The organism is Lactobacillus sp. M0396 (genome assembly GCF_016101625.1).
GTDB classification, from domain to species: domain Bacteria; phylum Bacillota; class Bacilli; order Lactobacillales; family Lactobacillaceae; genus Lactobacillus; species Lactobacillus huangpiensis.
The window spans coordinates 403,701-513,462 of sequence record NZ_JACFQE010000001.1 but is presented as its reverse complement, the minus strand read 5'-3'; the positions used below and the strand labels follow the sequence as shown (position 1 = coordinate 513,462).

General features: G+C 35.6%; 128 protein-coding genes, 6 tRNA genes, 1 pseudogene, 1 riboswitch and 1 other annotated feature (1 of these 137 running past the window's edge). Of the genes and pseudogenes, 120 read left to right on the top strand and 15 right to left on the bottom strand.

Going from position 1 to position 109,762, the window contains the following annotated elements; genetic code table 11:
• The first annotated feature begins 93 nt into the window (after window positions 1-93).
• Together H3T43_RS02555 and H3T43_RS02550 are read left to right on the top strand one after the other, a co-directional pair.
• Window positions 94-166, top strand: a tRNA-Asn gene (locus tag H3T43_RS02555).
• A gap of 8 nt (window positions 167-174) precedes the next feature.
• Window positions 175-264 (top strand) — tRNA-Ser (locus H3T43_RS02550).
• 73 nt (window positions 265-337) lie between these two features.
• Here H3T43_RS02550 and H3T43_RS02545 read toward each other — a convergent pair.
• A complete protein-coding gene (locus tag H3T43_RS02545) occupies window positions 338-1,450 on the bottom strand; it encodes a tyrosine-type recombinase/integrase (protein ID WP_198212331.1) in 1,113 nt (370 codons plus the stop codon).
• A gap of 240 nt (window positions 1,451-1,690) precedes the next feature.
• On the opposite strand from H3T43_RS02545, the gene H3T43_RS02540 reads away from it, so the two are divergent.
• Window positions 1,691-2,257 (top strand): DUF5067 domain-containing protein, encoded by a 567-nt coding sequence (locus H3T43_RS02540; RefSeq protein WP_198212330.1) that lies wholly within the window; start codon window positions 1,691-1,693, stop codon window positions 2,255-2,257.
• Window positions 2,258-2,404: 147 nt separating this feature from the next.
• On the opposite strand, the gene H3T43_RS02535 is transcribed toward H3T43_RS02540, so the two are convergent.
• Window positions 2,405-3,205, bottom strand: coding sequence for a hypothetical protein (locus H3T43_RS02535; RefSeq protein ID WP_198212328.1), 801 nt, complete (start codon window positions 3,203-3,205; stop codon window positions 2,405-2,407).
• Window positions 3,205-3,576 (bottom strand): helix-turn-helix domain-containing protein, encoded by a 372-nt coding sequence (locus tag H3T43_RS02530; RefSeq protein WP_198212326.1) that lies wholly within the window; start codon window positions 3,574-3,576, stop codon window positions 3,205-3,207. The genes H3T43_RS02535 and H3T43_RS02530 overlap by 1 nt, the downstream gene beginning before the upstream one ends.
• A 219-nt stretch (window positions 3,577-3,795) precedes the next feature.
• Between H3T43_RS02530 and H3T43_RS02525 the strand changes: the two genes are divergently transcribed.
• From H3T43_RS02525 to H3T43_RS02510, 4 genes are read left to right on the top strand one after another with little or no spacing between them, the layout of a single operon-like run.
• Entirely contained in the window at window positions 3,796-3,996 is a 201-nt protein-coding gene (locus H3T43_RS02525; RefSeq protein ID WP_198212324.1) for a helix-turn-helix transcriptional regulator, read from the top strand.
• A gap of 3 nt (window positions 3,997-3,999) precedes the next feature.
• The gene (locus H3T43_RS02520) at window positions 4,000-4,794 is read left to right on the top strand and encodes an ORF6N domain-containing protein (protein WP_198212322.1); all 795 of its coding nucleotides are present in this window, start codon (window positions 4,000-4,002) and stop codon (window positions 4,792-4,794) included.
• On the top strand, window positions 4,794-5,135 hold the full coding sequence (locus H3T43_RS02515) for a DUF771 domain-containing protein (RefSeq protein ID WP_198212320.1): 342 nt from the start codon (window positions 4,794-4,796) through the stop codon (window positions 5,133-5,135). Before H3T43_RS02520 ends, H3T43_RS02515 begins: the two co-directional genes overlap by 1 nt.
• 17 nt (window positions 5,136-5,152) lie before the next feature.
• Window positions 5,153-5,383, top strand: coding sequence for a hypothetical protein (locus tag H3T43_RS02510; RefSeq protein WP_198212318.1), 231 nt, complete (start codon window positions 5,153-5,155; stop codon window positions 5,381-5,383).
• Here H3T43_RS02510 and H3T43_RS02505 read toward each other — a convergent pair.
• Entirely contained in the window at window positions 5,361-5,741 is a 381-nt protein-coding gene (locus H3T43_RS02505) for a DUF2513 domain-containing protein (protein ID WP_198212316.1), read from the bottom strand. The genes H3T43_RS02510 and H3T43_RS02505 overlap by 23 nt on opposite strands.
• A 324-nt stretch (window positions 5,742-6,065) precedes the next feature.
• Here H3T43_RS02505 and H3T43_RS02500 point away from each other — a divergent pair, with 324 nt between their 5' ends.
• The 55 genes and pseudogenes from H3T43_RS02500 to H3T43_RS02240 all read left to right on the top strand — a co-directional run bounded on the left by H3T43_RS02500 (window position 6,066) and on the right by H3T43_RS02240 (window position 41,896).
• A complete protein-coding gene (locus H3T43_RS02500; protein WP_198212314.1) occupies window positions 6,066-6,365 on the top strand; it encodes a hypothetical protein in 300 nt (99 codons plus the stop codon).
• Entirely contained in the window at window positions 6,365-6,628 is a 264-nt protein-coding gene (locus tag H3T43_RS02495) for a hypothetical protein (RefSeq protein ID WP_198212312.1), read from the top strand. Before H3T43_RS02500 ends, H3T43_RS02495 begins: the two co-directional genes overlap by 1 nt.
• Window positions 6,621-7,340 (top strand): DUF1071 domain-containing protein, encoded by a 720-nt coding sequence (locus tag H3T43_RS02490; RefSeq protein ID WP_198212310.1) that lies wholly within the window; start codon window positions 6,621-6,623, stop codon window positions 7,338-7,340. Before H3T43_RS02495 ends, H3T43_RS02490 begins: the two co-directional genes overlap by 8 nt.
• Before the next feature lie 4 nt (window positions 7,341-7,344).
• Window positions 7,345-8,154 (top strand): conserved phage C-terminal domain-containing protein, encoded by an 810-nt coding sequence (locus tag H3T43_RS02485; RefSeq protein ID WP_198212308.1) that lies wholly within the window; start codon window positions 7,345-7,347, stop codon window positions 8,152-8,154.
• A 15-nt stretch (window positions 8,155-8,169) separates the two neighbouring features.
• Window positions 8,170-8,970, top strand: a complete 801-nt coding sequence (locus tag H3T43_RS02480) for an ATP-binding protein (protein WP_198212306.1) — start codon at window positions 8,170-8,172, stop codon at window positions 8,968-8,970.
• Window positions 8,967-9,185, top strand: a complete 219-nt coding sequence (locus tag H3T43_RS02475) for a hypothetical protein (protein ID WP_198212304.1) — start codon at window positions 8,967-8,969, stop codon at window positions 9,183-9,185. Before H3T43_RS02480 ends, H3T43_RS02475 begins: the two co-directional genes overlap by 4 nt.
• Window positions 9,157-9,933 carry a Rha family transcriptional regulator gene (locus H3T43_RS02470; protein WP_198212302.1) on the top strand — a complete coding sequence of 259 codons (777 nt, stop codon included), beginning with the start codon at window positions 9,157-9,159 and terminating at the stop codon, window positions 9,931-9,933. The genes H3T43_RS02475 and H3T43_RS02470 overlap by 29 nt, the downstream gene beginning before the upstream one ends.
• Before the next feature lie 2 nt (window positions 9,934-9,935).
• A complete protein-coding gene (locus H3T43_RS02465) occupies window positions 9,936-10,160 on the top strand; it encodes a hypothetical protein (RefSeq protein WP_198212300.1) in 225 nt (74 codons plus the stop codon).
• Window positions 10,161-10,170: 10 nt separating this feature from the next.
• The gene (locus H3T43_RS02460; RefSeq protein WP_198212298.1) at window positions 10,171-10,623 is read left to right on the top strand and encodes a helix-turn-helix transcriptional regulator; all 453 of its coding nucleotides are present in this window, start codon (window positions 10,171-10,173) and stop codon (window positions 10,621-10,623) included.
• Window positions 10,624-10,639: 16 nt separating this feature from the next.
• A pseudogene (locus tag H3T43_RS09355) lies at window positions 10,640-10,801 on the top strand (helix-turn-helix transcriptional regulator); the annotation flags it as partial.
• 87 nt (window positions 10,802-10,888) lie between these two features.
• On the top strand, window positions 10,889-11,158 hold the full coding sequence (locus tag H3T43_RS09350) for a hypothetical protein (protein ID WP_232350245.1): 270 nt from the start codon (window positions 10,889-10,891) through the stop codon (window positions 11,156-11,158).
• Between the two features lie 40 nt (window positions 11,159-11,198).
• On the top strand, window positions 11,199-11,411 hold the full coding sequence (locus H3T43_RS02450) for a hypothetical protein (RefSeq protein WP_198212296.1): 213 nt from the start codon (window positions 11,199-11,201) through the stop codon (window positions 11,409-11,411).
• A complete protein-coding gene (locus H3T43_RS09520; RefSeq protein ID WP_255534800.1) occupies window positions 11,383-11,514 on the top strand; it encodes a hypothetical protein in 132 nt (43 codons plus the stop codon). Before H3T43_RS02450 ends, H3T43_RS09520 begins: the two co-directional genes overlap by 29 nt.
• The gene (locus tag H3T43_RS02445; RefSeq protein WP_198212294.1) at window positions 11,514-11,708 is read left to right on the top strand and encodes a hypothetical protein; all 195 of its coding nucleotides are present in this window, start codon (window positions 11,514-11,516) and stop codon (window positions 11,706-11,708) included. The genes H3T43_RS09520 and H3T43_RS02445 overlap by 1 nt, the downstream gene beginning before the upstream one ends.
• Window position 11,709: 1 nt before the next feature.
• Window positions 11,710-11,946 (top strand): hypothetical protein, encoded by a 237-nt coding sequence (locus H3T43_RS02440; RefSeq protein ID WP_198212292.1) that lies wholly within the window; start codon window positions 11,710-11,712, stop codon window positions 11,944-11,946.
• On the top strand, window positions 11,946-12,419 hold the full coding sequence (locus tag H3T43_RS02435; RefSeq protein ID WP_198212290.1) for a class I SAM-dependent methyltransferase: 474 nt from the start codon (window positions 11,946-11,948) through the stop codon (window positions 12,417-12,419). Before H3T43_RS02440 ends, H3T43_RS02435 begins: the two co-directional genes overlap by 1 nt.
• On the top strand, window positions 12,412-12,855 hold the full coding sequence (gene ssb, locus H3T43_RS02430; RefSeq protein WP_198212288.1) for a single-stranded DNA-binding protein: 444 nt from the start codon (window positions 12,412-12,414) through the stop codon (window positions 12,853-12,855). The genes H3T43_RS02435 and ssb overlap by 8 nt, the downstream gene beginning before the upstream one ends.
• 12 nt (window positions 12,856-12,867) lie before the next feature.
• Window positions 12,868-13,260 carry a hypothetical protein gene (locus H3T43_RS02425; protein WP_198212286.1) on the top strand — a complete coding sequence of 131 codons (393 nt, stop codon included), beginning with the start codon at window positions 12,868-12,870 and terminating at the stop codon, window positions 13,258-13,260.
• Between the two features lie 20 nt (window positions 13,261-13,280).
• Window positions 13,281-13,781: a RusA family crossover junction endodeoxyribonuclease gene (locus tag H3T43_RS02420; protein ID WP_198212284.1), complete on the top strand. Its 501-nt coding sequence runs from the start codon at window positions 13,281-13,283 to the stop codon at window positions 13,779-13,781.
• A gap of 1 nt (window position 13,782) precedes the next feature.
• Complete coding sequence (locus tag H3T43_RS02415) at window positions 13,783-14,286, top strand: hypothetical protein (protein WP_198212282.1); 504 nt, start codon at window positions 13,783-13,785, stop codon at window positions 14,284-14,286.
• A 29-nt stretch (window positions 14,287-14,315) separates the two neighbouring features.
• Window positions 14,316-14,819: an ArpU family phage packaging/lysis transcriptional regulator gene (locus H3T43_RS02410; protein ID WP_198212280.1), complete on the top strand. Its 504-nt coding sequence runs from the start codon at window positions 14,316-14,318 to the stop codon at window positions 14,817-14,819.
• A 575-nt stretch (window positions 14,820-15,394) separates the two neighbouring features.
• Entirely contained in the window at window positions 15,395-16,237 is an 843-nt protein-coding gene (locus tag H3T43_RS02405) for a terminase small subunit (RefSeq protein WP_198212278.1), read from the top strand.
• Window positions 16,221-17,471: a PBSX family phage terminase large subunit gene (locus H3T43_RS02400; protein ID WP_198212276.1), complete on the top strand. Its 1,251-nt coding sequence runs from the start codon at window positions 16,221-16,223 to the stop codon at window positions 17,469-17,471. The genes H3T43_RS02405 and H3T43_RS02400 overlap by 17 nt, the downstream gene beginning before the upstream one ends.
• Window positions 17,462-18,901 (top strand): phage portal protein, encoded by a 1,440-nt coding sequence (locus H3T43_RS02395; RefSeq protein ID WP_198212274.1) that lies wholly within the window; start codon window positions 17,462-17,464, stop codon window positions 18,899-18,901. The genes H3T43_RS02400 and H3T43_RS02395 overlap by 10 nt, the downstream gene beginning before the upstream one ends.
• Window positions 18,876-20,297, top strand: coding sequence for a minor capsid protein (locus tag H3T43_RS02390; RefSeq protein ID WP_198212272.1), 1,422 nt, complete (start codon window positions 18,876-18,878; stop codon window positions 20,295-20,297). The genes H3T43_RS02395 and H3T43_RS02390 overlap by 26 nt, the downstream gene beginning before the upstream one ends.
• A 12-nt stretch (window positions 20,298-20,309) precedes the next feature.
• Complete coding sequence (locus H3T43_RS02385) at window positions 20,310-20,522, top strand: hypothetical protein (RefSeq protein ID WP_198212270.1); 213 nt, start codon at window positions 20,310-20,312, stop codon at window positions 20,520-20,522.
• Window positions 20,523-20,530: 8 nt separating this feature from the next.
• Window positions 20,531-20,830, top strand: coding sequence for a hypothetical protein (locus tag H3T43_RS02380; RefSeq protein ID WP_198212268.1), 300 nt, complete (start codon window positions 20,531-20,533; stop codon window positions 20,828-20,830).
• A 124-nt stretch (window positions 20,831-20,954) separates the two neighbouring features.
• Window positions 20,955-21,509, top strand: a complete 555-nt coding sequence (locus H3T43_RS02375; RefSeq protein WP_198212266.1) for a phage scaffolding protein — start codon at window positions 20,955-20,957, stop codon at window positions 21,507-21,509.
• The gene (locus H3T43_RS02370) at window positions 21,509-22,528 is read left to right on the top strand and encodes a capsid protein (protein WP_232350226.1); all 1,020 of its coding nucleotides are present in this window, start codon (window positions 21,509-21,511) and stop codon (window positions 22,526-22,528) included. The genes H3T43_RS02375 and H3T43_RS02370 overlap by 1 nt, the downstream gene beginning before the upstream one ends.
• A 2-nt stretch (window positions 22,529-22,530) precedes the next feature.
• A complete protein-coding gene (locus tag H3T43_RS02365) occupies window positions 22,531-22,890 on the top strand; it encodes a hypothetical protein (protein WP_198212264.1) in 360 nt (119 codons plus the stop codon).
• On the top strand, window positions 22,890-23,255 hold the full coding sequence (locus tag H3T43_RS02360) for a hypothetical protein (protein WP_198212360.1): 366 nt from the start codon (window positions 22,890-22,892) through the stop codon (window positions 23,253-23,255). Before H3T43_RS02365 ends, H3T43_RS02360 begins: the two co-directional genes overlap by 1 nt.
• Window positions 23,252-23,692 (top strand): HK97 gp10 family phage protein, encoded by a 441-nt coding sequence (locus H3T43_RS02355; protein ID WP_198212262.1) that lies wholly within the window; start codon window positions 23,252-23,254, stop codon window positions 23,690-23,692. The genes H3T43_RS02360 and H3T43_RS02355 overlap by 4 nt, the downstream gene beginning before the upstream one ends.
• The gene (locus H3T43_RS02350; protein ID WP_198212260.1) at window positions 23,689-24,096 is read left to right on the top strand and encodes a DUF6838 family protein; all 408 of its coding nucleotides are present in this window, start codon (window positions 23,689-23,691) and stop codon (window positions 24,094-24,096) included. The genes H3T43_RS02355 and H3T43_RS02350 overlap by 4 nt, the downstream gene beginning before the upstream one ends.
• Window positions 24,093-25,496 carry a phage tail sheath C-terminal domain-containing protein gene (locus tag H3T43_RS02345; RefSeq protein WP_198212258.1) on the top strand — a complete coding sequence of 468 codons (1,404 nt, stop codon included), beginning with the start codon at window positions 24,093-24,095 and terminating at the stop codon, window positions 25,494-25,496. Before H3T43_RS02350 ends, H3T43_RS02345 begins: the two co-directional genes overlap by 4 nt.
• 16 nt (window positions 25,497-25,512) lie before the next feature.
• On the top strand, window positions 25,513-26,001 hold the full coding sequence (locus H3T43_RS02340) for a phage tail tube protein (RefSeq protein ID WP_045927897.1): 489 nt from the start codon (window positions 25,513-25,515) through the stop codon (window positions 25,999-26,001).
• A 16-nt stretch (window positions 26,002-26,017) separates the two neighbouring features.
• On the top strand, window positions 26,018-26,434 hold the full coding sequence (locus H3T43_RS02335) for a hypothetical protein (RefSeq protein WP_198212256.1): 417 nt from the start codon (window positions 26,018-26,020) through the stop codon (window positions 26,432-26,434).
• A 205-nt stretch (window positions 26,435-26,639) separates the two neighbouring features.
• Window positions 26,640-29,726 carry a tape measure protein gene (locus H3T43_RS02330; RefSeq protein WP_198212253.1) on the top strand — a complete coding sequence of 1,029 codons (3,087 nt, stop codon included), beginning with the start codon at window positions 26,640-26,642 and terminating at the stop codon, window positions 29,724-29,726.
• 13 nt (window positions 29,727-29,739) lie between these two features.
• On the top strand, window positions 29,740-30,420 hold the full coding sequence (locus H3T43_RS02325; RefSeq protein ID WP_198212251.1) for a hypothetical protein: 681 nt from the start codon (window positions 29,740-29,742) through the stop codon (window positions 30,418-30,420).
• On the top strand, window positions 30,417-31,529 hold the full coding sequence (locus tag H3T43_RS02320) for a hypothetical protein (RefSeq protein ID WP_232350224.1): 1,113 nt from the start codon (window positions 30,417-30,419) through the stop codon (window positions 31,527-31,529). The genes H3T43_RS02325 and H3T43_RS02320 overlap by 4 nt, the downstream gene beginning before the upstream one ends.
• The gene (locus tag H3T43_RS02315) at window positions 31,511-31,852 is read left to right on the top strand and encodes a DUF2577 domain-containing protein (RefSeq protein ID WP_198212250.1); all 342 of its coding nucleotides are present in this window, start codon (window positions 31,511-31,513) and stop codon (window positions 31,850-31,852) included. Before H3T43_RS02320 ends, H3T43_RS02315 begins: the two co-directional genes overlap by 19 nt.
• 1 nt (window position 31,853) lies before the next feature.
• A complete protein-coding gene (locus H3T43_RS02310; protein WP_198212247.1) occupies window positions 31,854-32,330 on the top strand; it encodes a DUF2634 domain-containing protein in 477 nt (158 codons plus the stop codon).
• Entirely contained in the window at window positions 32,317-33,465 is a 1,149-nt protein-coding gene (locus H3T43_RS02305; protein ID WP_198212245.1) for a baseplate J/gp47 family protein, read from the top strand. Before H3T43_RS02310 ends, H3T43_RS02305 begins: the two co-directional genes overlap by 14 nt.
• Window positions 33,458-34,006 carry a putative phage tail protein gene (locus H3T43_RS02300; RefSeq protein WP_198212243.1) on the top strand — a complete coding sequence of 183 codons (549 nt, stop codon included), beginning with the start codon at window positions 33,458-33,460 and terminating at the stop codon, window positions 34,004-34,006. The genes H3T43_RS02305 and H3T43_RS02300 overlap by 8 nt, the downstream gene beginning before the upstream one ends.
• A 17-nt stretch (window positions 34,007-34,023) precedes the next feature.
• Complete coding sequence (locus tag H3T43_RS02295; RefSeq protein ID WP_198212241.1) at window positions 34,024-35,400, top strand: hypothetical protein; 1,377 nt, start codon at window positions 34,024-34,026, stop codon at window positions 35,398-35,400.
• Between the two features lie 11 nt (window positions 35,401-35,411).
• On the top strand, window positions 35,412-35,780 hold the full coding sequence (locus H3T43_RS02290) for a hypothetical protein (RefSeq protein WP_198212239.1): 369 nt from the start codon (window positions 35,412-35,414) through the stop codon (window positions 35,778-35,780).
• 31 nt (window positions 35,781-35,811) lie between these two features.
• Window positions 35,812-36,216 carry a hypothetical protein gene (locus H3T43_RS02285; protein WP_198212237.1) on the top strand — a complete coding sequence of 135 codons (405 nt, stop codon included), beginning with the start codon at window positions 35,812-35,814 and terminating at the stop codon, window positions 36,214-36,216.
• Complete coding sequence (locus H3T43_RS02280) at window positions 36,216-36,371, top strand: XkdX family protein (RefSeq protein WP_198212235.1); 156 nt, start codon at window positions 36,216-36,218, stop codon at window positions 36,369-36,371. Before H3T43_RS02285 ends, H3T43_RS02280 begins: the two co-directional genes overlap by 1 nt.
• Window positions 36,346-36,735 (top strand): hypothetical protein, encoded by a 390-nt coding sequence (locus H3T43_RS02275; protein ID WP_198212233.1) that lies wholly within the window; start codon window positions 36,346-36,348, stop codon window positions 36,733-36,735. The genes H3T43_RS02280 and H3T43_RS02275 overlap by 26 nt, the downstream gene beginning before the upstream one ends.
• A gap of 12 nt (window positions 36,736-36,747) precedes the next feature.
• Window positions 36,748-36,978 carry a hypothetical protein gene (locus H3T43_RS02270; RefSeq protein WP_198212231.1) on the top strand — a complete coding sequence of 77 codons (231 nt, stop codon included), beginning with the start codon at window positions 36,748-36,750 and terminating at the stop codon, window positions 36,976-36,978.
• Between the two features lie 30 nt (window positions 36,979-37,008).
• Window positions 37,009-37,332 carry a phage holin, LLH family gene (locus H3T43_RS02265; RefSeq protein ID WP_198212229.1) on the top strand — a complete coding sequence of 108 codons (324 nt, stop codon included), beginning with the start codon at window positions 37,009-37,011 and terminating at the stop codon, window positions 37,330-37,332.
• Window positions 37,319-38,116: an N-acetylmuramoyl-L-alanine amidase gene (locus tag H3T43_RS02260; protein WP_198212227.1), complete on the top strand. Its 798-nt coding sequence runs from the start codon at window positions 37,319-37,321 to the stop codon at window positions 38,114-38,116. Before H3T43_RS02265 ends, H3T43_RS02260 begins: the two co-directional genes overlap by 14 nt.
• Window positions 38,117-38,420: 304 nt before the next feature.
• A complete protein-coding gene (locus H3T43_RS02255; protein WP_198212225.1) occupies window positions 38,421-38,969 on the top strand; it encodes a Panacea domain-containing protein in 549 nt (182 codons plus the stop codon).
• Complete coding sequence (locus tag H3T43_RS02250) at window positions 38,957-40,042, top strand: hypothetical protein (protein ID WP_198212223.1); 1,086 nt, start codon at window positions 38,957-38,959, stop codon at window positions 40,040-40,042. Before H3T43_RS02255 ends, H3T43_RS02250 begins: the two co-directional genes overlap by 13 nt.
• 110 nt (window positions 40,043-40,152) lie before the next feature.
• Window positions 40,153-40,512 carry a hypothetical protein gene (locus tag H3T43_RS02245; protein WP_198212221.1) on the top strand — a complete coding sequence of 120 codons (360 nt, stop codon included), beginning with the start codon at window positions 40,153-40,155 and terminating at the stop codon, window positions 40,510-40,512.
• Between the two features lie 1,228 nt (window positions 40,513-41,740).
• Window positions 41,741-41,896: a hypothetical protein gene (locus H3T43_RS02240; RefSeq protein WP_198212219.1), complete on the top strand. Its 156-nt coding sequence runs from the start codon at window positions 41,741-41,743 to the stop codon at window positions 41,894-41,896.
• 522 nt (window positions 41,897-42,418) lie between these two features.
• Here H3T43_RS02240 and H3T43_RS02235 read toward each other — a convergent pair.
• Window positions 42,419-43,087, bottom strand: coding sequence for a hypothetical protein (locus tag H3T43_RS02235; RefSeq protein WP_052060312.1), 669 nt, complete (start codon window positions 43,085-43,087; stop codon window positions 42,419-42,421).
• Between the two features lie 622 nt (window positions 43,088-43,709).
• On the opposite strand from H3T43_RS02235, the gene H3T43_RS02230 reads away from it, so the two are divergent.
• From H3T43_RS02230 to H3T43_RS02200, 7 genes are all read left to right on the top strand, one after another.
• Window positions 43,710-43,782 (top strand) — tRNA-Val (locus H3T43_RS02230).
• 119 nt (window positions 43,783-43,901) lie between these two features.
• Window positions 43,902-43,973, top strand: a tRNA-Glu gene (locus H3T43_RS02225).
• Window positions 43,974-43,977: 4 nt separating this feature from the next.
• Window positions 43,978-44,050 (top strand) — tRNA-Val (locus H3T43_RS02220).
• An 81-nt stretch (window positions 44,051-44,131) separates the two neighbouring features.
• Window positions 44,132-44,212: riboswitch (SMK box riboswitch) on the top strand.
• Window positions 44,210-45,409, top strand: a complete 1,200-nt coding sequence (gene metK / locus H3T43_RS02215; protein ID WP_198212217.1) for a methionine adenosyltransferase — start codon at window positions 44,210-44,212, stop codon at window positions 45,407-45,409. (Overlaps the previous riboswitch by 3 nt.)
• A 29-nt stretch (window positions 45,410-45,438) precedes the next feature.
• Window positions 45,439-46,893: an MDR family MFS transporter gene (locus H3T43_RS02210; protein ID WP_034980028.1), complete on the top strand. Its 1,455-nt coding sequence runs from the start codon at window positions 45,439-45,441 to the stop codon at window positions 46,891-46,893.
• Between the two features lie 139 nt (window positions 46,894-47,032).
• On the top strand, window positions 47,033-47,779 hold the full coding sequence (locus H3T43_RS02205; protein ID WP_198212215.1) for a tyrosine-protein phosphatase: 747 nt from the start codon (window positions 47,033-47,035) through the stop codon (window positions 47,777-47,779).
• A 465-nt stretch (window positions 47,780-48,244) separates the two neighbouring features.
• Window positions 48,245-48,733, top strand: coding sequence for a cupin domain-containing protein (locus tag H3T43_RS02200; RefSeq protein WP_198212213.1), 489 nt, complete (start codon window positions 48,245-48,247; stop codon window positions 48,731-48,733).
• Between the two features lie 55 nt (window positions 48,734-48,788).
• Here the strand turns inward: H3T43_RS02200 and H3T43_RS02195 are convergent, their stop codons facing one another.
• Entirely contained in the window at window positions 48,789-49,451 is a 663-nt protein-coding gene (locus tag H3T43_RS02195; protein ID WP_198212212.1) for a phosphatase PAP2 family protein, read from the bottom strand.
• Window positions 49,452-49,736: 285 nt separating this feature from the next.
• On the opposite strand from H3T43_RS02195, the gene leuS reads away from it, so the two are divergent.
• Window positions 49,737-52,151, top strand: coding sequence for a leucine--tRNA ligase (leuS, locus tag H3T43_RS02190; RefSeq protein ID WP_198212211.1), 2,415 nt, complete (start codon window positions 49,737-49,739; stop codon window positions 52,149-52,151).
• Between the two features lie 95 nt (window positions 52,152-52,246).
• Window positions 52,247-53,890 carry a polysaccharide biosynthesis protein gene (locus tag H3T43_RS02185; protein WP_198212210.1) on the top strand — a complete coding sequence of 548 codons (1,644 nt, stop codon included), beginning with the start codon at window positions 52,247-52,249 and terminating at the stop codon, window positions 53,888-53,890.
• A gap of 232 nt (window positions 53,891-54,122) precedes the next feature.
• Here H3T43_RS02185 and H3T43_RS02180 read toward each other — a convergent pair whose 3' ends face one another.
• The 3 genes from H3T43_RS02180 to H3T43_RS02170 form a co-directional block, all read right to left on the bottom strand.
• Window positions 54,123-55,226 carry a pyridoxal phosphate-dependent aminotransferase gene (locus H3T43_RS02180; RefSeq protein ID WP_198212209.1) on the bottom strand — a complete coding sequence of 368 codons (1,104 nt, stop codon included), beginning with the start codon at window positions 55,224-55,226 and terminating at the stop codon, window positions 54,123-54,125.
• A 164-nt stretch (window positions 55,227-55,390) separates the two neighbouring features.
• A complete protein-coding gene (locus H3T43_RS02175) occupies window positions 55,391-55,615 on the bottom strand; it encodes a PspC domain-containing protein (RefSeq protein WP_045928355.1) in 225 nt (74 codons plus the stop codon).
• 356 nt (window positions 55,616-55,971) lie between these two features.
• Window positions 55,972-56,055: transfer RNA gene (locus H3T43_RS02170), tRNA-Leu, on the bottom strand.
• Window positions 56,056-56,156: 101 nt separating this feature from the next.
• Here H3T43_RS02170 and H3T43_RS02165 point away from each other — a divergent pair.
• From H3T43_RS02165 to fba, 5 genes are all read left to right on the top strand, one after another.
• Entirely contained in the window at window positions 56,157-57,437 is a 1,281-nt protein-coding gene (locus tag H3T43_RS02165; protein WP_198212208.1) for a serine hydrolase, read from the top strand.
• Window position 57,438: 1 nt separating this feature from the next.
• Window positions 57,439-58,281 (top strand): NAD(P)H-hydrate dehydratase, encoded by an 843-nt coding sequence (locus H3T43_RS02160; protein ID WP_198212206.1) that lies wholly within the window; start codon window positions 57,439-57,441, stop codon window positions 58,279-58,281.
• Window positions 58,282-58,322: 41 nt separating this feature from the next.
• Window positions 58,323-58,970, top strand: a complete 648-nt coding sequence (locus H3T43_RS02155; protein WP_198212204.1) for a L,D-transpeptidase — start codon at window positions 58,323-58,325, stop codon at window positions 58,968-58,970.
• Window positions 58,971-59,224: 254 nt separating this feature from the next.
• On the top strand, window positions 59,225-60,910 hold the full coding sequence (argS, locus tag H3T43_RS02150; RefSeq protein WP_198212202.1) for an arginine--tRNA ligase: 1,686 nt from the start codon (window positions 59,225-59,227) through the stop codon (window positions 60,908-60,910).
• Between the two features lie 97 nt (window positions 60,911-61,007).
• Window positions 61,008-61,922: a class II fructose-1,6-bisphosphate aldolase gene (gene fba, locus H3T43_RS02145; RefSeq protein WP_174795418.1), complete on the top strand. Its 915-nt coding sequence runs from the start codon at window positions 61,008-61,010 to the stop codon at window positions 61,920-61,922.
• 54 nt (window positions 61,923-61,976) lie between these two features.
• Here fba and H3T43_RS02140 read toward each other — a convergent pair whose 3' ends face one another.
• Window positions 61,977-62,546 (bottom strand): histidine phosphatase family protein, encoded by a 570-nt coding sequence (locus tag H3T43_RS02140; RefSeq protein ID WP_198212200.1) that lies wholly within the window; start codon window positions 62,544-62,546, stop codon window positions 61,977-61,979.
• Between the two features lie 129 nt (window positions 62,547-62,675).
• Here H3T43_RS02140 and H3T43_RS02135 point away from each other — a divergent pair, with 129 nt between their 5' ends.
• The 8 genes from H3T43_RS02135 (at window position 62,676) to H3T43_RS02100 (ending at window position 69,665) form a co-directional block, all read left to right on the top strand.
• On the top strand, window positions 62,676-63,539 hold the full coding sequence (locus H3T43_RS02135; protein ID WP_198212198.1) for an aldo/keto reductase: 864 nt from the start codon (window positions 62,676-62,678) through the stop codon (window positions 63,537-63,539).
• Between the two features lie 330 nt (window positions 63,540-63,869).
• A complete protein-coding gene (locus H3T43_RS02130) occupies window positions 63,870-65,360 on the top strand; it encodes a PRD domain-containing protein (RefSeq protein WP_198212196.1) in 1,491 nt (496 codons plus the stop codon).
• The gene (locus H3T43_RS02125; protein ID WP_198212194.1) at window positions 65,341-65,778 is read left to right on the top strand and encodes a PTS sugar transporter subunit IIA; all 438 of its coding nucleotides are present in this window, start codon (window positions 65,341-65,343) and stop codon (window positions 65,776-65,778) included. Before H3T43_RS02130 ends, H3T43_RS02125 begins: the two co-directional genes overlap by 20 nt.
• A gap of 13 nt (window positions 65,779-65,791) precedes the next feature.
• Window positions 65,792-66,268: a PTS sugar transporter subunit IIA gene (locus H3T43_RS02120; RefSeq protein ID WP_034980067.1), complete on the top strand. Its 477-nt coding sequence runs from the start codon at window positions 65,792-65,794 to the stop codon at window positions 66,266-66,268.
• Between the two features lie 6 nt (window positions 66,269-66,274).
• Window positions 66,275-66,604, top strand: a complete 330-nt coding sequence (locus tag H3T43_RS02115) for a PTS fructose transporter subunit IIB (protein WP_198212192.1) — start codon at window positions 66,275-66,277, stop codon at window positions 66,602-66,604.
• Window positions 66,605-66,684: 80 nt separating this feature from the next.
• Window positions 66,685-67,728, top strand: coding sequence for a PTS fructose transporter subunit IIC (locus H3T43_RS02110; protein WP_232350241.1), 1,044 nt, complete (start codon window positions 66,685-66,687; stop codon window positions 67,726-67,728).
• A gap of 84 nt (window positions 67,729-67,812) precedes the next feature.
• Window positions 67,813-68,712, top strand: coding sequence for a ketose-bisphosphate aldolase (locus H3T43_RS02105; protein WP_034980075.1), 900 nt, complete (start codon window positions 67,813-67,815; stop codon window positions 68,710-68,712).
• A 173-nt stretch (window positions 68,713-68,885) separates the two neighbouring features.
• Entirely contained in the window at window positions 68,886-69,665 is a 780-nt protein-coding gene (locus tag H3T43_RS02100) for a dienelactone hydrolase family protein (protein ID WP_198212188.1), read from the top strand.
• 78 nt (window positions 69,666-69,743) lie between these two features.
• On the opposite strand, the gene H3T43_RS02095 is transcribed toward H3T43_RS02100, so the two are convergent.
• Window positions 69,744-71,111, bottom strand: a complete 1,368-nt coding sequence (locus tag H3T43_RS02095; protein ID WP_198212186.1) for a serine hydrolase — start codon at window positions 71,109-71,111, stop codon at window positions 69,744-69,746.
• Window positions 71,112-71,294: 183 nt separating this feature from the next.
• Here H3T43_RS02095 and H3T43_RS02090 point away from each other — a divergent pair, with 183 nt between their 5' ends.
• Entirely contained in the window at window positions 71,295-73,061 is a 1,767-nt protein-coding gene (locus tag H3T43_RS02090) for an oligopeptide ABC transporter substrate-binding protein (protein ID WP_198212183.1), read from the top strand.
• 19 nt (window positions 73,062-73,080) lie between these two features.
• A complete protein-coding gene (locus H3T43_RS02085; protein WP_198212181.1) occupies window positions 73,081-73,995 on the top strand; it encodes a proline-specific peptidase family protein in 915 nt (304 codons plus the stop codon).
• 181 nt (window positions 73,996-74,176) lie between these two features.
• On the opposite strand, the gene H3T43_RS02080 is transcribed toward H3T43_RS02085, so the two are convergent.
• A complete protein-coding gene (locus H3T43_RS02080) occupies window positions 74,177-75,046 on the bottom strand; it encodes an RluA family pseudouridine synthase (protein ID WP_198212179.1) in 870 nt (289 codons plus the stop codon).
• An 84-nt stretch (window positions 75,047-75,130) separates the two neighbouring features.
• On the opposite strand from H3T43_RS02080, the gene H3T43_RS02075 reads away from it, so the two are divergent.
• Genes H3T43_RS02075 through H3T43_RS02055 form a run of 5 tightly spaced genes read left to right on the top strand, consistent with a single transcriptional unit; the run spans window position 75,131 to window position 82,225 of the window.
• Window positions 75,131-77,188, top strand: a complete 2,058-nt coding sequence (locus H3T43_RS02075) for a PBP1A family penicillin-binding protein (protein ID WP_198212177.1) — start codon at window positions 75,131-75,133, stop codon at window positions 77,186-77,188.
• A gap of 14 nt (window positions 77,189-77,202) precedes the next feature.
• Window positions 77,203-77,556 (top strand): YlbF family regulator, encoded by a 354-nt coding sequence (locus H3T43_RS02070; RefSeq protein ID WP_198212175.1) that lies wholly within the window; start codon window positions 77,203-77,205, stop codon window positions 77,554-77,556.
• Between the two features lie 2 nt (window positions 77,557-77,558).
• A complete protein-coding gene (locus H3T43_RS02065; RefSeq protein WP_198212174.1) occupies window positions 77,559-78,770 on the top strand; it encodes a DNA repair exonuclease in 1,212 nt (403 codons plus the stop codon).
• The gene (locus H3T43_RS02060) at window positions 78,754-81,255 is read left to right on the top strand and encodes an AAA family ATPase (protein WP_198212172.1); all 2,502 of its coding nucleotides are present in this window, start codon (window positions 78,754-78,756) and stop codon (window positions 81,253-81,255) included. Before H3T43_RS02065 ends, H3T43_RS02060 begins: the two co-directional genes overlap by 17 nt.
• Complete coding sequence (locus H3T43_RS02055) at window positions 81,248-82,225, top strand: 3'-5' exoribonuclease YhaM family protein (RefSeq protein WP_198212170.1); 978 nt, start codon at window positions 81,248-81,250, stop codon at window positions 82,223-82,225. Before H3T43_RS02060 ends, H3T43_RS02055 begins: the two co-directional genes overlap by 8 nt.
• A gap of 40 nt (window positions 82,226-82,265) precedes the next feature.
• On the opposite strand, the gene H3T43_RS02050 is transcribed toward H3T43_RS02055, so the two are convergent.
• From H3T43_RS02050 to H3T43_RS02040, 3 genes are all read right to left on the bottom strand, one after another.
• Complete coding sequence (locus H3T43_RS02050; protein ID WP_198212168.1) at window positions 82,266-83,165, bottom strand: peptidylprolyl isomerase PrsA; 900 nt, start codon at window positions 83,163-83,165, stop codon at window positions 82,266-82,268.
• Between the two features lie 114 nt (window positions 83,166-83,279).
• The gene (locus tag H3T43_RS02045; RefSeq protein ID WP_198212166.1) at window positions 83,280-83,624 is read right to left on the bottom strand and encodes a hypothetical protein; all 345 of its coding nucleotides are present in this window, start codon (window positions 83,622-83,624) and stop codon (window positions 83,280-83,282) included.
• 6 nt (window positions 83,625-83,630) lie between these two features.
• Window positions 83,631-84,062 (bottom strand): HIT family protein, encoded by a 432-nt coding sequence (locus H3T43_RS02040; protein WP_122052645.1) that lies wholly within the window; start codon window positions 84,060-84,062, stop codon window positions 83,631-83,633.
• Between the two features lie 90 nt (window positions 84,063-84,152).
• Between H3T43_RS02040 and H3T43_RS02035 the strand changes: the two genes are divergently transcribed.
• The 29 genes from H3T43_RS02035 to H3T43_RS01895 all read left to right on the top strand — a co-directional run.
• Window positions 84,153-84,893, top strand: a complete 741-nt coding sequence (locus tag H3T43_RS02035) for an ABC transporter ATP-binding protein (RefSeq protein ID WP_198212164.1) — start codon at window positions 84,153-84,155, stop codon at window positions 84,891-84,893.
• Window positions 84,886-86,082 (top strand): ABC transporter permease, encoded by a 1,197-nt coding sequence (locus H3T43_RS02030; RefSeq protein ID WP_198212162.1) that lies wholly within the window; start codon window positions 84,886-84,888, stop codon window positions 86,080-86,082. Before H3T43_RS02035 ends, H3T43_RS02030 begins: the two co-directional genes overlap by 8 nt.
• 8 nt (window positions 86,083-86,090) lie before the next feature.
• Complete coding sequence (trmB, locus tag H3T43_RS02025; protein WP_198212160.1) at window positions 86,091-86,750, top strand: tRNA (guanosine(46)-N7)-methyltransferase TrmB; 660 nt, start codon at window positions 86,091-86,093, stop codon at window positions 86,748-86,750.
• Window positions 86,751-86,785: 35 nt separating this feature from the next.
• Complete coding sequence (locus H3T43_RS02020) at window positions 86,786-87,106, top strand: thioredoxin family protein (protein WP_034980119.1); 321 nt, start codon at window positions 86,786-86,788, stop codon at window positions 87,104-87,106.
• Window positions 87,107-87,127: 21 nt separating this feature from the next.
• Window positions 87,128-87,775: a YtpR family tRNA-binding protein gene (ytpR, locus tag H3T43_RS02015; protein WP_198212158.1), complete on the top strand. Its 648-nt coding sequence runs from the start codon at window positions 87,128-87,130 to the stop codon at window positions 87,773-87,775.
• A 156-nt stretch (window positions 87,776-87,931) separates the two neighbouring features.
• Window positions 87,932-89,242 (top strand): UDP-N-acetylmuramate--L-alanine ligase, encoded by a 1,311-nt coding sequence (murC, locus tag H3T43_RS02010; protein WP_198212156.1) that lies wholly within the window; start codon window positions 87,932-87,934, stop codon window positions 89,240-89,242.
• Between the two features lie 186 nt (window positions 89,243-89,428).
• Window positions 89,429-90,358: a sugar phosphate isomerase/epimerase family protein gene (locus H3T43_RS02005; RefSeq protein ID WP_198212356.1), complete on the top strand. Its 930-nt coding sequence runs from the start codon at window positions 89,429-89,431 to the stop codon at window positions 90,356-90,358.
• Between the two features lie 39 nt (window positions 90,359-90,397).
• Window positions 90,398-91,771 carry a PTS transporter subunit EIIC gene (locus tag H3T43_RS02000; RefSeq protein ID WP_045928325.1) on the top strand — a complete coding sequence of 458 codons (1,374 nt, stop codon included), beginning with the start codon at window positions 90,398-90,400 and terminating at the stop codon, window positions 91,769-91,771.
• 66 nt (window positions 91,772-91,837) lie between these two features.
• Window positions 91,838-92,575, top strand: a complete 738-nt coding sequence (locus H3T43_RS01995) for a DeoR/GlpR family DNA-binding transcription regulator (RefSeq protein ID WP_198212154.1) — start codon at window positions 91,838-91,840, stop codon at window positions 92,573-92,575.
• A gap of 244 nt (window positions 92,576-92,819) precedes the next feature.
• Window positions 92,820-95,504, top strand: coding sequence for a DNA polymerase I (gene polA / locus H3T43_RS01990; RefSeq protein WP_198212152.1), 2,685 nt, complete (start codon window positions 92,820-92,822; stop codon window positions 95,502-95,504).
• Between the two features lie 12 nt (window positions 95,505-95,516).
• Window positions 95,517-96,347, top strand: a complete 831-nt coding sequence (gene mutM / locus H3T43_RS01985; protein ID WP_198212150.1) for a DNA-formamidopyrimidine glycosylase — start codon at window positions 95,517-95,519, stop codon at window positions 96,345-96,347.
• Window positions 96,344-96,967, top strand: coding sequence for a dephospho-CoA kinase (gene coaE / locus H3T43_RS01980; protein ID WP_198212148.1), 624 nt, complete (start codon window positions 96,344-96,346; stop codon window positions 96,965-96,967). The genes mutM and coaE overlap by 4 nt, the downstream gene beginning before the upstream one ends.
• Window positions 96,954-97,421, top strand: coding sequence for a transcriptional regulator NrdR (gene nrdR, locus H3T43_RS01975; RefSeq protein ID WP_045928320.1), 468 nt, complete (start codon window positions 96,954-96,956; stop codon window positions 97,419-97,421). Before coaE ends, nrdR begins: the two co-directional genes overlap by 14 nt.
• A 2-nt stretch (window positions 97,422-97,423) precedes the next feature.
• Window positions 97,424-98,788, top strand: a complete 1,365-nt coding sequence (locus tag H3T43_RS01970) for a DnaD domain protein (RefSeq protein WP_198212146.1) — start codon at window positions 97,424-97,426, stop codon at window positions 98,786-98,788.
• A gap of 10 nt (window positions 98,789-98,798) precedes the next feature.
• Complete coding sequence (gene dnaI / locus H3T43_RS01965; protein WP_198212144.1) at window positions 98,799-99,698, top strand: primosomal protein DnaI; 900 nt, start codon at window positions 98,799-98,801, stop codon at window positions 99,696-99,698.
• Between the two features lie 317 nt (window positions 99,699-100,015).
• A complete protein-coding gene (thrS, locus tag H3T43_RS01960) occupies window positions 100,016-101,950 on the top strand; it encodes a threonine--tRNA ligase (RefSeq protein ID WP_198212142.1) in 1,935 nt (644 codons plus the stop codon).
• 207 nt (window positions 101,951-102,157) lie between these two features.
• Window positions 102,158-102,895: an amino acid ABC transporter ATP-binding protein gene (locus H3T43_RS01955; protein WP_045928316.1), complete on the top strand. Its 738-nt coding sequence runs from the start codon at window positions 102,158-102,160 to the stop codon at window positions 102,893-102,895.
• A gap of 14 nt (window positions 102,896-102,909) precedes the next feature.
• Entirely contained in the window at window positions 102,910-103,728 is an 819-nt protein-coding gene (locus H3T43_RS01950; protein ID WP_045928315.1) for a transporter substrate-binding domain-containing protein, read from the top strand.
• On the top strand, window positions 103,725-104,363 hold the full coding sequence (locus tag H3T43_RS01945) for an amino acid ABC transporter permease (RefSeq protein ID WP_109586479.1): 639 nt from the start codon (window positions 103,725-103,727) through the stop codon (window positions 104,361-104,363). The genes H3T43_RS01950 and H3T43_RS01945 overlap by 4 nt, the downstream gene beginning before the upstream one ends.
• A 13-nt stretch (window positions 104,364-104,376) precedes the next feature.
• A complete protein-coding gene (locus tag H3T43_RS01940; protein ID WP_198212140.1) occupies window positions 104,377-105,030 on the top strand; it encodes an amino acid ABC transporter permease in 654 nt (217 codons plus the stop codon).
• Window positions 105,031-105,094: 64 nt separating this feature from the next.
• Window positions 105,095-105,206 (top strand) — a sequence feature (ribosomal protein L20 leader region).
• 37 nt (window positions 105,207-105,243) lie between these two features.
• Window positions 105,244-105,756, top strand: coding sequence for a translation initiation factor IF-3 (gene infC / locus H3T43_RS01935; RefSeq protein WP_034980154.1), 513 nt, complete (start codon window positions 105,244-105,246; stop codon window positions 105,754-105,756).
• 22 nt (window positions 105,757-105,778) lie between these two features.
• Complete coding sequence (rpmI, locus tag H3T43_RS01930) at window positions 105,779-105,979, top strand: 50S ribosomal protein L35 (protein WP_034980158.1); 201 nt, start codon at window positions 105,779-105,781, stop codon at window positions 105,977-105,979.
• 36 nt (window positions 105,980-106,015) lie between these two features.
• Window positions 106,016-106,372, top strand: a complete 357-nt coding sequence (gene rplT, locus H3T43_RS01925) for a 50S ribosomal protein L20 (RefSeq protein ID WP_034980161.1) — start codon at window positions 106,016-106,018, stop codon at window positions 106,370-106,372.
• 106 nt (window positions 106,373-106,478) lie between these two features.
• Entirely contained in the window at window positions 106,479-107,003 is a 525-nt protein-coding gene (locus tag H3T43_RS01920; protein ID WP_198212138.1) for a YqeG family HAD IIIA-type phosphatase, read from the top strand.
• A complete protein-coding gene (gene yqeH / locus H3T43_RS01915) occupies window positions 106,996-108,111 on the top strand; it encodes a ribosome biogenesis GTPase YqeH (protein ID WP_198212136.1) in 1,116 nt (371 codons plus the stop codon). The genes H3T43_RS01920 and yqeH overlap by 8 nt, the downstream gene beginning before the upstream one ends.
• Before the next feature lie 11 nt (window positions 108,112-108,122).
• Entirely contained in the window at window positions 108,123-108,761 is a 639-nt protein-coding gene (locus tag H3T43_RS01910; protein ID WP_370520770.1) for a nicotinate-nucleotide adenylyltransferase, read from the top strand.
• A complete protein-coding gene (gene yqeK, locus H3T43_RS01905; RefSeq protein ID WP_198212132.1) occupies window positions 108,754-109,350 on the top strand; it encodes a bis(5'-nucleosyl)-tetraphosphatase (symmetrical) YqeK in 597 nt (198 codons plus the stop codon). The genes H3T43_RS01910 and yqeK overlap by 8 nt, the downstream gene beginning before the upstream one ends.
• A gap of 9 nt (window positions 109,351-109,359) precedes the next feature.
• Window positions 109,360-109,707, top strand: a complete 348-nt coding sequence (rsfS, locus tag H3T43_RS01900; RefSeq protein ID WP_198212130.1) for a ribosome silencing factor — start codon at window positions 109,360-109,362, stop codon at window positions 109,705-109,707.
• Between the two features lie 6 nt (window positions 109,708-109,713).
• Window positions 109,714-109,762, top strand: the 5' end (the start) of a protein-coding gene (locus H3T43_RS01895; protein WP_198212128.1) for a nucleotidyltransferase. 1,106 nt of this gene lie beyond the right edge of the window; the window shows 49 of its 1,155 coding nt (coding positions 1-49); it begins with the start codon at window positions 109,714-109,716; its stop codon lies off the right edge, out of view.

Here is a 109,762-nt window from a genome sequence, read left to right as displayed (position 1 = left end):
CCATGCCGAACACAGCAGTTAAGCTTCTTCACGCCGAGAGTAGTTGGTGGGAGACTGCCTGCGAGGGTAGGACGCTGCCGTGCTTTTTAGCAATCCGGCTTAGCTCAGTTGGTAGAGCGCTTGACTGTTAATCAAGATGTCGTCAGTTCGAGTCTGACAGCCGGAGTTTAAATTGGAGTGTTGTCCGAGTGGCTTAAGGAGCATGATTGGAAATCATGTATATGGGTTAATCCTGTATCGAGAGTTCAAATCTCTCACACTCCGTAAATAAAAGCCCATAATAGTTGATGTTATGGGCTTTTTGCTTACCTATGTTCGCCAAAAGTTCGCCATGCTTCTAAATTTCGTCAAGTATCTTTACAATTTGCTGATCAGATTTTTGTTTCAGCTCATCAAGCATGTAGGCATAAACACCTGCCGTAATACTCATATTTGCGTGTCCCAAGCGTTTAGAAATAGAATATAGGTCAACTCCCTTGAATAATAATAATGCTACGTGAGTATGACGTAAACTGTGAAAATGGAAGCCTTTTTTATTTATACCGATTTTTGCTAAATGCTGACGAAGAGTTTTATTTACAGCATTTGAAGTAGGAATGGTTCCTCTATTGTCAATAAAAATTCTTTCATGGTTATTTACTTTTAATGTGCTTAAAATCTCAAGTAATTTTTGATCAACTTTAATTATTCTGGTAGAAGAAATATTTTTTGTACTCTTGTTAATTTCATTTGAGTCATAATTTACAATATTTTTATTATCGTAATCCCATGACTTATTTATTGTTATTGTTTTATTTTTAAAATCAATATCATGCCATGTTAAGACTTTTATTTCACCAGGACGCATTCCAGTATAGATAATGGTTAATAACATGTATCTGCTGGTGTAACGAGTATTTAAACCGTCTAGTAATGACTCTTTTAGTTTTTGAACTTGCTTAAAATTTAAATAGTCGATTTTACGTGTCCGTTCAGAATTCCACGTTAAATTGATTCTATCAGTAAAATTGGTTGGAATTAATCCTTCACTAATGGCATCTTTCACACAGCTACGAATTGTTCCGTTTGTTTTCTGAACTGTTACTTTAGCATGTGTTTTGCCATATGAATTAAAAAAGTCTTGATAACGTGCCCTGGTCATTTTAGACAGCTTTATATTCCCAAAATTTTCTTTAATTAGATCATAAGCTCTACGATAGCGTCTCTTTGTGCTATTGGATTTACCTGGCTCTTTATAACGCTTGTACCACTCGTCAAAATATTCAGCAAAAGTTGGATCTTGATCTGATATTAAATTTTTATCTTTGGCTACTTCAAATTCATTAGCCCATTTTTTAGCCTGCATTTTGGTAGCAAAGCCGCTTTTAGTCTTGTATTTGCGTTTATTTTGCTCATCGTACCAAGATACCTGAGCCTGCCAAGATTTACCACGCTTTTTAATATAAGACATTTTAAATTTTATCTCCTATGCTATAATAGGGTATGCAAAAGGGCATAACCCTGTTGTTTTTAAGCTATTAAGAACTAGTTTTCCAGATGGGTTCTTAATAGCTTTTTTGTTTACTATTTTGTCTTAGGTTTTTTGTCACTGGCAGCTGGACAAAGTCAAACTTTTATTTTTCGATTTGATTTAATACAATACTTATATAAACTATTATTGATTTAGGTAAGAGAAATAAAAGGAGTAAAAATGAAAAAAATAATTACACTATCGTTTGCTGTATTAACAGCTCTTTCCATAGCAGGTTGTTCTGGTTCATCTAATAGTAAAACTAACAGTAAACCTAAAACAGAAGCAGTTAAGCCAAAGCCAAAATATTATTTCGATGGTAAAACAGCAAATATACGTGATTTGAAAATTACCATCACCAAAGTTAAGTTTTTTAGAAAAGCCCAACCTAAAGGAAAAAATCAAATTGCATTTGAGTATATAGTTAATAATAAAAGTAAAAAGAAAATCGACGTTACCACTGCTTGGTTAGCAGTATTCAATGCTTATCAAGATAATAAAAATACAGATGGAAAATTAGAAGTAGGACCAACACCAATGAACTATGCTGGAAAGCTTCTTGACAATCAAAACAAAACAATTAAAAAGGGTGGTAAACTCCAAGGAGTAATTTCATACAGCCTTGACAGTAATAAAATTCCTGTTACATTGAAAGCTACTAAAGGTGTATCAGGTGCAAAAATAGGTCAAAAAGATTATAAGCTAGGAAAATTCAAAACCCAAAATAATAAATTGGGCGTTAACTAAACTTATTAACTGCTATGTTAAACAATACATAGCGGTTTTTTATTTAAAAGACCAAATCATCATTCTTTTTAAATAGACGATATGCATCTTCTAACATCCGATCGGGAATGCTAGATTGGTTTATATTTGAATTATTGAAACTTTTGTCTAAAAAGGTAATGAAAATAAATTGCTATATGTATTAGATATAGTGTCTCTGATCATACCAATTTCTAAAGAATTGCAATTTCTAAATGAAAAAACAGCTTTTTTTGAAAATTCATATGTAAAACCACGCTCATAGTAAAAATAATTAAACAAGCGATTATGCATTGCCGATTTACTCATTTTGTAGATAAGACATAATTCATTAAAATCATTATTTAGTATATTAATATCTAACGAAGAATTGGGAACATATATTAATGAAGATAGAACATTTGTCTGATCTTCAATTGGCTGTAGTTCGACTGGATAGCTACTACCTATAGCTTTGTTTCTATTAATAAGCGCAGCAGCATGATAATACTCTTCATCTGTCTTTGCTTTATATATATGGATCAATTCATGCGCTATTGTAAAGATAATATGCTGGTAGACTTGATTAGGACTAGCATTTAAAAAAAGAATAGGCCCAACTTCAGTGAATGTAGTAAAACCGCCAACTATATTAACAAATGGTTCGCTTTCATTTAAATTGTATTGACACTTAATATTTAAATTCAGGTCTTCGGATAAAAGAGTGTTGAACATAAAAAGTGAAGCTGGGTTAGATTTTGCTGAATAACAAAATGAATTTAGTTTTGGAAAAGCTGAAAGTAAGAAATTAATTGTGTTGTCGTATCTGACTTCAGTTTTATCTATATTATATTTTTTAGCTGCATAAAAAATGATATTATCTGCTTCAGTAAATAGGAGTTCATATTCATCCCTAGGTATCATAGAGTATTCATAATTTCTCGAATTCACTAGTTTTCACCTTTTTTCTTGTCAACAAACTTTCTAACAAAGCCTAGAACATCACTCAATGATTCTTGAAATTCTTTTTTTTGATCAGCAGATAAACCATCCGTTTGCTTCCTAAACATTGCTAAAATTTGTTGGTCTTGAGGATCAACGCTATTATCGTTACCTAAAAGATAATCAATCGAAACATTAAAATAATTTGCAACTTTTTTAACTTTATCGATGGAAGGGTTTGAAAACTTCCAAGTTGAAATTATTCCATTTGAAAATTGTAAAGATCTTTCAAGTTCTGCTAGACTAATTTTATGTTGCTGTGCTAAATCGCGAATGCGCTCATATATAGGTGAGTTAGCAGATTTTTCTATTTTTTTCATGTTATCCTCCGAAAATAATTTATTTTTATTTGTTGACTTCGAATATAATCGGTGATAATATTTAAATGTACATAAAGATACGCGAAAATAATTTAAATGCTATGGCCGATACCGTTCTTTAAAGCTTATTTATTATGTCCTAATAATAGAACATATTCGGTGGACAGTCAATTATAATTGCGTATTTTCTTAGAAAATTTTAGAAAGGAGCAGAAAGGTATGTCACTTTATTCAGCAATAAAAATTGTTGCTAATCAAAATGATAAATCAATTTATCAGATAGAAAAAGATTTGAAATTGTCCAATGGATTGATTAGTAAATGGAACAAAAGTGTTCCAAGGGCAGATTCTTTGCAAAAAGTTGCAGATTATCTAGGTGTAACAACACAGTATCTATTTAGTTTAGCTAGAAAGGAATAGTTCATGAATGATTTGAAAATTATCGGAAAAGAACACATTGGAAAAATTGAGTTCACTGGTATTGAAGGTGGATTTGGCAAGAACAAAAAAGCAATGCTTGCTAAAGATATTGCTCAGATACATAACCAGCCTTTAAAAGAGATTAATAGGCGTATCAATGACAATTTAAATCGCTTTAAATCTAATGTAGATATTATAGATTTTCTAAGTGGGACAGAGCCACTTAGAAAATTTGCTGAAGACAATGGATTAATTGGCAGCAATAGAACTAAGCACGTCTATCTTTTATCGGAACGTGGCTATGCAAAACTTCTCAAAATTTTAGACGATGACAAAGCGTGGGATATATACGACAAATTAGTTGACAACTACTTTAATATGCGAGTGTCAATTAAAAATAATGATCCTTCACTTGTTCAACAACGACGTTTATCGATTATGGAAGATAATGCAGCTACTAGAAAGGCAAATATGCTGTATAAGCTGGCAATGGCAACAAGTTCAGAAACATCTAGACAAGCACTAATTGCTAAAAGTGCCGAAGTATTAACTGGGGAAATGACAATTCCAATTATGAGAGAAAAATATTATTCAGCTGGTGAAATTGGAAAATTTCTTGGAATATCAGCTAATAAAGTTGGCCGAATTGCTAATAATTTAAATCTTAAAGCTAATCAGCCAGGGCAAAATGAATTTGGACGGTGGAGCAACTCAAAATCAAAATATTCTGATAAAGAAGTTCCCCAATGGCTTTATACAGAAAAAGGATTAATGGCAATAAGAAGGGGGATTAGTTAATGACTGACATCATCAAATTGTCCATTCCAATCGCTACTTTAACTGCTGCCGTCGATCAAATTATGAAAAAAAGAGGCTATGTACCCGCAGAATCTCTAGTCGGAAGAACAATAAAAATGAAAGAGTTTTCCGAAAAATACTGTGGTAAGAAAGCTCCAAACTGGATTAGATTATTTATTTTTGATGAATTTCCAGAAGTTAATATCAAAAACGGTGGTTGGGTTGTTAATCCACGAAGAACTGAAGAGGGAAGTAAAACAATTATTTTTGAAAAGCCTGCAGCTGAATGGATGGAAAAGCATCGAAATGAAATTGACTGGAATGCAAAACTACCACAGTAAGGAGCTGAAATCAAAAAATGGAAATCCAAAGGAAAGAAGTTAATTATATTTATTTTTTCTTTGATCAATTTGGAGAAAGAGTACCGCTAATTGCAGGAGCTGATTTAGGAAATAACCTTGATAGCGAAATACATCCAAATTCGATACTAAAAAAAATGATCTTGGAGCAATTGCCCAAAGATCAGACTTCAAAGAGTATCTATTTATGGATAGATGGAACTGAGTTTAAGATAGGCCAAGTTTCTTAGCAACAATACTTTTGGCCAAAAAAGCTATTGTTTCAAATGACACTTTTAAACCAAGTTCTTTAATTTTATTCTTCGCTTCATTCCAGACGTTTTGAGTTCTAACTGAATTAAGATACTCATTTCCTTGCCAAGTTAGGTTACCTGGCTCAGTTATCTTATATGAATTGCCTATTAATTGAGGGGGGTTTGTAATAAGACCGCCTTCATACATTCTAGCTAATGTAAATGTTAGTTCGTCATATGAACATTCTTTTTTGGCAGCAAAAACTATTAGTTCTTGAGCTGTTGGACCACTAGCGTGTTCACTTTGGGCATATTCAATAAGTATATCTCTCACAAGGTCATAATTTAATTCCATGTTTTCACTTCCTTTTATTGAATTATCTCACTGATGGGAACGTGAAGGCAAAGATAGAAAGAAGAAAATAATGTTACATATTCAAAAATTTAAAGAAAGGATATTAGAAGAATGGCAGCACATATTATATGCAGGTTTCGGCACTTGCCCGAAAAGCAAAGGATGGTTAATCGCATCATTGCTAGTAGCAATTGTTGGGCTAATATCAACGATTTACGTCCTAAGTTTACCCGAATACATCCCAGGAACATAAAAAAAGCCCGACCGTAATCGGGCATGTATTCAATGAAAACGTATAAAGAATACAAGGAGATTATAACACAGATGGAATATGTAGGTACAGAGGCAAATGGTGGCTTAGCTACCTATGGCGAATATGGCTGCGACTACAGCACCGCAAGGGACTTTGTCGTAGCGCAGGCTTTTCTAATGAATGACCTAAAAAAATATACTGAAGCAGTTGGCTACTCGCCAAAGAATCCACGAGGAATGCGGACCTACGAGGACATGCTACAAGACTTTTCTGAATGGTGGGATGACCCCGATGGAGAATGGTGGTACGAAGTAGCAATGTTCTATTTCGATGGCCATGAAATAACTGACAAAGAAAGAGAGGCATTGTGATGAACGACTTTCTCAAATGGGAAGATGAACTTGATCAAAATGCCAAGATATACACCACGGCATTAATCAATGAGGCAAGGACATTGCCTAGCCCCAAAAAGGGAATTGATATGCTTAAAGGACTTAAGCAAGGCTTCCCCGAAGGGTATCACGGAACTACACAGGAAGCAATTATCAATGTGCTTAACAATGTCATTGATGATGCGATTAAGGAAATCTATAAACAAGGATTAGCACAGAAATGGAGTAATGCTGATGACTGAAAATGGTAATGATAAAAAGAGTGTATACGAAAATCTTTCAGAAATCAACGTTAAGCCAAAACTTGAAAAGAAAGGTAAGCTCGACTATCTAAGCTGGGCAATGGCTTGGGGCATGGTTAAACAGGTATATCCAGATGCTAATTATAAAATCACTGAATTTCCAGAATATGTCCAAACCAAAAATGGCTGGGAGGCAACAGGCAGAGATGTTGACTATCGTCAAACTTCAGCAGGAGTTGAAGTTGAGGCAGTAGTAACAATTAATGGCGAAAGCTATAGTTCTAAATTATTTGTAATGGATTACCGCAATAAGCCAATGCTTAACCCAAACTATTTCGACATCAACAAAACTCAACAGAGAGCATTAGTAAAAGCATTAGCAATAGCTGGCTTAGGCTTAAACGTTTACGCAGGCGAAGATCTTCCAAGTCCTGATGATAGTAAAGCTAAACCTAAAGAAAAAGCACCTCGAAAGACTAAAACACTAACTGCTAAACAATTAACAGACAAACAGTTGCTAGAATATGAAATTACTGATTCTAAAGGTTCAGTTAAGTTGGTACAAGTAGTAGCAGAGGCAACGGCAGGAAACAAAGATAGTGCGGCTACCTTACACAGTTTAGGTGGTGAAAGTAAAGAAGCATATTCTCAAATTTACCATCGCAAATTGTACAAGAACTGGCTTGGCTCACCATCAGAAGTAGGGAAGTGATTTCATGAAAGCAACATGGCTATACAGTAAGCATCCAATCATTGTTGACATGAAATTAGCGAGTGCAATTGGTCTGAATGAGTCAATTGTCGCTCAACAATTAAATTATTGGCTGAATACGAAATCAGCAAAAATAATTAATGGCAAAAGGTGGATCTATAACACATACAAAAATTGGAGAAAAGATAGTTTTCCCTTCTGGTCTGAGGTAACAATTCGCAGAACTTTTACTAATTTGGAAGAAATGGGAATAGTCGAAACAGGCAATTTTAATAAAGCAGGATTTGATAAAACCAAATGGTATTCAATTAATTCCGATAAGTTAGATGAATTGATGAACAGACGATGTGATCAAAATGAGCAGACGAACTGCTCAAAAAGATCAGATGGAGCTGATCAAAATGAGCAAACCAATACCAGAGATTACACAGATAATACTACAGATAAAGATATAGATAGTTCAGCTGACGCAGAACCTGAGTCCATACACAAAGATGTCATTGATTATCTTAATGGCAAGATTGGCGCTAGATATAAAGCTAGTTCTGCTATTAACAAACGACTAATTGATGCACGAGTCAAAGAGGGATACAAGCTAGACGACTTCAAGCGAGTAATAGACAACAAGGTGGCTAGTTGGTCGCAAGACCAGAAAATGAGCAAATATCTGCGGCCACAGACGTTATTTGGTACCAAGTTTGAGAGTTATCTGAACGAGCGAGCGCCCATTGTGCCAGCACATGCAAGCTTTGGAGCAGAAGCCTACGCAAACGGGACAATGGATGGTGTGGATGAAGATGACCTACCCTTTTAAACGATTGGAGGAGCTATGAAAATTAATGGCAAGACAGTAAATATAATTGCACATCGCACAAGAAAAACTGATCAGATTTGTCCTAAACACCATGTGCACCTGGTTTACTTAGACGGCTTTAAAAAAATGAAACCGTTCTGCGAACAGTGTCAATACGAGAAAAATCAGGCGCAGATAAAAAAGATGGCTGAAAGTTTAAGAACGAATCAAACTAGAGGCTATCTTAAGCGGCAATCGTTAGTCGATAGGAATGAAGTGTTTAATTACACCTTTAAAAATTTTAAAGCCCAGCCTAAAACTTTTGAATACCTGGCTAAAAACGGAGCACAAAAAATAGCAGAAGGATATTTAAAATATCCAGATGCAAAAGGTAACTGTATCTTTTACGGCAATGCAGGCTCAGGAAAAACACATCTTGCTATGGCAATCCTTAACGCAGTTAACGACAATGCAGATCCAATGGTTAGGTGTCTGTTCATTAGCGTTAATAAGCTAATCCGAGAGATGAAAAATTGGTTTCAGGATAAAACAGGTATCTGGTCACCAAAGCACGTAACCGATGTAGTCAGGAAAGCTAACCTGGTTGTTCTTGATGATTTAGGAGCAGAAAGTGCAAGCAATATGGCTACCAGCTTTGTGCAAGACACGATATTTGATATATACGAGAGTAATCAGCGAATTATTACAACGACCAATCTTAGTTTAGATGAGTTGTATAGAACCTATCACTCACGGCTAGTTAGTCGGATGCAAGAAAGCGATAGACGCAAGGTTATCGATTTTTCAAAAATAGTTGATAAAAGGCCAAAGATATGACTAATAAGAAAACAGAAATAGCTAGTGACTGGGACAGCATCTATAACAGGATGTTCCAGAAACGAGCAGTAGCAAGATTTAATTATGACGTTGTCAATGGCATTGGAGCCTTTGACAGACGAGAAAAAGAAAAACTAGATGAATTACATCGATTCTTCGTAAAGATTGAGAAAGAAAGTGACAGTAATGCAGGACGTTCAGTTATTTACATTTAATGGTGAAGAAGTAATAGATAGTCGAGATGTTGCTAATATGATTGGAAAATCACATTCACATTTAAGCAGAGATATTGCCGGCTATATCAGTGATATTGAGGAGAATCCAAAATTGGTTTCTCCTAATCAGCTGTTTATTCCAAGCACTTACCGTACTAAACAAAACAAAGAAGTCAGGAATTATTTACTTACAAGACAAGGCTGCGAATTTGTCGCTAATAAGCTTACTGGTAAAAAGGGCAATCAATTTACTGCCGAATACGTGACACTTTTTAACCGCATGAAGCAACGAGAGAAAAGCCGATTTGAAATGGTATACAAGGAATGGAATATCCCGACTACCTTTGCAGGCGCTCTTAAATTAGCTACCGAACAAGCAGAGCAATTAGAAAAGCAAAAGCCAAAGGTCGATTACTTCAACTCACAAATGCGCAATCCAGGGTTAATGACAACAACAGAGATCGCCAAAGATTACGGTTGGAGTGCTGCCAAGCTAAATCAGGAATTGCATAAACGTGGCATTATTTATCAGCAAGGCAGTGGTCATCGCAAAGTTTGGGTAGTATATCGAAATTATGCCAATAGAGGCTATACACAATATGAGCCATTCACTTATCAGAATGGCAATAAGCAGGGAATGCATAACAACTTGAAGTGGACTCAAAAAGGCAAGAAATTTATTTACGACATTTTGGCAAAAGACGGTATCAGACCAATACTAGAACAGATGGAATTTATGGAGGATTAAAAATGTCTGTAAAAGTATTTAATAAAACAAAAAGAGGATGGTTAAGTGAAATTAGACAACACATCCTTTCGGATAGTTTAGGAGCTGTCCTATTGAAGAAAGAAAGTAATGCTTATCTTTTTGGTAGTTATAACGAAGCTAAAGAATGGATAGATAAACTTGAAAATTATAAAGATGATGAATGGCTATTTTATGAAGGAGATAAATTGATAAGCAAAAATATGTAGAGGTATAAAAATGCGAATTAAAGAATTATGCAAAAAAGAAAACGTTAGCCAAGAAGAGTTGGCTAAATTAATTGGAGTAGATGTTGATGAATTTTGCCAGCTTCAAAATAACTATGAAAATCGTAGCTTTGATCAAAAGCAATTAGAAAAAATCGCAATGCGTTTAGGTGTAACAGCCACGTATCTAAAAGGCAATACACCATATGTTAGCAAAGAAGAGCGTGAATATCGAAAAAAACTAAAACAGGTGGCTCAATCTGAACTCAATTACATTGAACAAGATTTTGTGCCAAGTGGTCAATTTGCAGAATGGTATGCACCATCATTATCTGCAGCGGCACAGCTTTGCATTGCAGCCAATCTTGTAACATTAACTGAAAGAGCTGAAGACCTGAGCGATAAAATCAGTGAGCTAGATAACACGCTATACAGCTTAGGCATGGCAGTTAGCAGTCATCCTTAAATAGAGGCATAGCAAAATGAACAGAATTAAAGAATTGCGGCAGTTAAATAAAGTAAGTCAAGGTGACTTGGCAAAAATAACTGGGCTTACTAGGCAAGCTATTAGCTAATACGAAAATGGCAAAAGAGAGCCAAAGAATGAAACATTGCATAAATTAGCTGAATATTTCGGTGTATCTGTCACATATATAAAGGGCGAGACAAAAACTGAAATGCTGACAAAAATAATTAATACTATCTATTTAATTATTTGCAACAGAATTCCAATGAGTTCTGACAGAGAAACGATAGACAATACAGAAGATGGCAGAACTATAGCTGCTACGGAACTAATGCTTCTAATGTATCAAACGTTAAATTTAGATCATAACAAGCAATTTAAAGAAATTGTAAGCAAAAATGCTAATTTACTGGGGATAAAAGGAAAAGACAAACTTGATTATATTAGAGAATCTTCAATTTCTGCTACTGATGAGAATTATCAAAGCGATATAGAAAACGCTAAATCATGGATTAAGTTCTATGAAAATTTGTAAGGAAAATAAAAAATGAACGGCAAGAAAATGGAGGATCAAAATGACAACAATCAAAATGAATGACGGCCTTACTCAGTACGGTACAAAAGAAAACTACACTTTCATTAAAAAACTAATATGGGACGCAAATTTGCATGATGAGAAATTAATTGAAATTACAGATGTTAAAGAGGGTAATGTGTTGATCAATATAGACAGCATTTTTACAGTTGAGGAGATTAAAAATGGCAAGAACAGTATATCGGAAGAATAAGAATGGCAAGGTTACCTACGTGGGGCATGTGCCACCTGAGTATCACTTGAAGGAAAACGAGTTTTTTCAAAAATTACCACATGAAAATGGGAGGCAAAACTAATGAAAGTAGTTTATTTTTTGTGCGAAATATTAGGCCTCATATTCGGTGTTATTGGCTACATACTTTTAAATCTCAAATCTGAAAGTAAATTACTGTTAGTTATTGCAATAGCATTAGTTGCAATTGGCTTAATTCTAATAATTGGATCAATTGTGCTTGAAAAATATATGTGGTGGACAAGTTTAGGGTGGTAATTTGAAAACAATAATAAAAATGGATGATGGACGGACACAATATGATGTGTTAGGTGATATTGCGCTCGAAATAGTTAAGACAAAGGAACCATATATAAAAGTTGATGAAAGCGAGTTAGGTGAGTTATTTATAAACAAAAACCATATTTTATCTATGCAGCAAAAAAGAGAATATACGGATGATGGAAAAGTAATGACTATAGATCAGGTACTTAGTGAGCAAAAGAAAGCAGATTAATGAAGATACTAGACGCATGCTGTGGCTCTAAGATGTTCTGGTACGACAAACATGAGCCACATACAACATATATAGACAATCGTAGCGAAAAGGATCAGGTCAAAGATCGTCAATATATCAGAGATATAGTTGTCAGCCCTGACATTATAGCTGATTTTAGAAAATTACCATTCAAAAGTGATGAATTTGACCTAGTAGTCTTTGATCCACCGCATTTAATTCACGCAGGTGAAAATAGTTGGCTAAAACTTAAATATGGGTGCCTTCCTAAAGATTGGTCAACTTACATTAAGGCAGGATTTGACGAGTGCATGAGAGTTTTAAAGCCAACAGGAACTCTGCTTTTCAAATGGTCTAATAATCAAATTCCGTTTAACAAAGTTTTTAACGTTATTGGTCAAAAGCCTATTTTAGGAGATAAAAGAGGGGATACAAGATGGTCAGTTTTTATCAAAGGAGCTCAAAATGATTAATAGAGCAGTATTAACTGGTAGGTTGACTAAAGATCCTGAATTGAGAACAACAAAAAGTGGTCTGTCTGTAACAGCATTTAACCTGGCAGTTGATCGGCAATATACCAATTCTCAAGGTAAGAGAGATGCAGACTTTATCAGCTGTGTCATTTGGCGCAAAGCAGCAGAAAACTTCTGTAATTTCACATCTAAAGGTTCACTTGTTGGTATTGATGGACGAATTCAAACCAAAAATTACGATGATAAAGATGGCAAGAAAGTATATGTAACAGAGGTAGTTGTTGATAACTTTGCTTTGCTTGAATCAAAGAAAGACCGTCAGAATAACAACGCTGGCAATAATGCAAACAACAGCAATAACGGCAACAATAGTCAGGATCCATTTAACGGTTCAGGCGATACCATAGACATAACGGATGACGATTTGCCATTTTAGGAGGGATGCAAGATGAAGGCATATTTTATTCACAATGAATATGAACTAGGTGACGGAGATGCAAGTGATATAGCATTTGGAAAATCTGCGTTAGATGCGAAGGAAAGATATTTTAGTGAAAAGAGTGTATTAAAAACTTGGAAGCATGTAAAAAATCATGCAGAAAAATCTAATATTACAACTGCAAGAATGATGTCATTAGATAATTGTGAAGATGAATCCAGCATGGTAATAGTAGAAAAGGCTATTGCAATCTATCAATGGGATTTTTCTATAGGAAATGAATCATATAGCGCTGGCTATTCATTAATTGTAGATGAAAATGGTAACGAAAAAGAAAAACCATTCTTTGACAAAAAGCAATTTGAAAAATCATGGAAAGCTGTTATTGGGCAAGTAGCTTAGTTTGAAAGTGATGCAAATTAATGCAGCAAGATAAATCAAACTATCATAGTGTGGTATTTGGTGTCCTTGGTGAACCTCAAGGAAAGGCAAGACCGAGATTTGCACGTAGAGGCAAGTTTGTCAGTACTTACACTCCATCTACTACGCAAAAATATGAGGAACAAGTAAGATACAGTGCCTTAGCAGTAAGGCAGAAAAACGGCATTACTAAGCCTATCTCAGCCGATATTAGTTTAGGTATCAAGGCATATTTTAAAATACCTAAAACATACTCTAAAAAGCGCAAAGAAAGGTGCCTTAATGGTGAGGAGCGTCCTAGCAAAAAGCCTGATAGCGACAATATAGCAAAGATTATTCTAGACGGTTTAAATCCAAAGATGAAATTAGACCACGTGCAACATAAAGCAGTATGCGTGCATGAGGGACTATATCGGGACGATAAGCAGGTGGTGTCGCTAAAGGTGGATAAATATTATTCAGACAAACCAAGAGTGGAGATAACAGCGATTTGGAGTGATTAAAGTGGCTAAGATACCTTACAACATTATTCATGAAATAGAGGACAAGTATGGCACGTTGGCAATACCTGATGATAATCCGTTAATGATAAAGTTGCACAAAGCAACAGGGGCAGAGCCACGGCTAAAAATGAAAAGAAATGCGACTGGACAGATGTTTACTCCACATTATTACGATGATGAAGTTATAAGAATGGTAAAAATGGGTTTGTCTGTAGGTGAAATCGCAACCAAGTTAGGTCATACGAGATCAACAATAAACAAGATATTGCTTTATTATAGAATTAAGCCCAGAGATATATTTAAGGGCAAATACGATGACGTTTATATCGTTAATTTAAGCAATTTAAAATATTGGGGAATTGTAGCAAAGAATACTGAAGTAGCTAAGAGAAAAACTCAACATGAGTTTATCGTTAAGAAGTATCATTGGTGTGATATAGAGCCTGGTGAAAAGTACATGGTAGCTGGCAATGACTCAGAAGTTTTTGTAAAGAAATTAAAGTAAGGTTGATAGTAATGATTGGAGTTGTTCAATTGAGTTTTTTAAAAAGCACCAAAATTGATACAGTCAGAACAGCGCAAAATGTTAAATACTTTTTTGAGCATGACTTTGATCATTACTTGAACCTTTCGGGCAAGCATCGCTCGGATTTGTCTAGTCCAAAAATGGATATAACTGGAATTACAGCACACAACGGAGTTAACCATCAAGATGAAAGCATGGCAGTTAATATTGATGCAGAAAATTGCGTTTTAGCAGTTGATCACACCATTAGCAGTTGCAGTAATTCAGGCGACAAGCCTTACGGAACTATTCTTTACTTGTCTTACATCAAAAATATTAGCAATTATGTTATAGCTCAACGTTTGGGGTATCAAGCAACACGATATTATGAGCTAAAGAACAGGGCTTTGGTTGAATTCGCAGAACGAATGGAGTTGTATCGCAAACGAGACCATACGTCAATTGAAGACTTGAGAATTTTTGAAGATGAGCAAAAGGAAAATTTCCAAAAGCGGACAATGAGCGAAGAATGAGCGAAGTCCGAGCGGAGTATTTACGTTATATTATGATAGTGTCGAAAGATTAGGGATAATCCTTGATAGCTATTACGTCCGGGACGACGTTAAACTAGCAACAACAATTTTATTTTTTTTATAATATACTCCTCCAAGAGTCGCGGTAATGGTTGTAGCCGGGTTCGATTCCCGACACCGCAATATAGGGACGTGGCAGTAATGTAACTGCATGTGGCGATCGTATAAACACAAGAAACACAAGTTTTAGGTTCGATTCCTAACGTCCCTCTAGACACGCCAAGACCTTGATACATGTTTATTTAGGATATTCATAATATGTTTTAGAGTTTAATATTAGGTATTAAGCGAGCGTGTCAAATTTGGACTAATTGATATGGTGGTCAATATATTAATGCAAGGATTAGACCTATCAGTAGTCCATATTTTTATGTCTTTGGTGTAAGGTAGCATGGCGGCCCTCAAAGCCGCAGATGTGGGTTCAAGTCCTGCAGGATATGTCTAACATCTATGATGATTAATGTCATAGGTGTTTTTTCATGGTTTGAGAAAGATATAGGAGGTGGTGAAATGATGTGACTGATGCTGAGAAAAGAATAGCTGCGCAACACGATTATGAGCTTGGAATGAAGTATAAGGATATTGCCGAAAAATATGGTGTATCTTTTAACACTGTTAAGTCATGGAGAAGTCGATATGGCTGGGTAAGAAAAGGTGCAAAAAAAGGGTGCACTAAAAAGCCAAAAAGGGTGCACCCAAAAACACCAACGGGTGCAGCAATTTCAGAACTAAATGAGAGCGATTTGCCAGACAAACAAAAAGAGTTCGTGCTTGAATATCTAAGACTTTACAACGCTACTCAAGCTTACTTGAACGTATTCGGTGGTGGATACAAAGTAGCAAATGTGTGTGGCTCGCAGCTATTAGCAAAACCTAGTATTCAAGAGCAGATAAAAAACATTCGTGAGGCGAAGCTGAAAGAACTAGCAATTGAACCATTAGACCTAATTGAAGACGTTGCAAAGGAAGCTAAAGCGGATATTGGCAATTATCTTAACTTTGGCAGTTGGCCAGAAAAACTTGTTGAAAGGAAAAAGACGAAAAAGACCTTTAAAGACAACAAAGGTCATGAGCTAAGCACTAACGTTGTTGAAGATAAGCCGGTATTAGATGCTGACGGCAAGCAGGTCACGATCCACCACAGTTATCTTTATTTTAAGGATAAAGACCAAGTAGATACTTCATTAATTAAGAAGATAACCAAGGGCAAAGATGGTGCGACTATTGAGTTGTATGACAAGACTAAGGCTCGTGATAAACTGCTTGAATGGCTTAAAGAGCAAAACAATGACAGCGACACAACAGTAAACATCAATTTTGACGTTCCAAAGGAGGACAAAGATGCAAGTAAGTCTTAAGAACAACATCTCACCTGCGTTTTATAACCTTTTTTGGGACATACACAACAAAAAACATGCTAATTATTGGCTTAAAGGAGGACGTGGCTCAACCAAGTCCTCTTTTATTTCAATAATGATCGTTCTAGGTGTGATGCAGGATAAGAATGCGAATGCGATTGTCTTGCGTAAAGTGGCTAATACCTTGCGTGATTCGGTATTTGAGCAATACTTGTGGGCAATTGACTTATTGCACGTTGATGAATATTGGCAATCGTCTGTTAGCCCAATGCAGTTGACGTTTAAGCCCACTGGTCAACAGATTAGATTTAAGGGTGCAGACGACCCACGAAAAATCAAATCACAAACCTTTAGACAGGGATACACGAAGTTCAAACACTTTGAAGAGGTAACCGAATTTAAAGGCATGGAAGAAATTCGCTCAATTAACCAGTCTCTTGGGCGTGGTGGTTCAGGTATCATTACCTTTTATTCATACAATCCACCTGCTAGGCAGTCTAATTGGGTTAATCAGGCAATTGATCAGGAACAGATGCGTAAAGATACGTTGGTTAACCTATCTGATTATCGTTCTGTGCCTAAGTCTTGGCTTGGTATTGAGTTCTTAGCAGATGCAGAGCAGCTGAAAAAGGACAACGAGAAAGCATACAGACATGAATATCTAGGTGAAGTAACTGGTACTGGTGCGGAAGTATTCAACAACATTACGACACGTGCCATTACCGATGATGAAATTGCCACCTTTGATAAAATTTATCACGGATTGGATTTCGGTTTTGCTCACGATCCGACAGCTTATGTAAAAATATATTGGGATGCGGCTAGACGCCGTATTTTTATTTTCGATGAATTTGAGCGAGTTGGCTTAAAAAACAGAGATGCCGTTGAAATGATTAAAAAGCGTAATCCATTAAATGAGCCAGTAATTGCTGATTCAGCATCTCCAGGAACAATAGCAGAGTACCGTGATTTAGGCTTAAACATTTATGGTGCTAGAAAAGGTCAAGGATCACGTGACCACGGTTACAAGTGGCTAGAAGACTTACGAGAGATAGTCATTGATCCTGCAAGATGTCCAGATGCGTGGCGAGAATTTACTGGCTATGAATTTGAACTGGATTTAAATGGCAACTATAAGTCAGGCTACCCAGATGGTAATGACCACACAATGGACGCAACACGATATGCACTAGAAAGATTGATACAGAAAGGAGGTTTCGAACCTTGGAAGTAGATTCAATGAAGAAACTGCTGCAAAATACGCAAGCAAGAAGGACAGAGTTTATTTCGAAATACAGTACATCCAAACGATATTATTTAAACGAGAATGATATTACTTTAAAGAACAATGGCGAATCTAAAACAAAAGAAGAAGATGCTGGTAAGGAAAGCAAAAACCCTTTTAGAGCTGCTGATAACAGAGTAAGTTCTAATTTTCATCAATTGCTTGTTGACCAAGAAGCAGGATATCTAGCAACTAAACCACCGACAATAGACGTTGATGACGATAAGCTCAACCAACAAATTAAAAATACGCTGGGTGATAACTTCGGCTTGAGGCTTAATGAACTAGTGGTAGATGCAGCTAATGCAGGAGTAGCATGGCTACATTATTGGATTGACACAGATGGTCAATTCAGATATGCAATTGTGCCACCTGATCAGATAACGCCAATCTATTCTACTGACTTAAACCGTAAGCTAGTGGCACTGAGACGCTCATACAAAGAATTAGACCCAGATACTGCCAAGTATCATTGGGTACATGAATATTGGGATGATCAGACAGTTACAGCTTTCAGGTCGAGAGATGAACAATTTACTGATCTTCAACCTTTGGATGATCGTTTTACCATCTATGACGCAACGACAGGTGTTGAGACGGGAACCTCAAGTGTCAACCATCATGGTCTAGGTCGTATTCCATTTATTGCATTTCCTAAAAACAAAGAGCAGCAACCTGATTTGTTCCATTACAAAGGCTTAATTGATGTTTATGACAAAATCTATAATGGCTATGTTAATGACCTTGATGATATCCAACAAGTTTTCCTTATTCTAAAAAACTATGGTGGTCAAAGTTTTGATGAATTCAGAAAAAACTTGCTAAAATATAAGGCCATTAAGTTACAAAATTTGGGCAGCGGTGATGCCTCTGGCGTTGACCAAATGACTATTGATATTCCAACTGAAGCCCGTAATTCAATGCTTGAAACTACTAAGACTAACATCTTTATACACGCCCAGGGTATCGATCCAACGGACTTTAAAACAAACAATGCTACGGGTACGGCAATTAAGATGTTGTATTCTCACCTTGAGTTGAAAGCTGCAAAGACGGAAGCTTATTTTAGGGATGCACTTACCGAATTAGTTAGAGCAATCATGAACTGGCTACACGTACCAGACGCTGATAGTCGACCTATTGAGCAAACCTGGACTAGAACCGCTATTCAAAATGATGTCGAAAAAGCGCAAGTGGTGAGCCAACTGGCAAATTGGACAAGCAAAGAAGCAATTGCTAAGGCTAACCCAATAGTTGAAGATTGGCAACAAGAGATGAAAGACCAACAGGACGATTTAAAGGAGCGAACTGATCAATTTGGTAACCCTGACAACCTAAACGGCGGTGAAGATAATGACGAAGACGCAAAGAGAAGTTAATTATTGGAAACATCGTTTTTTGTATGAGAAACAACAACAACTTCAAAATACTGCTGAATATGAAATAGCAATGCGAGCCAGGCTTAAAGAGGTCGAGCAGGTATTAGAGCAGGAAGTTGATTATTGGTTAAAACGTTATGCAGCTAATCAGGAGATAACCATTAAAGATGCTCGTAAAATACTGTCAACCATCGGCACACGTGACTGGCACATGACACTTAAAGAATTCGAAACCAAGGCGAAGGCTGGCGGATTTGATAAAGAGTTAGATGCTGAGTATTTTCAAAGTCAGTTGTCACGTTTGGAGAACATAGACGAGCAATTAACTAGCTTGCTGGCTCAATACGCGACCTCAGAGACCGATAAAATGGAGAATAGTCTATCTAACCAATTTCAGCAAACATACATGCACAGCATCTATTTAACGCAATTAGAGCAGGCTAAATTATCAAGCAACTTTGCTACCATAAATGAGTACCAGGTAAAAGCAATTGTGAATAGTCCATGGCGTGGCAGTGATTTTTCAAAGCATATTTGGAAGAATTACACTGAAGTGTTACCAAATGAGCTAGGAGATGCATTGTTACGCGGCACCGTGTTGGGACATTCCCACGAGCAATTATTTAAAATGATGCGCCAAAGGTTAAAGGACGTTGAAGACTATCAATTACACCGGTTGGTCATTACCGAAATGGGACATGTAGCAGAAACTGCAACAGCTGAAGCTTATAAAGAAGAAGGAGTTGAGCAATACCAATATTTAGCCACACTTGAGTCTCATACGTGCGAAGAATGTGCCCATTTAGACGAAAAAGTCTTTGACTTAAAAGATAAAGTAGAAGGCTTGAATTACCCTTTAATACATCCATATTGTAGATGCACCACAATGCCATATATTAATGGATTACCTGATAGTTCTGAAAGGTGGGCTCGTGATCCTGAAACGGGCAAAGGTATGTATGTTGAAAACATGACCTTTAAACAGTGGCAAAAAGAAATAGATAATCAGCGTAAAAATCTAGTCAAAGTGTATAAAGTAAATAAAGCTTCAAGATACATAACAAATAAAAGTAAATATAAGTGGAACGAACTTAATCCAGAGCAGTATAATAAACATGTAAGGGATACGCCTGAATTTAATAACTATAAAAAGGGTCGGAAACGACCATTAAGTGAACTGGTTATATCTCCCGCTGAAGCTCAATCGTTGATTGACAAATATGGAAAGAAAAACGAAAGCGTTAATAAAAATCAGATTCTGTTTAAACATGAATCATATATTGGTTTATGGTCAGACATAAATGGTAAATTATTTCCAACTAAACGAGGACGTATTTCCTATAGAAAAAATAAAGGTGCACATATTACACCTAGAAAGCCAGACAAATTAGATTAGAAAGGTTGAAAAATGGATCCACATAAAATGTCTTTACCAGAAATAATTGCAAATTTTCGCGCAAGAAATGTCACATTTACATTAAAAGATGGTAGCAAGAAAACTATTTTTGTTGAAGAAATTGAGAACGAAGACGATGATCAGCCTGAATTAATCTTCATGGCTGCGGGTGATAACCCACAGGACATTTGGATTTCTGATGTGGTCAGTGCTGTACAAGCTTAGGAGGATTTATGGAATTAAAAGATGATGATTATTTAGTAATTGTTAACAAAATTTTAAGAAATGCTTATGAAAAGTTAAAAAAAGGAAAAATATATGATGTAGAGGAAGCAAGGGAGTTTTGTTCGTCGTATAAAAGAGAGTATATAATAAAAATTCTAGAAACATTAATAAACGAAAAAAAATATTTAAAAGAAGTATGGAAGGAAGAACCTACTAAATATGTAAGCACTGGTTATGCAATAACACCAAAAGGTTTGGATTATTTGTTTAGCGATTCAAATATGAAAGAGCTAAATAAGCAATATTAAAAGTTTGAAGAGCAGCAATTAAAGCTGCTTTTTATTTTGCCCCGAGCATGGCGTAAAAAGGCTTATTTTTTATGCCTTGATTGTGGTCGCCCCACGTAAAAAGAAGCGAGAGAGGAACAAATACATGAAACGTGAAGAACTAAAAAAATTAAATCTAACAGATGAACAAATTGACAAAGTAATGAGCCTACATGGAGCTGACGTTGAGAGTACAAAGTCTAAGATTGACGAACTGAACAAAACTAATGAGTCTCTGCAATCCCAAATTGCCGAAAGAGATAAAGATTTAAAAACGCTCAAAAAGCAAGCCGGCGATAATGAGGAACTCACTAATCAATTCAAAGAGTTACAGAGCAAATACAAACAGGACACCGACAACTTAACTAAAGAATTGGAACAAACAAAGCTTAATAGCGCAGTCGACAGTGCATTAAGTAAGGCAAAGGTGCGCAATTCCAAGGCTGCTAAAGCTCTGCTCAATATGGACGAAGTGAAGCTTAACGACAAGGGCGAAGTAGAAGGCTTAGACGATCAGATAAGTTCATTGCAGAAAACAGATGGCTACTTATTTGACCAGGGCAATAAAGAACCATACCAGCCACAAGGTGGTGGCGGTAATACCGACCCTGATCCAGTAGCCACTATGACTAATGTCTTTAAAGGAGAAATTAATAAATAATGGAAACAGTTAATTACGCAGAACAATATCAACAAGCAGTACAACAGGCGTTTTACGATGGGCACTTATACACAGCACCATTATGGCAATCACCAAGCAATGGCCTTATTTCTTTTGATGGTGCTAAGCATATCAAACTACCTAGACTAACAATTGAAGAAGGGCGTAGAAACAGACAGAGACGTGAAATAACTGATATTAAAGCTAATTACAGCAACGACTGGGACTCATACGAGTTAACTAATGAACGTTATTGGAGCACACTAGTTGATCCATCTGATATTGATGAAACTAACTATGTAGTATCAATTGCAAACATTACTCGTCAATTCAACCTTGATGAAAAAATGCCGGAAATGGATAAATACATGTTCAGTAAACTATTTTTAGAAAAGCAAACTAAAGATGGTGGCAAAGGTATTACAACTGATACACTTGACGAGAAAAATATCCTTACAGCCTTTGACAACATGATGGTTGATTTTGACGAAGCGAGAATTCCAAATCAAAATAGATACTTGTACGTAACACCAAAGATCAACGCAATCTTAAAACGTGCTGAGGCAATGAACCGTGGCTTAACACTGAAAGATCCAAATAGTGTACAGCGTACGGTTTATAGCCTAGATGACGTAAATATCGTAGTAATCCCGTCTGATTTAATGCAAACAGCATACGATTTTACTGTTGGTGCTAAAACTATTGATAGTTCTAAACAGATTGAAATGATGTTGATCTACAATGGCGTGCAAATTGCGCCAGAGAAATATACTTTTGCTGGATTTGACTCACCAAGTGCTAAATCAAGTGGTAACTGGCTATACTACGAGCAATCATATAACGATGTTCTGTTGCTCAACACCAAGACAGCGGGTATTCAATTTGTGATTGCAGACAAAGTTGCCCCACAAGCACCATCTAATAATTCAAATGATAGTCAAGCAACAACTAAGGCAGCAGATGCGAACTCAGATACTAAAGCAAGTAGCACTAAGACTACAGCTAAAAGCGGGAAGTAAAGATGAATGACGAACGTAAAAAGAAGATTAAAGATAAGATCGCCCAATTGTTGGGTGATAAGGCAAACAGCGATCTGATTGATTTTAGTGTAGATAGAGTAATTAAGTCGGTAGCAAACTTTACCAACATTCCCTTTGATGAACTGCCACCAGAAATAGATAGCACCATTACAGCGATGTGCTTACAGCTAATTCAAACACACGAGTGGACTAACAACGATGCAGTCAATTCAATCAGTGAAGGCGATGTGTCCGTTAACTTCGGATCACCTGCTGAAATATATGCTCAGGTCCAAAAACTTAACCCGGTTACCGATGATTTTATCAGCGATCTAATCCATTTTAGGAGACTACCACAATGATTGATGCGCTAAATAAATTGAAAGACATAGCTCCGATGTTATGGACTGACAAAGTAACCATCCAAGCCACTAAAAAGGTTGTTAATGAACACCACATAACCACCAGTGAGTTTGTGACGATAGTTACAGATGAACCAGCTAAGGTTATACTCAAAGGCTTAAAAGCCAGTGAGCAGTCGTTTTATGGTACTGATGAGTATGACGCAAAGTTGCTGATTAGAACAGGAATTGATGTGCCGGCAGGTGCAATTATTATAGTGACTGATGTTAACGGCAAAACTACCAAGTATAAGCGTAGCAGTAAAGGCTACTCAGGTTATGTGAGCCATCAGGAAATTGCTATGACAAGGGATGAGAAAGCATGAGTGCGTTTGGAGATTTTGATAATTCTCAATTTGAAGAATTCGCCAAACATGTTAATGCCCAAGTATCAGGTGGTCAGCTAAAGAATGAGGTCAAGAAGAGTGTTAAAAATGTCGGTGAGACTTATAAGCGCAATGCGGAAGTCAGAACACCAGTTAAAACTGGTGATCTAAGAAGGAGTTGGCAATTAATTGGTCCGATTTTTTCAGGGGCTGACATCTCAATCGAACTTAGAAATAGCAAAAACTATGCTTCATTCGTTGAAAATGGACATAGGCAGAAGCCAGGCAGATATGTACCTGAGATTGGTAAAAGGATAAAAGCAAGCTGGGTTCCTGGTCAGCATTTTCTGCAAAAAGCCACTAAGCAGACTTCTAACCAGATTCCACAGCTGATTACCCCAGTAATGGACGATATTCTAAGGAGGCTGATGGAGTGACAATAATTGAAAGGATTGCTGACGAGATAGCACGGCTATTCCCTAAGGCAACCATTTACACAGAAAATCAAGCAGACGGATTTAATGAGCCGTCTTTTTTTATTGAAAAAATTGACACATCATCCGCTCCAGAATTGTTTGACAGACAATATCGCAAGTATGCCTATCAGGTAATCTATTTTCCTAATCCCGATCATCCAAAAACGGATATGGAACAAGTGGAAGATTACCTCTTGAGTGGTTTGGTAGAGCTAAAAGACTATGCTCCGCTAAGACATATTCAGGTAACACAGCAAGAAGACAATACATTGATTTATCAATTCGAAGTTTGGGGTAGGTTTTACCCTGACAAAAAAGATGAAATCAAATTAAATAAAGAAGAAGTGAAAGGACAAATTATATGAGTTGGAAAACACAGAATAAGCGTCGTCCAGGTGCCTACATTAATGTTGTGGGTAAAGGCAATAACAACAATGGCACAGACATTGGACGGACATTACTACCAGTTAGCACACAACTTAACTGGGGTGCAAAAGGCATTATCAAGCTTAATAGTGACTCAAACTTTAAGGCACTATTAGGACACGATATTGATGAGCCAGAGCTGCAAACACTTCACGAGGTGCTTAAAGGAGCAAACACAGTATTGTTACTTAACAACAATGATGGAGTTGCGGCTACAGCCAATGATGAGTCATTACCATGGGCATTTACCGCAAAATTTCCTGGTACAGTCGGCAATGAATTGCATGTGACTGTGCAAAAGAGCGATAGCAAGGTGATCGTATCAACTTTGCTCAATAGCAGGGTTGTTGATCAACAGGATATTAATGTAGATAAGCCAGAAAGTCTCATGTCAAATGACTATATTCTCGTTAAATTAACTGACAGAACAACACCAACAAGTCCTGATACTAAGGACAGCGGTGATAATGCTAAGGCACCAATTGTTAAACCAACAAGCCTTAATCCATTGGCTGATTTACAGCATGATGTAACGGTTGATTTAACAGGTGGAACCACTACGCCAGTAGACATTAGTGATCTGCTTAATGACGCACTTGAAACCGAAGACTACGATGTAGCCACTACAGCTGGTTTCCCAGTTGATAGTCCACTTCATAAACAGTTGGTTGATGAAATTAAGCATTTGCGTGAAGACAACGATATCAAAGTACGTGGCGTAATTCCATACACTAGCGACAAGGTTAACTATGAAGGTATTTCAATCGTGGCTAATGGTGTTGTGTTGGGAGACGGTACTGAACTAGATGCCACAGTAGCTGCAGGATTCTTTGCAGGTGCTTCAAGTTCAGCTGATGCAGCTAAATCATTGACCTACGCGGAATACCCAGATGCAATTAGCGCATATCCGAAATTCAGCAACGATAGAACTATTGAAGCGTTAGAAAATGGCGAAATTGTCTTTACGACAAAACGCAATGAGACAGTTGTAATTGAGCAAGATATTAACTCATTGACTAGTTTCACTGATGAAAAACCAGTTTTCTTTAGCAAGAATAGAGTTGTTCGAACAATGGACGCTATTGTAACCAATACTAAACGGACATTCGAAGATATGTTTATCGGCAAGATCACTAATAGTTCGACTGGACGAGACTTGTTTAAAGCTAACCGTGTAAGCTATCTGCAAAGTTTAGCAGATGCGAATGTAATCAGTGATTTTAAAGAAGACGACATTTATATTGAAGCAGGCAATGACCGTGACTCAATTTTGGTTAATTTAGCAGTTAAACCATTGGACTCAATGGAGAAACTCTATATGACAATGATCGTTCAATAATTAGGAGGTAAAAATAATGGCAGATGAAACAGTAAGCACAGTTGGCAGTTTTCTTAACGGTCGTGACACAATTTCCACCAAAGATGCCAAAGTATACGTCACAATTGACGGCAAAGTAATTCCGCTAATTGAGTGCAAAAAATTTAGTGCAAAACTAGAAAAAAACAAGGAAGACGTTCAAACATTAGGCAGTCGCTGGAAGCACAAAAAAGTTACTTCGGTTGAAGGTACTGGAACACTTGGAGGCTACCTGATAAGTTCAAATTGGACAAAATATGCTTTGCCATATATCAATGGCGGTAAAGATTTATATTTTGAAATCACAATGACCATTAATGATCCAACCAGTAGAGCAGGTACACAAACATTGCACTTTGGCGAAGTAAACTTAGATGATGTGCCGTTTGCTGACTTTGAAGCAGATGATGGAGTCATGGATTGGGAATCAGACTTTACCTTTGAACAGGTAAATTTAGTCACCGGTTTTAATGGATTCGATTTGTAATTAGGAGGAAATAAAAATGGCTTATAATGTCGAAGATTTTTTAGCAGAAAATGTCAAACCAAAAAATGAAACTAAGGAAGTAAAAATAAAAGGTTTTAAATCACCATTTATCATTAAAGCACTCACAGCGGATGAATTTAATGAAATGCAAAAACAAGCAACAACTAGCTATATTAACAAGAAAACACATCAACGAATTCAAGAAACTGACCAAGGCAAGCTAATTGATTTGATGATGGCTGAAGCAGTTATTCAACCAGATTTAAATAATGAAAAATTACAAAAGTCATGGGGTTGTATTGCAGATCCTGCTGGTGTCCTAAAAAAAATGCTAAATGCTGGTCAGTATGCTGACCTTGGACAATCAATCCAAGAAATATCAGGCTTTGATATTGACAGTATTAACAACTATGTCGAACAAGCAAAAAACTAATTAATGAGTCTTATGGCGATTTCAGCGTTTATTATTACTGCTTGAATGAATATCATTGGACTCCAGGACAATGGGCTGAATTGACACAAAAAGAAAAAGCACTAGTAGTAGCTTCAATTCAAATTAGGCAAAAAGAAGAGAAAAAGCAAGAGCGAGAAGCCAAACGTAAAGCTAGGTCTAAACATATATAGAAGGGAGGTAACTTATGGCCACAATAAGCAGTACTTTAAAAATAAATGATGCTTTCAGTAATGTATTAAATAAGTTTAATGCTGGTGTACAACGTAGCGTTAGTTTGGGCTCCCGCCTTAAAAATGCAATGAATGGGGGTAGTAATGGAATGCTATCTCTTGGAAATGGCGCTAGATCTGCAGGAATTGGACTAAAACAGATCATAGCAGGAACTGCCTTTGGCGGAATGATTAGTTCAGCTGCAAGTGCTGCTACCACCGGAATTCATTCAATGATTGATGAACTAAATGAGGCTAGTGTTTCCTGGCAAACATTTGATGGGAACATGCGTCAATTAGGTAGGTCACCAGCACAGATAGCAGCAGCCAAAAGTTCGATGCAAAAATTTGCCCAAGACACAATTTATTCTGCATCAGACATGTCCTCTACATATAGCCAATTGGCAGCTGTAGGGGTTAAGAATACTACGAGGCTAGTCAAAGGATTTGGTGGATTGGCTGCAGCTGCTACTGATCCAAAGCAGGCTATGAAAACTTTGAGTCAACAAGCAACACAGATGGCTGCAAAGCCCACAGTCCAGTGGCAAGACTTCAAACTTATGCTTGAACAAACGCCAGCAGGTATGGCTGCAGTTGCTAAGTCTATGCATATGTCAACTCAAGACCTAGTCAAAAATGTGCAAGACGGAAAAATAAAAACCCAGGAATTTCTTAATGCTGTTGCCAAAACTGGTACTAATGCTAATTTCAGTAAAATGGCTACACAGTATAAAACTGTAGGTCAGGCAATGGATGGGTTGAAAGAAACTTTATCCAACGGTTTACAGCCACAATTTCAAAAATTAAGTAAAATTGGAATTAGTGCAATTGAAGGAATAACCAATAAAATGAGTGAGTTAAATTGGAACTCCTTTGGGGATGGCATCATTAATGCCATTAATTACGTTAAACCAATTTTTGACAAGTTTAAATTAGGTTTGCAAGATGTATTCGATGGCTTTAACAGTACTGGCGCTGGTAAAGAAGTTGGTAAAATGTTTCAAACTATAGCTGACGCTGTTAGTGATGTCATTGACACGATGAGCGAAGGAGATGGCAAGACTAGCTTTTTTACGACTTTAGGCTCAATTTCTGGTAGAAGTATTTCGGGAATAGCCAAGGCAATCAGCGCAATCGCAAAAGTAATTAGTAAATTAGATCCAAGCAGTTTGCAAGCTTTAGGTACTGCATTCTTTATTCTGAAAACAGGAACTAGGGGACTAATATTTACAACTGTTGTATATGGTCTAAATAAACTTAGCAAACTTAAGCCTGGTACACTAAATAATATTGCAGGGGCTATTAAAAACCTTGCAATAGCTTTTGCGGCTTTCAAAGTAATAAATACTCTTGGTAAAGGAATTTCCGGTATAGCAAAAGTCTTTGGAGCATTTAAAAAAGTAAAATCTCCTAAAATACCAACAAATAGTGTTCCTGAATCGGGAGGAATTATGCAAAGTGCTGGAGCCTTTTTAAAACTAGGAGTGGCGGCCCTTACAGCTGGTGCTGGCTTTGCTTTACTTGCATATGGCATTAAAACCATTGCACAAGGGGGTTCAACAGCAATAGGCATCTTGATAGGTGTCGGCGTAGCAATTATCGTGATATTAGTGGTAATTGCTGCACTTTCAAAACAATTAGATGTTGCAGCGGTTGGAATTTTTGCAATCGGTGTTGCAGCACTTTTGGCTGGTGTCGGAATATTGGCAGCAACATTTGGTTTGTCATTACTAGCTAAAGAATTGCCAACAATAGCACAATATGGGCTTCAGGCAGCATTTAACATCTTGGTATTGTCAGCGGCAATGGCTGTCTTTGCTTTTGGTGCAATAATTGCTACAGTTGGTTTGATTGCATTGGCAGTTGGCCTAGTAGTATTAGCAGTTGGCATGGGAGTCGCAGCAATCGGTGGACTGCTATTTGCAGCTGCTTTAGTTGCTGTTGCTGTCGGTACAATAATCGCCACGGTGGGCGTTGCTCTGTTAGCTGTATGTGTAATGATTTTGGCCGCGTCATCCATAGTTGCAGCAATAGGTTTGATTATGATGGCTGTTGGTATAGCTCTAATTGCAGCTGTTGGAATAGTAGCCGCACTGGGCTTAATGCTCTTTGCAGTTGCATTAATGATAGCAGCTCCATTGATGATGATTGCCGCAGTTGGTGCATTACTATTAGGTGTAGCTGCAATTATCCTAGGCGCAGGATTAATGGTAGTTGGTGCTGCTTTGTTAGTTGTTGCAGGTAGTTTGATAGCTGTAGGTGTAGCTGTGATGGCACTGGTAACCATGTTTATCATGGCAGGAACCATGATGGTTACAGCTATCACGAGTGCAATGAGTAATGTTGTAAATAGTGTCAGAAATGGTATTTCAAATGCAGTTAATGCAGCAAGAAGCTTTGCAGGTTCATTAGTAAGTGTTGGTAGAGACTTGATTCAAGGCTTAGTTAATGGGATTAAATCTATGATTGGTGCTGCAGTTAATGCAGTATCAAATGTTGCAGGAAAAGTTGTTAATGCTGCTAAAAGCATATTACATATTGGTTCACCTTCTAAATTGTTCAATCAATTTGGCCGTTGGCTAGACCAAGGACTTGCAATTGGTTTAAATCATGATGCGGATATAGCTGCCAATGCTTCGGCAAGTATGGCAGAGGGTGTAGTCGCTGCTGCATCAGATATGACACCAACGCTTAATCCTTTGGTGATGGGTCAAACTAATGCAGGAGATTTGCTTGCTAATGGCTTTGACCGTGCCGCAACTGCTGTAAATAGTGTTGCCAATGCATTAAACAGATTGGATGGAGCTACGGCAGGAATTGGTATTAATGAACAAGACCAATTAGAAACTTCAATCAACAATAGCGATGTTAATGGCTCTAGTCTGGTTGGTACAAAATTCGGCAGTAATAGTTTAAGCAATGACAATCGTAGTTCAACTTTAACTATTGAGAGTGGAGCTATTCAAATTAATAGCTCTGGAGATAGTGATGAAGACTTCGAAACTCTTGTTGGCAAATTTGAAGATTATTTAATTGCTAAAAGCGAAAAAGCATTAAGTTAGCGAGGTGAATTATATGGACGGCTTTGGCGTCTTTTTGACTAGTTATAAAACCAGCAAAACAATTCAATTGCCAGTCAACCCGGCCGAGCTAAAACTTAATTATGAAAATGATGACCAGAGCCAGACAGTGGTCAACCTGGGCGAAGTGAATCGACTAGGTAATTTAAAGTTAGTGGGAATTACTATTGATTCCGTTTTTCCAAAGTATAAAACGACCTACCTAGCAGATGATCAGCCTGAAGAACCTGATTATTACATTGACTGGATTAAAAAAATCCAGAAGGCAAAAGGACTAGTCAGGCTAGTTGTTGCCAACACAAAAATAAGCATGTGCATGACAATTGCCAGTTTTAATTATGGTTTTGAGGATGGGTTTGACGAAGAATATAAGTATACCCTTGAATTAAAACAGTATCGCAGTTTTAAAGCTGAAAAAGTTAAAAAGAAGAAAAAACATAAGTCGAAAAAAGGTAAAAAGAGAGTTGCACCACCAAAGAAATTTGGTGTTCATTCTACGGTTATCGTAAACGGACGTTTGCATCTAGATTCAAATGGCAATGGTCCGGGTGCTTATGAGAAAAATGCCAAGCGCCAGGTAATTAACATTGCCACAGGGCATAAGTACCCAATATGTGTTGGCATTAATGGCATAGCTCGTGGTTGGGTTAAAAAATCGGAAGTGAAAAAGGCATGATAACGACAATTAAATTAGTGCGTCGTAGCAATATGTATCGTAAGTCGAAGAAAAATGGCAAAGGCACTACTTACGATTTGCGGAATGTAGTTGCGAATGTCAAATGGACGACTGACCTTAATTTCAGTGCTGGGGAATTGACGTTTGACTTAATTCAAAAAGCACATCCGATTATTCCCTATACAGGTGACATCATCAAGTTTCGTTGGGAACATCATAAAACCTTTTATGGCTACGTCTTTAATTATAAGGTCAAAGAAGATGACACAGTTAGTGTTACTTGCTACGACAAGGAACGCTATCTAAAGAACCAAGACTCAATCGTCTGGCAGTCAGGCACTATTGCCGATCGCTTTAACAACGTCTGCAAACGTGCAGGAATTAAACATAAGGTGGTCGACAAGCCAACGCACAAGGTGGCAGCTGAAGTATGCGATGGTAAAACATATTTTGACATGTTAAAAAGTGCCATTACCAAAACTTTGAGCGCCACTAAGCACATGTATTATGTGTATTGCAATTACGATACTGTAGAGCTACGCAGAGCGCCATATAAAAAGCTAAAAATGATTATTGGAAGCAAGTCGGCTATGACCGGTTTTTCTTATGCCGTTGATATTAACGATACAGCTAATGTGGTTAAGGTTGTCCAAAAGGATGTTAAAAAATCGCAAGCAAAAGGTGCAACAGCCAAGCAGAAGAAGGCTAACGGTAAAAATCAGAAAACAACTAGTGCTAAAGCTAAAAGCAGTAAAAAGGATGAGGCTAAACGCACTAGCTTTAAAACTGTTAGTGCTAAAGGAGATTCAACAGAGCAGTGGGGCAAATTGCAAGTTACGGTTAATAAGAAAAACAAAGCTAACCATGCACAGATGGTTAAGCAGGCAAAAGATGAGCTACACAAGCGTAACAGAGCGAACAAGGAATTAACCGTTGACTGCATCGGCAACGTTGACCTTGTTGCAGGTAATGCCGTGACAATCAAGATTACCGACATTAATAAAACGTTGAAAAATTGTCCTATTCTGAAAGCTGAACACGAATTTGGCACTGATTACATGTGCCACTTAACGATGAAAGTAGGTGCAGAATGGCTGGAGAACGCTTAATTAAGATGCTAAATAGTCGTGGCGGTAAAGACAGTGACTATGCTGATGTGGTTTATGGAGTAGTCACTAGCATTGAGCCGTTGAAGGTTCAGCTATCTAACAGCATGGTAATTGACGATAACTTCATTGTGTTGGGCAAGCATATTGGCAAGTTTAAGCTACCTGGTAAAGCAACTATTAATGGCAGTGATGTGATTAAAACTGAAAAAATCACCTTTAAGGATATGGAATTTGATAACAGCCTAAAAAAGAACGACAAGGTAACCATGATTCGCATGGATGGCGGACAGCAGTTTTATTTGTTTGAACGAGAGGAGGGATAGCATGGACGATGATGACAATATTATTGTTACTGACGATGACAACATAGATGATGAAAGTGCCGAATTGGAAGACACTGATGTTGACACAGATGGCGATGATGATGAGACCTTGGACGATGAACCAACTTTGACTTTTAAAATTGAAAATGGGCGTATCAGAGACAAGGTTGATGAAAAGCAAGCCATGGTTCAGGCAGTAAACAAAATACTGCAGACGGAGCGTCTAGTCTATCCAATCTATTCCGACCAGTATGGCAATGATCTAAACGATATTATTGGCAAAGACATGGGCTATGCCAAGGTAGAAGCAGAAAGGATGATTAAAGAGGCATTATTAGCTGATGATCGAGTGGTTGAAGTTGATATTGACGCAGTTAATGAAGTAAGCCGAGATACCCTAGAAATTAAAGGCACCTGCGTTACGGTGTACGGCAATATTAATATAGATAGTGAGGTGAGCGTGGATGACACCAGATGAGTTGGCGGAAAGCTACATGGCAGAAGATTATGAGTATTGGCTTGATTTAATGCTAGAAAATGTTCCTGATGATATTGATCAGCGAGAAGGTTCAGTAATCTATGACGCATTAGCACCTGCAGCTATGGTTATGGCACAACAATCTTTAACACGTGCCAATATTATTAAGGAAACTTACATCAAGACTGCTCAAGGACAATTTTTAGATTATCGGGCAGAAGAACATGGCACCTCAAGATATGCGGCAACGCAAACGGAAGTTAAGGCAAAGTTTTTAGATTCCGATGGCAATTCAATTAATAATGTACAGATAGGCGATCAATTTGCCAGTATTGGCGAAACGCCTATCTTTTATACTGTTCAGAAAATTAATGATGATTTAACAGGCGAATTAACTGCCGATGATCCAGGAACAACAGCCAACTCTTATATTGGACAAATACTACCAGTAACGAGTAACGACACTCTTTCTTGGGCGGAAATAATCGAAATAGTTGCTCCTGCTCGCGATGCAGAAACAGATGACCATTTACGTGACCGCTTGTTGAAAGCTGATGACTGGATTGCTTACGGTGGCAACATTGCTGATTATTTGGCGATGCTTAATAAAATTAGCGAAGTTGGAGCAGGGCAGGTTTATCCAGTGTGGAATGGTGCAGGCACGGTTAAATTGGTTATTGTTGATAATAACCTAATGCCAGCCAGTGCTGATTTGGTCAAGAAAGTTAAAAACATAATTGATCCTGTTGATAATGAAAGCCAGGGCTATGGTCTAGCGCCAATTGACCATCAAGTAACTGTAGTTGCACCAACACCTTTGACGGTTAATATAGCAGCAACAGTCAATATTGATGGCACGCATGGAGCAGACATAGTTAAAGCAAAAATCAAAACTGCAATCGAAGAATATTTTAAATTGCTACGGCAAAGCTGGAACAATATTGATGCAAAAACTGGGCGAGGATATTCACAGACGATTTATCGTTCCAAAATCCTATCTCAAATAATGATGGTTGATGGAGTAATCAATGCGTCTGTGCCAACGTTAAATGGTACCGACGAAGACATTGCCCTTGTGTTTGATAATCAGACTTCACAACTACCAGTTTTAGGGGAGGTAAAGTTAGATGGCTAACAATTTAATGGACTATCTACCCGACTATTACGATGGCGTCTATGAGATGGAAGCTATCATGCATGCTCAAGGAGAGGTCTTAGACAAAGCAGAAAGTGAACAGTTTCGATTGCTTTTAAATCAGTTCGTCACGCAGACAGATGCCAAGGGTATTTCTGTCTTTGAAGATCAAGTTGGCATTAAGCCTGCTCCAAGTGATGATTTAGCGTCACGACAAAACAAAGTGCTGATGCGACTTTTGCCACCAAGACCAATTACTATTGAGTACTTACGTGATTTATTTGCGACACTTAAAATACCTGCCACAATCACAGTTATTCAAAGGGATGCAATAGTAGAAGCTAAGAGTGCCGAAATTAATAGTAGTCAAATTGAAGATATCAAGTATCTGCTTAACATCTATCTGCCAGCAAACATGATTTATGAAATCAGAGTAGCGTTAAACAGAGCTGAAATTACCAACGACTTTAAAGTTGGTTTGGGGACTTGGCTTAAATCAACCACTGCAGTGCAAGCCAACGTTTCTCAGTTTATTAATTAGAAAGGAGGAGCAAAGATTTGTCGAAATACAATAAAACGATTTTAACCAATGCAGGTCTTGATTTAGCTGCTAAAGCCAGTTCTGGTAAAACCAAGTTCACGATTACCAGGGCAGCCACATCAACTGAAAAATTGGCAGATAAGAGTATCAGTGAATTGCAACAGTTAACGGCACTGCCTAGCCTGATGCAATACGGTGAAATTAACAATGTGGCAGATTCTGCTCTGGATAAAAGCATTGTCATTGGGACAGAGCTTATTTTTAATAATAAGGACTTATCTACTAGCTACAATATTAATACCATCGGGCTATATGCCAAAGAAGATGGCAGCGATAAAGAGTTTCTTTATGCGCTTACCACGGCAGTGGAACCTGAAACAATGCCTGATTTTAAGGATAAAGTATTGTTCAAATTCAATTTGACCATGTTTGTGGTAGTTGGCCAAACTGATAACGTATCAGTCAATGTTACAGATAACGGTGTGGTTACCCAAGAGCAATTAGCTAAGGCAGTTCAGACATTACCGCAAAAGCAGGACTTAACTAATTTATACAATAAGATCGATACTGATATTAAAAATTTATCGGCCCTCAATAGTGTAAGTGGCAATAATATCAGTAATACTATAATTAACCTTGATACTTTTTCTACCATTGGGATAAGCCAATTTTTAGGCTGTCAATTAAAATCTGATGGCAATATGTCAGGCTTTGACTCAACACAAAAAAACCTTTATGGCTGGATATTTGACGTGCCAAAGTGGAACGGCGCTAAGATATATGAGCAGATTGTGTACATTAGCGATAGTGGGCAGGGTAACTTGCTTTACACTCGCACTAAAGCCGATGCAACGAGTAAGGAAGATTTTCTTAAAATTGCGAATAATAAAGATTTAGCCAATTTTGGCAAGCTTCAAAAAATAAGCCTTAATGGTGGCCCAGAAATAAGTCCAAATGATAAAGGGGTGGCTAATCTTGATGTGGTAACATCTGTGCAGAATATTGCACCTGACAGCAATGGCAACGTTAAGCTTACAAAGCCTGCTCCTGTAAGAGATTTAGATAAAATAGTGGAGGATGGGATTTATGACCTCGATGGCACGTATAATGGGTACTACGTTACTGGGCTACTAATAGTTCGTAATTTTACAATTAGAACTTTCCAACTGTTAATAAGTTATGATTTTGACCCAATGATGCAGTATCGATACATTAACGTAAATGTTGGGCTATATCCCAACTGGGTGAAACTATTAAATCAGGATGACTATAAAAATCTAGCAAATAGAATAGCTATCTTAGAAAATAAAGAATTTGTGCACCAGTGTGATGACTTAGACAGCGGTATTGCTTATTCAAAGGCACATCCTAACGTACTCGTGGCGACACCTTAGGAGGTGGTTAAATGCTAATGAATGGTAAAGCAGCTAACTATTTAATAGTTGCTGGCGAAGTTTTTACTAATAACAAAACTTTTCCCCGATATTATAAATTCGGTTTAACAACTACTAATGCACATGTAGCGATGTATTATTTTGGCTTTAACGATGCAAAAAAGGAAGCTGTATTCAAGCAGGCGCAGTACCCTCGTTATTATGTTGAAATCACTGACCCCAAAAAGGTATTAGTAACCCAGACACTAACCGTAGATGGTGAAGCATATGCATGTGTTTTTGAAAATCGTTGCTACTCGCCTGAAAATACTGGTGTGCAGCTTAACAAAGAACCAACTTGGATTAAAGTGTCTGAGGCAGGGGGTATGACACCGTTATAAGTTTTAAAAATAAAAGATAAGGAGAATAAAAATGGCAGAAAGTAAGGAAGCTAAAGGCTTTATTCAGGTTTACAAGTCAACAAACACAATACCGTGTGAGCCGTGGTTTGCACCAGCTGATGCAGATATTGCATATCCGTTTGTTAAAGAAGCACCTGACCCTAAATTAAAATCACCAAAATATGATTGGATTAATTATCGATGGTACGAAACGGATGGAGCCGTTCAAGGCCAAAAAATATCTGAAATGGCAGACACATTGAATAAATTAAAAGATGATGTAGCGAACGGTAAGTTAAGTGATGAGGCTATTAATCAACAGCTTGGAACATTGGTTGGACTTGTATCCGCTGATGCAATTGCACAACAGGTAGAACAGCCAAATACTGATGACAAGGCTAATAATAAGCAGACTTCTAATGGAGGTACTAAATAATGAACATGATGAGTATGTTTGAATCACTTTACCAATATCTTTTTAGTGTAAATGTTTATACAAAAGCAACGATTGCTGGGTATGTAGGCAAAACTATTGATGAAGTGGCATACAAGAGAATTACAGGTGATGACTATGTGGCGCCGTCTGCTTAGTAATATCAATGAAAATCACGATCAGTCCATAGCAGGTGGCACCATTTTAGCCATTGGCATCGCTTTGCTACGTGATAGAAACTATTTTTATTGGCCGCCAGAGTGGACACTTTTTATGAACGATAAAAGACTTGACCTAGCAATAATATTACTAGGTATTTTAATTACCGTTGATTCCATGTTTAAAAAGAGGCACAGAGGTTGGCGCATGTTTATCTTAATCTTAGGTGCCTGGACTTTGTGGTTTTTAATTGGTTTGCAACTGGGACATGCTTTTGGCGTGGGAGAATTTCGTATGGAAATAACAGTGATTGTTGAGACTGCAATTTCAATATTGTGCCTATATTGTATTTATCAAAGCTAGAGAGGTGGTTATGTGCATGATGTTAGTACCCTAATTTATGTACTAGGAACTTTTTTTGAAGCAGTTGCTACCTTTTTAGCCGTTACTCATACATCTCATAAAGAGGACACAGACGACATCATTAAAAACCTAAAAGCTGAAAGAGATAATTTTAAGCAAGATTACCTTTTAGAGCGAAAAAGGCGCTTAGAAATCGAAACTAAGTACGAAGAATTAAAAAAGAAGTTAGAGAACACTGTGTAGTGTTCTTTTTTGTTGAAAGGAAATTTCAAAATGGCTCAATTTATTAATTTGTTAAATTCATTATTACCATACTTTGTTTTAGCAGCAGTCGGTATAGTAGCTGTTTATCAATATGCAAAAGTGCATAATCCTGATTTTGCTAAAAAGATGGAATGGCTGTATGACGTGGCGCAATATATCGTTACCCAACAGGCAACACATACAGATGCTTCTGGAGCAGAGAAGAAGCAGGCGGCTACTGATGCATTGCTAGAACAAGCCAAGGCATCTAAAGCTAAATTAACCAAGGAAACAGCTGAAGGGATGATTGAGAAAGCGTACCAGGAAGGAGCAACAAAAAATGAAACTAAATAAGAAATACGCACTTTCTGCAAATGAAGGTGCATCTGCTCTTGCTAAACGAGATATTATTGTGGCTCATTCAACGGCAACTCCTAATGGTGAAGCGTGGGCAATTGCTCACAACATGAAGGCAGGCATTAATACGGCACAGACCTATGTCCATTTAGTAGTTGACGATAAAGAGTGCTACCTGGTAGGTGACCTGGGCTATGTCGCTTGGGGATGTGGATACTACGGTAATCAGCTTTCACCAATGCAGATCGAATTATGCGAGTTCAGTAATAAATCTCGAGCAAAGAAAGCCTACCGTAATTACATTGGATTAATCCGTGAGTATGCTCAAAAATATGGTATTCCATTAACTCTGGATACTAATGCAAAGCGTGGAGTGAAGACTCATAACTGGGTAACACATAATTTGGGCAATACTGACCATAACGATCCTTACAACTACTTATCAAGTATTGGTATTAGCAAGGCACAATTTGCACATGACATAGCTCATGGTGTCGGTGGTAAAGCTATCGTAGCAAAAAAGCCTGCTAAAAGTACAAGCAAAAAATCTAGTTGGGTTAAAAAACCTGGTGCTTTTGTTTTAGATAAAGCTTTGAAACTACATACTTCACCACACATTAGCGCACCAGCTATTGCTACGTTGCCGAAGGGCAGTGCAATTAAATATGATGCGGTACTGCAAGGTCCTAAGCGTCTATGGCTAAGGCAGCCACGTGCCAATGGCTACGGCTATATTGTCGGAAAAGATAAATATGGCAAGGCAATGGGTAAGTTTGAATGATTAGAGAAAAACTAGTATAATAATAACTATAGATATTTAGCTTAACTAAGCTAGAATATGACAGTTGGTTATTGTGCCAACGCCGTTGATATTAATTATTTATCATCGGATATAGAGCATTTGCTCCCATAGAGCCATCTTATTAATTAGATGGATTAAGTTAAATAAGCCACTCAGATTAAGTTCTGGGTGGCTTATTTTTATATTTCATGATAATAGAATAATTAAATAAAAATTAATTTTTTGCTTTGTATGTATAAAATGTCTTATAATTTATGTAAAGAGTAAAAGGAAGTGGTACATTATGAATAATAAAGATATGATTAAGTTAGAGCGACCATACAATGCTATGGATGTTGCTAATCATGTTGTACAATACTTTATTGATACAAACCATAAAATTCCTAATCTACTACTATTAAAGATATTGTATTATTTACAAGCTGATAGTTTACGGCATCTTGGAACTCCTTTGTTTAACGGAAAAATTGAAAAATGGGGTTATGGTCCTGTTGAGCCAGAAGTTTATTCTTATTTTAAATCATATGGAGCAGCCCCTATTGATTCCACTGCACAATACGTAGAAATTGGTAATGATGGGTCGTGGCATCTGATAAATCCTATAAATAGACAATTACAAAGTCAAGATGTAAGTGCAATTAATAAACTTGCTAATGAAATCTATAATAAATATGGTGATAAGCCATTTCAATTAGTTAGTAAAACGCACAAGGAGCCAATGTGGAGTAAAGATGAATCAAAAATTAGGAGTGGAGCAATGCATATTCCTTATGATAATGAAGAAATTAGAGAATATTTTAGCAATCAAGGCAATTGGCCATGGGAGAATTAAGCAAAAACCAAAATAAAGTACCAGATTTGGATCTAATAATTAATTCCTTTTTTACAGAGAAATTTGATAAGCGAAAAGCTAAAATATATTTTAGAATACTCCATTTGAACTTAAAAAATTTTCGAGTTCAACATAGTGCTTTAACTGAATATGTATATTCAAATTATAATGATGTTAAACTTGAAGATGCAAATAATGATAAAGAAATTTATTGGCAAGAAAATGTACATATTTTAAAAGAATATTTATTAAATTTAGTAAAAAATTTAGATGGACATGGAGCCGACTATACTGAAGAAGAGAAAAAACTAATAAAGAGCTATAAAAAAGAAATTTTAGAATTACCTGATAGAATTTTTGAAAGTGTTAAGTTGGCATTAGGTCAGTACAAAGCTCTTTTTGAAAAGCTTACTAAGGCAACTAATATCCTTACGGATGCAATTGATGATCTTGAAAAAGTTAACAAAAATTATGAAGGAGAATCAGATAAATTAAATGCAGCTTCAAAAAAATTAGATGTAGCTCAGAAAAAATTAGGTGTAGCTCAGAAAAAATTAGACAATTCTACTTCAGAATTTATTTCTATGCTTGGAATATTTTCAGCTTTAATATTTGGAGTATTTGGTGGATTTGAAGCTTTTAAGACGATATTTACCAATATCGATAAAGCATCTGTGGATATGGTAATAATCGATTCATCTATATTATTGTTAGGGCTAATTATATTGATTTTCTTATTGATTCAGTCAATTTCTATTTTATCAGGTAAAAATTTTTTAGCTTGTGGATGTAAAAATATTAGTGAGTGTGATCATAAATTCTATGAAAGGTATCCTTTATTCAGCTTTTCTATCGGCTTATTTTTATTTACGTTGCTGTTAGGTCTGCTATGTAAAGAGAATATTAAGTTGCCTTTGAATTTGAAATTAGAAACTGTGCTTTCTTATTTAGGCCTAATAATATTAATAATTATGAGTTGGTTTATAGGTAGGAATATTTATAAAAAAAAAAAAAAAACAAAATTGATTTGCTCGAAATTTAAAAAGATATTGTACTATATAAAACCGTTCTAGTTAACCGCTAGGACGGTTATTTATTTGTCTAAAAATATTTAAAGCTTTCAAAATTGCACTCTCATCAATAGCATTTTATAATTAATGCAAATAAATGTTTGGTGGATATTATGAAAAACAATTTTAATGACATAGTAAACAATTTTTTCAAAAACTATCAAGATCGTGGGATGAAGAAATGGCAAGGGTTTATGTTGAGTGACCACATAGCGACTCTTAATCGTGACAAAGAAGAAAAAGCAAAAATATATTCCGAAAAAGATACTATGTCTGAGACTGAGGTTAGTCAGATATTATTGCAGGCATTTGCCAATAATAAAAGTGTTTCTGTTCAGCTTAAAGAAAAAACGCTAGACAAGAAGATACAGCCTGATATTGTGGGGTTGGTAAAAGGATATAATGAAGATAAAATTGTAATTGGAAATACAGAAGTAGAACTTAGCGATATTAACCATATTGAGATAAGATAACTTGATATTTGTCAATGTTCGCTAAAATGTTCGCCAACTTCATATTTAACAATTTTTATCACCTTAAAAATTATGGAATATTACTAATAAATAAGGAAATAAATTTTATAATATCTAGCAATTTTTACTATTTACGCCCTCACACTCCGCTAATAGTAATAAAAAGCTTGTAATATCAACTATTACAAGTTTTTATTATACTTTCGCACGGCATTTGCACGGCATAAAAGTATAAAAAATAAATCGGCCGATCGTGCTGTTAAATTTTATCCGGTACTTTTGCAATTTCTCAGAATTTTGAATTTAATTTATCTAGCATTCAGTCATTAACGCATGGCACAATAATGCGCAAATTTGGCGCTTTTAAATTATATGTGAGCCTCATGTGTAGGCCTTAAACTCTCGAAATGAAATTCTTTTTCTTTAATGCCAAATTTTTAAAATGTTAGAGAAAAATTTCATTTACATCATTTGTGGAAGAGAAATAGATGAGAGGTTTAATGAAACTTGGTATGGTTCATCAAATCCTGTTTCTTTTAAAATTATAAAAAAGCAAAAACAGAAAAATTACGTTACAAACTTATGTGTCCTACATCAGATTGCGAAGTCGAATTATCTTTTGTGGTGGCGGAAAAATCTTATTTTAAATCAAGCAACAAAATCAGCTATTTATTTTATGCCGGTGTAAAGATAAAGAAGAAAAAAGTTAGTTTCATTAGATGAAAATAGCGTTTATATCATGCTTTATGGATTTAAAAATTATTTTTATACTAATTTAAAGACCAAAACTAATTAGCTAAAATATAATAACAAAGGCATTCAGAAGACTAAAAATAGTGTTCAAAATTCCAAGCCACAAGGTGTTGTTAGTGCTAATAGTGTTGTTTCACCTAGAGTCAGTAAAAAACACTTAAATGAATTAATAATAAGTGATCAAGGGAAAGTTTTTCAAGTAGCTGCAAAATTAGGAGAAATAAACAAATATAGCACTAACAAGTATATTTTTAAAATTGAAGATGAAGTAGGATTGCCTTGCAGTTAATTAAAGGTGGCTGACCAGCTAGTTTTAAAGTGGTCAGAAGAAATATGAACGAACTGGGTTTAGGGTTTAAAAGCCAATAAATGAAATCGACGTATGTATTCTAGTTATTGCGATATAGTTGGTATGATTGCACCTAATTTAATTAAACTTAGCTTCTTTTACTTAAGACCAAATATGAAATAGTATGTGGATATTACTGAATTTCATCTTAAGGGACTAAAGATTTATTTGTCAACCATTCTGGATGGCTATGTTGGCGATATCGATTTCTACTTAATTTCAGGGCATCTTAATATGGAACTGGTTGTGTCAATGCTGGATAAAATTTTTCCTAAGCATTAGGCTTTAAATGCTTGTGATTTCCATACAGTGTAATATCAAAGTTCGATTTATCAGAGTGTATTGAAATTATATGGCATTTTTCAAAACGTGTAGCATAAATGAAATCCAATGCACAATCGCTTAGTGGAGATCTTCTTAACTTGATTAAAACGAAAATTTTTTATAGCCAAGAATATAAGTACCATAATCTGTAAAAACTAACTCAAGAAATTGCGTAATACACTATAAAGGAGAAAGAAAAAAGACAGACCAAAAAGCCTGACTCCGAATGAATATCGGACTCAAGCTTTAAAGAAATTATATAATTTTTATCAAAATTTTTGGACTCAAAACGTAATATAAATTTAAATTAGTCTTTTTTCATTAATAATAAGATCAATTGAATTGTCTTTTCTTTTTAAAATAGTTTTTCATCAATCAGATTAATGGAATAAAACCCCTAAAGTTATGCTTTATAAACGAATTAAATGAATTAATAAAATTAAATAAGTTTGACTTCTATAATGCTTGTAATTTTAGTAGTTAGTCTTCTACTAATTTTATTTTAGGAACATCAGAAGTTATTATTTCACCTTTATTTAATTCAACATGAATTTTTGATACCTGACCGTAGTCCTTATCAGGGTGCTTTGCTAAAATTTCATTAATGTCATCTTCGCCATTGTCTGAGAATATGTTTCCAGTTCCTCGTACAGCTTTAATAGTATAATCGCCAGGTTTGATATCTTTACCTACTGTCCAACTGCCGGGGGTTAATATCTTTCTAAAAATACGTTTGTCTGGAGTTGGGATTAGTTTTGTTGATTCAATTCCGTCAATCTTTATCTTTTCTCCAGCTTTTAAGTCAGTGGTGTACGAAGAAAGTTTCATCCATGTATCATCCTCAGTTGGCCCTAAAATGACATTTATATTACGATCATTAGGACTGTTTCGTGAAAATAGATTGCCACTACCTGAGACGGCCTTAATTACATAACGCCCAGGTTTAATCTCTTTACCGACTTTATGAGTACCCGCCGACAGCGTTACTGCTTTAGCAGTATTTTTCTCTATTACTACTTTTTTACTTTGTCGATTGTTACTTCCACCTTTATCACCTGATTTGTTCGTATCATTAGCTGAACATCCTATCAAAGAAAAGATGAATAAGCTTGTTATTAAAAATGATAAGGTTTTTTTTAGATTACCCATTACTTCCTCCCAAATATTTACTACCATAGGTTTAATGTCGCTGGCGTTATGGACAAAATATGAACCTTAATATTTAAGATTTTTAATGTTACAAAAACTTTATATAATTAAATTAAAAAATTTCATGTGATGCTTTTATTTTTTTAATTCTAGTATAAATAATTATTATAGAAGATACAAGAATAGATTATTTTAAGTGACAATTTTTCAATATCAAAATATATTGTAATTTTTAAAATAAAAGTTGAAGTAGGATAAAATCTAACAAATGTATAAGAAAACTCTTTTATCAGAAAATAAAAATTTTTAATGGAATGTGAGAGATTTAAACTTTCGATATAAAATTTTCAATCATACTCCCCAAAATTCAGATGAAAAATACATAGAGATTAAACTCCGATTGTTATACTTGATCCGACAACTTCTTGAATAGTAGTCAAGCATTCTTCACCCGATCTAGTTATATCCTTAATCTTTAATATAAAAAGAATTGAAAAAAGTTTAGTTAATTCATAGAAATTAATATTAATGAACAGAATCCTACAAAAATTTCAAAAAAATGTAGACATAAATAGAAACTTATGCTAAATTATTAAGAGTGGTCGAGAGATGACAACAAAATGGAGGATTAGCTCAGCTGGGAGAGCATCTGCCTTACAAGCAGGAGGTCACAGGTTCGAGCCCTGTATCCTCCATAATGATGGTGGTGTGAAGGGAAGTTCGCGCCGCCATTATTTATTGATTTAATAAATTGAATCCTTGCATTTTCTTTCAAAATAGGTATACTATTGAATGTGCTTTGATTCAGAATAATGACCCGTTGGTCAAGTGGTTAAGACATCGCCCTTTCACGGCGGTAACATGGGTTCAAATCCCGTACGGGTCACTTTGGAGGATTAGCTCAGCTGGGAGAGCATCTGCCTTACAAGCAGGAGGTCACAGGTTCGAGCCCTGTATCCTCCATCGTTCTATGGCTACCGATCATGCGGTAGCTTTTTTTATTATCAATATAATATATAAGAACATAGAACGGAAATTTTAAAAAATCGGTTCAAGTCCTGAGAGGATCCTTAAACGGAGATGCCTTGTAACCGAATAGCTATTGTCTATAGGGGGACTAATATGGAAAAACGTTTGTTTACTTCAGAATCTGTTTCTGAAGGTCATCCAGACAAAATTGCTGATCAGATTTCTGATGCAATTTTGGATGCTATTATTGCCAAAGACCCTCAAGCTCATGTAGCTTGTGAGACCATCGTCAATACTGGTATTGTCTATGTCTTTGGTGAAATATCAACTAGTGCTTATGTTGATATTCAAGGAATTGTTCGCAAGACAGTTTTGAGAATTGGCTATGATAAACCAGAACTTGGCTTTGATGGCAATAATTGCGCTGTCTTAATTGATATTGATGAACAATCACCTGATATTGCTCAAGGCGTTGATCATTCTCTTGAAACGCGTGAAAATCAATCTGACGAAGATCAGCTTGATCAAATCGGGGCGGGAGATCAAGGTTTAATGTTTGGTTTTGCAATCAATGAAACGCCTGAATTAATGCCTCTGCCTATTTCGCTTGCTCATCGCTTGATGAGACAGGTTACTAAGCTACGCAAAGATGGTACTTTAACTTGGCTTAGACCCGATGCTAAGGCAGAAGTGACTGTTGAATACGATGAAAAACAAAAACCAACACGTGTAGATACCGTTGTTATTTCAACACAGACCGATGATAAGGTTTCAAACGAAGAGATTCGCCGAGCTATGATAGATTTGGCAATTAAAAAGGTAATACCTGCTAAATACCTTGATGAAAAGACCAAGTTTCTGATTAACCCATCAGGTCGCTTTGTTATTGGTGGACCTAAGGGTGATTCAGGACTGACTGGACGTAAAATTATTGTTGATACTTACGGTGGCTATGCTCGCCACGGTGGTGGTGCATTTTCTGGAAAGGATCCGACAAAGGTTGACCGCAGTGCCAGTTATGCTGCCAGATATGTGGCTAAAAATATTGTTGCTGCAGGCTTGGCTGATCGCTGTGAAGTTCAATTAGCTTATGCAATTGGTGTTGCTCATCCAGTTTCAGTTATGGTTGATACTGCCGGAACAGGTAAAGCAAGTGACGAACTCTTAACAAAAGCAGTACGTAAAGTCTTTGACTTGCGCCCCGCGGGAATAATTAAAATGCTTAATTTAAGGCGGCCAATTTATGAGCAAACAGCAGCTTACGGACACTTTGGCAGAACAGATATTGATTTACCATGGGAGAAAACTGATAAAGTTCAAGATCTTTTAAATTTTGTTCATGAAAATAAATAATTTTAGCAGCTAATGAAGGAGTTGTAATTGTGAAGAAGACAAATGTACGAGTAGTGATGATTGCGATTTTTATGACGACATTTATGACCGCCATCGAAGGTACAATCGTTTCTACTGCAATGCCGACAATTGTTTCTGATCTGAACGGATTGGAAATTATGAATTGGGTTGTTTCCATTTTTTTGTTTATGACTGCTGTATCAACTCCTTTATATGGCAAATTAGCTGATAGCTTTGGGCGTAAACCAATTTTTCTATTTGGAATAGCTCTTTTTGTGATTGGATCTGCTCTTTGCGGTCAGGCTCAGAATATGGTTGAATTAATTTTATTCCGTGTTATTCAGGGTCTGGGTTCTGGAGCCGTTCAACCGGTGGCTATGACCATAATTGCAGATTTATACAGTCTGGAAAAAAGAACAAAAATGCTGGGTCTAAATTCTGGTTTTTGGGGCGTAGCTTCAGTCATTGCTCCATTACTCGGTGGCTTTATCGTACAAAATCTTTCTTGGCATTGGGTTTTCTACATTAATGTGCCAATTGGTATCATTGCACTTTTATTAGTTGTCTTTTTCTTAAATGAACCAAAGAATAAGCAAAAGACAAAGCTTGATGTTAAAGGAACTTTTTGGTTAGTTGTTTTGCTTTTAACCTTAATGTTTACACTACAAGATTTAGGTACTCTTAATCCTTTTATGCTTATTGCTTTAATTGTACTAATCATAGTCAGCGCAATTATCTTTTATCATGAAGAAAAGCGCGCAGATGATCCGATAATGCCATTGTCAATGCTCAAGGGCAAAGAATTCTTGGCTGTTAATATGATTACCTTGCTTGTTGCCGGAGTAGTTATTGGCTTTGAATTTTATATTCCAACCTGGATGCAGGGGATTAATGGTACTTCTGCTACTATTGCAGGTTTTGCAGTAACTCCAAGCTCTGTTATGTGGGTTGTGGGTTCATTTTTGATCGGCGGCATGTTGAGTCGCTGGGGTGTAAGAAAAACCTTCTTTGGATTGCTTACAATCCTGCTGATTGCTGACTGCATGTTATTGCTTGTTCCTATTCATACTCCGTTTTGGGTCTTTTGTGTCATAGCAACACTTAATGGCTTTTCCTTTGGTGGAGTTCTAACCGCTTCGCAAGTCAGGTCACAGGTTTTAGTTTCTAAAGAAAATATTGGTGTTGCTACTTCCTTTAACACATTAATGAGGTATTTAGGTCAAACAATGATGGTTTCCATTTTTGGTATTACCTTCAATACTGTCGTGGCACATCAACTTGCAAAACATCCGAATTTGACACAAGGCATGATGAACAAAATAGTTTCATCAGCTAAAGCCCAAGAACTATCTGCGAACTTAATTCCACAATTAAGGCAAGTACTTTTTAGTGCTTTAAAAGGGGTTTACTTCGTTTCGCTTGTTGCTATAGTAATATCTGTTATTTTTAATTGTATTTATAAAAGCAAAGAGAAAGCTAATTAGTCGTTAGATTTAAAACAGACCTGCTGGTAAATAAACCAGCAGGTTTTTTATTTTAAAATTTTTTCATTAGTAGAAATAATTTGCCTGAAAAATTATAATAAATAATATTAAACTTAATAAGTAATTGGAGTATTAAAAAATGGCAAGGGAAATTACTAATTGGCGTTCCTTAGGTGGTTACACTGGATTTGAAGGAAGAAAAGTAAAAGACGGGATACTTTTTAGATGTGGGCAATTGTATAACTTGACTCCTTATCAAAAAGAACAAGTACAAGATAAATATCAAATTAAGAGAGTTTTTGATTTTAGGGGCGAGGAAGAAAGAAAACAATTTCCGGATTATTTGTGGTCCGGATTAGATTACGTTGTAATTGATGTTTTAAAAGATGCTCAGGTTAATCAAGCCAGTGTTGATGAAATTGTTTCTGGTAATAATCAGGCTGAAGAAGATATGCTTACCACCTATGAAGAATTAGCTTTACAGAAATCTGCTCAAAATGGCTACCATCAATTTTTAATGACTCTCATAAATGATCCTGTTCCGACAGCATTTCATTGTTTTGCAGGCAAAGATCGCACAGGAGTGGCAGCAGCTTTAATTTTGAAAAGCCTGGGAGTAAGTGATGATCAAATCTTAACGGATTATCTAAAAACTATTGAAGCGCGTAAGCAGGAAAATCAGGAAATTTTGAACTACCTAAGAGACCAATTAACAAGTTCACAATTAAAAGATGTTGCTGTAGCTTTAACGGTTCAAAAGTCATATTTAGAACGGTATTTTTCTGCCATTAGGCAAAATTATGGGGATTTTGATAATTACCTGATTAAAGGACTGAATTTACCGAGTGATTTTAAGAGCAAAATGAGGCAAATTTATTTAGTCTAAAATTTAAATAAACAAAAAGATGATATGTTCCTTGAACTTTGGAATCATATCATTTTTAAGTTTTTGACTTCTTTCACTATTGATTTTGAGTATTAGTACATACCAAGTTGAAAACTTTAACAATTACGATTGTAAATAGTAATCTATACAGACAAAAGAAAAGTAAAGTTACAGACTGGTTAAACTAATGCTTATTGCTTTGCGACTTAAATCATTAGGAGAAAACTTAGTAAAATAAATTTGTACAGTGCTATTTTTATTTTAATAAAATATATATGTTAATATAAAAATAGTTAAAATTTTTTATAAACAATAAAACATAGAACCAATGTAATAATAAATTTAAACTAAAACTATAATAGTTATTAGCCTTATGAAATTAATTTTCAGATGACATTTTGACAAAAATAGGCTAGATTTGTAGAAAGTAGTTTTAATTATAAAAATTTTTACTAAGGAGAAAAAATGAAGCGCGATGATTATATTAAAAGTCTAGATCTTGAACCTCATCAAGAAGGTGGCTGGTTCAGGCAAGTTTATACTAGTGATCAACAATTTTATGATGAGGATAGTGATGGAAATCGATTTTATTACACTTCCATTTACTTCTTGCTTGATGATACCAGTTGTTCTCACTTTCACCGACTGAACCATGATGAAATGTGGTATTACCACGATGGAGAAGCGATTACTATTCATTGTATTGCTCCAGATGGTAAATATTCAGCTGTTAAATTGGGGAAAAATGTTTCTGCTGGAGAATTCATGCAATTCAAAGTTCCCAAACACACTATTTTTGCATCAGAAGTTACTAAACCAAACAGTTTTTGTTTAGTAAGCTGTGTTGTTTCACCAGGATTTGATTATCATGACTTTGAGATGCTTAAAAAGGCAGATTTACTAAAACAATATCCTGAATACAAAGAAGTCATTGAACGTCTAGCGCTAGATTAGAGTGATTATGAAAAAAGGATCCAAGGCTTTGAAAATAAGCTTGAATCCTTTTTATTTAATAAATAGTACTTTGTGCTCTTTGGTTTTCTAAATAATAATGGTAAAGGAAGGAATATCCGATTAAAAGAAATGATATTCCTTCTAAAAATCCGCCAACTACGTCTGAAGGGTAGTGGACATGGCTAAAAATCCTTGTATAACCGATTAATATTGGAAAACATGCCCAAATGATACATAATACAGTTTTAGCGGCTTTATTTTTTATTAATAAAATTGTTAAAACAATCAAAATTCCAAATAATGTGGCACTGCCAACAGAATGACCAGATGGGAAACTATATCCGTGAGCTGTCACAAGGTGGTGGGTAAGTGGTCTGTGACGAGCTATTGCATGTTTGATAATCCAGTTGTAACCATTGGCTGCAATCATTGTTCCAGCTGTAAAAAATGCATAAGCAAATTTTCTGCAAAATGCTAAAACAATAACCAGGATGATTGTTTCAATCATAATTACATTGGTATTGCCTAAATTGGTAAATGTTGTAGCAAATTTGATTACTGCAGGATTGTTATTGCAGATAATACTAATAATTGTTTGATCAAATTCACGAATAAATTGATTTTCAGAAGCAACCAGTATTGCCCAGATAGCATATAAAATCAAAAATATCGTCGCAGGTATTATGGTGTCTCTCTTTGTTTGAATTGTTTTGTTCAAAAACTTTCTCCCCTTGTTTTTTTTTGCATTTGTGGTAAATTATAATCATTATTGGTAAAAAAATAAAGATCAGGAACTAGTAGCAGTTTTGTTTTTCTATAGAGAAGAGTCGGAAGGTGCAAGACTTGAAAAGCAGATTGTGAACTGAGCCTGGAAAAAATCTAACGTTTGCTTTCCGCGTTAAGGGGCATGAGGGTCGCGCTTTTGGCGCGGAACTTAGGTGGTACCGCGATTATTCGTCCTATGAAAAAATATTTCATAGGACTTTTTTTATGAGGTAAAAATATGTATAATCACAAAGTTATAGAAAAGAAATGGCAGGATTACTGGGAAAAAAATCAAACATTTAAAACCGGTAATGACCCGAAAAAGAAAAATTATTATGTTTTAGATATGTTCCCTTTTCCATCTGGTAAGGGACTGCATGTAGGGCACCCGGAAGGATACACAGCAACTGATATTGTCGCACGAATGAAACGTAGTCAAGGCTATAATGTCCTTCACCCAATGGGCTGGGATGCTTTTGGTCTTCCGACTGAACAGTATGCTCTCCAAACTGGACAAGATCCGGCCGTTGTTACTACTGAAAATATTGCCAATTTTAAAAGACAGCTGAATACTTTGGGCTTTTCCTATGATTGGAACAGGGAACTTGCAACTTGTGATCCAAAATATTACAAGTGGACCCAATGGACATTTGAGCAAATGTATAAAAACGGTCTAGCCTATGAGGCTGAAGCCCCTGTTAACTGGTCACCAGATTTAGGTACAGTTGTTGCCAACGAAGATATTGTTGATGGTAAGACTGAACGTGGTGGTTACCCAATCTATCGCCGTAATATGAAGCAATGGATGCTTAGAATTACCAAATATGCTGACCGTTTGCTGGCTGGTTTAGACAATCTTGATTGGCCGGAAAACATTAAAGAAATGCAGCGCAACTGGATTGGTCGTTCTGTAGGTGCACAAATTACTTTTAAGGTTAAAAATTCTAATGAGACTTTTGATGTCTTTAGTACACGTCCGGACACCTTATTCGGTGCAACTTACGCTGTGTTAGCTCCAGAAAACGAATTAGTTCAAAAAATTATGACTGATGGTCATAAAGATGAAGTTAATGCCTATATTAAACAAATTGAATCTAAGTCCGACCTTGAAAGAACAGATCTAAATAAAACCAAGACAGGTGTCTTTACAGGTGCTTATGCAATTAATCCTGTAAATAATGAAGAAATTCCTATCTGGATTGCTGACTACGTACTTGGCAGTTATGGTACTGGTGCGGTCATGGCAGTTCCTGCACACGATACACGTGATTATGAGTTCGCCCGGAAATTCAATTTGCCTATTAAGGCCGTCATCAAAGGTGGAGATATTGCACAGGAAGCCTATACCGGTGATGGTCCACACATGGATTCTGAGTTCCTAAACGGACTCAACAATGCAGAAGCTAAAGAGAAAATTGTTGCCTGGCTCACTGAACACCATGCTGGAGAGAAAAAGGTTAATTATAAGTTACGTGATTGGGAATTTAGTCGTCAGCGCTATTGGGGTGAGCCAATTCCAGTAATTCACTGGGAAGATGGAGAAACAACGCTGGTTCCAGAAGATGAATTACCACTCGTTTTACCTCATGCTACTGACATCAAGCCGTCAGGAACACCTGAAAGTCCATTAGTTAATCTTAAAGACTGGGTCAACGTGGTTGATAAAAATGGTCGTAAAGGTAAAAGAGAAACTAATACTATGCCTAATTGGGCTGGTTCATCATGGTACTTCTTACGTTTTGTTGATCCTCACAATGATAATAAATTAGCTGATTACGAATTGCTCAAGAAGTGGATGCCGGTTGACCTCTATATCGGTGGTGCAGAACATGCTGTACGACACCTGCTCTATGCAAGATTTTGGAACATGGTTTTATATGATCTGGGAGTTATTCCAAATGAAGAGCCGTTCCAAAAATTATTCAATCAAGGATTAATTCTTAAAGATCATGATAAAATGTCTAAGTCAAAAGGCAATGTTGTTAACCCAGATGACGTGATCGATGAATATGGTGCAGACAGTCTGAGAATGTATGAAATGTTCATGGGTCCACTGGATGCTTCAATTGATTGGGATGATAATGGCCCTGCTTCTACCAAGAAGTTCTTGGACAGAGTTTGGCGTTTATTTGTTAACGATTTGGACCTTAAAGCTATTCCTCAAGAAAATATTGTGTCTGAAAATGATCACACCTTAGATAAAATATATAACGAAACTGTTAAGAAAGTTACCGAGGACTTCGATAATTTACATTTCAACACCGCAATTTCTCAATTAATGGTCTTTATTAACGCAGCACAAAAAGCTAAAACTATTCCAAGAAAATATGCGGAAGGCTTTATTACACTTTTAGCACCAATTGCTCCTCATATGATGGAAGAAATTTGGCAAATATTTGGTCATGATGAATCTGTGACGTTTGCAAAATGGCCAACCTATGACCCGGCTAAATTAATTGAGTCAACGGTTGAGATTATGGTACAAGTTAATGGTAAACTGCGTGGGAATTTTACAGCAGCTGTTGGTTTGGATAAAGATGAAGTTCAGAAGCAGGCACTGGCTCTACCACATGTACAGAAGTTTTTGCAAGGCAAAGATGTAAAAAAGGTCATTGTTGTACCGAATAAAATTGTCAATATTGTAGCTAAATAAAGTTAATTTTTCCTAAAGTGCAAAGTATATTTGTTGTTAATTGCCTTTTTTCATTCACAATAATATAGTTAGTAAACTAGATTTAGGGAATATTAATGAGAGAAAATAATTTATCTGAAAAAAATACACAAAATACCTTCATTAAGGGCAGTGCATGGATGACTTTTGGCTCTATTACGTCACGTATTTTAGGAGCACTCTATATTATTCCATGGTTTTATTGGATGTCACCTTATGGCAACATTGCCAATGCATTAACTGCTAGAAGTTATAATATCTATAGTATTTTTATTTTAATATCTACAGCAGGTATTCCTGGCGCCGTTGCGAAACAGGTGGCAAAATATAATGCGCTTAATGAGTATGGTGTAGGACGTAAGCTTTTTCATCGTGGTCTGATTTTGATGGTAATTTTAGGTATCATTTCAGCTGCAATAATGTACTTTGCTTCGCCTTTTTTGGCTTCTAATGGTTCGCAGATTGATCCCAGACAGGTAAAAGTCATGCGTAGTCTGTCATACGCCGTCTTGATAATCCCTGTTTTAAGCATTATGAGGGGATATTTTCAGGGATATGAGGATATGATGCCATCAGCCATGTCTCAATTTGTAGAGCAATTAGCACGAGTTATTTGGATGTTGTTAACCGCTTATATAATTATGCAGGTGCAACATGGCAACTTTGTTGACGCTGTTGTGCAATCAAATTTAGCTGCAGCAATCGGAGCAATTTTTGGAATTGCCGTTCTAGCCTGGTTTTTGCTTTCGAGGCGTAACAAGCTTAATGAATTAGTTGAAAATTCTAATAATGAAATACAAGTTTCAACATCTGCTCTTTTTGCAGAAATTATTGCTCAGGCAGTACCGTTTATTATTATTGATGCAGGAATACAGCTTTTTTATCTGGTAGATCAGTATTCTTTTCATCCAATGATTGCCAGTTTGATCAATGCATCCAATAATACAATTGAAACTTGGTATGCGTTATTTGCTCTAAATGCTAATAAGCTGATTATGATTATCGTGTCTCTTGCCAGTGCAATGGCCGTGACAACAATTCCTTTGTTGTCCGCAGCACACACAAAGCATGACTTTCACGGGATTTCAAATCAAATAGGCAACACTTTAGATTTATTTCTATTTGTCATGATTCCAGCCTCTTTTGGTATGGCAGCAATTTCTACACCGGTTTATACAATTTTCTATGGGTATGACAAGCTAGGCTCAAATGTTTTATATCTTTCATCATTTACAGCAATTAGTTTAGGTTTATTCACTGTATTGATGGCGATTTTACAAGGTCTGTCAGAAAATGGTCTTGCAATTAAATATTTAGTATTAGGACTAATTATTAAAATTTTAATGCAGTATCCAATGATCTATTTGTTTAAGATTTTTGGTCCACTGATTGCCACTAACTTAGGGATGCTCGTTATTATCTTTATGGCCTTAAAACACCTTAAAGTTGGCTATAATTTCAACCAGGATAGAACAAGAAGACGTTTTATTGGAATTACCGCATTTTCTGTAACCATGTTTTTAATTGTTTTGGCAGTAGAAAAAGGACTTGAATTGTTCTTGAATCCTGCAAGTAGTTTGCAGTCGTTAATTATAGTAGTTATATCCATTATTATCGGGTGCTTATTTTACGGATTTGCTGCGATTAAGTCTGATTTGGCACAAAAAATTCTTGGGGATAAAATTATTCCTATATTAGAAAAATTGCATATTCATGCATAAGTGAAAAGGTAATTTAAAACTTGGTACCGTAGTAAAAACGGTATCAAGTTTTTTCTTTGGGCTAAATATATTTGGAACAATTTTATTAATGAACTTATAATAGCTTTTAGCTTTTAAAAGTTAAATAAAAAACTCTTCGCTAATTGAACTAAAACGCTATAAGCAAAGAGTTTATAAATTTAAACTGAAATATAATATTTAATTTATTGACTTAATCTTTTTAAGAATGCAATTATTTATAATTCAAAGTATAGTCTACACAGTCAATAATCTTATGCATACCTTCAAATAAAGCATTTTTTTCGGTAGATAAGGAAATTCTAAAGTATCTATCGGAATACTCCAAATCACTACCCTTGGCAACAATTACATGAAAGTGGTCTTCTAAGAGTTTATAGTACAAATCAACATCTTTGATTTCATCAGGAATTTTAATAAACATATATAGGCCTCCTAGATACTTTGAGGAAGCAAAATACTTACTTGTAGAAAGCAAATTAGTTAGTTTTTTACCTCTTTGTCCAATTTCTTCAATATGATGGGTATAATGGTCTGGTTCTTCTAAAATTATTTCACCAATGAATTGACTAATAGTTGGGGCACTAAAAGTGATCCCCTCATTATAATAACCGTCTTGCTTAATAATATCGGCAGGAGCAATCACATAGCCTAGACGTATTCCTGGGATAGCAAAAGTCTTGGAAAAACTGCTGACTAATATTTGATGAGAAATGTCAGTTGAGACTGGTTGATATTTGTAGGTGCTCGGATAGTCGCTATAAACATGATCATCAACTAGAAAAATGTTGTTTTCCTCACATAGTTTATTCAAGAAGTTACGGTCTGATTCTGATAAACTTGCGCCTGTGGGATTATTAGGATAGTTAATGATAATAGCCTTAGTGTTTTGGTTTACTGCGTTTTTGATTTGGTCTTTTGGTAGTGCAAAATCGGGAGCCTCTGATTTGACTATCACTGGCTTTGCTCCCACTCCTGCAATTAAATTTAAGTATGAAGGGAAGAAGGGAGCAATAACTATAATTTCATCACTTTGAGATTTGATGATTGACTTTAAGGATAAAAATGCACCATGTAAGCATGACACTGTGATTTGGATGTTATCTACATCAATATCTTTTATGCCATATTTTTCTTTGTAATATGTCAAAATTTCTTTTCTGAGTTTTGGCAGACCCATACCCGGAGTGTATCCGTTGCCTTCTTTTGCGACTCTTTTTACCAGCTTGTCAATTATTCTTTTGTTTATTCCAGAACGAAAATCCCCAATAGATAAGTCAATGTAATCCGATGGTAGTATATTAACGTCTAAGCTCATAATATATTAACCTTTCTTTAAGTAAATTATTGTATAAATCATATTATTTAATTCGAAAAAGGTCAAATTGCACAAAAATAAATTCAGGTCTAATTTTTCACATAATCGAACTTGAATTAAACTTGAATTTTTGAGTAAGACAAATAAATTTATTTTTTGAGAATTTAGTACTTATGAAATTCACCGTCAGGAGTGTCATTACCGTGATCCTTTTCAGGCATAACAATTGCAGCAATAATATATAAAAGCAATCCTGTAAAGAATGAAAACAATATTAAAGCTCCGCCTCCAATCCTGGTCCACGCTTTATCCCAGCCAAAGTATTCTGCGACTCCGCCAAAGACACCGGAAACAATCTTATCCTCAGATTTTGTTAAACGTTTTTGCATGACAATACCTCCTTTTACTATAATTTTAATACAAAAAAATCATTTAAGTACAATTGAAAACATATTTTTAAAAATAAAAGTAGCTAAGTTTCAGTTTTTGAAAAATCACTTGCGAAATATTAAAGTGCCTAGCATAAACTCTGCGAAATACCATTGATGCTATTTACAGGTATAGCAATTTTTATACTAATATAAGCACTTATCTTTTGCTTATTTTTAGTTAAATTATTGTTGCTTCGAGTAACTATTGTGACTGTCAATTAGCAAGTTCTAAATAATACGCTAGAAACGGGGAAAAATAATAAAAACAAAAGAGCTAGATCCTTAATGGACTAGCTCTTACTATCTTAATATGATGCCCCGAAAAAGATTCGAACTTTCACTTAGTTACCTAAACAGCGACCTGAACGCTGCGCGTCTGCCAATTCCGCCATCGGGGCTTATTATTTTTAGCACAGTAATAATCATACCAAAAATTTGGTAAAATGTAAGCATAAAACGTAAAATAATCCAAAAAATATCAGGGAAGGGAGAATCATACTTGAAAAAGAAAGCAAAAACCATCATTCTATTTTTTATCAGCTTTTTATTACTGGCACTTCCAGTTGACGTGAATGCTGCTTCAAAATTGCCTGATAATTTTGATCAAGATAAAGTAGCTATCGATGCTAAAGCAGCAATAGCAATTGATAGTAAGACTGGACAATTATTGTATGGCAAAAATATTAATCAGCCATTGCCCATAGCTTCAATGACAAAACTGGTAACCGCATATTTAACCCTGAAGGCAATTGATCAGGAAAAAATCAATTGGAACACTAAGGTTACGCCTACTCGGCAAATCTTTGCCGTTGCCAGTAACAGAGAGTATTCAAACGTTCCCTTGCGTATGAAGCACGCGTATACGATTAGACAATTGTATCAAGCAACTTTAATTGAATCCGCTAACGGAGCCGCAATGATGTTAGCAGAAGCAATTAGTGGTTCTCAGGTTGCGTTCGTTAAGCAAATGAGACAGCAGTTGCAAAAATGGGGCATTAAAGATGCTCGTATTTATACAACCTGTGGATTGCCCAACAAAAGCGTTGGTAATGATGCTTATCCTGGGGCAGGTAAAAATGATGAGAACATGTTGTCTGCCAAGGATATGGCTATTGTAGGCCAGAAATTAATACAGGATTATCCTGAAGTACTTAAGACTACTAAAATTGCTAAAATGGACTTTATTGACCAAAATATGGCAACGCCAATGAGCAATTTTAACTGGATGTTAAAAGGGATGCCGCAATATCATAAAAATCTAAAAATCGATGGTTTGAAAACAGGAACTACTGACGCTGCAGGTGCTTGTTTCATTGCCACTGCACCTCATCGTGGAGGGCGAATAATTACTGTGATAATGGGAGCGAAACATGTTACTAACACTGATCCGGCCCGTTTTATTCAAACAGCTAAACTGCTCAATTATGTTTATCAAAAATACGAGCCATTAGTTTTTCAGCGTAATGAAGTAATTATTGGTCACACTAATATGGCAGTTCACAATGGACAAGCCAGGCAGATAAATATTGGTATCAAAAATAAAGCACTGATCTGGATACCACGAAATGGCTCTAAATTTCAGGTGGGTTTAACATCCAAAACTGTTGAAGCTCCAGTAGAAAAAGGGCAAAAAATCAACGCTTATTACTTTAAGATTGGCAAAAACAAAATTATTTCACTGCAAAGTCCTAATGGACTTTTGTTGCCCGCCCATGCTTTAGAATCAACTAATAGAGTAAACATTTTTGTAAGGTTTTGGCGCTGGCTATTTGGAGGCTAATATGGCAGTAATTACAGAAGATATTTTGACCAAAGTAATAAAAAAAAGACCAAGTGACTCTCATAAGGGCAATTACGGTCGGATTTTATTAATAGGTGGCAGTGAAAACTATGGTGGTGCAATTATCATGGCCGCTGAGGCTGCACTTAATAGTGGTGCGGGACTCATTTCTGTGGCCACCCATGCGATGAATCTTGATGCACTGCATGCACGTAATCCTGAGGTCATGTTTATTGACTGGCGTGATCGGAATTTGGTAAATTTAATGAAAAAAATGGATGTTATTGTTTGTGGACCAGGTTTAGGATCCAGCACTTTTACTCGGCAATTAATGTCAAAGATATGTCAAAATGTTTCTCAAAATCAAATATTGATTTTGGATGCGAGTGCTTTGGACATGATTGGTCAGGATCCAAAGCTAATTCCAACTCACCCCGGTTTAGTGGTCATAACACCACATCAAATGGAATGGCAAAGATTGAGTCAAATTAGAATTTCATATCAGACTGACAGTGCGAATTCAAATGCTTTGAAAAAGATTTTTCCTACCCAAAATGCTATTTTGGTTTTAAAATCAAATCACACTCACATTTATACCAAAGCCGATCAGATTTTTGTAAATCCATTAGGCAATCCTGGCATGGCTACAGGTGGAATGGGAGATACCTTAGCTGGTATAATAGGTGGCTTTACAGCTCAATTTGGCAATAGTTTGGATTCTGTTCTGGCCGCAGTTTTTATTCACTCTTTGGCAGGCGATAAAATTGCTGAAAATAATTATGTAGTGCGACCGACCGAAATAAGCGCGATGTTGCCGCAGCTAATGAATCAATATGCTAATTAGATATTTTACGTTGAAAATTTGGTTGGGAGAAAGGTTATAACATGAGGAAAAGTCTTTTAAAAGTTCTTACTGCTTTTTGTGTTCTATTAATATGTGCTATTAGTCTGGCACGAATTTCAATGCCATCTCAGCCAGAAACTAAAAACACAACTAAGGAGGCAAAGAAAACAGCTGTTATTAAAACCGCGGCATCTTATCGACCGTATCAGGATCCAAAAGATTTACGTTCTCCCTTTAATTGGAAAAAGCCAAGTGAGATAAAGCCTTATCCTAAAATTAAGCATCTCGAAAATGACTTAACAATTAGAGTTTCCCTAAAGGGTAATCGAGTTTACATCTTGCGGGGTAATAAACGAGTGTACACCATGCTGGCAAGTGCTGGTTTATTTAAAAAAGGTAAGTCATTGACACCAACAGGAAATTATAAAATTAAAAATGGTCGTGGAGACTCTTTTTATAATCCTGAATTAAATGAAGGTGCTAATAACTGGACTAGTTGGGACAAAGAAAATGTTTATCTTTTTCATTCTGTTCCTACGAAAGGCAATGGCAAATACAATATTAAAGAGGCTGAAAAGTTAGGTGTCAAGCCTGCCTCTCATGGCTGTATCAGATTAAGCGTACCTGATTCACGCTGGTTGGCTGAAAATATTCCAGTAGGTACCAAAGTAATTATCAAAAATAACTAAAAAATTTGGCTAAGCTTTCATTTCCTGTTATAATCTTTTGATGAAAGTGGTTAGGAGTAGTAGGCATTTTTCTAGAAAAGCGAGTTTGAGTTGGTGAAAGTCAAGCTGGAAAAATGACTGAAGGCGTGTCTAACTAATAATTTAGCAAATTTAATAAGCGGATACTTTGTATCAAATAGAGTGGTACCGCGGGTTATAACTCGTCTCTTCTTCAAATAATGAGGAAGAGACTTTTTTGGCATTTAGGAGGAAAAATGGATTTTAAAGATAAGGTAGTTGACTTAATCGCTAGTCAGGTTGACCTTTCCAAAGATCAAATCAATTCATTAATTGAAAGACCAAAAAATGAAAAAATGGGTGACTATGCTTTTCCAGCCTTTGCATTGGCAAAAGTGCTGCATCAAAATCCTGTAGTTATTGCGCAAAATATTGCAGACAAACTAAAAAGCAGCGACTTTGCTTCAATTAAAGCTGTTGGACCCTACGTTAATTTTTCTATCAATCACAGCAAGTTGATTTCACAAACTCTCACAGAAATCTTGCAACAAAAAGAACATTATGGTGACCAAAAATTGGGAGAGGGGAATGTTCCTATTGATATGTCTAGCCCCAACATTGCAAAACCAATGTCGATGGGGCACTTAAGGTCAACAGTAATTGGCAATTCAATTGCCAAGACCCTGCAAAAAGTTGGTTACACACCAATTAAAATCAACTATTTAGGTGATTACGGTACACAATTTGGTAAATTAATAGCGGCCTACAAGCACTGGGGTGTGGAAGAAGACGTTAAAAAAGACCCGATCATGAATTTATTTAAATATTACGTCAAGTTCCATAAAGAAGCTGAAAAGCACCCTGAGCTTGAAGATGAAGGTCGCGCGTGGTTTAAGAAATTAGAAGAGGGTGATCCAGAAGCAGTTAAATTATGGCAGTGGTTCCGGGATGTTTCCTTGGCTGATTTCAACCGTATTTACAAAGAATTGGGTATCACTTTTGATTCGTATAAAGGTGAGGCTTTCTTTAACGATAAAATGCAACCTGTGATTGATGAACTGAAAGAAAAAGGACTTTTGCATGAATCTCGTGGTGCACAAGTGGTTGACATGGGTGAAGATGAAAATCCAGCTTTGATTGTTAAATCAGATGGTACTAGCATCTACTTGACACGTGATCTGGCAGCTGCGATTTATCGTATGAAAACTTATCATTTTGTTAAAATGCTTTATGTGGTCGGCAACGAACAGGCTCAGCATTTTGTAGAATTAAAATCTGTTTTGAAAAAAATGGGTTATGATTGGGCTGATGAAATTTACCATGTTCCTTTTGGATTGATTACACAAAATGGTAAAAAGTTATCTACTAGAAAAGGCAATGTAGTTTTTCTTGATCAAGTTTTACAAGATGCCGTTAAACTAGCTCAAAAACAAATTGAGCAGAAAAATCCTGATTTGACCAATAAAGATCAAGTAGCTCATGATGTTGGAGTTGGTGCAGTTATTTTTCATGATTTAAAGAATGAAAGAACCGAAAACTTTGACTTTGACCTTGATGAAGTTGTTCGTTTTGAAGGTGACACAGGTCCATATGTGCAGTATACAAATGCTCGTGCACAAAGTGTTTTGCGCAAGGCAGCTGCTCAAGGTCACGAACCGCAATTAACAGATATAAAAATCGATGATGACTGGTCTTTTGGTGTTGCTAAGTCCCTTGCTGATTTTCCGCGTATCATTGCTCGCAGCAGTGATAAGTTTGAGCCGTCAGTTATTGCTAAGTTTGCTCTTGATTTAGCTAAGAAATTTAACAAGTATTATGCAAATGTTAAAGTTTTAGTAGATGATGATCAAATTAGTGCTCGATTGGCATTAGTCCAGGCAACTTCAATTGTTTTAACTGAATCTTTGCGTCTATTAGGTGTGAATGCTCCTAAAGAAATGTAAAAGTTTTAAATAATAACGTTTACATAAAATAAAAGATTGTTCAACGATTAATTAATACGATACAATATGACTGTAAGTTTAATAGGAGGTATATTTAATGGCATATTTAGATAATGGTAATCAAATCTTTAAAGATGCTCGTAAAAACCATTATGCAGTAGGTGCTTATAACACTAACAACTTGGAATGGACACGTGCAATTTTGCAAGCAGCTGAGGAAACAAGAACCCCAGTTTTAATTCAGGTGTCAATGGGTGCAGCTAAGTACATGGGTGGCTATAAAGTTGCTAAAGACTTAGTTGAAGACGAAATGGATGCAATGGACATTTCAGTTCCAGTTGTATTGAACTTAGACCATGGTAGTTTTGAAGCTGCTAAAGAATGTATTGCTCTTGGCTACTCATCCGTTATGTTTGATGGTCATGCTTTACCAACTGAAGAAAACTTAGCTAAAACCAAGGAAATCGTTAAGTTAGCTCATGAACGCGGTATTTCAGTTGAAGCTGAAATTGGTAAAATTGGTGAAAACCAAGGTGCCGATGGTGGAGAATTAGCATCTGTTGAAGACGCAAAAACTTTCGTAGCTGCAGGTGTTGACAAACTTGCTTGTGGTATTGGCAATATCCATGGTGTTTATCCAGAAGGCTGGAAAGGTTTAAACTTTGATCGTTTGAAGGAAATTGCTGATGCAGTTTCTGTTCCATTGGTATTACATGGTGGTTCAGGTATTCCTGAAGACCAAGTTAAGAAGGCTATTTCTCTCGGAATTTCTAAAGTTAACATTAACACTGAATTCCAATTAGCTTTCCAAGCTGCTACTCGTAAGTACTTTGAAGCACATAAGGATGAAGATAAAGACAACAAGGGTTACGATCCTCGTAAGCTTCTTCTTCCGGGTACAGAAGCAATTACAGCTTCAATGAAAGAAATGATCACTTGGCTTGGTACTCCATCAATTGATGATAAGATTAAGTCAGCAGGTTTTGACAAGAGTTCATTGAACTTGGAATAATTTAATAATTATAATATAAGAGAGATCAATCTGAATGATTGATCTCTCTTTGCTTTAACAGCTGGGGTTAAAAATCGACTGCAAACGAAAAATGCCATCGTCATATTCGTACTTTAAAACTGCGCAATTTTGAATATGATCCTTACGCTTAAATTTATTATATTTTTCCCACTTTCTGTAAAAATTTGCTATAGCACCGGCGTGCGATACAATCAGAATATGTTGATAAGGAGATGATTCTGCAATACTGATAATCGCTTTATTGATCCTTGCGACTACCTGTTTTTGGGATTCACCACCAAATTGAACAAAAAAGTCGTTATAAGGTAGTGGCGGATTTAAGTGTTCACCTTCTCCTTCGTATGTACCGAAATTCCACTCGCGTAAATCTTTGTGTGTTTTAAAAGGTAGATCGGTCACTATTTTTAAAGTATCTATTGCCCTTTCAGAAGTTGAACAATGTGCCTCTTCTAAATTGACTTTCTCATGCTCAAAATATTCTTTTTTCGTTGCTTTTGCTTGTTTGATTCCTAAAGAAGTTAAAGGTGAATCACAAAATCCCTGAATCTTATGTTGGACATTAAACAAAGTTTGTCCGTGACGCATTAGATAAACATATTTCATATTTTTACCTTCTTTTATATATATATATTTAATTGTAAACAAAAAGTTCATAAAAATCTAAATGAAATAAATTGACTTAAAGTTCAATTTAAGCGTTATACTCAAGAAAAGAAGTATGGAGGGATAAACATGATTTTTGAAGAAACATTTACACTTAATAATGGGGTAAAAATCCCTAAACTAGCATTAGGAACTTGGAAAATCCCAGATAACGAGGTAGCTTCGCCCGTGCAAACTGCCTTAAAAATGGGTTACAGGCATATTGATACTGCTCAGGCATATCATAACGAAAAAGGAGTTGGCCAGGGTATCAAAGATTCAGGTATTAGTCGTGACCAAATCTTTATTAATTCTAAAGTAGAGGCTGAAATCAAAAATTATCAACAAGCTAAAAAGTCAATTGATGAAACCCTTACTCGTATGGATCTTGACTATTTAGATATGATGATTATTCACAATCCTCAACCTTGGGAGGAAGTTAACCAGTCAGATGATCGCCATTTTGAAGGAAATATAGAGACTTGGCGAGCATTAACAGATGCTATGAAAGAAGGAAAATTACGCGCAATTGGCGTTTCCAGTTTTCAGCCGGAAGATTTGCAGAATTTAATTGACAACAGTGATGTTAAACCAATGGTAAATCAAATTTTGTGTCATATTGGAGCAACACCAAAAAAGTTGATTGATTTTTGTCAAGAACATGACATTGTTGTGGAGTCATTTTCGCCAGTTGCTCACGGTGAGGCTCTGACGAACAATACTATTAAGACTATGGCAGAAAAATATCAAGTTTCAGTTGCACAGCTATGTATTCGATATGATTGGCAGCTCAATACAGTGGTTTTGCCAAAGTCTGTTAATCCAGAGCATATGAAGCAAAATGCAGAATTGAACTTTGAAATAAGTGATATAGACATGAAAACTTTGGAAAATATTCATAATTTTGATTATGGCTCTTCGAGTCATTTTCCAGTATTTGGAGGAAAAAGATAAAAAAGAGTGTTTCAAATCTTTTAAAGTGAACTTGAGTTTAAATTTTTCGAATAAGTTATCAGAATATAAAGTTAATTTATTGATTTAATTTGATAATAAAAACAATCAAAAACCTAACTTACCTTCTAAGCTGATTTATCAGTTTAGAAGGCTTTTTTGTTTAAAAAATTTAAATTAAGTCAATTTTTAACTAATAAAGTAACTTCTTGATAAGCTTATTTTTACTTACAATTAATATAAATGTCCGTTGTAGAAACAAATAACGGACACTTTTTAATTATTTAAGCGTTTACATAAGTAGCAAAATAAAAATATCAGGAGGTATGACCAGTGCATAAAGAAATTAGTCAAGAAATTATTGATTATCTCAAGCTTCACAATAAGTTCATTACTTCTGAAGAACTATCAAATGGTTTAAATGTTTCAAAAAAAACAATTGCTCGCCATATCAATAGTATCAACAAAAAATATTCTCAACCAATAATTGTTTCCCAAAGGGGGCGGGGCTATGAGCTAAATTATTCAAATTATCTAAATGTGGCAAATAGCAATGTCCATAATGATTCATCAACACAGCTCAGACAGGAGAACATGCTGGCAAAGTTGCTTTTTGCATCCCCCAACGATGTTAAAATTTATGACTTAGTTAACAGCTTGTATATCAGCGAACCTGTCTTGAGAAATGATGAAAAGCAAATCAGTAAAAGAATATGTAAGTGGAATTTAAAACTTGAAAGCAAACAAAGATCAGTAAAGATTACTGGCAATGAGAAAGACATTAGAAGTGCTTTGATGGAGGTAGTACTTCACATTAATAAGTCTACTGACATTGAAACTTTGCGGAAAAATACTTCTCAATTAGATCAAAAGGATTTTAATTTTGCTTTAAGCCAGGTCGAAATGGCACTGCGAGTTTTAAATGGGTCTTTACCTTATCCGTATAATATAAATTTTTTTGCTCATATTTACGTTCTTTTGATTAGGGCAAAAAAATTTAAGGCAATGGATAAGTCAATTTCTTTAGATACCAGTTTGCAAACAGAAATTAAAATGAATCCAGAAATTTTTAGCATTTGCAAAAGTATTGTATCAAACATGAAAAAGTATCTGGGCTTTAAAGGAGAAGAATTAGATTCCGAAGTTTATTACTTGTTTAAGTATCTGTTAACTTCTCGTTTTAATTCATTTGATGGCATTGTTCTTGATGATCGCGATTTGGCAGATCAGGTAACCGACTTTTTTATTTCCAAAGTTTCCGCTTATTTGCATTGCAGCTTTTCACCTTCTATAAAAGATGAAATTAAAAATCATGTTTTGGCCATGATCAGCAGGTTGAAAATGAAGATATCCTTACCAAATGCCCTTTTAAAAGATATCAAACTAGAATATCCGCAAGTTTTTACCGCTACTAAAAAAGCTGCAACATTAGCAAGTCAAAAATTTAATTTACCGGTAATCCCGGATGATGAAACTGGCTTTATCTGTTTGTACTTTGCTAAATATTATGAAGAAAATAATAAATCGAATGAGAAGATTAAGGCCTATGTGATTTGCACAACAGGTATTGGAACCTCTGGAATTATTTCTACCAAGATAAAAAACTCAATCCCTGAAATTGAAATTGTTGGGTTAGCTTCTAATTACAATATTGAAAATATTATCAAAAATAAGCCTGAAATTGAATTGCTAATTAGTACAGTTCCGATTAATTATCACGGAAAGATCCCTGTCGAATTAGTGAGTGCCTTTTTTACGAAAAAGGATGAACAGAAAGTCAGAAATGTAGTAAGGAACATCATTAATGAACGAAATTTTGCTTGATAGTTGTGATTTTTATGTAACAGATCAAAAAACGGCTTTTCAAATTATAGCTGATATAGTCGCTTCAAAAATGGATGTGAGCAAAAAAACAGTTTTAAAAAGTTTGTCAACGAGAGAAAAAATCGCTAACACGGCTTTGGTAAAGGGAATTGCCATTCCTCACATAATTTTAGAATCCGATTTTACGCCTTGGTTATTGATTCTAAAATCAAAAACTTTGATAGCTGATTGGGATTGTCTTGATGATTCCAAGGTTAATACGCTTATCTGTTTAGTAGTTCCTAAAATAATAAAAAAAACCAATAAAAGCTTTAAAAAAATAATTCAGATCATAGACAAGTTGGCTAACGACAGTGTCATTGCAAAAATAAACAAAGCTGAAAGTGCAACTGAAATTGTTCAGATTTTAAAAAGATAGGAGGTCAAAAAATTTGGCTGATAAAGAAATTAATATTGCGAAAGTCATTAATTTAAACTTGATTGACCTTCATTTAAATGGAAAAACTAAAAAAGATGTAATTAAAGAGCTCAGTACTCTTTTGAAAGAGGATGACGATATTACAAATACCCAGGACTTCATTGATGACGTATTTCTACGTGAAGAAGAAGGGGAAACTGGAATTGGTCAAGGGGTAGCAATTCCACACGGCAAATCAAAAGCCGTCAAAAATACTATGATAGCGATTGGTCTAAGTGATCATCCTATACCTTGGGAAACTTTAGATGATAAACCAGTTACAGCCGTAATTTTATTTGCAGTCAGGGATCAAGATGCGGATACGTTGCACCTAAAGCTTTTACAAAGAGTGGCAATTTTACTGTCTGATGATGATTTCATTGATAAGCTACATGCCGCCAAAAATAAGAAAAATGTTATTGATCTTTTGTGTGGAAACAAAGGGAGATGATTAATTATGAAAATAGTTTGTGTTTGTGCTTGCACATCTGGTATTGCCCATACTTATCTAGCAAAGGCAAAGTTGGAAAAGGCAGCCAAAGAATTGGGAGATGAAATTCACGTTGAAACCCAAGGAACAATCGGTACTGAAAATGCATTAACTCCTGAGCAAATTGCTGAGGCAGATGTAGCATTGCTGGCTGTTGATATTGCAACTACTGGCGACGAGCGCTTTAAAAATATTCCGACAGTAAAAGTAGGTACTTCTCTGGTAGTAAAGGCTCCCAAACAATTGCTGAAAAAAATTGAAGAAGAAGTGAAAGAAAGAAAGAGTCAAAAGGAGTGATTTAAATGAATACATTTGTCACAGGTGCTAAAAAAGCTGGATCAGCCGTCAAAAAGCATCTGTTAACTTCCATTTCATACATGTTGCCATTAGTTGTGGCTTCTGGGTTATTGATAGCCATAGGTAATTTGATGGGCGGTAAGCAGGTAACAAGCCTTGCACAAATGAACTTTCCTAATAGCATGACCACTTTAGGTGTGCTGGGAATGGGATTATTACCATCGTTCATCGCCGGTTATATTGGTTATTCAATTGCTGATAGACCGGGTATTGCGCCTGGATTTCTTGCAGGACAGATAGCCTCTTTTTTGGGAGCAGGTTTTCTTGGAGGAATCATTGGAGGATTTATAGCTGGTTATATTGCACTAGGTATTAGAAAAATTAAAGTACCTCGGTGGGCTAACGGACTTATGCCTATGTTAATAGTACCAACTGTTACTGCAATTTTTACAGCTCTGATTATGTTTTTCCTATTAGGTCAACCATTAACAGCTGCTACGACCGCTCTTAATCACTTCATTACTGGCTTAGATCGGTCACAAAGAGCCTTATACGGTTTCTTAATTGGCTGGATTGGTTGTGCTGATTTTGGTGGAGCTATAAGCAAAATTCCAAACTTAATTTGTGATGGCTTATTACTTGATGGGATTAAAGGGCCTGAAGGAATTAAAGTCTTAGCTGCTATGGTGCCACCATTTGGTATTACTATGTCTTACTTTTTAGCCAAACTATTTCATAAAAATATTTATACCAAAAGAGAAATTGAAAATATTGAAGTAGCTTTTCCGATGGGATGTTGCATGATTACTGAGGGCGTTATTCCAATCGCAATGAACGACTTATTACGGACTTTGCCTTGTACTTGGATTGGTTGTGGAATTGCAGGAATGATAAGTTATGGCTGGGGAAATGAAAGTTCAGTTCCTTCTGGCGGAATCTTTGTTATTCCGGCAATGTCTAAGCCTATGATTGCCGTAATTGCTTTATTGGCAGGTTCATTAGTAACAGGTATATTATTGGCAATTATTAAAAAGCCATTGACTGATAAAGAGGTAAATGAAATACAAGACGAGAATCAAGATGATGAAAAAGATGTTGACCTTTCAGGTGTGAATTTACAATAAAAAATTTAGAGGAAGTGATGCAGAATTTAATTTAAAAAAGTTAATTTAATTTAATGTAATGTAATTAGTAGACGAGGAGAAAAAATGACCTTAGTAAATATGAATCAGCTGCTTGAGGTAGCAAGAAAAAACAATTTTGCAGTAGGAGCATATAATGTTTCAAACTTGGAATTAATGAGAACTTCAATTGAACAATGTGAATCTGATTATGCACCTGCGATTATTATGATCCACCCAACAGAATTAAGATATTGCAAAGATGATTTTATTAGCTATGTTTTAACTCGTATTCGTGACAGTAAAATTCCAGTAGCACTCCATCTTGACCATGGTGATTCTGTGGATAGTGCAGCTAGAGCAATTCATGATGGCTTTAGTTCAGTAATGATTGATATGTCGGCTGAAGATTGGGATACAAATGTTGCTCTAACTAAAGAAACAGTAACAATGGCTCACAGAGTTGGTGTTTCTGTTGAAGGTGAAGTTGGTACTATTGGTCAGACTGGAGTTCATGTTGAGGGACACAAAAAAGAAGGCATTTATACCACACCTGAAGAAGCACAAAGATTTGTAGAGGAAACTGGTGTAGATACTTTGGCTGTTGGTATTGGAACTAGTCACGGCATTTACCCTGCTGATGTTACTCCTAAAATCAGAATTGATATTTTACAAAAGATAGTTCAGGCAGTTCCTGATACACCTCTAGTCTTGCATGGTGGTTCTTCAAATCCAGATGAGCAGATTGCTGAAGCAGTGAAGAATGGAATTAGCAAAGTTAATATTTCATCGGATTATAAACATGCTTTCTTCGAAAAGACTCGTGAAATCTTATCCGAAAATGATGGCTGGGATCCAAATCATTTGTTGCCAGAAGCAATTGAAGCAGGGAAAAAGGTTATACACCATAAAAATGATTTGTTTAATTCAATTGGAAAAGCTAAATTATATGAAGGTATTGATCCTTGGAGATCAGATAAAATTTAAGTATTAATCATTATAGAGGGTCTACAACATTGAAATTTTTTTCAAAAGTTTGTAGACTTTTTTTATGTGTAGTCGTAAAGCCATATATTATTTTGATATTTACCTGGAAAAATAGCAGTATAATATATTTTATATTATTAAATTAAAAAGATATATTTAAGGAGATAATTGAAGTGCGTGAAGAGTTAAGGTTTTTGAATTGCATCGACCATGAGGTGCCAATACAAGTTGATATTCCAAGTGAAGGAGAAAAATTTCCTGCTGTATTGATGATCCATGGTTTCATGTCTTCCAGGAATAATGATAATCATATGTTAGCAAGAATTAGCAAAAAAATTGTAGAGGCCGGGATCGTTGCAGCGAGAATTGACTTGTGCAGTATGGGAGAGAACCTTTATTCAAGAGAAAATTATGGCATGAAAGTGATGACGGATGAGGTTAAAGCGAGTTTTAAATATTTGCAGTCTTTACCATATGTTGAAGAAAATAACGTTGGACTTTTAGGTCATAGCCTTGGTGGTCGCTTAGTATTTACTTGTTCTACGTTACCAGCAAAAATTATAGTTTCTCTAAATGGCGCTATCAATACTTCTGAGCCTCTTGAAATGGCATATGATAAATTTCAAATGGATAATTTAGGTTACTGCATTGTTCATACCAGTAGCGGTGGTGTTGAACTGGTATACCGCAGGTTCTTTGATGAATTGAAAACAACTTTGAATGACAACATTAAAAATTTTAAAAATCCAATTTTAGTTGAAGTATGTACCAGCGATCCTACTTTGGATCCAAATATCAGTCTGAATTTTATTAAAAACTGTCACATGGATAACGTAGATTCGTTTACTGTTGAAAATGCGAACCATACTTACAATGTTGAAACTGGTGATTTTACTAAACTTAATGAAGTTATTGGTAAGGTCGTGCCTTGGATTAGTTCGCATATAAAATAAAAAACCAGTCTTTTGTAAGACTGATCTGTTAAAAATAATTTTGAGCTAAACTTTAATTATTAAAGTTTAGCTTTTTATTTATAACTTTGTGAAAGTAGTTGGTTCTTTAAGTGCGCACTCTGTCCAAAGCAAAACTTGATTTTGATGAATTTCAATTGGTAAAAGCTCATGCTGATACAATCTTTCTTCCACATACATTTTACCTTTTTCATTAACAATAACAGGATAATCCCACTTGCCAATTGTAACTGTTAAATTACCATCTTTTTCATTTAGCGTAATTAAGCCGTAGCCTGGGTTTTCATAATCTCCTAAAAGATTATCTTTAGCCGCAAAATTTTCGGGTGATTTTCCTTTAAGATTGGCAATGTTTTCTTCACGGGTTGCTAATTTTTGATCAACAATCTGTTTGATTTTGCTAGTCCAATCCGTATCCGAAATACCTAAAGTATCATCTATGGTTTGATATGCCAATGCAAAAATTGCATCTGTTGAATCCATATTTGTGGTTGAAACAAAAGCTAAATCAAGATCTGGAACAAAGCCCATGAAAGAGCAGTAACCAATGTATGAACCACTATGGTAAAAGTATTTGTGTCCCAGGTAATCTTCCATCATCATACCTAAACCATAAGCACCAAAATTAGCACCACCGTAGGCACGGCTTGGAGCCATAATAGATTGAGGCAAAAAGTGTTCAGCTATTGCGTTGTTTTTGTTTTCTTTTTGCAATTTTAACTGGTATTCAGCCCAGGTAAGCAAATCCGAAATAGATGAGAGCATACTGCTGGCACCACCGACTTTACCAGGTGCAATAAAAGGAACTTCTTCTGTAATTCCATTGTCTCTAATATATGGTTTAACTATATCTTCTCTTGGTGCTTCATGATGGTTAATATAAGTTCTAGCTAACTTAAGGGGTTCGAGTAAATGCTGGTGCTCATAGGTACCGTAATCTTCACCAATTACTTGTTCAAAAGCATAGGTGGCTAAAGCAAAGACCAGGTTGCTGTATTGCATTTTATAACGTAATTCATGGTTAGGCTCTAAATGACCAACATGTTCAGCTTTTTCTTTTAAAGAAAGGTCATGCTTGTTCATATTAGTAAAACGCATCAGATCGTGAGCTGGTAAGCCACTTTGATGACTAAGGGCGTCCCTCCATGTTAAATGATCTTCAGCATATTTATCTTCTAGCTTAAGCTCAGGCCAAGACTTTTTTAAAGGATCATCTAGATTTATCTCACCTTTATCAGCCAATTGACAAACGGCAGTAGCAAAAAATGTTTTGGAAATTGAAGCTAAAGGATAAAGATTGTCTTGCTCAGCTTGACCATATACATGACTAAAGCTTTCACCTTTGTGATAAACACCAATTCCTAAACTGGGTAAATTAAAAGTATTAATAGCTTTTTGAGCTAAATCGGCAATTTTTTGCTTGTTCATATTCACTTTCTAACTCTTTCTATATTTATTTTTTCCATATTAAAATTATACAGAAGCATTTGTTATTTTACACTAAATAAAAATTCTTTTAAATACTCCTTTAAAATATATGATTATACGATTTGACATAAATGAAAAATTTATTAATAATATGAATAAAATATAATGAAATGAGTGATTTTTATGAAAAAAAGAAGTAAGCTTGCTTCTGCTGGCATTTTGAGTCTAGCCACCATAACACTGGCAGCCTGTGCTAAAAGTGCTAACAATAGTGATGACACTAAGACAGTGAAAAAATTTCCTGTTGAAGCTCCTAAAAAGAATGTTAAAGATGGTGGAACTGTGAAAGTTGCAGTTGTTACAGATACACCTTTTTCAGGTATTTTTTCACAAGAACTTTCCTCTGAAGACCTAGACTCAATGGTTGCAGCTCCCGGTCAAGAAACTTTATTCGATAGTGATGATCAATATGGTGTCACTGATAAAGGTCCAGCTACACGTAAATTAGATCCTAAAAATAAGACGATCACAATCAACATTAAAAAGGGCGTTAAATGGTCTGACGGTAAACAAGTAGTAGCCAAAGATTTCGAATATGCGTATGAGATTTTGGCTAACAAAGATACAGCTTGTCCGCGGTATAGCAGTCAGTTTGAAGTATTAAAGGGACTGAAAGAATACCACGAAGGTAAAGCTAAAACTATTTCTGGAATTGAAATGCCTGATGGAGAAAATGGCCGTAAAGTTGTTTTACACTGCTCAGCTTTAAATCCAAGTATGTCAAATGCAGGAAGTCGTTCGCTTTGGGAAGCAGTTGAACCTTATCATTATTTAAAAGATATTCCTTTTGCTAAATTAAAGTCTTCAGATAAGATCAGGAAAAATCCGTTATTTTTCGGACCGTTTAGGATTGAAAAACTAGTTAGAGGGCAATCTGCAACCTGGGTACCGAACAAATATTACTGGAGAGGGAAACCAAAATTAGATAAAGTTGTTATTTCAGTGGTATCTCCTAATTCTGCTTCTCAAGCAATTAAAAGTCATAAATTTGATATTATTCCTGTAATTAATACCCAGTGGCCACAAGTTAAAAATACCAAAAACGTGAACTTCATTGCCCAAATCCCAATTGCTTATCATTATTTAGGCTTTAAAGTAGGAAAATGGGATGCTGAGAAGAGCAAGAATGTTATGAATCCTAATGCTAAGATGAATAATAAGGCTTTAAGGCAGGCAATAGGTTATGCCATGAATGTTGATGCGGTTAATAAGCGTTATACATATGGTTTAACATTTAGAGTAAAAACTTTGGTTTCAGAAAAGTTTGGTGATTACTTTGATAAAACTGAGAAAGGATATAATTACGACTTAAAAAAGGCAAATCAAATTCTGGATAAGGCGGGTTACAAGAAAAAAGGAAAGTGGCGCGTTCAGCCGAATGGCAAACCTTTGGTAATTCATTTTGCAGCTATGAGTGGGGATACTACTCAGGAGCCAATAGTTCAAAACTACTTGCAACAATGGCATAAAGTTGGACTTAATGTACAATTGTCCACAGGCCGTTTAATTGAACACAATTCTTTCTATGATAAATTACAACATGATAATAAAGGCGTCGACATGTATCTGGCTGGTTGGTCAACACCTACTGAACCTTCTCCACATCCATATTATAGCGAATCAGCACCTTTTAACATGACAAGATTTGTAACTGCAAAAAATAATAAACTTTTAGATGAAATAAATTCTCAAAAGGCTTTTAATCATGACTATCGGGTTAAAAAATTTCATGAATGGCAAAGATATATGAATGACGAAGCTTATATTATTCCAGTTGATAATTCCTATCAGATCTTTGCAGTTAATGACAAGATTTCCGGCTATTCGCTTAAGCCGTCAAAACAAAACAATAATCATCCTTTGTGGAATGAAGTAGGTTTTACTAAATAGAAAGAAGCTGTAAATTTCAATGAGAACTGGAACAAAAATTATAACTTTAGATAATGGCTATCATTTGTGGACAAGTACCCAAGGTGAAGGTGATATTCATTTATTGGCACTTCATGGAGGTCCAGGAGGAAATCATGAATATTGGGAAGATGCTGCTGACCAATTAGCAAAGCAGGGACTACATGTTCAAGTTACTATGTATGATCAGTTAGGCTCTCTTTATTCAGATCAACCGGATTATGATGATCCTGAAATTGCAGCCAAATACTTAACTTATGAATACTTCCTTGATGAAGTTGATGAAGTTCGTGCCAAACTTGGTCTTGATAATTGCTACTTGATTGGACAAAGTTGGGGTGGCCTGCTTGCACAAGAATATGCAGTGAAATATGGTCAACACCTAAAAGGGACTATTATTTCTTCCATGGTTGATGATACTGATGACTATATTGAGTCAATTAACCGTCGTAGACAAGAAATTTTCCCGCAATCAGAAATTGACTTTATGCGTGAATGTGAAGAAAACAATGACTATGACAATAAACGCTACCAAGAGGATATTCAAATATTAAATATTAACTTTCTTGATCGGCGACAGCCATGCAAGCTATATCATATTAAGCGTATCGGTGGTTTGCCCGTTTACCATGCCTTTCAAGGTGATAATGAATTTGTAGTAACAGGTAAATTAAAAGATTGGCATTTTAGAAAGTACTTAAAGCAAATAAAAATGCCGACCCTTTTGACTTTTGGAGAAGAAGATACTATGCCTTTAGAGACTGCAAAGATTATGCAACGTGAAATTCCTAATTCACGCTTAGTTACTACACCGAATGCAGGACATCATCACATGGTTGATAATCCTGATGTTTATTATAAGCATGTAGCAGATTTTATTCGTGAAGTAGAAGCTGGTACTTTCGTGGGCGATTAAATTATCAGAAAACTTAGTAAATAGGTTTTGTTTAATTAGAATTTATTAAAAATTGTTGGATAAATAGGTTAACAGTTTTATTATTTGTTAGCAAAATTACTTGATTTGAATCTTCAAGTACTCCATTATAGAATTTTTAATTAAATAAAGAAGATCGTTGGTCATTTGACAAACGGTCTTTTTAATTTTGCAGTAGAGGAATATCTTTATACGGTAATTTTACTTTCAGTTTGTCTAATGTGAAGGGAACTTTCAGAGAAATTTGATAGGCAGTTAAATGCAAAAATTGTTCATTTTTAAAGTTGGGGTTATACAGTGGATCTCCCACAATTGGGCAGTCAATCGCAGCCAAATGAACCCGAATTTGGTGCGTCCTTCCTGTTTCTAGTTCTAATTTAACTAAAGCAGTATTATTGTCTAAATACTTTAAAATCTGATAATGTGTGATTGACTTTTGACCGTTACTTATTATCTTTCGTTTGCGCTGATCAAGTGGGTCATGGCCAATTGGCAAATCGATTGTTCCTCTGTTAGCTATCGGTTCATTAATATTAATCACAGCTAAATACTCGCGTTGAAAAAGTTTACTGGTTAATTCGCGATTTAAAATAGGAACAATAGCTGGGTTTTTGGCAACCAGTAGCAGCCCACTGGTTAACATGTCTAGCCGATGTACGATAAAAGGTGAAAATCTTAAATAGGTGGCACAATCATTCAAAGCTGTGTTAGTTTCATTTGAATTAGGATGCGTCTTTTGCCCTGCAGGTTTATTTATGATTAAGAGATTGTCATTTTCGTAAATAACCTCCGGAATTTTACCACTTTCTGGATAAATATGTTGCTTGCTTTCAACGTGATCGAGCCATAGTTCAACTTTATCATTTGGCTTTACTTTTTGATTAAAATGATAATAACTACCATTAATCTGTACTTTTCGTTCAACGCGTAAAAAATGACGCCATTTTCTCGGAACCAGTAATAGACGTAATAAATTATTTACAGAACATGGATTGAGATTTTTAGGAAAGTTAAAGGTAAAATAATAGCTCATAAATATTTGTTAAATCTTTTTGAAAATAAAGGTAATTTCCTTTAATATGGTACAATTTTAGTTGTTTCTAAAGGAGCAGATAAAATGGAAAACAATGAACCAAAGAAAAACGGGATAGGTGGCCTATGGCACCGTTTTGATAACCGTTTTTTTATCGGTCGCTGGATCATTTTGATTTTGCTTACCGCGATGTTATTGGTTTGTACTTATTATACCGTTAAAGTTAAAACTTCAAACATATCAAATTTAAAGGCATCTTTATCAGCTACAACTGGTATTTACGATTATAGAAGCCAAAAATCTGGTTCACTATACTCACAAAAAGGCACCTATGTTGGCTATAATAAAATTTCACCTAATGTAAAAAATGCTGTTATATCAACAGAGGATCGTACTTTCTGGAAGAACCCAGGCTTTAGTATCAAAGGCATGGGCAGAGCTGCTTTAGGCTTGGTTCTTAATCGTGGTCAAATATCTGGTGGTGGTTCGACTATCACACAACAATTGGCTAAAAATGCTTTGTTGACTCAAAAGCAAACATTCTCTCGTAAAGTTGAAGAACTTTTCTTTGCTGTCGAGATAAATCACGTTTATTCTAAAAAGGACATATTGACTATGTACCTTAATAAAGCTTATTTTGGCAATGGTGTATGGGGTGTTGAAGATGCTAGTCAAAAGTATTTTGGCAAGAATGCCAGTCAGTTGACAATCGGAGAAGGAGCAACTTTAGCCGGTATTTTGCGTAATCCAAGTAAATATAACCCAATTGACCATATGTCCTATGCTTTGTCTCGGAGAAACCTGATTTTAAATCTAATGGTTGATAATAAAAAATTATCAAGTTCCAGGGCGAAAAGTGAGCAAAAAATTGGTTTAACTTTACATGATACTTATCATAATAAAGATGGGTATCGTTACCCTTATTTCTTTGACGCAGTAGTTGATGAGGCAATTAATCGCTATGGTCTAAAAGAAGAAGACGTAATGAATAAGGGATTGAAGATATATACAACCCTTAATCAAAATTATCAAAGTCAGCTGCAACAAAAATTTGACCAAGGTTATCTGTTCCCGCAAAACGCAACTGATGGTACTAAACCTCAAGGCGCATCAGTGGTAATGGACCCTACAACTGGTGCAGTCAGAGCAGTAGTAGGTGGTCGAGGCAAACATGTTTTCCGTGGCTATAATCGTGCGACTCAAATGAAAAGACAGCCAGGCTCTTCAATTAAGCCGATAGTTTCTTATGCTCCAGCACTTCAACAAGGTTATCACTATGATTCACAACTTTCTAACAAACTGCAGCGTTTTGGTAAGAATGGTTACCAACCGCATAACGTTGACAATGGCTATTCTGATAAAATCCCGATGTATTCTGCCTTGGCGCAGAGCAAAAATGTTCCTGCAGTTTGGCTATTAGATCGAATAGGGGTATCTAAGGGAGTTCAATCAGCTAATAATTTTGGTATCAAGGTGCCAAAAGAAGACCAAAATCTTGCTTTAGCTTTAGGTGGATTATCAACAGGTGTTTCACCAATCCAAATGGCTCGAGCATATTCAGCTTTTGCCAATAAGGGAAATTTGCCTAATAATTCTTATTTCATCACTAAGATTACTGATGCTAGTGGGAATGTGATTGCTGAAAATCATGATACAGGAACGCATCGGATTATCTCGGAAAATACCGCTAAAGAAATGACTACTATGTTATTGGGAGTTTTTGCAGGCGGAACTGGAACATCGGCTCAACCAGCCGGTTATCGGGTTGCGGGTAAAACTGGGTCAACTGAAGTACCAAACTCTTATGGCTTTGGTACTAAAGATCAGTGGATCGTTGGTTATACTCCTGACGTTGTGGTAGCTACTTGGGTTGGCTTTGACCGTACTAATCAGCAGCACTTCATGCATGGAGTTTCAGAAACTGGTATTACCAGATTATACAAAGCTGAAATGGAAGCAATTTTGCCATATACTGCTCAAAATCAATTTAAAGAACAAGCACCAAAGCAAATTATTCAAAGTAACGGTGCTGGTTCTGATTGGACAAAGGGCTTTGGTGATAAAATCGAAAAAGGCTTAGGTTCAGCAGGAGAAAAAATTAATGAATGGTATAATGACATTAAAGGACTTTTAGGTCATTAATTAGGAGGAAAAATATGATTAATATTTATGATTCAGCAAATCAAGTAGCAACCGATTTGCAAAAGCTTGACGAATTTAAGGCTTTAAGTGCTGCTGTTGCTGCAGTTAAAAACAATGAAGAAAGTGCTGCTTTGTTCAAACAGATGGATGAGATGCAAACAAAAATTATTAATTCACAGTCTGAGGGAAGAGATTTTCCTAAGGATCTAGAAGAGGATTATAAAAAATTGAATGAAAAAGTGCAAAAAGATGCACAAATATTAAAACTCTTGCAGGCTGAACAAAGTATGTATAAAACAATTGACGACGTTCAAAAAGCAATTACTAAGCCAATTAATGACCTTTATGATGGTCTTAGGAATAAATAATAATGAAATTTATCCATTTTGCTGACGCACATTTAGATAGTCCATTTTTGGGGCTATCTTTTTTACCATCTGAGAGTTTTAAGCAGATTCAAAAAGCTCCAATGCAATCTTTAACTAAAATTGTAGATCTGGCTCTGAAAGAAAAGGTAGATTTAGTATTAATTGCTGGGGATACTTTTGATAGTTTCAAGCCAACTCCCAGTGTACAAATTTTTTTCGCCCATGAAATTGAGCGTCTAGTCAATGCGCAGATTCAGGTAATTATGATTTTTGGCAATCATGATCATATGTCAAAGGAAGATTTATTGGTTGCTGAAAGTCCATATTTCAAATTATTGGGTAATGGTGAAAAAGTAGAAACTGTCTCTTATAAAACAAAAAATGGTTTTGAGTATGACGTGACAGGCTTTTCATATTTGGCAAATCATATTAATGAAGACTTTGCAGCGCAGTTTCCTGCTAAAAGCAATCGTTATACCTTTGGTATCATGCACGCACAGGAAAGAGCTGGTGCAAGTTCACAAAATGTTTATGCTCCTTTTAGTTTGAGTGAGTTACAAAATCTAAATTACAATTATTTTGCATTGGGTCATATTCATTTAAGACAAGTCTTGTCCGAAACGCCATTAATTGTATACCCGGGAAATATCCAAGGGCGTCACATTAATGAAACTGGTCCAAAAGGTTGCTATTTAGGAACTATTGATGAGCAAACAAAACAAACTAAGATTCATTTTGTGCAGACTAATTCTATTACATGGAGTAAAAAAGAAATTGAATTAACACAACCAATGACAAAAACAGAACTGGAAAATATGATTATTAATTGTTTGTCGGCAATATCAACTACTTATTTTTGTCTGCAAATTAAGGGTGCAGATTTTTTGAATGAAAAAGAAAAAGAATTGGTTCAAGACAGTGATTTTTGGCAAATGATTTCCAGAAAACTGACTCACGATTCACAATTGGTAGATGTGAGGTTTATTAATGGGGATAATTTAGAAATCGCCTCTAATGATCAAAAATACTTTGAACAGGCTGAAAAAGAAGTTTTTAGTTCTGAACAATTTGCTCAAATAAGCAAAATTTGGGCTTTAAAATCTGATTATACTGATACTTTAGCCCAAGACCCTGAATTTGCTCAGGAAGTGAAGCAACTCGCTGAAGTTAAGTTGAATAGTAAATTGAAAGGAGCTAATGATGAAATTAATTAGAATTCAAATAGTTAATTTTGGTCAATTTTCAAACTTTACTTTTGACTTAACAAATTCAAATATTGATGTTTTTTATGGGGTAAATGAAGCGGGAAAGAGTACCGTCGTTGCCTTCATTAAGCAGATTTTATTTGGGTTCCACCTTGCCAATCAGGGTTCAGAATTTTTTGAGGACTATACTCCTTTAGCACAAGTTAGCCCAATGGGTGGATCTTTATTTTTTGAAAATGAAAATGGTCAGCATTATCAATTGGAAAGACTTTATGCAAAGGGTAAAGGTTCAAAAGCTGGCACTCTGACTGTTAAATGTGATAATCAAGTTGTACCAGAAAATGTTTTTTTTGATCAAATTAAAAATATTGATGGTAAATTTTATACTGACAGTTTTATTTTTAATCAGGATATGCTGGCAAAAGTTGATCAAATTAAGCAGAAAGACTTAATGGAACGTATCTATTATTTGGGTGCGGCTAATAGTGATAGTCTGATAACTTTACGTGACGATTTTTCTAAAAGTGCTGATGCCTTGTTCAAAAAAACTGGTAAAAAGCCGCCTATTAACCAATTGTTGTTAGAAATTAAAGAACAAGAAAATGAAGTCAGTAACTCTGAAAATGAATTTTCGGTTTACCAAGAACTTAATGACAATTTTAAGAAGCAAAAAGGTTTGCAACATCAAGAAGAGCAAAAAGAACTTGAATTACAAAAAGAGTATGACAGTTTAGATAAGATTCAAAAACTTTTTCCGAGTTACGAAAAATTGCAGGATTTGCAAAATCAAGTTAGAACAATTAATTTTGATTCAAAGCAATTTCAGTCAGCTCAAACTCTAACCATACAAGCTGAATCTTTGCATAAAAAGCAACAAAAAATAACTGCAAAGTTAAATGAATATTCTGATGATCCGGAAGAAAATACAGCAGTTTCAAAGCTGTTACAAAAAAAGCCGGAAGTATTGCAATGGCAATCAGAATATCGCAACTGCTTACAAAAAGATGAACAAATAAAAGATGAGCAAAATCAACTTATTGCACTTGATTCAAATTTAAATAAAATTGTGAAAATGAATCAAGAGCAAATAATTAAGTTGCAAGAAGATTATCAAAAACTACCTCAAAAGGAATTGAAGATTGAGCAGAGTAAGAGTGATAATTCTAAGCAATTCCTTCTTTTTGGTGGCATTGTTTTTGTTGCCGGTTTAATTTTATTGTTTATTGCACGAGTTTTTGGCTTTTTAGCTAGCGGTGCTGGACTGGCATTAATAGTATATGGTTCTTATCGACAAAAACAAATACAAAAAACAGTAGAAACGGTTGCAGAACAGAACGAAAAAATAAGGCAACAAAGGCAGTCTTTTGAAAAACGGTATGGTATTAATCCAATCAATTTAGATATAAATAATTTAATTAATGAGTGGAGACAATATCAAGTATTAATTCAAAACTTAAAAAGAAATAATCAGCGAAAAAATGAGTTAATAGGATTAGTCACACCGATAGCCGTCCAATTAGGTAATGAACTGAATAGAACTGTAAGTACTTTTGAAGATGTATTGAATGCGCTAGACCAACTAACTGAGAAAATAAATTTAGAGAAATTGCGCCGTGAAAAGCAAACTAGTTTAAAAAATAGTTTGGTTGAAAATAAAGATGAACTCAATGAAATTACCACTAAACTAAAAATGATCTTAGCAAAAGCGCAAGTTTCGAGTTTAGCTGAATATGAGCAAGTCCAAAAGCAAAAGTTAAAACAGGATAAGATACAAAACCAAATTGATGCTCTTAAGTCAAATTTGCAGAATGATTTAAGTGAGTTGAAAAGTTATGCAAAAAATAAAACCAAAAATCAAAATGATCTCGAAAATTTAAGGTTAAAGATCTCTTCTGTTCATGAAAATATTAATCATTTACAAGAAAAAGCAGCTGAAATAAAAGTAAAAATGGAAAATTTAGCAAACTCCATAGCTGTTTTCGAAGAAAAACAAAAACTGGCTAATTTAAAAGCAAAATTAAAAAATTTGAGTATTGAATATCTGGCTAACTTATTTACAGCTAAATGGATTGGTCGAGCTCTTGATCTGGCATCGAATGAACGATTTCCTAAGATGTTGGTTACTGCTAAAGAATATTTGCGACTATTAACGAATAATCGGTATAATAATATTGAATTTGGTAAAAAAATAACGGTTACTCGTTTTGATGGTAAAAAGATAGAAGTGCAATATCTTTCTAGAGGAACTTCTGAACAATTATACTTTGCTTTAAAACTGGCTTTTGTTCAACAGATACAAGATGAAATAAATTTACCTATATTAATAGACGATTCTTTTGTTAATTTTGATGATCAAAGAGTTGATGAAATTGAAAAGCTGCTTCAAGCTATTGCTGGAAGCAATCAGGTATTAATTTTTACTGCACAAACAAGTCTAGTTGATAAATTGCAAATACAACCGCTAACTTTTAAGAGAGGAACTAAAAATGTATAAACGTTTGCTGGATTATAATGATGGCGAAGAACTAGAGTTGGTTGTACTGATTAAGAATTCTCAATTAAGACATACAAAAAAGGGCAAACTATATTTAGCAATGTCATTTAGTGACTCTTCTGGTGAAATCCGTGGCAACTTTTGGGATGCAAATGATCAAGATGCTGCAACATTTAATGCAGGGACTATTGTTGAGCTTGATGGTAAGCGCGAAGAATATCAGGGACAGCCACAAATAAAGATTTACAGCTTGCGTGTTGTTGGTCCAGAGGAAGGTTATGACCTCAGCCAATTTATTAAATCAGCTCCCGAAAAAATTGCTGATATGAAAGAAGAGATAAACCAATATGTCTTTGAGATACTGAATCCTACTTGGAACAGAATTGTACGATTCTTATTAAAAAAATGGGATAAACGTTTTTTTGATTTTCCAGCGGGAAAGAGTAACCACCATGCAGTGCGTGGTGGTTTAGCATACCATACTGTATCAATGCTACGCGATGCAAAAGGCCTTGCGGACAATTATTCTCAAGTTAACCGTTCTTTGTTATATGCCGGCTGTATTCTTCATGATATGGGTAAAGTGCTTGAATTAACCGGTCCAGCAGCGACCCAATATACTACTGAAGGTAATTTGATTGGACATCTGGTTTTAATTGATGAACAAATTATGCTGGCGGCTCAACAGCTTAAAATTGATTTAGAATCTGAAGACCTGTTGCTGCTACGGCACATGGTTTTATCTCACCATGGTAAATTTGAGTATGGTTCACCTAAGTTACCTGCTTTGCTTGAAGCAGAATTATTGCATCGTATTGATGATTTGGACGCATCTGTTTATGCTATTACTAATGCTTTACAGCACACTCGTCCAGGAGACTTTACAGATAATATAATGAGTCAAGGTGGTCGAAAATTTTATAGGCCCAAAATAGATGAATCATTAGGAAAAGCTCATAAATTAGAATAAAAAAAGAGTTCAAGCTTGCTTGAACTCTTTTTAATATCTATTATTTTTTACTAGTTGAAGTAGAAACATAAGAAGCTAAAACATCTTTTAGATCTTTATCTTTTATGTCAACTCCAGCTTTTTTAATAACCTTAGCTAGTACATCGTGCATAGTTTGTTGATCCTGTGACATTGTCTGATATATCTGGTCATCAATCTCTTTTTTGTGTGAAGCAAAGGATCCTTTAGCAGGGTGCTTAATCATTCTGATTACGTGATAACCTGATTGAGATTTAATTGGACTCTTTGTAGTTTCACCGGTCTTTAATTTAAAAGCGGCTTTCTTAAACGCAGGATCCAAACTTGAATCGGTAGAATCAAAAGCAGGCAGTTTTCCTTCATTATTCTTAGTTCCAGTATCTAAAGAATATTTCTTTACTAAACTCTTAAAGCTTTTACCATTCTTTAATTCATTAGTAATTTCTTCAGCTTTAGATTTTTTGGAAACTAAAATATGTTGCACTTTAACCTTAGGTTGATATGCTTTCCAAGCTTTTTCTTCTTGACTCTTTGAAACCTTCTTGATGTCTTTTAAGGCAACTTCAGTAAGCAAATTTGTTTTCAAGTTTTGCTTGAAGCTTGAAGCAGTCATGCCATTTTGTTGCAAAACGGCATCAAATTGACTGCCGTACTGTTTTTTGTAGTTGTTATACTGTTTATCAACTTGCTTTTTTGAAACCTTGTTGCCATACTGTTGCTCTAAAACACGATTGATAATCATATTTGCCAAGGCGGATTTACCTGACTGAGACTTTTTCATTTCATCATAGTATTCTTGTTGAGTAATCTTACCGCCTTTGTATGAAGCAACGGTTTTACCACCATTGGAACAGGCTGCTGTCGATAAAGCCATACTTGCTACGGCAATAACAGCTGCTGCTTTTCTAATATATTTTTTCATAAAATAAATTCTCCACATCCTTAATAAATTAAGTCACCGACAACTAATATAACATAAAGTGACAAATCTAGTTTTTATTTTTAAGTTTTTTGCCAAAAATTCGCAGTTTCTTTACTAATTTTTAGAACTATCTGTTTCATTATCAATTTTACTATTAATTTTTGTAGTTTTGGCTTTTAGCTTGGCAATAATCCGGTTAATGCCTATCTGATAATATTCCGTTTCTTTTTCTAATTCAGAAATTGCTTTTTTAGCTTGTGGCAAAGACTCTTTTAATTCTTGCTTGGCAATCTTTAATTTTTTGCTAGATGTGGAAAGATCACTAAAGTCTTCTTTTACTGAATTAATTTGTTTTTGCGCTGATGGAAATAAACGATTACCGTTTTTATCTTTAAATAGTGAAAGAACAACGCCAAAACCAGCACCCACAGCTAGACCTAAACTAAAATGTTTCATCATATCACCTTAAAATTCAGCTCTAATTGCAGCAGCAATTTTTTGGTAATCTTCTTCAGTATATTTTTCAGCGTTATTGCGAGTTGCGATCTTTAATCCGTCTCCTTCAAAGCGTGGAACAAAATGAATATGTGAATGCATTACCACTTGGCTTGCACTTGCACCATTATTACTACTGATGTTCATACCAGTAATTCTAGGGTCAAATTTCTTAATTGCATTCGCAATTGTTGGAATATATTGTAGATATCTCTGAGCGTCTTCAGGTGTATAATCAAAAAAGTTAGTGATGTGTTTTTTAGGTACCATTAAAGTGTGACCTGGGTTGACTTGAGATAAGTCTAAAAAGGCTTTGACGTCATCATTTTCGAAAACAGTGTAGCTGTTTGCTTCACCTGTGATAATTTTACAAAATAAGCAATCTTTATCTAATTCTTCCATTTTAAAACCTCTTCATTTCAAAATTTAGTTTCTTTTAATATCATGCTATCATATTAAATGAGTAAATTCATTAAAAGAAAGATAGGAATTATGACTTTAAAAATTGAGCATCTGACCGGTGGCTACACAGGTGTACCGGTAATTAAAGATATTAATCTGGAGATCACTCCAGGCGAAGTTTTAGGGCTAATTGGACTAAATGGTGCAGGCAAATCGACAACAATTAAACATATCTTGGGATTGTTGCGACCACAAAAAGGAAAAATTACTCTAAATGGCATTGATTTAGCGACACAACCTACTAAATTTAAAAGACAAGTCGCATATATTCCAGAGACGCCAGTTTTATATTCAGAATTGACTTTGAAAGAACATCTGCAATTAACAATTCTTAGCTATCAGCTGAATGAAAACCAGGCTTGGGCAAAAGCCCATGAGTTGCTGCAGATGTTTAGGCTTGATGACAAGCTCGATTGGTTGCCAATTCACTTTTCTAAGGGTATGAAGCAAAAAGTGATGATCGTGACAGCCTTTTTAGCAAATACAGAACTGCTTGTAATTGATGAGCCTTTCACCGGACTAGATCCTTTGGCAGTAGCTAATTTAGTGCAATTAATCAAAAGTGCTGCTGACCAAGGCAAAATGGTGTTAATGTCGACACATATTTTAGCTAACAGTGTCCAGGCAGTTTCACGCTATGCGGTCTTGAACAACGGCAAAATTGCTTCTACTGGCACTTTGGCTGAAATTCGAAAGCACTATGACTTAAAGGAAACAGACTCGTTTGACCAAATCTATCAAATTTTAAGTCAGGAGCAACAAAATGCGTGACTTGGCTAAAAAAAGGCTGCAGGAAAATATACGCCAGTCTTTAAAATATCTAGTATTGGTTTTTAATGATTTCTTTATCTTGGCTCTGATTTTCCTTTTTGGAGCACTCATGTTCTGGTATGCACAGACAATGAAGACTATGCCTGAAAGTCTGTGGTATTATCGTCCGCTAGTTGGTATTTTGTTATGGTTGCCACTTTTAATAGGAAAACTGGTAACATTGCTAAAACCAGCTGATTTACAATTTTTACTGCCTGAAGATGAAAATTTAGCATCATATTTGAAACCAATGTTAAATTATAGTTTAATTGTACCCGCAATTTGCTTGGTTTTAATGGCGGGAGTTATATTTCCTTTTGCAACGATTAAAGCAAAGATTGAACCTTTAAATTATGTTTTCGCTGTTTTTGCTGTTTTTTTGGCCAAAATATTGCAACTTAAGATTATGGAATATAATTTATATTTTAACCAAAAAATTTCCATTTTAATTTTAAATATCTTTTTCCTGCTTCTGTTTGGTTTGGGAATGTTTAAACCGCAAAGCATGATCTTAATCGCAATTTTGCTGGCAGTTTCTGTCGTTATTTTTGTTGTGAAGCCGCAACATGCTGCTCTTTTTGATTGGCAATATGCCGTAAAGCTGGAAGAAAATCGCAAAAATGTTGTTTATAGCGCTTTTAGCATGTTCACAGACGTTAAAGAAAGACAGACTAATATTAAAAGACGAAAATATTTGGACTTTTTATTGCCTAAAAATTTATCGTCAGAAAATCCGCATAAATTTTTGTATCGCCGTTCAGTGCTTAGAAACCCAGAAAATATTAATTTAGTTTTCCGAATGACTGCTTTTGCAGTTTTAATTTCCTGGCTGGTACAAAATTGGATTTGGGCATTATGCTTATCATGCTTAGTAGTCTTTTTGACTATTTACCAGTTGGTGCCAATGGTTGATGAATTCGATACCAATATCATGTATCGTGTTTATCCAATTGAGCGTTCCAATCGTGGCCTTGATTTAGTATCTGCATTAGCGGGAATATTATTAGCTCAAGGGGTTATAATCAGTATTTCTTGGCTGATCACCTTACCAATTAATTTACGCTTGTTTGCGGCAATGGGATGTTTAGTTGTTTTCAGCTGGGGCGTATTAAGGTTATACTTACCTGCAAAAGTAAAGAAAAGGAAGTAGCAGAATAGATGAGATTACGTAACAAGCCGTGGGCTGTAAAGCTTGTACAAGAGCATCCAGAAAGTGTGATTGATCGACCTGATCCAAGTCTGAAAATTGATTGGTCAAAGCGGTTTGCTGATATTTCAAAACCATTAGAGATAGAAGTAGGGCCCGGCAAAGGAAAGTTTATTACTACGATGGCGGAAGAGCACCCCGAAAAAAATTTTGTTGCTCTGGAATTGCAAATGACCGCGGCAGGCATGATTTTGCGAACCAAACTTGCTAAAAAATTGTCTAACATCCAAATTCTTTGCGCAGATGCTGCTAATATTGACACTTTTTTTGATGCTCACAAAGCAGGTAAAATATATTTGAATTTTAGTGATCCCTGGCCTAAAACTAGGCATGAGAAAAGGCGGTTAACTTATAAGTCTTTTTTACAAAAATATCAAACCGTCTTGCAGGAAAATGGTCAAATAGAGTTTAAAACTGATAATGCAGGTCTTTTTGCCTATTCTGTGCAGAGCATGAATAATTTTGGGATGCATTTTGATTTTGTGTCAGTTGATCTTCATAATGAAAAAGATGAAATTGTAGCTGCCAATATTGAAACGGAATATGAACACAAATTTGCAGCTAAGGGAAATCCAATTTATGCTCTGCATGCTGATTTTGGGGTAAAATAATTAAATAAGAGTAAGGATTGAGAGGTTTTTTCAAAATGGAACAAATAAAAGAATTGAATAAAGATAAATTAGACTCGATTACCAAAAATGGACGAGTAGTTTTAGAATTTTCAGCAGGCTGGTGCCCAGACTGTCGCTTTTTAGACCCCTTCATGCCAGAAATCGAAAAAGATTTTGCCGATAGCAAGTTTTATCAGATTGATCGTGATGGTTCTATTGACTTAGCTAAGGAAATGAATATTATGGGTATTCCTTCCTTTGTGGTCTACCAAGATGGCAAAGAAATTGGTAGACTAGTTAATAAGGATCGTAAAACTAAAGATGAGGTTGAAAGCTTTTTACGGTCACTTGACTAAGTGAAAGAGGATTATTGATTCATGATTACTAGTATTAATAAAAGAAGTTATCCCAATACCTTGATTGTAATTTTAGGTCAGGATAAGGGCAATAGTGAATACGATGAAAAAGGTGATATCACACGCATTACTGATGAAGAGGGTAATGTTACTGGTTATAACTTTTTTAACGTTGATCAGCTAATTGACTACGATAAATTACCAGATGGACAAGTTAAGCTGTCAAAAGATGATTTAACTGCTTTAAATGAAAAATTAGCAGAAGTTGGTTTTACTGATAAACTTGCATATAGCAAACCAACGCTTGTTTATGGCTATGTCAAAAGCTGTGAAAAACATCCTGATTCTGATCATTTGCATGTTACACAAGTTGATGTGGGCAATGGAGAAGAACATCAAATTGTCTGTGGTGCACCTAACATTGCACAGGGACAAAAAGTGGTTGTTGCTTTACCAGGTACTTTGATGCCTAATGGTCAAGTAATTTGGCCAGGTCAACTGCGTCACGTGGATTCCTATGGCATGATTTGTTCTGCTCGTGAATTGGGGCTTGAACACGCTCCTCAAAAGCGTGGAATTATGGTGGTTCCTAATGAATTTACTGTTGGAGAAGCCTTTGATCCCGAAAAGTGTGACGAACTATTAGCAAACGGTCAGATTACTTTATAGCACTTAGGACTTTATCATTTTGATGGTAAAGTCTTTTTGTATCATTAATTTGTGAAAAGCATTTTAGCTAATTTTTAAAGCTTTTTTGATGATCCTGCTTTTTTGACTCAGCAATGGTAAAATAAACAGCAATGATAAAATTTTGGAGTTCAGCAAATGTTAGATAAAAATAAGCAAATTTGGTTTATCGGAATTAAAGGAACTGGCATGGCCTCTTTAGCTTTAGTGCTAAATGATCTAGGCTTTAATGTAGCTGGCAGCGATATTAAAAAATACACTTTTACCCAAGAACCGCTAAAAAAAGCTGGTATTGAAGTTAGAGAATTTAGTCCGTATAATATTAAAGATTCGGGACAAGTCATCGTTAAAGGAAACGCATTTAAAGATGACAACATAGAAGTGAAAACTTGTGAAAAAAAGAAACTTGCGTGGCAAAGCTATCCTGATACAGTAGAAGAAATTATTAAAATGCATACCAGCATTGGCGTTTCAGGAACCCATGGCAAAACTTCTACTACCGGTCTTTTAGCTCATGTATTAAGTGAAGCTGCACCCACGTCCTATTTAATAGGTGACGGAGAGGGCAAGGGTGTCAAGGATTCTCGCTTCTTCGTCTATGAAGCAGATGAATACCGGCGTCACTTCTTAGCTTATCATCCAGATTATCAAATAATGACCAACATTGATTTTGATCATCCGGATTATTTCAACGATCAGGCTGATTACACTTCGGCTTTTCAAACGGCAGCGGATCAGACTCGAAAAGGACTTTTTGTGTGGGGTGGAAATGAGAGACTAAGGAAATTGCATTCTGATATTCCTAAATATACTTATGGTTTTGAAGATAATGATGATTTTCAAGCAGTCAATATTAAAAGAACAACTAAAGGTTCAAGCTTCACGGTCGTAAATCATGGTAAAAATATTGGTGAATTTCAAATACATCTTTTTGGCGACCACAATATTTTAAATACGACAGCTGTGATTGCTGTTGCCTATACCGAAAAAATTCCTGTGGCAGATATTAAAAAAGGTCTGCTTACGTATAAGGGAGCCAAACGGCGCTTTTCTGAAAAAGATTTCGGTGATATCAACATCATTGATGATTACGCTCATCATCCAACTGAAATGAAAGCAACAATTCAAGCTGCACGACAAAAGTTCCCACAAAAGAAATTAGTTGTAGTCTTCCAACCACATACTTTTTCCAGAACGAAGAAATATGCTAAAGATTTTGAAAAAATATTGCGCGATGTAGACAAGGCTTATGTTACCCCGATTTATGCTTCTGCAAGGGAGGCAAGTGGAGATATTTCAAGTGATGATTTAGTTGCTAAAATTCCTGGCTCAGAAGTAATTGATCTTGATAACATTGCCGATCTTGCTCAAAACAGAAATAGCGTAATTGTCTTTATGGGAGCTGGCGATATTCAGAAATATGAAGATGCTCTAGAAGAGTTACTGTAATTTAACTTTTTAGCTTTACTAGAATTCTAGTAAAGCTATTTTTGTGCCCAAAATTTGTATTCTTTTTGAAAATCATTGAAATAATATTAAAAATAATGAAAAATTATGGTTGATTAATGAAAAATAATGAAATATAATAAAAATGTAAACGATAACAAATGAAAAGAGGACGAATTAATGAAAGAGATAAAAACTGCAACAAGGTTAAACGCATATCTGCCACATTATGACAACAAGATTGATAAGGTTTTTAGTGAACTGAAAAAAGTTGGAATTAATTATGTAGATATTAATTTTCCACAACAGACTGTTGGAATTCCGGCACGAGACATGAAGAGAATGTTAGATGAAAATGGTTTGCGTCCTAACGGAATGGAAATGAGATTTGAAGGTCATTATCTTAACGGAGATCTCGGAAATTTAAACGATAAAATCTACCAGGATGCAATTGAAATGTGTAAGCAAGCAGTAGATTATTGCCGAGAAATTGGTGGATCAATGATTAATATCTGGAGTGCTCATGATGGTTTTGACTATAGCTTTCAAATTGATTATTTAAAAGTTTGGCATAGGATTGTCCAAGCTTGTCAAGAAATTGCTGATTATGCTCCTGATATTAAATTTAGTATTGAATATAAACCCTATGAGCCTCGTGCCTATGCTTTCGTAGACAGTATGGGAACCTTAGGAATGATTTTAAAAGATATCAACCGTAAAAACTTCGGTGTGCTTTTAGATTATTGTCATATGCTAATGAAACATGAAAATCCGGCCATGGGATCTGAAATTTTTGCTAGTCGTGGCGAGTTATTTGGGGTTCATATTAATGACGGCTATGGCGTCCATGATGACGGTTTAATGGTCGGCACTGTCACTCCATTTAAAACCTTAGAATTCCTTTATTATATGAAAAAATATCACTTTGATGGCATGTATTATTTTGATACAGCACCGGTAATAGAAGATCCTAGTCAAGAAACCCGTAAGAATATCGAGATGTTGAAATACCTTTTAAATCTCCTTGACCGAGTAGGCATGGAGAAAATAGACAAAGTGATTAATGAGAATGATGCAATTAAAGCAAGAGATCTATTGTTAGATTTTATAAAAAAATAACTACTTTAATTTAGAAATTGTTTTTTTGGAGGCAAAAAAATGGATTACAGAGAAACAGCACGAGGTATTTTGGATGCCGTTGGCGGACCAAGTAATATATCTAATATGACACATTGTGCAACTAGGTTAAGATTAAATTTAAAAAATGAAAATATTGATGATGCCAAAGTGAAGGCAGTAGATGGCGTAATTAATGTTTCAAAGGGCGGTGGTCAATATCAGGTATTAATTGGACTTGAAGTACCGAAAGTTTTTGATGAATTTGAAAAGCTTGTCAATGGTAGTACTGATAATGAAGTTAGTACGCAAATCAAACCTCATGGATTTAAAGGATATGTCAATGCCTTATTTGCGGCAATTGCAGGTATTTTTTCACCACTGCTTCCCGCTCTTGCAGGATCGGGAATTTTATATGGCTTACTTTTGTTCTGCAGCCAAATAGGCTGGATAAGTCAGAAGAGCGGTACTTTTGTCATCTTGACTGCAGCCTCAAAAGCCGTATTTTACTTTTTGCCCATTCTGTTAGCTTTTTCGGCTGCACGAAGATTTAAAGTCAGCCCTTACATTGCTGCACTAATCGCTGGCGCACTTTTATATCCAGATTTCATTCAATTAATGGGTACCCATGGAAATGGTGCAATGACTTCATTCTTGGGTATTCCAGTTGTTTTAATGAATTACAATTCAACAGTAGTTCCAATTTTAATTTCTATCTGGGCTTATTCATATTTGTATAAGTGGTTAGATAAACACGTCAGCAAAGATTTGGAGCTTGTGGTTGTGCCACTTGTTTGTCTTTTAGTTATGGTGCCTTTGACTGTAATTGTTATTGGTCCACTCGGTGTATATGGTGGTCAATTTGTTGCAGATGTAGTTAATTGGTTAATTAAAAATGTACCACTGCTTGCTGGAGTAGTCGTTGGTGGTGGATGGAGTTTCCTTGTATCTTTTGGAATTCACTGGGCTGTAAATCCAATAATGATTAATAACATTGCTACACAAGGCTTTGATTTTATTTGTCCATTAACCTTTGCCTGCAATTTTGGTGTTATTGGAGCTGCTATAGGAGTTTGGCTTAAAACACGAAATAAAGAGCTAAAGAGTTTTTCTTTAACTGGAGTAATAACGATTTGCCTTTCCGCAATAATAGAACCAACATTATTTGGTTTACTGGTAAAGAACAGAAAAATATGGGCAGCACAAATGATTGCTGGTGCAGTTGGCGGAGCTTATTTAGGACTAACAAAGGTATTTACAAATGCATTCGTTTTTGGTTCAGTAACAACTTTTCCAGCTTTTGTAGCTAAAAATAGCAATAACTTCTTAAATGCGATGATAGGATTGGGGATTTCTGTAATTGTCGGAATCATTCTTGGTTTTATTGTCACCAAAAAAGATGAGCGACTTGCTTAAAATAAAGTTAGATGGGGTATAATTAAGGAAGCAAAACACTTATGTATATAAGGAGAAGAGAATAAATTGCTTCCGATCGAAAGACAAAATCAAATCTTAAAAATTTTAGAAAACAAAAATTTGAGCAAACTGGATGAACTTCATAACCAAATACCCAATGTATCTATTTCAACTTTGAGAAGAGATATCAAAACGTTAGAAGATGAAGGAAAAATTGAGTATTTATTCGGCGGGGCTGTTAGGCTAAGTGACGGTTCTGGAGAAGTCGAATTCACAAAAAAGGAACATAAATACCAAAAAGAGAAAAAGCAAATTGCTGCTTTAGCTGCCCAAGAGATTCACGATAGCAATGCAATATATGTGGATTCAGGTACAACATGTACTCTGTTGCTTGATAAAATAAAAAATAAACGGATCACAATTTATACTACGAATACACAAGTATGCCATATTGTTGGTAATTTTAAAGCTGAAATAGTTTTAATAGGTGGCAATTATAACGGTGTCACTTCTTCACTTACTGGCGCATTGACTAACGATTTACTATCCAGGCTTCGTTTTGATAAAGCGTTTTTTGGGATGAATGGTATTGACATTAATAATGGATACACAACACCACAATTTGATGAAGCAATAAAGAAGCAGCTGATTGCAAAAAGAACTTCACAATCTTTTATATTAGCTGATTCTAGCAAATTTGGCGTATCTTCAAATGTTCAGGCTCTAGAATTAAAAGATGCAATCCTAATTTCTAATGATAATAATTCGCAGATTGCTAAAGAAACAAAGATTATTTGTCCGTAACTAAAATATAAAAGTTATTTAATATAAAAACATCAAACTTAACAGGAGTTTGATGTTTTTGTTTAAAGAAAGTTCTAAAAATTCTATACATAAAGAGTAATAAGCAAGAACTAAATTATTAATCTAAAGTAGATAAATGATGTTTAACCTGTTTGTTATAAAAACAGTATTGTGCAAGATCCGTGCAAAAACTGTTAAAATGGTAGTTAAATAAAGAAACTTGGTTTAATTGTAAGGAGATCTAATGGCTGATAAAAAATTACTTTTAATTGATGGTAATTCAGTTGCTTTTCGTGCTTTTTATGCACTATATCGCCAACTTGAAAATTTCAGAAATCCTGAAGGATTGCATACTAATGCCATTTACACATTTAAAAATATGCTTGATGTCGTGCTAAATGATGTCGAACCCGATCATGTTTTGGTTGCTTTTGATGCAGGTAAAACTACCTTTAGAAATAAGATGTACGCAGACTACAAAGGTGGCAGACAAAAGACTCCCTCAGAATTATCTGAACAACTGCCATACATTCAGGAGCTCTTGCATGACTTGGGTTTGTCTACATATGAGCTCGATAACTATGAAGCCGATGACATCATAGGAACTTTCGTAACTATTGGTGAAAAAGAAGGCTTTAAAGTTACGGTAGTTACAGGTGATAAAGATTTGACTCAACTGGCATCACCGCAAACCACAGTTATGGTCACTAAATCAGGGGTACTAAACTTAGAAGCTTATACACCTGAACATATGAAAAAAGTTAATGGTGTTACTCCAACTGAATTTATTGATATGAAAGCCCTTATGGGAGATAATTCTGATAATTATCCTGGAGTAACTAAAATTGGGCCAAAAAAAGCTTCACAACTTATTCAGGAATATGGTACGGTTGAAAATCTTTATGATCATATAGATGATATGAAGCCATCTAAAATGAAAGAAAACCTTATCAATGATAAGGATAAGGCTCTTTTAGGCAAAAAATTAGCTACTATTGATCGTCATGCTCCTTTAACCATTGGGATCGATGATGTTAAAAGGCGTCCTATTGACTATCAGAAATTGCGCAGATTCTATGAAAAGATGAACTTTCGTAAATTCTTGAGTGAATTAAATCCCGACGGAGAAAATCAACCACAAGATCAATCTGAAAAAACAAATGATAATGATAAAGTAGTTGATTTTACTGAACTTAAAGAAAATGACATCAATAATTTTGCTGTTACTGATGGACAAACTATTACTTTTTATCTGGGAATGCTTGGTGCTAATTATCATTTAGCTGATTTTGTCGGTTTTGCCATTAAGGTAGATAAACAAATATATATTAGCCGCAATGTCGATCTGTTAAAAGAAGCTAAACTTAAAAGTATGCTTGAAGATAAGCAAATTACTAAAAATGTGTTTGATCTAAAGCGAACAACAGTTGGGTTAAATCGTTTGGGTATTCACGCCCGTGGCATTGACTATGACATGCTTCTTGCTTCATATTTGATTAATAATGAAAATAATTCAGACGATATGGGTGAAATATGCCGGATGTATGGTGATAATTCTGTTAAAAGCGATTATGAGGTATACGGTAAAGGCAAAAGCGTTCATATTCCAAAAAATGATCAAGTTTTGTTTAGCCATCTAGCTGGTAAAATTGAGGCAATAGAAAATCTAAAAGATACATTACTGGCAAAACTAAAAGAGCACGAGCAGGATGATCTTTATGCCAACATTGAAATACCAGTTGCAAGAGTTTTATCTGTCATGGAAATAAATGGTATTAAGGTACAAGCTAGTACCTTAACTGAGCTGCAAGATGAGTTTGCTGTTGACCTTAAGAAAATGGAACAACAAATCTATGATGAAGCTGGCGAAGAATTTAATATTAATTCTCCAAAACAATTAGGCCATATTTTGTTCGAAAAAATGGGCTTAAAACCAATTAAAAAGACTAAGACTGGTTATTCAACATCTGTTGATGTTTTAAATCAGTTAAAAGATGAAAACCCAATTATTGGACAAATACTGACTTACCGGCAGATTGCTAAAATCCAATCTACCTATGTTAATGGTTTATTAGATGTTATCCAAAAAGATGGTCGCGTTCATACCAGGTACTTACAAACGTTAACTGCAACAGGCCGTTTATCCTCAGTCGACCCTAATTTACAAAATATTCCAACTAGGACAGAAGAGGGCAAGCAAATTAGAAAAGCTTTTGTGCCTAGCGAACCTGACGGCTATATTTTTTCATGTGATTATTCTCAAATTGAATTGCGGGTACTAGCACAAGTTTCTGGTGATGAGCAGATGCAGGAAGCCTTTAAAACAGGTTATGACATTCATGCTCATACCGCAATGCGCATTTTTCATCTTAAGTCAACCGATGACGTGACTCCGCTAATGCGTCGCAGAGCTAAGGCAGTTAATTTCGGTATAGTTTATGGCATTTCTGATTATGGTTTGTCTAAGAATCTTAATATTAGCAGGAAACAGGCAAAGGAATTTATTGACAATTACTTTGAACAATATCCACAAGTTAAAGAATATATGAATAAAGCTGTGCAAGTGGCACGTGAAAAAGGCTATGCGGAAACAATTATGCATAGAAGACGTTATTTACCAGATATTCATGCCAAAAATTACAATGTTCGTTCTTTTGCAGAAAGAACAGCCATCAATTCCCCTATTCAAGGTTCAGCTGCAGATATTATTAAAATAGCAATGATTAACATGCAGAAAAAATTGGATGACATGCATCTCAGGACAAAAATGGTAGTCCAGGTTCATGATGAATTGATTTTTGATGTACCAAAAGATGAATTGGAAACAATCAAAAAAATTGTGCCTGAAGTTATGCAATCCGCTGTAAGACTTGATATACCTCTTGTAGCTGACTCTGGATATGGCCACAACTGGTTTGATGCGAAGTAAGGAGTAATTTTAATGCCTGAAATGCCGGAAGTTGAAACTGTTAGGCGAACACTTCTTCCTCTTATCAAAGGAAAAACAATAAAAGAAGTAACTGTATGGTACCCAAAAATTATTACCGGAGATGCTAAAGAATTTGCAAAACAGCTAACTGGAAAAAAGATAGAAAATATAGATCGTTACGCTAAATATTTGCTTATTCGTCTCAGTGACAATTTAACAATAGTGTCTCATTTACGCATGGAAGGTAAATATCGTTTAGTCAAAATAAATACTAAAAAGGACAAACACGACCACGTGCAAATTGTTTTTAAAGATAATTCAGCATTGCGCTATAATGATGTGCGTAAGTTTGGCCGAATGCAGCTGATTAAGACGGGGACTGAAAGGGAAAAAACTGGTATTGGCAAATTAGGTGTTGAACCTAATTCAGCAACTTTTACCGTTTCGTATCTACAAAATGGTTTAGCGCGTAAAAAGAAAAATATTAAAAACACACTCCTTGACCAATCTATTGTTGCAGGTTTGGGCAATATCTATGTTGACGAGGTTTTGTGGGAAACAAAAATTCACCCGTTAAGTCAAGCCAATGCCATTCCAGCAGAAAAGATAGAGCAATTACACGACAATATTAATTCGTTAATAGAATTGGCAATTGCTGAAAGAGGTACTACAGTTCATACCTATCTGGATGCGAACGGGAAGACAGGAGGTTTTCAAAAAATGTTGCAAGTATATGGACATAAAGGCGAGCCTTGTGTGCGTTGTGGCACACCTCTTGAGAAAATTAAGGTAAATGGACGAGGAACTACTTTTTGCCCTAAGTGTCAGGTGATTTATAAATGACAAAGATTTTAGGCTTAACCGGTGGGATAGCAAGTGGTAAAAGTACTGCAGATGTTTTTTTTAGAGATAAACAAATACCGGTTATAGACTGCGATCAAATTGCTCACGATATTTTAAATAGGGACGAAAAGGAAAAGGGCTATGAACTGGTTTTAAAACATTTTGGTACAAGCATTCTTAAGTCAGATAGATCAATTAATCGTTCAGAGTTAGGACAGATTGTTTTTAACGATAAAAAACAACTTGAAGCTTTAAATGGAATTACCCATCCATTGATTTTTCAAGAAATACAAGCTAAAATTGCGCTAAACAACATGAACAAAAATTCTTTGGTTGTTGTGGATGCACCGGTTTTGTTTGAATCAAATGGTCAAAAATATTGCGATTTTACCTTATTAATTGCAATACCGGAATCACTGCAAATGAAAAGGCTAATGTTAAGGGATCATTTGAGTGAGCGTGCTGCCTTGAAGCGTATTCGCAGTCAAATGCCTTTGTCCCAGAAAGAAAAATTGGCTGATTTTGTAATTAATAATACTGGTACAAAACAAGATTTGAAATCGAAATTAGAAAAATTGCTTCTTAACATAAAAGGGGAGGACTTATATGGAATGTCCTAATTGTCATAAAAATGCCTCAAAAGTCATTGATTCACGACCCAGTGATGAAAATCGCGCGATCAGACGTCGGCGTGAATGCGAAAACTGCGGCTTTCGTTTTACCACATTTGAACGAGTTGAAACTACTCCTTTACTAGTGATTAAGAATGATGGTACTCGCGAACCTTTTAATCGAAAAAAAATTTTACATGGTGTGATGGCGGCTGGTCAAAAACGGCCGATATCAAGTACACAATTTGAAGAACTAGTCGATCATGTAGAAAACAAAGTCAGACAACAGGGGGTTAGCGAAATTTCTTCGAAAAAAATTGGTCAACTAGTAATGGATGAGCTGGCAACAATTGATGATGTTGCTTATATTCGTTTTGCTTCTATTTATCGTGAATTTAAAGATATGTCTAGCTTCATGAAAACAATGGAAGATATGATTGCAAAAAGGGAAAAGGGTAATTAATTATGTTTGAGACAAATAATCCCAAACAGCCTTTTTTCATTACCAACAGGGTGGATATTTTTCCCAAAGATTTGCGCATATTAATTAAACTATATCAACCTCTTATTGGCTCTCTTCCTTTAGCACTCTATTTAAGTTTGAATGAAGATTATAATGCACAGGCAATGCTTTCTGATGCTAAGGGAATTTATACTCTTCAAGAACAGACAGATTGTGATATAAAAAAATTATTTAATGCGTTGCATAAGCTTGAAGCTGTTGGTCTGATTCAAACGAGTTTGCTTGACAACAAGATCATGGGTCATGTTTTGTGTTTCGAAATTAAAAATGTTCCAGCAAGCAGTGAATTTTTTTCAACTGCTCTTTTAGCTAGTTTATTAAAAGAAAAAGTTGGTATAACTGCTTTTAATAAATTAAGTCACGAGTTTGCAAGAGAGGCTAAACAAAACCGGAGCGAATTAAGTGGCATCAAGGGAGCACCCAATATTTCTGCTTCCTTTATGGATGTTTTCCATTTATCCGATCAAGAAGCAATAGATCCTTCAATTGAGGTCAAAGAAGCTGCTCGAGAGAATAATTATTCTGCGAGCGATTATGCTACTGTCAATGATCAAGATAATATTGACTGGGATTTTATGAAACAGCAATTTGAAATTTATCAAATTGCTGGCAGCGAAATTGATCAGAATAGAGAAGCTATTCGAGCTGTCATGCGTATATACGGGCTTTCAGAACAGGAATTTGTCGATGAGGCAATACCATGCTTGCATGGTGACTATCATTTAAATATGCGAGAAATAAAGCAAACTATTGCAAACAGCATTCATGGCAGCGATACTCGCAGGCATTTGCAAAACAGGGCTAAAATACCCGACAAATTTGATGAGAGTAATAGTCAATTTAATCAAGAAGAACAAAAGCTATTGCAGAAAGCACAGGCTGATACTCCAGCGCAGTTTTTGTATCATTTAAAAACTGAGAAAAATGATTATGTTGATGCGAGTGAATATCAAGTGTTAGACAGTCTATATAATGACAAGGGAATATCAGCGGAATTACTTAATATTCTGACATATGCTTGTTTAAAAAGCGGTCCCAACATTTCTTTTCGCTTAGCAAACAAAATTTTGCATGATTGGCTGCAACATGGTGTTAAAACTGGTGCTCAGGCCTTAGATTATATGGCAAAGAGAAAAAAGACCCAAGAACAAAGGCAGAGCAAGCGCTATAACAGATTTGTTTCCAGAAAAACGGTTGAAAAGGGCACTGATTGGAACAAGCAAAAGCCAAAAGTAAAATCTGATGTCTCAAGCGCAGAGCTAAAAGAATTTTTCAAGAATTTTGAAGATAAGAACGGCATGAAGTAGGTGAAATAAAATGCAACCCATTAAAAAATTTATGGCTAAAGGACAAACTGCTAAAGCAGAAGACGAGAGTACCGCTAAAATTAAGCAAAAAGTTTTGGCTGAACCTAAAGTGCAACAATTTATCAGTCAGCACCGAGCACAACTTAATGACAGTATAATTGATAAAAGCCTTCCCAGTCTTTTTGAATTTTATCTGAGCCAACATAAAAAAGATCCGGTGACCAAAGGATATTATCCGGATTTGATAATGAATAAAAATGCCATTAGTCTTAAATTTGTTCCTGAAGACAGTAAACTGATTCATGACCAGGAAATTAATATTAAAAAGCACTTGCGTTTAATTAACTTACCCGAAGGTTTGCATGATGTTCGCTTAAGTCAAATTGAAATGACACCAGAAAGAGCCGAGGTAATGACTGCTATTCAGCGTTTTTTATATCAATATTCTCAAAATATCCACCAAAAAGGTCTTTATCTATCCGGTAATTTTGGCATTGGTAAAACGCATATTTTAGCGGGGCTGGCAAATCAAGTAGCGGCAATGGAAAAATATGTTGTCTTTTTGCATGTTCCTACCTTCATTGCCAGTTTGTCCAGTCATTTTAATGACAATAGTTTACAAAATGAAGTGCAAAAAATTGCTAGCTCTGACTTGTTAATACTGGATGATATAGGTGCAGAAAATTTAAGTCAATGGTCTAGAGATGAGGTCTTAGCAGTAATTTTGCAGGCTCGAATGGACAATATTTTGCCAACCTTTTTCTCGTCCAATTTTGCCATGGATGATTTGGAGGACCATTTCAAGGAAACTAAAAGTTCGATTGAACCAGTAAAGGCTGCTAGAATAATGGAAAGAATACATTCCTTGGCAACGGAAATAGTAATATCTGGACCTAATCGGCGTCACTAAGTTATAAAAGATGTAAAATAATTTAATTTCTTAATGAAAATATACTTGCATTAAAAAATTATTGGGTTATAATTAACACCAATGAATGAACATGTTGCAATGCAACTCAGAGAGAAAAGCAGTATTCTGGAAGCTTTCATCAGCGTTTGCAATCCAATCATTCATACCTAAATTTTGATAATGGGTTAGATTCCGTTAACAATCTATAACGAGATAGTTCATTTTCTTGAACTAAATTTTGGGTGGAACCACGTTGATTAACGTCCCAGTGCTTAATTGCACTGGGATTTTTTATTATAAAAATTTTGGAGGAAATAATGAGTTTTTCGATTACTTTGCCTGATGGCTCAAAAAAAGATTTTACTGAAGCTGTTTCAATTTCTGATTTAGCGCATGGCATTGGTACATCTTTAGGTAAAGCTGCTCTTGGTGCAAAAGTAGATGGTCAAATTGTTGCTTTAGACTTTAAGTTGAACAAAAATGCGGAAGTTGCAATTATAACCGACAGAGATAAAGAGGGTCTAACAATTTTGCGTGATACCGTTGCATTTGTTCTTGAAGCCGTGGCCAAGAAAGCTTATCCTGAAATTCATTTTGGTGAACATGGATCTGACGATGAGGGCTTTTACGTTGACACTGATAAAGAAAATCAAATAAAAATCAATGAATTACCTGACTTGGAAAAAGCAATCAAAAAAGCAATTAAAGCAGGAGAAAAGATTGAATCCAACTTAATGTCTAAAGACGAGCTTTCTGATCTTTTTAAGGATGATCCTTATAAGAGTGAAATGCTTAAAGCTGAAAAAAATGACCAAGTACAAGTTTATAAGTTAGGCAATTTTGTCGATTTTGGTTTTAGCGCATTGTTACCAAACACTGGTAAAATTAAGCAATTTAAATTGTTATCTGTTGCCGGTGCCTACTGGAAAGGGCAATCCTCTAATCCTATGCTTCAAAGAATTTCTGGTACAGCATTCTTTAAAAAGGCAGATTTGGATGCGGACATTAAACGGCGTGAAGAAATTAAAGAACGTGATCATAGAACAATTGGCCGTGATCTTGATTTATTCTTTGTTGATCCAAAAGTTGGTGCTGGATTGCCATACTGGATGCCAAAAGGTGCCACAATTCGCCGCGTTGTTGAACGATACATTATCGACAAGGAAGTCGCTGACGGATACCAACACGTTTATACCCCAGTTTTAATGAACGTTGATGCTTATAAGACTTCTGGACATTGGGCACACTATCGTGACGACATGTTCCCACCAATGGATATGGGTGACGGTGAAATGCTTGAACTGCGACCAATGAATTGTCCTTCACATATTCAAATTTACAAGCATCAGATTCGTTCATACCGTGAATTGCCAATTCGAATTGCCGAATTGGGCATGATGCACAGATATGAAAAATCTGGTGCTCTGTCAGGACTGCAACGTGTACGAGAAATGACTTTAAATGACGGTCACACATTTGTGACTTTAGATCAAGTTCAAAGTGAATTCTCAAAAATCTTGACTCTAATTTTAGATGTTTACAAAGACTTTGACATCACTGATTACTACTTCAGACTTTCCTATCGTGATCCAAAGAATACCAAAAAGTATTTTGCAAATGATGAAATGTGGGAAAGAAGTCAGTCAATGCTGAAAAAGGCTATGGACGATATGGGACTTGACTATGTTGAAGCTGAAGGTGAAGCTGCATTTTACGGTCCAAAACTAGATATTCAAACTAAAACTGCTTTGGGTGCAGATGAAACAATGTCCACAATTCAACTAGATTTCATGCTTCCTGAGAGATTTAACTTAACCTATGTTGGTCAAGATGGTGAAGAGCACAGACCAGTTATGATTCACCGCGGAATTGTAGGTACTATGGAGCGTTTCATTGCTTACCTGATTGAAATTTACAAGGGTGCTTTTCCAACTTGGCTGGCTCCAGTTCAGGTAGAAATAATTCCAGTAAATTTGGATGCCCATTCAGATTACGCCAAAAAAGTTCGCGATGAACTTAATAAACGTGGTTTTAGAGCCGAAGCAGATCTGCGTAATGAAAAATTAGGTTACAAGATTCGTGAGTCACAAACACAAAAAGTACCATATACTCTTGTTTTAGGTGACAAGGAATTAAAGGACAATGGTGTTAATGTTCGTCGCTACGGCACTGAAGAAGAAGTAGCCAAGAGTTTTGATGAATTTATTCGTGAAATTGAACAGGATGTTAAATCATATTCACGTGAAAAATAATCGAGTAAAAAATAGTAAAGATAAGTTTAATTTAATAGATTGCAGGAATAATTTGATAACTTAGACCTTAAATATAAAAACCGCTAAAATTTGCACGTCGAGTAACAAAATGTAGTGTTGACGGGATGCACTTTTGATTAATTAATCAATTGCTAAAAAAGCTTGGTTTAGATAGTTAAATTAAGACTGCTAAAAGGAGCAATAATTATGTCAATGGTAGAATTTCATGACGTGCAGAAATTTTATGGCAAATTTCACGCGTTGCATAGTATTAATTTACAAATCGATAAAGGCGAAACTGTTGTTTTAATCGGACCTTCCGGTTCCGGTAAGAGTACACTTATTAGAACAATAAACCGCTTAGAGTCAATTCAGGGTGGAAAGTTGATAGTTAATAATCAGGATTTGTCCAATCCCAAGACTGACTCAAATAGGTTGCGCCAGGATGTCGGCATGGTTTTCCAACACTTTAATCTTTATAAAAATAAAAATGTTTTGGAAAATGTGATGCTGGCACCACGAATTGTCAGTCATATGCCTGAAGCTGAAAATAAAAAGCAGGCAATGCATTTACTTGATATGGTTGGAGTGGCTGATAAAGCCCAAAATATGCCAGCCCAAATATCTGGTGGTCAAAAACAGCGCGTGGCGATTGCTCGATCTTTAGCAATGCATCCTAAATTACTGCTTTTTGATGAGCCAACTTCAGCGCTTGATCCGGAGATGATTGATGAAGTTTTACAAGTAATTAAAAAGATTACTTCGTCTAGCGATATGACCTCTTTGATCGTGACCCACGAAATGGGTTTTGCTAAGGAAGTAGCTAACCGTGTCATCTTTATGGATCAGGGTCAAATTGTTGAAGATGATGACAGTTCTTCCTTCTTTAAACAGCCGAAAACAGAACGGGCGCAGCAATTTTTAAGCAAAATAATAGCGCATTAAGAGGGGGCAATATCATGAAAAAATTAATTTGCTCAATCTCGCTATTTTTGGGAATGTTCCTTTTATCTGGTTGTGGCAATAGTGTCACTGACCAGTCAGCTTTGAAAAATGTGCGCTCGTCCAATACCATTACTTGGGCAGTTGAAGGTGACAAAAAACTTTTTAGTCTAATCGATATTAGAGATGATAAAGAAAAGGGCTTTGATATTGATATGGCCAAAGCCATTACCAGAGAAATTTTAGGTCCTAAAGGGCAGGCTCGCTTTACGCTTGCCACTTCACAGTCGAGAATACCTTTATTGAAAAATGGTAACGTTGATGCGGTAATTGCCACTCTGACAATTACTCCTGAAAGAGCACAAGTAATTAGTTTTTCCAAATCGTATTTTCAGGCTGGTAAATCATTTCTTGTCCCTAAAGGATCAAAAATTAAAAAGCCAAGTGATCTTAATGGCAAAACTGTAATTGGTATTGTTGGAGACAACTCTGTTGAGGCAGTAAAGAAAGTTGCGCCCAGAGCCAAAGTTGTCGCAATGCAGGATTATGGTCAGGCTGTATCAGCTTTGAAATCGCATCAAGGTGATGCTTTGACTAGTGATAATGGTATTTTATATGGTTTAGCCGCACAGAGTCCCGGGAGCCTTGAAGTAACTGGAGGAACTTATACTAAAGAACCTTATGGTATCGCAGTAAATAAAAATCAAGAACCTTTTCATAGAGCTATAAATCGAGCGATTGATAAAATTCAAAAAAGTGGAGAATACAATCGCTTAATTAAAAAGTGGTTCGGCCAAGTTCCTGGTTTTAACTATAAGGAGATGTATATAAAATGATTCGTATCTTCAATAATTTTAGTAGTCAACTATTTTCAGGATTTGGCTGGACTATTTTATCAAGCCTGTTAACGTTAGTATTTAGCCTGATTTTTGGAGTTTTATTAGCTCTTTTAGAGGTTATCCCAAATAAAGTGGCAAACAAAATCGGTAGGACTTACGTAGAGATTTTTCGTAATATACCATTATTAATTATCGTAATGTTCTTTTACTTAATAGTACCGAAATATTTTGTCAAAATAGACGGCTTTACTGCAGGTACAATTGGTTTGTTTTTGTATACTTCAGCTTTTATTGCTGAAATAATCCGTTCAGGCATTCAGTCTGTCTCCCAAGGCCAAATGGAAGGTGCCAGATCTACGGGGATGACTTATAAGCAAGCTATGCGTTATGTGATTTTGCCTCAGGCTTTTAAAATTGTTATTCCACCATTAGGCAATCAATTTGTCAATTTAATCAAAGATTCGTCAATTTTGGCTTTTGTGGCTGGTTTTGATTTAATGTATCAGGCTAATGCAATCGCCTCTGTGACTTTTGATACATTTAACAGCTATTTTGTAATTGGCGTGCTGTATTTAATAATTACTATGCCTTTAAGTTATTATATGCAACATCTTGAAAAGAAAATGGCATAGGGAGGCGACTAAAATGCAAACATGGATTAATGCCCTATCATGGTTAAACTTCGGTTTTCTATTAAAGGGGTTAGCAGTCACATTATTTATTTCAGTTTTTGCAATTGTACTAAGTTTTATTTTAGGATCGATATTGGGAATAATTCGCTATGCAAAAATTAGATTTATTTCAGCAATTGTCGGCTTCATTATTGACATTGTTAGAAACTTACCTTTATTATTAATTATCTTTTTTACTTATTTTGGCCTGCCCAATATTGGTTTGAGACCAGGAGCAATTTTGTCAGCGATTATTGCAATGACAATCTTTGAATCCAGCATGATTGCTGAGATTGTGCGCTCTGGCATTCAGTCGGTTGCTGTAGGTCAAATTGAGGGAGCGAGATCTACAGGAATGACCTTTGTGCAGGCACTATGGCATGTAGTTTTACCGCAGGCGTATCGGCACATGATTCCTACCATCATTGGTCAGTTTGTGTCCTTAATAAAGGACACGTCTTTAGCTACTATCATTGTTGTACCTGAACTAATGCAACACGCACAAGTTATTTATGGTCAAAATGCAAACTATATTGTGCCAATGTTTGCGGCCTTAACGCTTTTGTACTTTATTGTTTGCTTTACTCTATCATCTATTGGTAATAGACTCAATAAACGTTTAGCATAAATCAAAGTATTGAAAACTCATCTTATTGACACATCTGCAAAAGACGAGTATAATTACGACAGTTGAGAACAAGAAGAAGTTTCCCGCTTCTCGCCTAAGTTAAGTTGACCTCTGGGCTGATCGATATTTTCTGTTGATTAAGGGCGGGTAAAGTTTACCCGTCTTTTTCTTGTCCTCAGATTAACACGGAGGTGAAGAATTATTCCAAGGAATTTGATATTGAACGATCAAATTCGCGCTCGCGAAGTTCGTTTAATTAATGAAGATGGTGAACAAGTTGGTGTTGTTACTAAAACTGAGGCTTTACGCCAAGCAAGTGTTGCAAATTTAGATTTAGTTCTAATTTCGCCTAATGCCAAGCCACCTGTTGCTCGTATTATGGACTATGGTAAATACCGTTTCCAGCAACAAAAGAAAGTTAAAGAATCTCGGAAAAAGTCTAAAACGGTTAGTGTAAAAGAAATCCGTTTAAGTCCAACGATCGAGGGTAACGATTTTAACACCAAGTTAAAACATGCGCGTAAATTTATCACCAAGGAAGGTGCTAAAGTCCGCGTTTCGATCAGGTTCAGAGGTCGAGCAATCACTCATAAGGAACTAGGTCGTGAAGTGTTGGAAAAAATGGCTGAAGCCACATCCGATATTGCTACTGTAATTAGCAAACCCAAGATGGAAGGCCGTTCAATGTTCTTAATGCTCGCTCCGAAGAGTGACAAAAATAATTAGTTAATTTGGAGGAATTAGAAAAATGCCAAAAATGAAAACCCACCGCGCTTCTGCTAAGCGTTTTAAGAGAACTGCTTCTGGTCAATTAAAGCGTCATCATGCTTTCACTGGCCACCGTTTCCACGGCAAGACTAAGAAACAACGTCGTCATTTGAGAAAGGCTGCAATGGTTTCACGCAGCGACTTGAAGCGCATCAAACAGATGCTCTCTCAAATGCGTTAATCAAATATAAGAAACGATATTTAGGAGGAATTTTAGATGCCAAGAGTTAAGGGTGGAACAGTTACACGTAAACGTCGTAAAAAGATTATGAAGCTTGCCAAGGGGTACCGTGGCGCAAAGCATATGCAATTTAAGGCTGCAAGTACACAGTTGTTTGTATCTTACAGATATGCATTTCGTGACAGAAGAAGACGCAAGAGCGACTTCAGAAAGTTATGGATTGCCAGAATCAATGCTGCAGCAAGACAAAATGATATTTCATATTCTAAGTTAATGCACGGCTTGAAATTAGCTGGTGTTGATATTAACCGTAAGATGTTAGCTGATATTGCTTATAACGATTCAAAGACCTTTGCAAAATTAGCAGAAACTGCTAAAAAGGCTTTAAATTAACCAAAAATGGCGCTTATGGCGCCGTTTTTTTATGTCAAAATTTAGCACTTGCAGTAGAAAATTTGGTATATTAAACTAGTGCAGTGATAGATAAGAGGGAAATTGAATGTTATTCAGACCACACTATACAATTGACACAATTTATCATTTAGATATTAAGGTGCTAAAACAAATTGGTATCAAAGCAGTATTTTCAGATTTAGACAACACTCTTCTGGCATGGAACGAATTTGAAACTGCTGAAAAAATGAATAATCTAAATAAAAAATTAGCACAAGCCAATATTAAGTTAGTTGTGATTTCCAATAACAATACTGAAAGAGTGGGCAAAGTTCTAAATCCTTATCATATTGACTTTGTAGCCAAGTCGAAAAAGCCATTGCCCTTTGCTATAACAAAAAAAAGAAAAAGAATGGGATTAAAAAAAGACCAGGTCATGATGGTTGGTGATCAGTTAATCACAGATATACAGGCAGGAAACTTGGCTGGTGTAGAATCAGTATTAGTAAAACCGCTTATTCAAACTGATAAGTGGAATACACGTATTAATCGTTTTTTTGAGAAAATTATTTTTTTCTTTTTAAGCCTTTCACACCCAGTTACATTTAAGGAGACATTAAAAAATGGATGACCAAATTATTTGTATCGGTTGCGGTGCTGTTCTTCAATCAGATAGTCCTGAAGAAGCAGGATTTTTACCCGCTTCCCATTTGAAGCAAGCAAGAGAAAGTGAAGATGAGGGCAATGATATCTATTGCCAGCGGTGTTTTCGCTTGCGTCATTATAATGAAATTATGCCAGTCGAATCTGACAATGATGATTTTTTAAAGTTACTAAATTCTTTATCAGAAAAGAAAGCATTAATTGTCAATGTCGTAGATCTATTTGATTTCACCAACTCCTTGCTTTCTGCAATTACACGTTTTATTGGAAAGAATGATTTTATTCTTGTCGGCAATAAATTTGATCTTTTTCCGCAAAATTCGCGTAAAAGTAAAATAAAGGATTGGATGCGACAGGAAGCTAATCGCGTTGGTTTATTTCCTAAAAAAATATTTTTGGTTAGCGCTAAAAATAAAGAGAATTTATCAGAATTGATAGCATATTTAGATCAAAATTCACGTGATCGAGATGTATATTTTGTAGGAACAACTAATGTAGGTAAATCCACTCTTATCAATGCAATTATTGATCAAATGGGAGATATTCAAAATTTGATCACTACATCACGCTTTCCGGGAACAACACTTGATAAAATTGAAATTCCTTTGACAAATGGTCATTTTTTAGTCGACACTCCGGGTATAATAACTGAAAACCAGTTGGCTACACGTTTAAACGCTCAGGAACTGAGCATGATTTCACCGCAAAAACAGCTTAAACCCGTAACATTTCAGCTTAATCCGGGTAACACTTTATTTTTAGCTGGATTAGGCAGAGTGGACTTTTTAAAAGGAGATAAATCCAGTTTTACGGTTTATGCATCACGGGGATTATATATTCACAGGACTAAAACGGAAAAGGCTGATAGTTTCTATGATAAACATCTTGGGGAACTGCTCAATCCACCTTTAGAAAGTGATGAGTTGCCCCCTTTAAAAGGACAGGAATATCATACTAAAGAAAAGAGCGATTTGCTATTGGGTGGAATAGGCTTTGTTACAGTTCCTGCGAATTGTTTGGTTAGAGTATATACACCAGGTCAAATTGGCCTAGGTATTAGACGTGCATTAATTTAGAGGATATAATGATTGCTATTGCTAAGAATTATCAAAAAACGCCAACTGTTGAAGTAGCTGAAGAAAAAATAGAAAACAAAAAAGGTCGTCAAATCGGTATTTTTGGTGGAACATTTAATCCAATTCATTTAGGTCATTTAATAGTAGCTGAACAAGTATTGACTAAACTTCATCTTGATGAAATTTGGTTTATTCCTACCAATGTTCCTCCATTAAAGGATGAACCAGTGGTTTCTGCGCAAGATCGTGCAAATATGCTTGAGTTAGGTACTCAGGACAATCCTCGTTTTCAGGTAAAATTATTCGAATTATATCGTGGAGGAGTTTCATATACAGTTGATACCTTAAGATATTTGCGTGAATCTCAACCCGAAAATCATTATTATTTGATCATGGGCAGTGATCAAGTTAATAATCTAGGTGAATGGAAAGAGCCTACTAAATTGGCTCAACTGGCAACGCTTGTCGGAGTTCAAAGGGCCGGATACCCCCAAAAAGCTAAATTACCAATGATTTGGGTTGATGTTCCTGCCATCGCAATTAGTTCTAGCCTTGTTAGACAAACTATTGCGATTGGTGGATCAATCAGATACTTAGTACCTGACACAGTCAGAAATTATATTCAGAAAAAAGGCATATATCATGAATAATTTGTTTTTCAAAAAGACTTATTCAGTTCTATCTAGTGCTGAAATTGTGTCTAAAGAAAAAAGTAATATGACTGAAGATCGTTTTGAGCATTGTATTGGAGTTAGTAAAACTGCTAAAAAATTAGCAGAGTTAAACCAATATGATGAAGATAAAGCCGCATTAGCTGGATTTATACATGATTATGCAAAACAAGTTTCAGTTGAGGAATATCGTGAAGTTATTAAAACCAAGGGCTTTGATCAGGACCTGTTAAATTGGAATCGAAGCATTTGGCATGGTATTGTGGGTACATATTTTATTCAGAGAGATCTGAAAATTAATGATTCAGAAATTTTAACGGCAGTACGCAGGCATACAACAGCTGACGTTGAAATGACAACTTTAGATAAAATTGTATTTATGGCTGATTACATTGAACCTGGCAGGTCATTTCCAGGAGTTGAAGAAGCGCGTAAAATAACTTATGCTAATCTTGATCAGGGCGTCGGCTATCAATTAGCACATACTCTTGAATTTTTAATTGAGAAAAGAAATAAAATCTATCCACGTACTTTAGACGCTTATAATGTTTGGGGTATTAAAGAATAAGGAGAAAAATTGACTAGTAAAGAAATATTGGCTTTTACTCTAAAGGCAATTAGTGATCGTCATGGAGAAGATACTGCAGCTTACGATATGCAGGGACATAGTATTTTAGCTGATTATTATGTTGTGACCAGTGCTGGTTCAAACAGACAATTACATGCTATAGCTAATGCTATCATTGATGAAGCTCACAAGGTTAATTATTATGATTATCGCGTTGAAGGCACGAGTGAATCAAATTGGCTTTTACTCGATTTAGGCGATGTTGTTGTAAATGTTTTTACTGAAGATGCACGTGATTTTTACAATGTTGAAAAACTGTGGTCTAACGGTAAAAGATTAGAATTAAAGGAAGATTAGCTAACAATGAGTGTAGTAGGGATCATTGCAGAATACAATCCCTTCCATAGTGGGC

Bases quoted from the DNA above. Each gene is read 5' to 3' on its own strand.
- H3T43_RS02020 (WP_034980119.1), top strand. From the start codon at position 86,786: ATGGAACAAATAAAAGAATTGAATAAAGATAAATTAGACTCGATTACC.
- H3T43_RS02470 (WP_198212302.1), top strand. From the start codon at position 9,157: ATGCAGGACGTTCAGTTATTTACATTTAATGGTGAAGAAGTAATAGAT.
- H3T43_RS02370 (WP_232350226.1), top strand. From the start codon at position 21,509: ATGGAAACAGTTAATTACGCAGAACAATATCAACAAGCAGTACAACAG.
- H3T43_RS02540 (WP_198212330.1), top strand. From the start codon at position 1,691: ATGAAAAAAATAATTACACTATCGTTTGCTGTATTAACAGCTCTTTCC.
- H3T43_RS02275 (WP_198212233.1), top strand. From the start codon at position 36,346: ATGACTATGTGGCGCCGTCTGCTTAGTAATATCAATGAAAATCACGAT.
- H3T43_RS02530 (WP_198212326.1), bottom strand. From the start codon at position 3,576: ATGAAAAAAATAGAAAAATCTGCTAACTCACCTATATATGAGCGCATT.
- H3T43_RS02515 (WP_198212320.1), top strand. From the start codon at position 4,794: ATGACTGACATCATCAAATTGTCCATTCCAATCGCTACTTTAACTGCT.
- H3T43_RS02425 (WP_198212286.1), top strand. From the start codon at position 12,868: ATGAAGGCATATTTTATTCACAATGAATATGAACTAGGTGACGGAGAT.
- H3T43_RS01920 (WP_198212138.1), top strand. From the start codon at position 106,479: ATGTTATTCAGACCACACTATACAATTGACACAATTTATCATTTAGAT.
- H3T43_RS02200 (WP_198212213.1), top strand. From the start codon at position 48,245: ATGAAGCGCGATGATTATATTAAAAGTCTAGATCTTGAACCTCATCAA.
- H3T43_RS09520 (WP_255534800.1), top strand. From the start codon at position 11,383: ATGGCAAGAACAGTATATCGGAAGAATAAGAATGGCAAGGTTACCTAC.
- H3T43_RS02325 (WP_198212251.1), top strand. From the start codon at position 29,740: ATGGACGGCTTTGGCGTCTTTTTGACTAGTTATAAAACCAGCAAAACA.
- H3T43_RS02040 (WP_122052645.1), bottom strand. From the start codon at position 84,062: ATGGAAGAATTAGATAAAGATTGCTTATTTTGTAAAATTATCACAGGT.
- H3T43_RS02135 (WP_198212198.1), top strand. From the start codon at position 62,676: ATGATTTTTGAAGAAACATTTACACTTAATAATGGGGTAAAAATCCCT.
- H3T43_RS02285 (WP_198212237.1), top strand. From the start codon at position 35,812: ATGGCAGAAAGTAAGGAAGCTAAAGGCTTTATTCAGGTTTACAAGTCA.
- H3T43_RS02545 (WP_198212331.1), bottom strand. From the start codon at position 1,450: ATGTCTTATATTAAAAAGCGTGGTAAATCTTGGCAGGCTCAGGTATCT.
- fba (WP_174795418.1), top strand. From the start codon at position 61,008: ATGGCATATTTAGATAATGGTAATCAAATCTTTAAAGATGCTCGTAAA.
- H3T43_RS02290 (WP_198212239.1), top strand. From the start codon at position 35,412: ATGCTAATGAATGGTAAAGCAGCTAACTATTTAATAGTTGCTGGCGAA.
- H3T43_RS02435 (WP_198212290.1), top strand. From the start codon at position 11,946: ATGAAGATACTAGACGCATGCTGTGGCTCTAAGATGTTCTGGTACGAC.
- H3T43_RS01955 (WP_045928316.1), top strand. From the start codon at position 102,158: ATGTCAATGGTAGAATTTCATGACGTGCAGAAATTTTATGGCAAATTT.
- H3T43_RS02490 (WP_198212310.1), top strand. From the start codon at position 6,621: ATGACTGAAAATGGTAATGATAAAAAGAGTGTATACGAAAATCTTTCA.
- metK (WP_198212217.1), top strand. From the start codon at position 44,210: ATGGAAAAACGTTTGTTTACTTCAGAATCTGTTTCTGAAGGTCATCCA.
- dnaI (WP_198212144.1), top strand. From the start codon at position 98,799: ATGCAACCCATTAAAAAATTTATGGCTAAAGGACAAACTGCTAAAGCA.
- H3T43_RS02090 (WP_198212183.1), top strand. From the start codon at position 71,295: ATGAAAAAAAGAAGTAAGCTTGCTTCTGCTGGCATTTTGAGTCTAGCC.
- H3T43_RS02075 (WP_198212177.1), top strand. From the start codon at position 75,131: ATGGAAAACAATGAACCAAAGAAAAACGGGATAGGTGGCCTATGGCAC.
- H3T43_RS02355 (WP_198212262.1), top strand. From the start codon at position 23,252: ATGAGTGCGTTTGGAGATTTTGATAATTCTCAATTTGAAGAATTCGCC.
- H3T43_RS02315 (WP_198212250.1), top strand. From the start codon at position 31,511: ATGGCTGGAGAACGCTTAATTAAGATGCTAAATAGTCGTGGCGGTAAA.
- thrS (WP_198212142.1), top strand. From the start codon at position 100,016: ATGAGTTTTTCGATTACTTTGCCTGATGGCTCAAAAAAAGATTTTACT.
- H3T43_RS02385 (WP_198212270.1), top strand. From the start codon at position 20,310: ATGGATCCACATAAAATGTCTTTACCAGAAATAATTGCAAATTTTCGC.
- H3T43_RS02180 (WP_198212209.1), bottom strand. From the start codon at position 55,226: ATGAGCTTAGACGTTAATATACTACCATCGGATTACATTGACTTATCT.
- H3T43_RS02500 (WP_198212314.1), top strand. From the start codon at position 6,066: ATGGAATATGTAGGTACAGAGGCAAATGGTGGCTTAGCTACCTATGGC.
- argS (WP_198212202.1), top strand. From the start codon at position 59,225: ATGGATTTTAAAGATAAGGTAGTTGACTTAATCGCTAGTCAGGTTGAC.
- H3T43_RS02050 (WP_198212168.1), bottom strand. From the start codon at position 83,165: ATGAAAAAATATATTAGAAAAGCAGCAGCTGTTATTGCCGTAGCAAGT.
- trmB (WP_198212160.1), top strand. From the start codon at position 86,091: ATGAGATTACGTAACAAGCCGTGGGCTGTAAAGCTTGTACAAGAGCAT.
- H3T43_RS02245 (WP_198212221.1), top strand. From the start codon at position 40,153: ATGAAAAACAATTTTAATGACATAGTAAACAATTTTTTCAAAAACTAT.
- murC (WP_198212156.1), top strand. From the start codon at position 87,932: ATGTTAGATAAAAATAAGCAAATTTGGTTTATCGGAATTAAAGGAACT.
- H3T43_RS02260 (WP_198212227.1), top strand. From the start codon at position 37,319: ATGAAACTAAATAAGAAATACGCACTTTCTGCAAATGAAGGTGCATCT.
- H3T43_RS02055 (WP_198212170.1), top strand. From the start codon at position 81,248: ATGTATAAACGTTTGCTGGATTATAATGATGGCGAAGAACTAGAGTTG.
- H3T43_RS02185 (WP_198212210.1), top strand. From the start codon at position 52,247: ATGAGAGAAAATAATTTATCTGAAAAAAATACACAAAATACCTTCATT.
- H3T43_RS02175 (WP_045928355.1), bottom strand. From the start codon at position 55,615: ATGCAAAAACGTTTAACAAAATCTGAGGATAAGATTGTTTCCGGTGTC.
- H3T43_RS02480 (WP_198212306.1), top strand. From the start codon at position 8,170: ATGAAAATTAATGGCAAGACAGTAAATATAATTGCACATCGCACAAGA.
- H3T43_RS02155 (WP_198212204.1), top strand. From the start codon at position 58,323: ATGAGGAAAAGTCTTTTAAAAGTTCTTACTGCTTTTTGTGTTCTATTA.
- polA (WP_198212152.1), top strand. From the start codon at position 92,820: ATGGCTGATAAAAAATTACTTTTAATTGATGGTAATTCAGTTGCTTTT.
- H3T43_RS02095 (WP_198212186.1), bottom strand. From the start codon at position 71,111: ATGAACAAGCAAAAAATTGCCGATTTAGCTCAAAAAGCTATTAATACT.
- H3T43_RS02465 (WP_198212300.1), top strand. From the start codon at position 9,936: ATGTCTGTAAAAGTATTTAATAAAACAAAAAGAGGATGGTTAAGTGAA.
- H3T43_RS02390 (WP_198212272.1), top strand. From the start codon at position 18,876: ATGACGAAGACGCAAAGAGAAGTTAATTATTGGAAACATCGTTTTTTG.
- H3T43_RS02070 (WP_198212175.1), top strand. From the start codon at position 77,203: ATGATTAATATTTATGATTCAGCAAATCAAGTAGCAACCGATTTGCAA.
- H3T43_RS02475 (WP_198212304.1), top strand. From the start codon at position 8,967: ATGACTAATAAGAAAACAGAAATAGCTAGTGACTGGGACAGCATCTAT.
- H3T43_RS09350 (WP_232350245.1), top strand. From the start codon at position 10,889: ATGAGTTCTGACAGAGAAACGATAGACAATACAGAAGATGGCAGAACT.
- H3T43_RS02380 (WP_198212268.1), top strand. From the start codon at position 20,531: ATGGAATTAAAAGATGATGATTATTTAGTAATTGTTAACAAAATTTTA.
- H3T43_RS02495 (WP_198212312.1), top strand. From the start codon at position 6,365: ATGAACGACTTTCTCAAATGGGAAGATGAACTTGATCAAAATGCCAAG.
- H3T43_RS02160 (WP_198212206.1), top strand. From the start codon at position 57,439: ATGGCAGTAATTACAGAAGATATTTTGACCAAAGTAATAAAAAAAAGA.
- H3T43_RS02030 (WP_198212162.1), top strand. From the start codon at position 84,886: ATGCGTGACTTGGCTAAAAAAAGGCTGCAGGAAAATATACGCCAGTCT.
- H3T43_RS02330 (WP_198212253.1), top strand. From the start codon at position 26,640: ATGGCCACAATAAGCAGTACTTTAAAAATAAATGATGCTTTCAGTAAT.
- H3T43_RS02505 (WP_198212316.1), bottom strand. From the start codon at position 5,741: ATGGAATTAAATTATGACCTTGTGAGAGATATACTTATTGAATATGCC.
- H3T43_RS02420 (WP_198212284.1), top strand. From the start codon at position 13,281: ATGCAGCAAGATAAATCAAACTATCATAGTGTGGTATTTGGTGTCCTT.
- leuS (WP_198212211.1), top strand. From the start codon at position 49,737: ATGTATAATCACAAAGTTATAGAAAAGAAATGGCAGGATTACTGGGAA.
- H3T43_RS02235 (WP_052060312.1), bottom strand. From the start codon at position 43,087: ATGGGTAATCTAAAAAAAACCTTATCATTTTTAATAACAAGCTTATTC.
- H3T43_RS02065 (WP_198212174.1), top strand. From the start codon at position 77,559: ATGAAATTTATCCATTTTGCTGACGCACATTTAGATAGTCCATTTTTG.
- H3T43_RS02375 (WP_198212266.1), top strand. From the start codon at position 20,955: ATGAAACGTGAAGAACTAAAAAAATTAAATCTAACAGATGAACAAATT.
- rpmI (WP_034980158.1), top strand. From the start codon at position 105,779: ATGCCAAAAATGAAAACCCACCGCGCTTCTGCTAAGCGTTTTAAGAGA.
- H3T43_RS02365 (WP_198212264.1), top strand. From the start codon at position 22,531: ATGAATGACGAACGTAAAAAGAAGATTAAAGATAAGATCGCCCAATTG.
- H3T43_RS02035 (WP_198212164.1), top strand. From the start codon at position 84,153: ATGACTTTAAAAATTGAGCATCTGACCGGTGGCTACACAGGTGTACCG.
- H3T43_RS02320 (WP_232350224.1), top strand. From the start codon at position 30,417: ATGATAACGACAATTAAATTAGTGCGTCGTAGCAATATGTATCGTAAG.
- ssb (WP_198212288.1), top strand. From the start codon at position 12,412: ATGATTAATAGAGCAGTATTAACTGGTAGGTTGACTAAAGATCCTGAA.
- H3T43_RS02525 (WP_198212324.1), top strand. From the start codon at position 3,796: ATGTCACTTTATTCAGCAATAAAAATTGTTGCTAATCAAAATGATAAA.
- H3T43_RS02445 (WP_198212294.1), top strand. From the start codon at position 11,514: ATGAAAGTAGTTTATTTTTTGTGCGAAATATTAGGCCTCATATTCGGT.
- H3T43_RS02300 (WP_198212243.1), top strand. From the start codon at position 33,458: ATGGCTAACAATTTAATGGACTATCTACCCGACTATTACGATGGCGTC.
- H3T43_RS02115 (WP_198212192.1), top strand. From the start codon at position 66,275: ATGAAAATAGTTTGTGTTTGTGCTTGCACATCTGGTATTGCCCATACT.
- yqeH (WP_198212136.1), top strand. From the start codon at position 106,996: ATGGATGACCAAATTATTTGTATCGGTTGCGGTGCTGTTCTTCAATCA.
- coaE (WP_198212148.1), top strand. From the start codon at position 96,344: ATGACAAAGATTTTAGGCTTAACCGGTGGGATAGCAAGTGGTAAAAGT.
- H3T43_RS02000 (WP_045928325.1), top strand. From the start codon at position 90,398: ATGGATTACAGAGAAACAGCACGAGGTATTTTGGATGCCGTTGGCGGA.
- H3T43_RS02060 (WP_198212172.1), top strand. From the start codon at position 78,754: ATGATGAAATTAATTAGAATTCAAATAGTTAATTTTGGTCAATTTTCA.
- H3T43_RS01970 (WP_198212146.1), top strand. From the start codon at position 97,424: ATGTTTGAGACAAATAATCCCAAACAGCCTTTTTTCATTACCAACAGG.
- H3T43_RS01950 (WP_045928315.1), top strand. From the start codon at position 102,910: ATGAAAAAATTAATTTGCTCAATCTCGCTATTTTTGGGAATGTTCCTT.
- H3T43_RS01945 (WP_109586479.1), top strand. From the start codon at position 103,725: ATGATTCGTATCTTCAATAATTTTAGTAGTCAACTATTTTCAGGATTT.
- H3T43_RS02085 (WP_198212181.1), top strand. From the start codon at position 73,081: ATGAGAACTGGAACAAAAATTATAACTTTAGATAATGGCTATCATTTG.
- H3T43_RS02125 (WP_198212194.1), top strand. From the start codon at position 65,341: ATGAACGAAATTTTGCTTGATAGTTGTGATTTTTATGTAACAGATCAA.
- H3T43_RS02305 (WP_198212245.1), top strand. From the start codon at position 32,317: ATGACACCAGATGAGTTGGCGGAAAGCTACATGGCAGAAGATTATGAG.
- H3T43_RS01940 (WP_198212140.1), top strand. From the start codon at position 104,377: ATGCAAACATGGATTAATGCCCTATCATGGTTAAACTTCGGTTTTCTA.
- rplT (WP_034980161.1), top strand. From the start codon at position 106,016: ATGCCAAGAGTTAAGGGTGGAACAGTTACACGTAAACGTCGTAAAAAG.
- mutM (WP_198212150.1), top strand. From the start codon at position 95,517: ATGCCTGAAATGCCGGAAGTTGAAACTGTTAGGCGAACACTTCTTCCT.
- H3T43_RS02335 (WP_198212256.1), top strand. From the start codon at position 26,018: ATGGCTTATAATGTCGAAGATTTTTTAGCAGAAAATGTCAAACCAAAA.
- H3T43_RS02250 (WP_198212223.1), top strand. From the start codon at position 38,957: ATGGGAGAATTAAGCAAAAACCAAAATAAAGTACCAGATTTGGATCTA.
- H3T43_RS02450 (WP_198212296.1), top strand. From the start codon at position 11,199: ATGACAACAATCAAAATGAATGACGGCCTTACTCAGTACGGTACAAAA.
- H3T43_RS02280 (WP_198212235.1), top strand. From the start codon at position 36,216: ATGAACATGATGAGTATGTTTGAATCACTTTACCAATATCTTTTTAGT.
- H3T43_RS02460 (WP_198212298.1), top strand. From the start codon at position 10,171: ATGCGAATTAAAGAATTATGCAAAAAAGAAAACGTTAGCCAAGAAGAG.
- H3T43_RS02140 (WP_198212200.1), bottom strand. From the start codon at position 62,546: ATGAAATATGTTTATCTAATGCGTCACGGACAAACTTTGTTTAATGTC.
- nrdR (WP_045928320.1), top strand. From the start codon at position 96,954: ATGGAATGTCCTAATTGTCATAAAAATGCCTCAAAAGTCATTGATTCA.
- H3T43_RS02310 (WP_198212247.1), top strand. From the start codon at position 31,854: ATGGACGATGATGACAATATTATTGTTACTGACGATGACAACATAGAT.
- H3T43_RS02345 (WP_198212258.1), top strand. From the start codon at position 24,093: ATGAGTTGGAAAACACAGAATAAGCGTCGTCCAGGTGCCTACATTAAT.
- H3T43_RS02340 (WP_045927897.1), top strand. From the start codon at position 25,513: ATGGCAGATGAAACAGTAAGCACAGTTGGCAGTTTTCTTAACGGTCGT.
- H3T43_RS02205 (WP_198212215.1), top strand. From the start codon at position 47,033: ATGGCAAGGGAAATTACTAATTGGCGTTCCTTAGGTGGTTACACTGGA.
- H3T43_RS02510 (WP_198212318.1), top strand. From the start codon at position 5,153: ATGGAAATCCAAAGGAAAGAAGTTAATTATATTTATTTTTTCTTTGAT.
- H3T43_RS02110 (WP_232350241.1), top strand. From the start codon at position 66,685: ATGTTGCCATTAGTTGTGGCTTCTGGGTTATTGATAGCCATAGGTAAT.
- H3T43_RS02265 (WP_198212229.1), top strand. From the start codon at position 37,009: ATGGCTCAATTTATTAATTTGTTAAATTCATTATTACCATACTTTGTT.
- H3T43_RS02520 (WP_198212322.1), top strand. From the start codon at position 4,000: ATGAATGATTTGAAAATTATCGGAAAAGAACACATTGGAAAAATTGAG.
- H3T43_RS02485 (WP_198212308.1), top strand. From the start codon at position 7,345: ATGAAAGCAACATGGCTATACAGTAAGCATCCAATCATTGTTGACATG.
- ytpR (WP_198212158.1), top strand. From the start codon at position 87,128: ATGATTACTAGTATTAATAAAAGAAGTTATCCCAATACCTTGATTGTA.
- H3T43_RS02255 (WP_198212225.1), top strand. From the start codon at position 38,421: ATGAATAATAAAGATATGATTAAGTTAGAGCGACCATACAATGCTATG.
- H3T43_RS02045 (WP_198212166.1), bottom strand. From the start codon at position 83,624: ATGATGAAACATTTTAGTTTAGGTCTAGCTGTGGGTGCTGGTTTTGGC.
- H3T43_RS02105 (WP_034980075.1), top strand. From the start codon at position 67,813: ATGACCTTAGTAAATATGAATCAGCTGCTTGAGGTAGCAAGAAAAAAC.
- yqeK (WP_198212132.1), top strand. From the start codon at position 108,754: ATGAATAATTTGTTTTTCAAAAAGACTTATTCAGTTCTATCTAGTGCT.
- H3T43_RS02080 (WP_198212179.1), bottom strand. From the start codon at position 75,046: ATGAGCTATTATTTTACCTTTAACTTTCCTAAAAATCTCAATCCATGT.
- H3T43_RS02400 (WP_198212276.1), top strand. From the start codon at position 16,221: ATGCAAGTAAGTCTTAAGAACAACATCTCACCTGCGTTTTATAACCTT.